This window comes from Butyrivibrio sp. ob235, assembly GCF_900109475.1.
In the GTDB taxonomy this organism is placed as follows: domain Bacteria; phylum Bacillota; class Clostridia; order Lachnospirales; family Lachnospiraceae; genus Butyrivibrio.
This window is the reverse complement of record NZ_FOBE01000007.1, coordinates 1-115,343: the sequence shown is the minus strand read 5'-3', so window position 1 is coordinate 115,343 and position 115,343 is coordinate 1. Positions and strand designations below refer to the sequence as shown.

Here is a 115,343-nt window from a genome sequence, read left to right as displayed (position 1 = left end):
GGAGAGAGCTGTCTATTAATAGAAGAGGACGGAGAGGGGCTAAAGCCCTATTGCTCACTTTCCGGAAGACTTCGCGCTGCGGATAAGATAGAAGATATCTCCCACGAGTGGAAGGTCTCTGCAACAAAAGCAAAAGATTATCCCACTTTTTCGGAGGAAGAGACCTACAGAGATCTGGAGCCCTATAGCGATGCGCACCCGGATTTCGCAGGTGTCCTTCGATACAGGAAAAATGTCACCATAGGCCGTCCTGTAAAGGAAGCTTACCTTGAGATGGAACAGGTTTATGATGTGGTTAAGCTTTTTGTAAACGGAAAGGAGTCTGAAGTAAGACTCACTCCGCCCTACACGGTAAGCATCGGTGAACTTCTGAAAGAGGGTGAAAACGAGATTCTCTGCGAGGTTGCAACAACACCCGCCAGAGACCAGAGAAACTACCCCTCTGCACCTTTTGACTTTAATCATGAAACCACAGACCCGACAGGTATTTGCGGGAAGGTGAGACTATACCTTAAGTAATCATGTCCCCTCATCCGCCCTTCGGGCACCTTCCCTCTGAGGGGGAAGGCAATGCATGCAACGGATATTTGACTTCTGTTGCATGCTTTTTTTATGCCTTCAAACTTTTGCAATAAAAGGGTGGCTATATTCAATAGAGGGAAAAGCGGGCACACTCCTCCTCGCGATATCATATGTACATCAAATGAAACACGCACATGTGCACAGCACTTGTGACGAGCATAATTTTTTTCACTTTAGGGAGGATTATCAAAATGAAAAAGAAACTATTAGCAGGACTTCTTGCAGGCGTTATGGCATTATCACTTACAGCATGCGGTGGCTCATCTACAGAGTCTACATCAGAATCAGCAGATACAGCACAGAGCACAGAGGCAGCTGCAGCTGAAGGCACATCACACATCTATGTTCTTACAGCACCCGAGGATCACGGCTGGACAGGTTCCGTTGCAACATTTGCAAAGGAGAAGGTTGCAGAAGTGAACGGTGGCGGAAAGTACTCAGCAGAGGTTATCACCTGTGAGGACGCTGCTTACCAGATCACACAGATCGAGGACATCATCGCTAAGGGCGAGAAGGACATCACAGTAGTTGTTCAGCCTATCGATGACACAGTACAGTCAGCTATTCAGGAACTTGTAGATGCAGGAATTCCTTACGTAGCATTTGACAGAATCATCGACGGCGTTGCATCAAGCGCAGTTTCAAACGTTAAGGGTGACAACGAAGGTATCGGCGCAGGTTCTGCAGCATACTTCGTATCACTTGGAATGAAGCCCGGTGAAAAGGTATATGTATACGAGGGCGACACTTCTTCAGTTACAACTCTTCGTGACCAGGGATTCACAGAGTATCTTCTTGGCGAGATCGAATTCGACGGACAGAAGATCGCTGATGATGCAAAGTGGACACAGGATCAGATTGATGCAAACATCACATATTCAGGCGCTATGAACTGGAGTCGTTCCGATACCAAGGCTGCTTTCGAGACACTTATGGGTGATTCTTCAAACACAGATATCAAGTGGTTCTACGCTGAGGATGATGAACTTGCAATGGGTATCCTTGAGGCACTTAAGGGTGGCGGAATCGAGGATGCAGCTAAGGAAGCTTTCCTTGGAAACCAGCCCGTTATCACAGGCTGCGGCGGTCTTGATGAGCTTTACGGTGTTCTTCGCGGTGAGGACTACACAGACATCACAGAGAAGCTTGGCGGCATCATGTCTGTAACATACAGCCCCAGCATGATCCAGACAGCAATCCAGGATATGGTTGATTCACTTGATGGCAAAGAGGTTACTCAGGACCACGTAATCGAGTGCCAGAACGTAACTTCTGACAACGTAGCTGACTTCGTAGGATTCAATTAAAGCCTTCCCCTTGGGGGGAAGGTGGCAGCGAAGCTGCCGGATGAGGGGTCAATAAACACAAATGTAGGATAGGTAAAAATCATGGCACTTCTTGAAATGAAAGGTATACGAAAGTCCTTCAGTGGTGTGCCGGTATTAAAGGGCGTGGATCTTACAGTTGAGAAGGGTGAGATTCATGCCCTTCTCGGTGAGAACGGTGCAGGAAAATCCACACTTATGAACGTACTTACCGGAACAATACCGTGTGACGGCGGCAGCATCAGATTTGACGGGCAGGACCTTAAGAACATCACAGTAAGAAAAAGTGAACAGCTTGGAATAGCCTTCGTTCACCAGGAACTTAATCTCTTTAACGATCTTCGGGTTTTTGAAAATGTTTTCATAAACAGAGAGATCACCGGAGCTTTTGGAAAACTGAATAAAAAAGAAATGATCAGACAGTCCGAGGAGCTCTTTGAGAGACTGGGAATAAAAATGGATCCGAAGGCTATGGTGTCCGACCTAAGGACAGGAGACAAGCAGCTTCTTGAGATCAGTAAGGCTCTTCTTACAGGGGCAAAGCTCCTCATACTTGATGAGCCCACCACCTCACTTAACAATGATGAGGTTGAGCACCTTTTCGGTATGGTAAAGGACCTGAAAAATAAAGGAATATCCTTCATCTTCATTTCACACAAGATGCCTGAGATTTTTGCCTACTGCGACTCTTATACCGTTTTCAGAAACGGAGAACTGATTGGAAGCGGTAAGATCGCGGACACTACTCCTCCGGAGGTGACAAAGCTTATGGTTGGTCACGCCGAGGAGGCAGGAAGCTACAAAAAGAGAAAGACCGGAGATACGGTTTTGAAGCTCGAAAACGTGTCGGGTAAGGGCTTTAAAAACATTTCTTTTGAGGTAAAAAAAGGGGAGATTATAGGGCTGACCGGACTTCAGGGGTGCGGCAGCAGTGAACTTTTACAGTGTCTTTTCGGAATAACAGCGCCAATAGAGGGAACTTTGGAGATAAACGGAAAGCCTGTAAAAAGCGGTAGCGTTCACAAAGCTATGAAAGCGGGAGTAGGACTTCTTCCCGCAAACAGAAAAGAAACATCGGTAATACCGGATATGAGCCTTGTGGAGAATATGTATCTTGCAGAGCAGACGCTGTCCGCAGGAAAATTCCACATAAATAAAAAGGCTGAAACAGAGAAATACAACCGCTACCAGAAGCAGCTTAACATCAAGGCGGAATCGGGGAATTCGCCTATTGTATCGCTGAGCGGCGGTAATCAGCAGAAGGTGTTCATAGCAAGATGGCTTAACACAGATGCTAATATCCTTTTATTCGACAACCCGACTCAGGGTATAGACGTCGGCGCAAAGGAAGAGATATACAAGCTGATCCTGTCTCTTGCAAATGAGGGCAAGACAGTACTTGTAAACACGCTCGAAATACCTGAGCTTCAGAAGGTAGCGGACAAATGTCTGATTTTCTATGAGGGACAAATAGCAGGGACTCTTAGTCACGAGGAGATAGAAGAGCACACAGTGATGATGATGTCCACAGGACTTACGGAAACCGGAGCAAAGAAAAACGATAACGAGGTAACAGTGAAATGAACAACAAGTCAAAAACAAATATGATAGGAAAAATATGGCGAGGCTACAGCTTCATATTTGTATTTTTCATAATTTTTCTGGTTTACGCTCTGACTAGCAGCGGCTTTACCTGGAGTGCGACCATGAATATTTTCCGTCACTCAGCAGTTATCGGAATAGTAGCACTTGGCATGGGCCTTGTGTGCCTCACGGGAGAGATAGATCTGTCAGCCGGCTCAACACTGGCTTTCGTCAGCGGTTTTTCGGTAGTCATTTTTAATATGACAAATGGCAACATCGCAGCAACCCTCATCTTTTCCCTGGTAATGGGTGCGCTTCTCGGACTCATCAATGGAATACTGGTCGGGGTTGTGAAAATGCCTTCCTTTATTGTTACTCTTGCAACCATGCTTATCTACAGATCCTTTGCACAGTATTTTTGCCAGCACATTTCAAAGAAGCTTATCGGCGGAGGAAGCTCAGTATACAAGATGACCTCCGGCCTTGCGGGCTACGATTCAATGTACGGCTTTGGTAACGGCAAGCTTGCAACACTTCCCATCGTGGGAATCGTGCTTATCCTTTTCACTGTTCTTTTCGTATACATCACAAACGATACAAAGTTCGGTAAAAAGATATATGCCGTTGGTTCCAGTGAAAAGGGTGCGTTTATGAGCGGTATCAACGTAAGACTCATGAAAATGATGTCCTTCGTGATCATGGGAGTTATGATCGGTGCAGCAGCTTTCCTCTGGATCTGCATGAACGGTTCATCAGATCCCGCAACAACAGGTAACAGCTATGAGATGTATGCAATCGCAGCAGTAGTACTCGGTGGCATCGCAATGTCAGGCGGTAAGGGAAAAATGATCGGTGTACTTTTCGGATCACTTTCCTACACCGTAATCGACAAAATCATCATCGCTCTTAAGATGGATTCACTCATTAACAACGCAATCAAGGGAATAATCCTTATCCTTGTAATTCTTATCCAGGTTGCAGGCCCTCAGATCAAAGAGAAGTTTATGACATCCAAAGAATGATCATATAGTTTTGGCACAAAGCCATAGAGCTTCATGCCTGAATTATAAGAAACATAGACAAATCACAGATCCAATCAAACGGGTCTGTGATTTTTTATGTTTATTTAAGATTTTTGGATGAAATACCATAGTAAAATAGATGCATAAAGGTTAAATTGTACCTTTTTTTCTTATAGAGGAACCTGTGTTATGGGCATCGATATCATTGAAAACGTATGCACCCTGCTGGTCGTTATTTTCGGGACGTTGTATTCGCTTTTTAAATACGTCAAGACGCCGCTTCGTGGGTGGCTTTACATTTCCATCTTTTTCCTGACACATCTTCTCAGCGATTATTATTGGACCACATATTTTCTCGTAATCGGTGAGGACCCTGATGTCTCGGCTCTGATGGCTTACTTCGGCTGGAATGTAGGCTATCTTGTTATGCTGCTCATGGCAATTAAAATGAGGCCGGATTATGTAAAAGGGTCCTTTAATCTTCTGATGCTGCTTCCGATTCCGCTCAATATCTGGCAGTTTTTCATATATATTCAGTACGGCGGAATATTCAACAATATCTGGGAGGGAGTCCTGGCTACCGGTATCGCGTGCATATGTCTGCAGGTGATTCTGCATTATTTCATGCACAGGGCGGAGAATGTAGCTTTCCCGTATTTCCATGTTGCTTTGGCTCTTTTTATACTATTCGAATATGGCATGTGGACCTCCTCATGTTACGATTGGAGCTGGGCACCGGTAGATCCCTATTATGTATTCAGCTTCCTTGAGTGTGGATCATTGCTCCTTCTGGCGCCTGCCACTGACAAGGAATATGCCCAGAGGGGCTGTGTAAAGCCTGAGAGAAGCGTTCAGGAGACTCGGTTTACAATTCTCTTGCAGGCAACGATAGCAGTAATTATCTTCTTCGGCGGTGTCGGTGGCTACTCTGTCGGTGTTATGATGAAAAATGCTCTGCCTAAAGGGGCATCGGATCCCGGAAACTATAAAAATATCGCAATTACTCTCTTTGTCATTTCAATTGTTCTTGTACTTTTCATAATGATGATAATCACGATGACAGCCATGCGCTATAAGGCCATAGAGCGCAATATGCCCGAAGATGCTGCTATAAAGCGCGGACGCTTCAACTTTGTGCTGACTATTGTGATCACGTTGTCGCTGATGATCATTTCCGTTATTTATACATCAAGGCTGTTTTACAAAGTGGCTGTTACGGGTGTAATAGAAAACGGGCAGAACAGGGTTTATTCCACCTCGGAAGAACTCGAGAATTATATAGGTGTTGCGAGGTCGATTCTATGGGTTACGGCGGATACGGTAGATATCATGCTGGAAACAGGCTCTTCACAGCAAAATGTCCTTGATTACATCACGGATCAGACAAAGAATCAGTCTGAGCAGTTTGATGAGAACTTCACCGGTCTCTACGCCTATGTGAACGGAGAGTATTTGGACGGCTCCGGATGGGTTCCGCCTGCGGATTACGACGTGGAAGTGCGTGACTGGTATAAGAATGCGGTGGATGCGAACGGCAACACCATCATTGTTAATCCCTATGTTGATATGCAGACGGGATCGCTGGTTATAACCATTTGTAAACTGATTGATAACAGAGATGAACCCGGAAATTATGAAAAACGCGATGTCGTTGCACTGGATCTTGTCGTCAATCATGTTCAGGAGGTTACCGAGGATATCAATATCGGCGGCAAGGGCTTCGGGTTCGTTGTAAACAAAGACGGGATGATAATAGCCCACCCCGATCGCTCCTTAAACGGCAGCAATATAGAGGATATATACGGAACCGGACTCATAGAAACTATTACCGAAAACTGCAACAGCTCTGTGAAAGCAAGACTGGAGAACCGTGATTGTACTCTTTTCATAGATTCCGTCATAAATCAGTGGTATGTGGTGATTGCCATAAGTGATAACGAGCTCTTTGCGGAATCCAACGGACAGCTGGCAGTGAATATAGTTGTGTCACTGCTGATTTTCCTGCTGATTTCCTTCTTCTACTATCTGGGTTATAAGAATGAACAGCTGAATGCCAGAAAGATGGAGGATATGCGAAGCGCGGATATGCGCCATGAGTATGAGGCCCAGGTGCTCAAGCAAAAAGAGACAGCTGCGAATGAGGCTAACAAGGCAAAGAGTCAGTTCCTTGCACAGATGTCTCATGAGATAAGAACGCCTATCAATGCAGTGCTTGGTATGAACGAGATGATCCTCCGCACCTCGAAGGATGAACAGACTCTTGAATATGCCAATAACATTGATTCTGCCGGAAATATTCTGCTTGCGCTTATCAATACCATCCTGGATTTTTCAAAGATCGAGGACGGTAAGATGGATATAATTCCTGTAAATTATGATACATCATCATTCATTCTTGATCTGATAAATTCCATCAAGAGAAGAGCGGAGACAAAGGGATTGGAGCTCATTCCGGAGATAGACGAGAGCATTCCCTGCAAGCTTTTCGGTGATGACGTGCGCCTTAAGCAGGTTATAGTTAATCTTCTTACTAATGCCGTGAAGTATACTGAGACCGGATCTGTCTGGCTCACCATGAAAAATGTTATTATTGACGGTGACAAGTTGAAGCTCTACGTCTCCGTGCGGGATACCGGTATTGGTATCAAGCCTGAAGATATAGACAGACTCAGCCTTTCGTTCCAGAGATTTGATGAAAAGAAAAACCGAAACATCGAGGGAACGGGCCTTGGAATGTCTATCGTTACAAACCTTCTGAATCTCATGGGCAGTAGGATCTGCGTTCAAAGTACCTATGGCGAAGGCTCAAATTTCTATTTTGTTATTGAACAGGGAATTGTGGACAGAACGCCTATAGGCGATTTTGCAAAGAATCTGGAGAACAGGAAAAAAGAGCGCACGAACGAGGACCTGATAAGCGCGCCTGGCGCCCGGGTCCTTGTGGTGGACGACAATAACCTGAACCTCATGGTTGCCAAGAGCCTTCTGAAGCTGTGCAATATTTTTCCTGATGCAGTGGCTTCCGGAAGAGAGGCAATAAACCTCATGGGGAAGAAGTCTTATGACATTGTTTTCCTTGATCATATGATGCCGGGTATGGATGGAATCGAGACTTTGCATGAACTTGAGGAATGCAGCCTCATTCCTACCGGGACGAAGATGATAGTCCTAACTGCCAATGCGGTTGTGGGAGCTAAGGAAAACTATTTGAGGGAGGGCTTTGATGATTATCTGTCCAAGCCCATAGAGCTCAAAAATCTTGTGGAGCAGCTTAAAAAGTATCTTCCGAAAACCGCATATGAACATGTGCGCGAAACCGAAGCTGTAACGGTGAATACTGAAAAAAACAAGCAGCCCGAGAAGCCTGAATATAAGCCGATAGTATTCGATGATGATGCACCTGTCTATGATATAGAAAGACTGAAGGAGGCAGGTATGGACACCGAGACAGGCCTTGCCTATTGTGCAGGTGATCCCGACACCTTCTTTGAAGTGCTCTCTGTTTTCACAAGTGATTATGAATCGAAGAGCAGCAATTTTAAGTCTTATTATGAGAGTGAAAACTGGCATGATTATGACATTCTGATCCATGCACTTAAGGGTAATCTTCGTGCAATCGGAATGCAGGAGCTTGCAGAGAAGGCCTTTGCTCTGGAAAAAGCGGCCAAGGAAGGTGATGCCGATTACATCAAGGCTAATCACGAGGCTATGATGGAGGAGTATCGCAAAATTAATGAAGTTATCTGTGAAGCTGCGCTGTGATATTGTCGTATGATTTTTCGCACCCTTCGGAAATTCTCCGGAGGGTGTTTCTATGTCTTGACCTCGCCCTTGGGGCAAACTTTATAATTCTTTTCAGATGATAAAGTCAGGAGGAAAAGGTATGAAGATAGCGGTAATGGCTGATATTCACAGCAATCATATAGCACTGGATAAGTGTGTCAGGCAGGCGCAAAGGCTCGGAGCAGATGAGTTCCTTTTCCTTGGAGATTATGTCGGAGACCTTGCCTATCCTCAGAAAACACTTAAGTATCTTGAAAAGCTGCGCTCTGAAGTTCCCTGTACATTTATCAGAGGGAATAAGGAGGATTACTGGATAGACTACCGACAGGCAGATCATGACGAGTGGGAGTGGAAGCCGGGGACCTCAAACACAGGAATGCTCAGGTACGGCTTTGACAGGATCACGGACAGTCAGATAGATGAGTTTGAAAAGATGCCGATTTCCATGGTGATAGAGCGAGAAGGGATGCCGCCTTTTACCATATGCCACGGCTCACCCTTCAGTGCCACAGAGAGCATGAGGGAAGGCAACGATTATATTGATGAACTTACGGAAAAGCTTGAGAACGAGCTTACAATCTGCGCCCATTTTCATATTCAGATGCAGTATGTAAGAAACGGAAAGCGCGTAATAAATCCCGGCTCCGTAGGCCTGTCCTTCAGGTGCGGCGGAAAGGCCCAGTTCATGATGCTTCACGGAAATGACGAAAGATGGGAGCCTGAGTTCATATCGCTCCCCTATGAGGTGGAAGAGGTCATAAGAGAGATGGACGAGGAAAAATTGTGGAAGCACGCACCCGCCTGGTATCAGGTCACAAGATCCATAATCCTCGGTGGCGATGTCTCTCAGGGCAAGATCCTGAAGAAGGCTTTCGAACTTTGCGAAAAGGCAGAAGGCTTTGCCCAGTGGGGGAAGATTCCTGAGAAGTATTGGGACATGGCGCTTGATTCCTACAGTATTCAGAGAGCTGAACCGGTGATGGATTGATATTTCAGATATTAGATGAAGAATTCTGATTCAAAAGATAAAAATTCGCATAAGTCAAGTACGAAATATGAACTGACTTATTCATAATTCGTAGGCAAACCCTCAAGGATTTCGTGTATAATACTATTGGTACTTTCTTTTCTGCAAATCCAGACAGCGTCATGGGTATGGGAAACGATTTTCTTTGAGGGATACAAAATATGAAACTGGAGACTGGACTACGAAGGCAGAGTAATAGTCAAATACGGTTTCGCATCTACTTAGTATATGACACATCCTAAGTTTACTTGGGGTGTGTTTTTTGTGTTCATACTTTATGTTTTGGAAAGGGAGAAATTTTAATGAAGACAAAGAGAATATTTAAAAACATTATGCCTTTAATTATGGCTGTGGCACTTTTTATTTCGGCGCTGCCGGTTTCGGGGATTAAGGCGAAGGCGGCTGAAGATTTCACCCCTGTTGTATCGGTGAAAGAAAAAGAGATAACTCTTCAAATTAATCAGCCTGTTGAAGGCAATAAAATGGGTGATGTCGGAATCGTAAAATATACGCATTATTTGGATACCAAAAATACGATTACTTTTCAGGAAAGCTGGATTGAGCAAGGGTCGTCACTCTATTTTGGAAATAATGATACTTTTAAAGGAGGGCATTATTATCACTATGAAGTTGTAGTATATGCGCCTAAAGAAGACCTGAGCGATTTTACAATCGATAGTGAGCATAATAAAGACCGCGTAGTATGGCAGGCCGGAACAGTAAATAGTACTTACAAAGGTGCACATACAATTATGTTTGAAGGGTATGTTAAGGCGAGTTTTAAGCCTCCTTACGATATGGGAGAATATACACTTGATCTGTCAAAAGGTAGTGTGAAGATGGATACCCTGTCGGGAGACATTGTCTATGACACTTTAAGGGCTTTAAGAGAATGGGATGGTAGTATATACAATAAAAAAGCGCATGTTGAAGGAGTTGATGAACCTCTGCTAGGATATGATTTGGATAAGGATGAATCCTGTGACATGTATTGTGACAGGGATTCTGACGGAAATTACATATTTGGTCCTTATGTTGATAATTCTGTCAAAGACCAGAAAAAGCTTTATCTAAGTATTTTGTCAAGGGATCGCTTTGATAACAACAAAACTCGTTATTATAGTGCAATTACAATAAAGCTTCCTGAGATTTCTGAAACACCAAGTTTAAATCAAGGTGCACCTACTATGGATTTATCCAAGGGCAGCTATTTTTCAAACGATACAAAAAATATAGGTTACTTTTGTGCTTATTATGAAGCGTGTGTTGAGGAGGGAAGTGTTAATGCAGTCGAAAAATCACTTACCGAGGTAGATGTTGATTTGGATAAAAACGGTACGTGGGATATAACTATTGTTTTGACTTTAGATTCGGCCTATAAGTTTGTTGATATGACTATTACAGCACTTCCTACAAGCAGCATTAAGACTAGTATTACCAAGAGTCTAAGTGAGTCAAAGAGGCAAGAATTAGATAAGGCAAAATACGCATATTATGGAGAAGCTACATTTGCTTTCCCTGATGAAAAGCCATCCACACCACCGGAAGAAGGTAAGAAAGAAGAGACAGGAAAAGTAGAAAAGGAAGAAAAAGCGGTAAAGGTAGAAGAACCCGCACCTGCCCATACTGTAGGCGAAGCCATAGAGAACGGCGGAGCTTCCTACACAATCTCATCAGTAGATGAAGGGAAAGAAGCGGTTACATATGCTAAGCCTGAGTCCAATAAGGTTGCAAGCGCTACAATTCCGGACACTATAAACATCGATAACAAGGAATATAAGGTCACTGAGATTGCAGCAAATGCATTCAAAAACAATAAGAAGCTTAAGAAGATAACTATCGGTAAGAACATAAATAAGATCGGAGCAAATGCTTTCTTTGGTTGCAAGAATCTTAAGAACATAAAGTTCAAGACAGTTCTTCTTACCAAGAAGACAGTTGGCAAGAATGCTTTCAAGGGCGTAAATGCCAAGGCAAAAGCAAAAGTTCCGAAGAAGGTACTTAAAGCTTACAAGAAATTCCTTCCGGGCAAAGGCTTAAACGGCAAGGAACAGAAGATTACGAAGTAAAGGGCTGGCTAAATACAAAATATCTAAGAAATCAGTAAGCTTACTGTGCGAAGGATAGCAAGCTGATGAAGTGAATAAAAAGATAAAAAATACGGGGGAGTCCATATATAGATTCCTCCGTATTTTCAAAAGAAGGTTTATATAGAATCGATTCCACTTTTTTTATATGATTAAATATAGTTGCATGGGACTTGTTATGAGGGGAGCCATAATGAAATTTATGAAATTATTTGTCGCAGTTTCTATAACTTTACTTATGCTTTTTTCGCTTATAGGATGCGGGAGCAAGAAAACAATCTCTCATGATGAAATGCTGAAATTGCAGAAAGAAAGCTACACCGTGGTGCTGGATAGCGAAGAAGATCCGGAATTAACGAACTTTGTCTTTTCTGCCGGTGGTGGGATGGCTGCTGTGCCGAATAGCTACAAGATTCAAGTGGTAAAGCTGGCTGACGGATATTACTTCTCGAATGATTGGGAGAAATATTACAAGGCGAGTGATGCTGAGGTCAAGCTTTTTCTCAATATTCTGGATAAGTACAATATCTATAAGATCAAAGAAATTAAGAGTGATGACTTCGTACTGGATGGCATGGATTTCTATTTGGAATACTGGCTGTCAGACGGAACCAGGGTCACCGACAGCGGACAATTCGACAATATTCCTTATGGGTATCCTTTCCTGGAAGAACTTGATGATCTTGTAGATATGGGATTTAAGGTGAAGTGATAGGTTACGGAAGTCTTGTTTATTATCTTGGAATCAGCAGAAAATCGGAAATTACCTACTTATGGCGGTAGTGAAGAATAAGAAATGTATTATGATTAATAAGGGAAACAACAAAAGAAGTAGTGTTGCTTGAATTTATTGTAAGGAAAAATGAGCAATACAATAAATGGAGCAGCTATGGATATATTTGTTGTAAGGGAAAAGGCACCTGTACAATAAATCCGTAAAGAATAGTTAGATTTGTTGTTGCGACTATTTTTGTAAACAACAAACCGGCTGATAGCAGCTCAATTTATTGCATAGAGAATTCTAAGGTGCAACAAACCGGCTGATACCAACACAATTTATTGTTTAGAGAATTCTTAGGTACAACAAATCCAGAAATGATAAGAAGATTTGTTGCACTATGAAAATATACTAATACTGCTCACATGGAGGGAATATGAAAAATCATTATATAAAGGCATTTTCATTAACACTTGCGGCAGTGATTGCGTTGAATATGACTGCTTGCGGAAAAGCGGGTGACGACAAGGCTTCAAACACGCAGGATGAGAATAGCAGTACTCAGGAAACAGCTCAAGAAGACAGTGCTGTTTCCGAAGGCAAGGATGACACAGATAAAGATAATGCAGATGCGCAAGCTGATGCGGATTCCCAAAGCGAAGATGTCGCAGACGCTCAGAACGAAGCTGATACAAATTCCCAAGAGGAGACCAATGCAGAATCCGAGAATAACAGCGATGATTCATTGTCCACACTTGATTCTGCTAAAAACGATGCCGGAACAGATGCGATTTCTATAGCAGCTTACGAAGAAGTTTACGCGCCTGTTCTCGATGCCTATCGTGACATTCTGAAAAACGGCTACGACTACGAAGGTCCGCTTTCCGACTATATTGCGATGGGAATGCTGGAAGACGTGAATTATGTTGAAAAAGATATCATGAATGATACCGTCGGTTATCTGATAAAAGACCTCAGCGGTGATGGCGTGCCGGAGCTTGTGGTTGGAAGAAACAGACAAAAAGATTTTATAGGACCCGGGAATGAAGGAATTGTCTATTGCTGCTATACCTGCAAGGATAATAAGCCTGTTTTAGTCTTTGATGGCTTTAATCGAAGCTGCTATTACTGGGCAGGCGACGGAAAGTTCAGCTATCTGGGTTCAGGCGGCATTATGTACCAGTACTTTGGGTTATGCCATCTAAGCGATGATGGCACAAAGGAAGTATGGGAGGATTTCTATTTTTCAGAAGATAATCATGACGGAACCGCCTCCTATTACCATAATACATTAGGAACGGATGATGTGGATAAATCAGAAAAACTGGACATCACCGATATGGATTTTTCAAATGAGGAAGACAGTTTGGTAAAGGAAGAGCTTCCACTTACACTTTTCAAAGACAGTGGCGATGGCGTGGAGGCAGATAGTGGGGAGCTCACGAAGGTATTTAAGAACAATATGTCAGCGGCCGAGCTTAGGGTAATTGAGAAAAAGCTGAACAGTATCGGTTACTATGGTTTCCTGCTAAGGTCTTTCACGGATCCTCACTACATTGACTGGAATGAAGTGTTCTATACAGGCGCCGGATTTGATCAGCACGGAGCTACGAAGGAGGTCAGGGATGCATTTTTGAAGGCAACCGGTGATGATGAGATATACACTGATCTCACGGTTGTTTCCGGTAAGGACGTCAGGGATTATGTGAAGAAGACTACCGGCTTTGACTACGATGAGATGGTAAACGACCTCGACTGGGTTTATCTTGAGAAATATGATCTTTTCATTTCTGAGCATGGCGATACCAATATGGCCTTTGTCACAGTTAACGAAGGAATGCTGGAGGATGGTGAGTACACTATTATCTACACCAATTATGAAGGTGAGGAGTATGGTGTGACTTTCACCGAGGAAAATGGCACATATCGTTTTAAATCCAATCTTCCTGACTATATTGCAAAGAATCCGTCATACGAGCCGGATATTGATCAGAGTACGATCACAGAGGGACAGCTCATTCCCGACAGCGACCAGAGATACTTAACCGAGGATGACTTAAAGGGCTTCAGTGAGGAAGAACTCAGGATTGCAAGAAATGAGATTTACGCCCGCTGGGGAAGAAAGTTCAAAGATAAGAAGCTTCAGGAATACTTTGAGACAATGGAATGGTATTTCCCTATGACCGAGCCGGACGATTTTGATGAGAGCCTTTTGAACGTATATGAAAAGGAAAATCTGGACTTTATCAGTAAGTATGAGAAGAAGATTAAGAAGTAAGTTCGATTTCTTTTCTATGGAATGAAAGATTTGTGTGAAAGCACAGATGAGTAGATTGGCGGGAATCTGTGGAATAGAAGAATTGCGCTAAAACACAGATTCCTATCTAAAATAGTTGTTGATACAAGAGGTGTCTTGGCATGGCTAAGTATAGGCACCGCCAAGATATTAGGAGAATCACTTATATCTTGGTACGGGAAAACCATTTCATTACCAATATAAAGTTGAAACAAGAAAATCTTGGTACAGGGAAGTTGTTCCATTACCAAGATAAAGGCGAAACGTGAAAAATCTTGGTATAGGAAAACATTTTTATTACCAAGATATAGTTAAAACAAGAAAAATCTTGGTACAGGAGGAAGATTTTGTTACCAAGATAAAGTCAAAACAAGAAATATCTTGGTTCATGAGAACTATTTCATTGCCAAGATAAGGTTGAAACATGATATATCTTGGCACAACATGATATGAGGGAGATAGCATGAAAAAGAAATCTTTGTTGTCACTACTATCGATAACAATAGTCACTTTATCACTTGCTACAACAGCATGCGGAAATAGTAATAATCCCGGTTCAGATAGCAATAGCAACGGTGGAGAAGTAGATTCCGCGCAGGCTGAGCAAGATGACGTGGCAAATGAAGAAAATACGAACGGGGCTCAAAAGGACAATACCAACGAAGCAAATAAGGACAAGGCCAGCGAAGATGTGGACAGCACCGGCAAAGCCGGCGATGGACAAGGTGACGACATCGAAGAAACAGGCACCGGAACAAACGATACAGAAAAGAACGACATCGATGAATCCACATCTTCCGACAAAGACGAGCCGGATTCAGACGGCCTGAAGGCACCGGTAGTGTCGCAGATTGAAATTGCAAAGATGACAGACACCTTCACTGCTAAGGTTGCCAAGGCAGTAGGCGTGTCGCCGGAAAAGGCATCCAAGTATTATCTTGTGGACGATTTCGATACCGATGGAAAAATCGAGGGCTTCTTTTATGTTGGTGATGGAGTCATGGATGAACTTGGCGCCTGTGAAGGAACCATCTGGTTTGTAAACGAGAACGAATGCAGACAGATTCATGATGAATTTGGCTTTGCAGCTGATAATGAAAATGTCTTTGGAATTATCGAAGGCGCTGATAAGAGATTTATTGCATTCAGCGATGTCTATGTGACAAGCAGGGTGACGAATCTCTACTATGTTGACGGGGATAAATTAAACGAGTCATCTGTTTCAAGAATGGGTTATGCAGAAGTGGATCAAAGCACAGGCGATCTGATAATAACCATCGATGCCTATGATAATTACTGTGATTATGAAAAGGGCTCAGACAAACCCATGTGGACAGGTCACACCTGGAAGCCGTATTACTATTATTACTCAAGAAGTGAAGGCGATTTCACCGAATACGAAGCAAGGTTTATAGATGAGGATACCTTGGATGAAAAGTACGGAATCAATGCGGAAAAAGAACTGAAGAGTCAGGGATATACACTGGATAGCATAATCGAAAGAGACAATGGCATAGTAAACATAAATTACTCAAAGACAACAGAGAATGTAGACGGTTCTAAATCAATTGAGTACAGAAACGCCACCTATGATTCCAGAACAAGCGAATACGACAATCCCTGGGACAATGAGAAGGCAGGATTTTTTGAATCGGATTACGGCGGAACCTTTAGCTGTTTCTTAGGCACTGCAGATAGCATAAAAGCCTACGCCGATTTTCTGGAAAATTACATGCAGCATCCGGTTATATCTACTATGTATGAAGAAGGTTTTGGGGAGGAAGACAGACCTGTAGACGCTAGCGATGTGGTTTTCGAACTCATCTATGTAAACGATGATGATATTCCGGACCTTGTGCTTGCAAATGGGGACTGTCCCTGGAATCCTGTGCACCTTTTCACAGTTGAAGAAGGAGAAGTGAAGCAGGTCGGAGAGTACTCAATGTACGGACTGATGTATTACTCACCAAAAACGGGAGAGATACTTCCAAATTATTATATACCGGCAGGAAATGCGGAAATAAACATATTTGGAAGTGACAAGACGAAACCTTATGACTTAGATAAGGATGCAACAAGGTTCCTGAAGTCTCCCGATATTCAGGGCATGAGGCTGAATGAGGTCAAGGATTTTGAGAGCACTTTGGCACATATGAAAAGCGCTGCCCCTACAGGTTTAACACCGGTTGGAGCACCGATAATTGACGACTCCTATTTAAAAGAAGGCGAAGTTACTTTTGAAGGAAAACACGCCGCAGCTATTCCCGGAATCTGGTATCTCTACTACGATGACGGCATTGCACCAACATGGATGGAATTCGATACGGTGGGAACCTTCACTGCACATGATGCGGATGGCTTTGTGGAGGCTACAGGCTACGTCGAATTCAGGGATAAGGATCCCATCTTGGAAGACGGCGAGATTTACAGACTCTTTTATTCCGACGGCACATTTTACAAGGACTTTGAATTTGCACCGGTTGATGATTTCGGATACATGATGGATTACGCTGGACAGCTTTATTACAAAGACCCCGATAACTGGCCCAAGGGATAAACACAATTATAAAAATATATGGATTACCTTAAGGAGATTCTGAAGGGTATATGATTTCAAGGGACTTTTGCCTGTTTGGGGCATGAGTCCCTTTTCATATTTTATACTTGTTTAAGATTATCCTGGGACGAAATATAGTAAAATGAAAGGAGATTTACTAATGAGGAGGCAGTAACTATGGCAACACCGCATATAGGCGCAGAACCAGGTGATTTCGCGAAGACAGTTCTAATGTCGGGAGACCCACTCAGGGCAAAATTCGTGGCGGAGAATTATCTTACGGATGTAAAGTGTGTAAATGAGATCAGAGGGATGCTTGGCTACACAGGAAAATATGAAGGCAAGGAAGTGTCCGTGATGGGGCATGGAATGGGAATCCCTTCAATTTGTATTTATACCTATGAACTCTACAATTTCTTTGATGTTGATAACATCATAAGAATCGGTACTGCGGGAGCACTGCAGGATAACATAAGAGCCCGAGATCTGATATTTGCGGTGGGAGCTCATTACGATTCCACATACGGACAACAATATGGACTGGTGGGGTGCTTTTGCCCTACAGCTTCCTACAGCATCTTAGAGAGAGCCGTGAACAAAGCTAGAGAAAGAGGCGTAAGATATCATGTAGGAAATGTCTTTTCGACTGACATTTTCTACTCGGACACTCTGGACAGGTATGCGCGCTACAGAGATTTTGGCACACTTGCAGCAGAAATGGAGACTTCAGGGCTTTACATGAATGCTGCTGATGCCGGGAAAAATGCGCTCTCTATTCTTTCCGTCTCGGATCATCTTTTTAGAAAGGATAATATAACTCCGGAGGAGAGGCAGACAACTCTCACGGATATGATTGAAATTGCACTTCAGACTGCTGTAGAGCTTTGAGAATAGGAGGCGCAAGATGAAAAAAATATTAGCAATGTTACTTACTCTATCACTTTTAATCAGCGTGACTGCCTGCGGCGCATCTTCGAAGAGCAAGGGCGGCGATAGCGGAGATTACAAGATAGCGATGATCACTACCTCCGGTGACATCACGGACATGTCCTTTAACCAGACGACCTATGAGGCATCAAAAGAGTTTGCGGAGGAAAGAGGTGTGGATTTCCAGTACTACAAACCCACCGAGGACACTGATGATGCCAGAATTGCTGCTATTGATAATGCGGTAGCTGATGGCTTTAATGTAATAGTAGTGCCCGGGTATCTGTTTGCAGAAGTCCTTGCAAACTGGGCCGGCAGTAACGAAGATGTTCATGTTATCGTGGTTGACTGCAGTCAGGGCGATTTCGAAAGCGCAGGAGTCTACGAGCTTCCTCAGAACACCTGCTCTCTGACATATAACGAAGGGCTCGCGGGATATATGGCGGGCTATGCTGTAGTTAAGGAAGGATACAAAAAGCTTGGATTTCTCGGTGGAATGGCAGTTCCTGCGGTTATCAGATTCGGTTACGGTTTCATCCAGGGCGCCGACGATGCGGCAAAGGAACTTGGAAATACCTCGGAAGTTGAAGTAAACTATGTATACGGAGGGCAGTTCTTCGGCGATGAGTCGATTACCGCAGTTATGGATACCTGGTACCAGAATGGCACAGAGATAGTATTTTCTTGCGGCGGCGGAATTTTCACATCAGCAGGAGAAGCTGCAAAGAAGGCAGGCGGCAAGATCATAGGTGTTGATGTCGATCAGTCTGTATCTCTGGACGGTCTTTACGGAGACGGAATCTGTGTGACTTCTGCCATGAAGGGAATTGCTCCGTCAATAAAGGCAGCGCTTACAGATCTGTTCGACGGAAACTGGGACAACTACGCAGGCAAAATTATGAGTATGGGAATTGTTTCGGGCGATGACCCTGAAGCAAATTATGTACAGCTTCCGATGGATACCTGGTCCATGAAAAACTTTACCATTGATGACTACAAGGCACTTGTTTCATCAATGTATGAGGGAAATGTTAATATTTCAAATGACATCGAAGCGATGCCGACTACTGAAATAAAAATTAAGGTATTTGACAATATACACTGATACTTAAGTCTATGTCTCAAAAAGAAAAACAAAAAGCATATATCGCTATAGATCTGAAGTCTTTTTATGCTTCTGTCGAATGCCATGATATAGGCAGAAATCCGCTGACTACAAATCTCGTAGTTGCGGACAGAAGCAGAACTTCAAAAACAATTTGTCTGGCTGTTTCTCCCGCTCTCAAAAAATATGGGATCCCCGGGAGGGCCAGACTTTTTGAGGTTGAGCAGAAGGTTAAGGAGATAAATGCGAAGAGGCTGATGAACGCTCCGGGAAGAACTTTTACCGGAGAATCTGATGATGACAACGCGCTTTCTTCAAATCCATCTCTTAAGCTGGATTTCATTGCCGCCGTGCCGAGGATGGCAAGATACATGGAGATAAGCACTGAGATCTATAAAATCTACCTGAAGTATATTTCTCCTGAGGATATACATGTCTACTCGATTGACGAGGTTTTCATAGATGCCACGGGCTACCTTGGAACCTATAACAGAACTCCGAAGGAGCTTGCAATGGACATGATAAAGGATGTCCAGGAGGCCACCGGAATTACGGCAACAGCCGGAATTGGCACGAATCTCTACCTTGCAAAGGTGGCGATGGATATTGTCGCCAAGCATGTTGAACCCGATGAAAACGGAGTCCGAATTGCGCAGCTGGATGAGATGAGCTATAGGGAAAAACTGTGGAATCATACTCCTCTCACTGACTTTTGGAGAGTCGGAAGAGGCTACGTGAAAAAACTCTCCGAGGTCGGACTTTATACGATGGGAGATATCGCAAGATGCAGTCTCGGAAAGGACATGGAATTTCATAATGAAGAGCTTCTTTACAAGCTTTTCGGAATTAACGCGGAGCTCCTCATTGATCATGCATGGGGATACGAGCCCTGTACGATGGAGATGATAAAGGCCTACAAGCCCGAGAACAACAGCCTAAGTCAGGGACAGGTTCTGCATTGTCCCTATGATTTTGATAAGGCACGCATAATTGTAAGGGAAATGGCGGATGCCCTTGCCATGCAGCTTTTGGAGGAGAAAAAGGTCACCGACCAGATAGTTCTGACCATAGGTTATGACATGGAAAGTCTTAAGCTTCCCGGAATAGCTAAGAAATACAAGGGGAAAATCAAGAAGGACTATTATGGAAGAGAGGTTCCGGAGCATGCGCACGGAAGTTGTAACCTTGACGAATTCACGGCCCTCTCCGGACATATCATAGATGCAGCATTAAAGATTTATGATGAAAAAGTGGCTCCCGAACTTTTGATAAGAAGAGTGACAATCGTCGCATCGCATGTACTTGATGAAACCGCTTCACAAAAGATGGCAGAGGAATCTTACGAACAGCTTTCACTTTTTGATGTTATGAATCCGCAAAAAGCTGATGCCCGGCAGCAGGGCAGAGACGGTGAAAATGAGCAGACTAAGTCCGACGAAAAGCAGCTTGCCAAGTCCGATGAGAAGCAGCTTGCCAAGTCCGATGAGAAGCAGCTTGCCCTTCAGAAGGCAACTCTTGAGATTCAGAAGAAATTCGGGAAAAACGCCATAGTAAAAGGCACTTCGCTTCAGGAAGGTGCCACCGGATTGGAGAGAGGAAAGCAAATCGGCGGGCATAAGGCATGAAGGTATGTAAGATTGCTATTCAGATGTGTTTAAGATTATCTAAGTTGTGAGACAGAAACAATAATTGTTGATTTTTCAAGGAGCTAGACGATGAAAAAAAGTAATATTGGTTTTACTGATGTGGCATCTGTAGAGGATTTGTTTGATATTGGCCAATATACTAAAGGGCTTACCGAGTTTATATCCGCATGCCGTACGCCAATGACAATTTCTATACAGGGGGCATGGGGGACAGGGAAAACTACAGTGATGAATATTGTTAGGGATTCCTTAAAACAGTGCGATGATATACAAATGATTTGGTTTAACACCTGGCAATTTTCTCAGTTCCATATGGATGATGAGCTGGCGTTGTCATTTTTGGAGTATTTATGCTCAGAGCTCGAGTTGTCTGAATCTGATAAAGATGAGATATCACGACTTACACAAGGTTTTAGGAAAGTTACATCTGCATCAAAGGAAATATTACTGTCTATAGTGGACTCTCAGCTTGGGGGAAGAATTGCGGATAATTTGGAACGGGGACTTAGCGGCGGTGAGAAGAACTTTAATCCGATAGAAGCAATGCGCAATATGCGTGAACGTTTCGAAAGTTATATACAGGAAACGCTGATAAAGAGAGAAAAAAGTCGGATTGTGATTTTTATTGATGATTTAGATCGGCTTGAACCTCGTAGAGCAGTAGAACTTCTTGAGGTTTTGAAATTATTTTTGGATTGTCCAAATTGCGTTTTTATTCTGGCTATTGATTATGATGTCGTTGTTAGTGGAGTGGAAGCTAAGTATGGATTTGATGATGAAGATAAAGGAAAAAACTTTTTTGATAAAATAATACAGGTACCATTTAGACTCCCTGTAGCAAATTATAATATAACTCGTTACGTGAAAAACTGTTTGGAGGAGATAGGAATACAAAGTGATGATAATGAGCTATCAAATTGTGAAAATTTGATTGAATGTTCTATTGGTGCAAATCCAAGGGCAATAAAGCGACTGTTTAATGCATATCTGCTTCTTCGGTACATAACACCAAAATCACTTTGGGATAATACAGCTACACGGAATCTTCTTTTTGCAACACTATGCCTGCAGTATGCTGATGAGAATTTGTATAATATTATTATAAGACAAATATCAGGATTGGAGATGAACGATATACGAGCGCTGGCAACTGAGGAAATAGTACCAGATGTTTTTTCTGAGTTTATTGATGAAGAGGAATTAAAACAATGGAGACCATTCTTTCAAGTATTTGTTTCATTGATAGACGGAAGTGCAGGTAATGATGAAGAGCGAATAAAATTATTACATGAGACTACAGCACTTTCTACAGTTACTGCATCAGGAGAAAAGGATTCCAAAATGCAAGGTGAGAAAGTGCTTGATCATAACATGGAAAAAGTAAAAGTTTTAGGTGCTACTGATGTAAAATATAAGATATGTGTATTAGGAACGAATTTTAATATTGGACTTGGACAGTATGTGAAAGTGGAATACAACGGAAAAATTTATAATGCTAAAATGCACAATTCTATAAAAGGAAGAGTAGATAGGCTTGGAGCTTTGTTTAGTGATAATGATTTACATGAAGGTGATCGCATACATGTGTTTTACGATTATGCCGAAGGTCATTTGTTGTTTGAAAAAATAACTGAGGAATAAGGGGGAAATATGAAAGCTATAAAAAAGTTGGGACATACAGATGTTCAATATAAAATTATGACATTTGGAAAGGATTTTGATATAGGAGCGGGTACATCGGTTACGGTACAATATGAGCACAACCAGTATCAGGCGAAAATGCATTCTAAAGCAAAAGGAAGAATTGATGGACTTGCAAAACTATATCAGTATTCCAATTTTAGTGAAGGCGATGTTATTTCAGCAGAGTGGGATGAGAATACTAGGCTGATTATAATAACGAAATGTGGGAATGAATATGATGGCGATATTGTATCAGAAGGATCTCTTGATAATGTAGATTTAGACAATAATTATCAATATGATAGTTTGGAAAAAGCTAAATCAGAATTTGATTACGGGTGGAGGTTGCAAGAAGACCAGGATGCAATTCATAAACGCGAGTTGGAAGATATTTTTACAGACCTTGATTCCGTACCGGCTCATAAAGAGTTTTATTTTAATTCTGGGCACGAGGACTTTGTAGGGAGAATGCAAGTAAACAGAGATTGGATTTTGTATTGGGATCCATACAAAAATATGCTGCAATTTATGACAGAAACTGGAAATTTTCTGGTTAAGGAAAAGCTGCCGGATTGCAATAATTATTCATTTCTGCTTGGATTTAATAATGAAGGAGTTTGGTTCGCTGAATATGGCACAGGTTATACATGGGATGATAGTGAATGGATTAATCGTATAGTATGTTGCGATATAGTAAATAAAAAAGTAAAGGCATATAAGATTAATCAAAAGAAAGGTGTTCTGTTACTCAAGAATATTTACATATATGGAGATGAACTTTTCTATTTCTGCAGGGAATCAGAGACCATAGAAACAGCGTATAGAGTCAATGAAGGAGGAGAGCATAAAATTCTATCTCTGGCGCTCCATGAAGATGACAGTTCACATATATGCAGGGTTGTTTGTGGCCAGGATAAATATGCAGTAGTAATGAACACGGATTTCTATGACAAGGCCCAGGGGGTGCAAATATCATCTGTCTGTCGGATTTATCAAAAATCGTCAGGAGTCATGGAGGACGAAATAAAATCCGTGTCTCGTATAAAGACAATTGATTTTAATCGTAAATGCGCTATAACAGAGCTTTCTGTAATTGATAACATTAATTGTTCTTTTGCAATCCCTGTGTCACCGCCGCAAGGAATGGAGTGGTGGGTGTTAAAACCTTTGTACAACAATCCTGGACTTGAACGAATTGCAACATTTAAGCAAAGTGGAAAGCCAGCTGTTTTCCCTGTTTCAGAATGTAGTAGCCAGTTATTATATTTCGACTTTGAAAACTGTTATGTTGCTCCGCACTATTCAAAACTATGCAGATATGCACGAAATGGTAAAGAGTACTGTCTGTCTGGTGGAGGACATGGTGTCACTGAGTCAATTCTGGTTTCTTCAAAATATGTTTATTGTGATTATGATGCAAATGGTGTATCACAGTTACCTAGAAATTTTGACGATTTTGAAGGGCTGGCAAGAACTAATCCTCAAGCGACATTGATATTAAAGGAGCGCGTTGGAATAGATAAATGGAATTAGTGTCGATTGTATATCAATTTATTAGAAAAAGAACAAAATTATGAGAAAAAGAAAAATTATACTGTTATTAATAAGCGCTAATTTAGTATTTTTGATGGCGTGTTCAAATCGATATACAACTATTGATACAGAAAACACGATTGTGGATGAAAAGAATAATAATGAGGATATGTCTACGGTGGAAGAAACAGTATTAGAGGCTAAGAAAGATCCAGATTCTGAGCTCGTGGTTGCTGATAATGCTGATTCTTCTGACAATAATAACCTTGATAAACAGCAACTTCTAAGTGATGAAAGCATGGCAGCATACGAGAGATTTCTACATTTGGAAGAAGAGTTATATTTTGATAATTACGCGATGGATGGACTTGTTGCTGGTCAGGGGTATGTCTTCCGGGATGTTATAAAGGCTATTTCTGAGAATGGTGGATTTGAAGAACACAATTATCATGACTTTCAATATGCCTATATAGATTGTGGAAATGATGGTATTCCAGAGCTACTTATATCATTTTCTGATTCAACTGAAATGTCAGAATATGAGGGTGATACGGATTGTGCAATTGTTATCAAATATATTGATGGCAAACTTCAGTTTTGCACTGAGGAAATATGGCATTACAGAAATGCTGGGGCGATAAACAAATATGGAATTAGTTTTGGATCTATGACGGCATATGCCGGCTGTGGAATGGATACGGATTGCGTCGGTGTGGATAAAGATGGAAAGCGTTGCGATCTTTTCTATACAGATGAGTGTTATGCAGAGGCAATACCTTCGACCTATTGTGGTGGAGATAATGGTATTGATCTATCTTCAATGAGTGATAAGTGGAATGAATGGGGAGACAAGGTTTATTTGTACTCAACTACATTTTCATTTGGTCAGGATGATGGTAAAACCATCTATTCATATGAAATTTTTGATAGTGGCATTGACTCGCTTACTGTTGAGCAGATACTTACAGAAGGAGGTATGCCCTGGATTCCAAAGCAGGAATATGATTCTGAGGTAAAAAAATATATTGAAGAATTTGGGCTAAGCGTAGATGAATTTTATGCCGGAGAACCTGAATTTTCGCCTTTGGAAGCATTTAATGAAGCAGCTAAGAACTTTAATGAAGAGGATACTGCTAAGAGTGATAATACTTACAATCTAATCCTTAATGATGTTGTGGCAGATTCAAACTTAAATTCTGAAACAGCTCGCATGTTTTCAGCTTTTTTACATGGAGAGATTACGGCTGAAAATGGTGGAGAACAGATAAGTATTTATGAACTTTTGGCAGAAGATATAAGAAAGTATTTAAATAATCAAGGGGGAATTGAACAACAGGATGATAACTCTATAGAAATCCCATCAGATTTTGGATGCTTCTATTGCATGATGGAGCATGATGGTAAAAGCATTTTATACATTTTGAATCAATGTGCAACGACAGAAGGAACTTTATATCAGGTATTTTGTGAGGATGATAAAGTAGTATTTAAAACATTTATGGGGCTTTCGTGGTGTGATGATGTAAGCATCTATGAAAGCGGGATTCTTACTGTGTATCATGGTCAGCATTCACCTGCATGCGAATTTTACATGATGGCAGCAGAACCATTACATGATGTCTGGCAACCTGAAGTAGATGGGGAAAAAGCTAAACTGCTTATTGTATCACCCAAAGAATGGGTAACGGATGATGATATGGTCGAATATGAAGAGATGGCAGACCGTGTTATTGTGCTTGATGGATTGGATGCAAATGAGTGGTCGGATACTGAAAAAAGTGTTTTAGGGGATTCCTGGAACCAGAAACCATTGCTATGGAACGAACTTATTACAGGAACTGATATAAGCTAAAGGAGTGATAATGTATGGCGAGAGGAAGAGGGAATTATGATGGGACTCATTATAAGGTTTGTCCATGTGCCAAGATGACTTCATATGGCAAGGGTGGTGGATGGACTCAATATGAAGCGTGGTGCTATAGCCCCAAAAGACCTCAAACTAACGGAGGAACTACTGGATATCATATGCCTACTAATACGGAGGAGGCTGCAAGATGTGGAGGAAGAGTGCTCAAAGGATACGGAAGGTATACGCAGTGTCCATATTATGTCAGAGGACATAAAGCACCGGGTGGTGTTGATGTAAATGTACGAAGCAATTCCAATGGTACAGATTTATGGACGAAAGTCATAGCAGCAGTCGTATGCTTTTTGCTTTCGTCATCAGCCTTAAATAGTGGCGTGCAATATTCAGCGATTTTTGCACTGATATTCTTTGCACTGGGTGTATTGAGCATTGTGTCTATTTTTAGGAAAAAGAAAAAGTAGCTATGCTTTAGCATATGTAGGAAGAAGGATTACCAGATTTCTCATTGTTAAAATACAAAATAGATTAGGATTGATATAGGAAACCTGCATTTGTGGTCACAAAATGCGACCGCAATTATAATATTTTGGGGAAGAACAAAGAGTCTTACTCAATAGATATAATATCCTCTATCAGAATTACGGACTTATCATCCAGTACGAGACACCTTTTGAAGGTATCGATTTTTCCAATATTAACCTGTTTCGTGACATATTCCCCACCATCTTTTAATCCATCGGGAACAAAATATGTCACAGTCGCAGATAATGTATCACCGGGCTCATGGGAATTAATCATTTCCGTGAGCTTTTCATTTAGTTCTGACTGTTTTTCTTCAGTCAGCTCGATCTTCTCGCGGGTAAATCTTCCCGCTTCTGACACCTCGTCATCATAACCCACAAGAGCAGCAAAGGGCATGAACTGTGCAGCCCTGTTTTGGAGGGGCATAGGGGGATGTTTCTTCGAGATCGGTTTTTCATGATTAATTATTTCTGCGTACTTATCCATATCTAATAGTATAACGAGACTCTTTAACCGGTACAATGTCAGATTCTATCATTTATACACTGTTTTACATGAGAATATTTTTATACTTATTTTAGATAATCATTGTATGGAAAATGGTAAAATTAATGGATAAAAGTAATAAAAAGTAAATATAAGTGGATTTTTTCGGTTTTGGTACCCATGATTTGAGAAAATAGGGGTACCAAACTGGCAAAAATGAGCGCTCATTTACAATAGGTAATGAAAAAGCAGGAAAATCCGCCCCAAAAGGGTACCAAAAGTGCTATTTTGCTTCTGTATTTACTTTTTCAGCATTCTGCCCGGCAAAGAAAACATTCTGCCTGGTGCAGAAACCATTTGCCCCGGCGCAGAAAGGGAAAGCTAGTGGATAACAATAGCATCTTAACTTTTCATCCCGACGAAATAATCCTTCGTGAGGGAGAAGACAGCAAGGACATGTTCAAGATACTAAAAGGGAATGCCGAGGTGTATCTGGCACATGGCACGGAGAATGAGACACTTCTTGGACTCCTTGGGAAAGGTGCCTGCTTTGGGGAATTCGGACTGCTGCTTCACGAGAAGTCTCCGTATACGGTAATTGCCTATTCGGACATCATCATATACAGAGTGACAGAGGATAAGATAGATGAGTTCATCCGTGAAAACCATGTGAATATCCTGCAGATGATGAAGAGCATGGCGAGCACGATGATGCTGATGCAGAGCCATATAAATCAGCTCAGCACGGAACTGGATGAAAAAAACAAAGTCAATAAACGCATAGTCGGAAAAAATAAGGAAATGCTAAAGCGGTATATCTATAACAGATAAGGACAGACATTATGAAGATAAAGAGAAATCGCGTAATTCTTACAATGATTCTCCTGGGTGTCGTAATGACGCTTTTTTCCGCTGCCCTGAATACCATGTCATACCGCAAATTGCAGGCTGACACTGTGGTTCATTCCGGAGTCCTTAATACGACAAGTGCCGTGAGGAAGATGAACTATGCGCTGAGCTTTGGAAAACCGATCAATAAGTTCTATGGTCTTACGGACATCATGGAGGGCATAGCCGCGTTGTCTGCAGACATTATCGGTGTGGAGGTCACTGACAGCAAAAGGGAGAGAGTAGAGGCAATCGGTGACATTGATGAGCCGGTAAGAAGAACTACTCCGGATGAGGAATACGTTATCAGGTCTGATGGTTTGTACGCTTTTGTGGATTTCGATGGCGGTGAGATGATTCTTAAGTTTGATAAGGAATCAGTAGAAGCTGCTACGAGAGAATATCTGGAATACATAGCAAGGGTAAGCTTAGCTGTCATGCTTACAGTAATCATAGCGGCTTTCGCCTCCTGTTTCATCCTGGGAGGAGAGGAACTTACCGTAAAGCGGATGCGCATTACGGCTATCGTAATACTTGTTGCATCCCAGTGTCTGCTTGGCACATTTTCGATGATGAAGGTGAGTTCTGCTTTCGATACTTCCCTGGATAAGATAGCGATAATGACAGCGCGCTCGGTGGAAAATGATATAAACGAGGTCATCAACAAGGGAGTGGATTATGATGAATTCACAGGACTTGAGGAATACCTTGAGGACCTGTCACTGAACATTCCGGAAATATCAAGTATGGAGATAATGACGGAAGCCGGGAGTGATGGCGACGAGAATAAATGTATAAATATTGATGTTCAGAACAAGGATGGAATTAACCTTAATTGTAATTACAGCATTGATTATATAAACAGAAAAAAAATTAACAATGCCATAGATATTATCATATTGATTCTTATAGCAATCTTTATGAGTTTGGAGACAATAAAGTTCCTTACCAATCACATCGAATACAGGGACAACCGCCGGGAAAAAGAGCTCTATATCCCGGGCTTTCGTCTGTTTGTCTTTGCCGAGGGAATTGCCTTTGCACTGGACAGCGGCTTTTTCTCGGTGTTCAGTAATAAAATGTTTGATGCGATGAATCTGCCCGAGTCCATGTCCTTTTTAGGCGGAATGCCCAATACCATGTTCTCGGTTGCGGTGCTAATCGGCCTGTTTGGCTGCGGCACTCTGATAAACAGATTCGGTATGAAGAAGACGCTGATTGCCGGAATAGTAGCCGGAATCCTCGGATATATATTGTGCGCCTTTTCACCTAATCTGCCTTTCCTTATCGTATCCAGATTTATATTCGGTTTTTGCGACGGCATAATTGTAAATGCCATAAGGCTCTATGCGGCATCCCAGAAAAATCAGGAGATGCATAACAGACTTCTTGTGGAATACATGGCGGCAATTAATCTCGGTGTATGCTGCGGTGTGGTAATAGGCGGACTTATAGCGGATGTGGCATCCTATGCAGTTGTATTCCTGGTAGGTGCGGCTATCGGATGTCTGTGTCTGTTTCTTATATTCATCGCCCATTTCCCTGAAAAGCAGGAAAACGAGAAAGGAATTTCATTTTTCGAAGCTGTAAAGGAACTCAGAATCCCCCAGGTCAGCATATTCATGATCTTTGTAGTTATTCCTTTGTACATGGCTTCGCTGTTTGTGGAGTATACATTCCCGCTGTTCGGAGATGAGATGAATTTCTCCAATTCAATGGTGGCGGGACTCCTGATGGTCAATTTCATGATAATTGCATACCTTACAGATCCGATTTCGGAATGGGTTACGAAAAGGATGCGCACAAGGCCGGCGATGTTTCTTTATATGCTGTTTCAGACCCTGAGCATTGGTCTTTTTGTATTAACATCAAGTATCTGGGCTGCGATACTGGCTATCATTTTTACAAGTCTGTGGGACTGCTTCGGTATGGTTGTAATCGATTCGGGACTGGATCATGTCGAGGGAACCGTCACGGAGCAGAGTACACTTCTTCAGATGGTGTTTGGTAAGATCGCGATAGGAATAGGACCTATTGCAATAACCTCGCGTCTTAACAAAGGCGCTGCTAATGCTACCGGAATTATCGTGGTAGCTCTGGTAATCGGCCTGGTAGTTTACGGAGCGGCAATACTCTATTTTAAAAGCAAGGATAATAGAGCGAAGGAGGTGGCAGATAATGAAAACAAGAAATAAACTGACTGCAACTATCTGCATTATTTGTATTTTGATCATCTCCTCCCTTACTAAGGTGTGCGAAGCGAATGCTTCGGAAAATGTAACTCCCGGCACACCCATCAGATTCGGATATGTTGAGAGCGAGGAATACGGATCATTTACCCAGCTCCTTTTGGATATAGCCCTTGAATTCACCGCTGAAGGAAGCGTTGATGAATCTTTTGCCGGGAAGTATAAGGACGTAAACTTTGAAGAAAAATTATCATCGGGTGATACATTAAAATTATGGAACGATATCTGCGATGCCGGTGTTGCCGGGGCAAAATATGTATTTGTAAGAGATGCATTTTTCAATCTTGATGATATGAATGAAGAGGATTATAAGAGCGTCACAAACCGCGATGATGTAGATATTATTCTGTCGATGGGAACAGCGTCGGGTGTTTATCTTAAAAATAACGAGAAAAAGAATAAGTTCATAAATATGTATGCGGCAGATCCCATTGAGTCGGGCATTGTAAAAAGCGAGACGGAGCGGTTCGATGACAGGTCATTTGCGCTTATGGATACCACGCCTTATATCAGACAGTTGGATGCCGGCTACAAATTCATTGGGTTTAAAAAGCTTGGAGTTGTATATGAGGATTCCCGGGATGCATATATCTATTCAGGAATCCCGACGATAGAAGCAAAGGCAAAGGAATACGGCTTCGAGGTTGTATATGAAAATGTGGATGAGCCTGTTACGGATGATGATTATGAAAGATATTATGAGGAATTAAAACAGGCCTACAGGAAGCTCGCTGATAAAGGCATAGACTGTCTGCTTGTTACGATATCCTCCATTGAGTACGAGGAAAAAATGCAGGAGCTTCTTGATGACTGTATTATTCCGAAAAAGATTAAAACCATGGCTCAGGATGAGCTTATGCCTGTTGTCAACGGTGTCCTTTTCGGAATTACCATGACTGATTGCAGTGAGTCGGCAAATCATGTGGTACAGCAGATTCGAAGATATGCCGAGGAGGGGGTACCCTTTGATCAATTGGATATGGTATGTGAAACTACGCCGAAGATAGGAGTGAACTATACAACGGCGCAGAAAGTAGATTTTGACATTTCATTTAGCAACCTTCAGCTGGTGGACTATATCTACAGAGATGATAAAAAGTGATGGGGAACATGGATGATGCACGAACCGGTCAGACCTTATGAAATAAAATCCATATTGCCGCTGATAGCGGAGTCTGCAAGGGCATATGAAAATATGCCTGCGCTTTATTGTGGGGAAAATAAATATACCTACGGTGAGCTTGATAAGCTTAGCGGAAAACTGGCAGCCTTTTTAAAGAAACAGGGGATAGTAAAGGGGGATGTCATTTCCGTTCTTGTGCCCCGCTGCGAATATATGACTATTGCTCCGCTTGGGATACTTCGCGCGGGAGCAGCGTATCAGCCGCTGGATCCCTCTTACCCTGAAGAACGTCTGCGCTTTATGATAGAGGATGCGGATGCACCTGTCGTTATAGTTTCAAAAGAGCTTGAACATCTGATAACGTTTGCGTGTGAAGGCGGAAAACAGCGCACAATACTCTATATGGAGGATATCCCTAAGCTGCCGGATACATCCGAAGTTATTTGGGAAAACGTAAACGGCGATGACCGCTTTGTAATACTGTACACATCAGGTACCACCGGTGTTCCCAAGGGTATCGTCCTGACACATGGCAATATATATTCTGCCTGCAAATGGCATCTGAAATATTATGAAGTGGATGATAGCTGCCGTATGGCACAGCATCCGAGTTTTGTCTTTGATCTTGCGATAGTGGAACTTTTGCTTCCGCTTACTTCAGGTGCTTCAATCTATATCATTCCCGAAGAGATAAGAACAGATTTAGGTGAGCTCAATAGCTTTCTTGAAAAGCATAAAATCACTCATCTTACCATGACAACGCAGCTTGGAAGACAGTTTGCAATGACTGTTTCAAACCACTGTCTTCGTCATCTGACAGTTGGCGGAGAAGCACTTGTATCAGTGGCTCCTCCGACCGGATACACACTGACTAACGATTACGGCCCGGCTGAGTGCACACTGTATACGACTATTTTTCCTATAGATAAGGGATATCCGGGTAAGGCTCCCATAGGAAGAGCAGTTGACGAAGTCAGATTATATGTGGTGGATGAGGACGGACAGGAGAAAGGACCGGGAGAGATAGGCGAACTTTGCATAGCAGGTCCCCATGTTGCACTTGGATATTTAAATCGTCCGGAGCTCACAGAGAAGTCATTTACGGACAATCCTTTTTCTGATGATCCCGAATATAAAAGGATGTATCACTCAGGAGATCTTGTCATAAGGCATGAAGATGGAATCTTCGAATTTATGGGAAGGGCTGACAGACAGGTCAAGATACGCGGAATCAGAATAGAGCCTGCAGAGATAGAGGAACTCTTAAGAGGCTATGACGGAATTGATGATGTGGTAATCTCGACTCCCGAGGTAGGAGGACAGAGAGTTATAGCCGCTTATTATCTTGCGGATTCAGAACTTGATACCAATGAGCTTGAGGATTATGTTCGCAGGTTTAAGCCTTCTTATATGGTTCCGTCCTTTTTTATACGAATAGACAGTATTCCCCTTAATACAAACGGAAAGGTGGATTATGAAAAGCTTGAGGTGCCGGATTTTGATCTTAACAAGGCTGAATATGAAGCACCGGCAAATGATACGGAGAAGGAACTGACATTAATTTATGAAGCGCTTCTTGGCATTACGAAAGTCGGAAGAAACGACGATTTTATGCGGATAGGCGGCGACTCACTTCTTGCTGCAAGGCTCCTGTTTGAAATCGAAAAACATTTTTCATGCAGATTAAGTACGCGGGATATCATGGAGAATTCTATTGTTTCCGAGCTTGCTAACCTTATTGAAAAAAGGAGTCTGGAAGATACGGATTCGGGCTTTAGACCTATCGATGAAAAACTTCTGCCGGAGCAGGATTATTATCCTGTAAGTAAAGCGCAGGAGAGAATATATACAGCCCAAAAGCTCCTTGATGATAACGATTCCACGTATATTCTTAGCATGTCTGTAATGACTGAAAAAAGGCCTGATAAAGAAAGAACCGAAGCGGTGCTTTATAAGCTTTTTGAACGTCATGAGAGCCTTAGAACTTCATTTTATATGCAGGGCTCTGATATAGTTCAGAGAATTCAGCCTGCTGACAGCAAGTGGATAACGGAAGCTGTAGAAAAGGCATATACAGAGGAAGCTCCCGCATGTTTTGAACTTGAAGATGCTCCGCTTTTTATGTGGAGTATTGGAGATAAGGGACTTACATTCTACTGGCATCACATCATAAATGATGGTACCGGAATGGCTATGTTTGGACAGGAATTCGCTGCTCTCTATAACGGAGAAGAGCTTGAAGATACAGCTATTCACCAGAAGGAATACGCTTCGTGGGAGCGTGAATGGATGTCATCTGATGCCTATAAGCATTGTATAGATGAGTGGATAGGGCTCCTATCAGATCATGCCGATAGCAGAGAATTAAGGCTTCCATATGATGGAGTGTTTAATGAGTCCGAAAAGGCAAAAGCAGGGCATGTAAAGCTTGAACTCGGTGATGGACTATCAAAGGAAATTGAGAAAAACTGCAGGGATCTCGGAGTTACGCCCTACATGTTTTTTGTCACGGTTTTCGCGGTTATGCTCCATAAGTATACAGGAAAGAAAAGGCTTATTCTCGGAACGGCAGTGGATGGAAGGCAGCAGCAAGGCACGGTAAAACTTCAGGGAATGTTCGCAAATACATTGCCGATAGCCATGAACGTAAAGGAAGGTATGACCTTTTCACAGCTCCTTGACAGTGTCAGGGATAAGGTACTTTTCATGCTGGATAACAGGCAGGCTTCACTGGAGGATATATCAGCCGGTTATGAAAAGCTTGGAGGCACAAGGCGCACTGCACACGGGCACCAGTTATTTGATGTCTTTTTTGTGATGCGTGATTTTGACAGTGCGCTGCCTGACATGGACGGACGACCTTCGAAAATGTACTGGCCCTATGATGAGATGCCGATGTACGACCTCACACTTGAAGGCGGAATAGAAAAGGACTCATACTATTTTGTTTTCGAGTATGACAGGAATCTGTTTGATGAGGAAAGCATCAGATGGATGAGCAGACATTTTAATACTCTTCTTAAAGCGTGTGTAGGAAAAGAGGAGGAATCACTAAGTGCTGTTTCCATGCTGGGTGAGGAAGAGAAGTCTCTTATTATGAATTATGGCGCCGGGAACGATGAGGTATTTTTATCGGACACTGTCATAGACAGAGTGGGGCAGCAGGCAAAGGAGCATCCCGATAAGAAAGCGGTTGTATATGGCGAATCAGTTATGACCTATAAACAGCTGTGGGAGGTTTCGGGCAGAATCGCCGGGAGACTTTTGAAGGAATATGGCTCTCTTGAAAATGATACGGAGAGTAAGGAGCGCTGGGTTGGCCTTATTGCCGGACGCGGCTTTTCGATGATTGCGGCAATCTTTGGAATACTGCGCTCAGGTGCGGGATATGTGCCGATATCACCCGAATATCCAAATGAGCGTATTAGCTTTATGCTAAAGGATTCGGGAGCTGATCTTGTGCTGGTATGCGATGCGGATTCGGACATTTGCGATGACATCGAAGAGAATTTGAATAAGCTGCCTGTCATCAGGTTATCGGAAAAAGAGTTTGATACCGGAACTGAAGAGAAGGCTGATGAAAACTGCAGGCTTCCAAGGGTCATGCCGAACCGGAATGCCTACATGATATATACATCAGGATCAACCGGGGAGCCAAAGGGCGTTGTTGTTGAGCATGCACAGCTGTCGTCACTTCTTGATGCATATAAGAATATTTATGAGCTTGACTGCAACGACACTGTTCTTCAGTTCGCAAATTTTGTATTTGATCAGTCAGTGTGGGACATTTTTCATATACTTACCGTGGGCGGATGTCTTTGTACCATCCCTGAGAATATTGTAAGGGATCCGGAAAGACTCTCTGAATACTGCGAGGACAAGGGCGTTACCGTCGCATCTCTCACTCCGGGATTTTTACGACTTATGGATCCTGAGAGACTACCGAAATTGCGACTCCTTGATGTCGGAGGTGAGGCACCGGATAAATCGCTTCTTACGGCATGGAGCAAGAACAGGACGGTATTTAATACCTATGGCCCTACTGAGACAACAGTAAATGCAACGAGCTTTAAGTTTGCGGACAAGGGAAGAATACTGTTTGAAGCTCGTGGTGAAAAGGAAAATGTTCCAATCGGAAGGGCTATCCCGGGAACAAGGACGTATGTCCTTAGGGGAGACAGTATTTGCGGAATCGGTGTGCAGGGTGAGCTTTGCATATCCGGAAGGCAGGTGACCAGAGGATATCACAACAGACCGGAACTCACTAAAGAGAAGTATGTAAATAATCCCTTTGGTGAGGGCAGAATGTACAGGACCGGTGACCTTGTAAGGGTGCTTAAGGATGGCAATATCGAGTTTATAAGCCGCATTGACGACCAGGTCAAGATAAGGGGCTACAGAATTGAGACAGGCGAAATAGAAGCAGCTATGCGTTCGCTCCCCGAAGTTAATGACGCTGTAGTTATAATTCGTAAGAATGAAAAAGGCGAGAGACAGCTACTTGGATATTGCATTTTACAGAACGCAGAAAATTCGGATGAGGAAATCCGAAATATAAGAAAACAGCTTGAAAAGCGCCTTCCGGTTTATATGATTCCTTCTGTGATCATTCCCGTTAAGGAGTTTAAGCTCACCATAAACGGCAAGATTGACAGAAGAAGGCTCCCGGATCCCCAAGATTATCGGGAAGAATTTAAAAATGTAAGTAATCGCGTCCTTCCGGCAACGCAGGAAGAACGGGACCTCCTTGAGGCATTTGAGGAAGTTCTGGATATAAAGAATATGGGTGTCACCGATGAATTTCTTTCATACGGCGGTGATTCCATAAAAGCAATAATGATTGTATCGCTTCTTCGTAAGAAGGGCTACAACGTTGATGCGGCAGATATTTTAAGAAGCCAGACGGTGCGCGGACTTAGTGCGCATATTAAGAAGGAAGAGGAGAAGAAGTACAAGGAATTTGAAAAGGTTATCCCTACTCCTGTAATGCGCATGCTCAATATGGCAAAGATGAGCAATCCGTCGTACTACGATCAGGCAGCAGTTTTCACTATCAAAGAAAGTGCTGATGCTGCGTCGCTTGAACAGGCTCTTAATGCTCTTGTCCGGTATCACGGTATGCTCAGGATGGTACTGGAAAAGGACGGCACAATAAGGATTCGTGAAAAGGAAGAAGTTAGCAGGATAGACCTTCCCGTATACAGTGATCTCGATGAACAGGAAAGAATAAAGGTAATGAATGACTTAAATGCTTCGATTGATCCTGAGAGCGGAAGGATTATGAATGCTGCTCTTTTCAGAGAAAAGGCAGGTGACAGGTTATTCCTTACCTTCCATCACTATGTAATTGATGAGGTATCATGGGAGATTATAGCGCAGGATCTTAATTCACTTTACGGTGCAAAAAGCGGAGATGTTCTGCCTCCTATGACAGTGTCATTTGGTGAATGGTCTGAGGAGCTGGCAATGTACAGCAAATCTCAGGGCTTCATCCCGGAGAAAAATTACTGGGGCAGGATACATGAAAGAATAAGTGAATACAGAGAGGGTTACAAAGAACTTCTTAGTAACTTCTTGAAAAATGACGGATCACAGGCAAAGGGATCTGGCTATATAACTGCGTCTGTAGGGAAGGAAATATCGGATAAGCTGATAAGGATTTCGGGCAGCAGGTATAAGGCGAGCCCTGCTGTAATATTGCTGGCAGGATTAGTAAGGACAATCAATGGCTTATACGGCGACAGAACTGTTTTATTCCAGATGGAAAGTCACGGCAGAGGGAAGCTGGGGAAGGATATCAGATGCGATAGAACAGTAGGATGGTTTACCGCTGTATATCCTGTGCTCATTTCCACTACTGAAGACACGGATGAGCAGATCGTTCAGGTCAAGGAAGAGCTGGCAGCTGTGCCCAATTATGGCCTGGGATACGGCCTTTTATTTGATGATCTGGTCGATATCGGCGGATTTGTTTTCAACTATCTTGGAAGCCTTCGCAGCAGCCACGGAGCTTTTATAGAATACTCCGATGAATATGCTGGCCGTGAATCGGATGCAGAGAATGTTGATCCGTGGACAATATCCGTTAATATCAGGGCGGCCTTCAGCGGTTTTGAAATTGAGTGCGTATATGACAATATCTATTCCGCTGACAAAATCGAAGAGCTTATAAATAAATACATATCATTTATTGAATCTTCGATAGAAAGCATACCTGACGAGGGAAAAGTTATTTCGCCGTCTGATCTATGCGTCTCGGATATCATGAGCATGCGAGACTGGAACAGGCTTACTATGTCAATATCTCCTGAAGATATTGTGGCAATAGGCACTCCGACACCTCTTCAAAAGGGCATGCTATACCGCCTTGCTGCTGAGCCCGGGACAGGCGCATATATGCTACAGGATAAGCTCCTTCTTAAGGGTGAATGGAATAAGGACGCTTTTTGCGCGTCTTTGAGTCTTGCAGCCGTTCGTTTTGATGCACTCAGAATACGTTTTGCTATAAACGGTTACGAGAAGCTCTGGCAGATAATACTTAGTGAAGGCACAGCTTCTCCTGAATTCTGTGAGATGAGCGGACTTAGCATCGAGGATATTGCAGCAAACGATTTACGCAGAGGCTTTGATCCGGAAGAAGATGTGATGCTAAGAGTAACCTTCAATGCGGATTCTGCGGACAGGGATTTAAAAGAACTTCTTATAACTTCCCATCACTGCATATTTGACGGATGGAGTTTCAGAATACTTATAGATACTGTTACGGATTATTATTTCAGATTATGCGGCGACGAGTCCTATGACGAGCTTAGGAATGAAGCGTTAAAAGGAGCTGCCGGGGGACTCGGGTTTGCGGAATATCTGCGTCTTACAGGCGACAGAGACAGCGAAAGCGCTCTCACCAAGTGGGAGGAATATCTCAGCGGAATAAATGAGGGAGCGGGAATCGGAGAATCCGCCGAAAGCGAGGGCGGGGGCGAAGCTGCTTATGTGAAACTTTTCATACAAGGTGAAAAAGAAAAGAAGATAAGGGAATATGCGAAGAACAGAGCGATTACCTTAAGCACCTTTTTCGGAACGGTCTTCGGACTTCTTCTCGGTTTTGAAAATGATATGAAGGATATCGTATTTGGAGAGACGGTATCGGGAAGAAACATAAATGCCAAAGGTATCGAAGATGCTGTAGGCATGCTTATTAATACAATACCCACAAGGATTAAATGGGAGGCTGATACACCTGTTTCCCTCGTTATGAAGGGGCGACAGGAAGATTATCTTAGTATGCAGCCTTATGAAAATGCGCCTCTTGATAAGATAATGTCCAGAAAGAAGGCGGGCACCGGTCTTATAAAAACTCTTTATGTTTATGAAAATTATCCTGCTGAGGACAGTGATGACAGATACAGGATAAGTATGGAACATGAGGAGGTTGATTATCCCTTCTCTATAGGTATAGAGGAACAGGACGGTTTCAGCGTTGAAATTCAGTATGATGAAACAATATATGAACGCGCTTACATAGACAGGCTTCTTGGACGATATGAGAACCTGATCCTTCAGATAATATCAAACGAGGATATAAAAATCTCAGAGCTTGAAAGGGTGCCTCAGAGCGAGATAAGTTACATGCTTTCGGATATATCTGGAACCTGTAAGGAGTTTGGCTCTGAAACCTTTATCCACATGTTATATGAGAATGTAAAGAAAAATCCGGATAAAGCCGCGGTAATAATGGAGGGCAATACTCTAAGCTATGGGCAGTTATGGAGAGGAGCCTGTACTCTTGCGTCAAAACTTGGCTTTGGAGAGGAACGTTTCGTGGCAGTTTATGCCGACAGGAATCCCGGAATGATAGTGGCGCTGATCGCCTCGTTTATTGCAGGTGCTGCGTATGTGCCGCTGGATCCCGAATATCCGGATGATCGTATAAGCTTTATTCTTTCCGACTGTGAACCTGTGGCTGTGCTTCGGAGTATAAAACCGGGAACACAGGATAGATCAGAGCTTTTTAATGAAGCAGATTTACGTATCATAGATGTCTGCACCGAGGAACTTATTAGTCAGGAAGATGCGGATTATAGCGTGCCCAGGCCGGAAAGCGATGTGGCGGGGACTCTTGCATATATGATTTATACTTCGGGAACAACGGGAATTCCCAAAGGGGTTGAGATAGATCATGAGGCCCTTACTGTTATGGTAAGGTCCAACAGGGAATTTTTCGGTGATACGACAGATGTAATACTACAGATGGCCAATTATGTATTTGATGCCTCTGTATATGAAATATTTGTGCCCCTTGCGTACGGAGGCACAGTGTGCATGATTTCGAAGGAAAAACTTGGAAGCTCAGAAGCCATTGCGAGGTATTGCAAGGAAAACAAAGTGACTTGCATAGCGACAACAAATGCCTTTTTGCAGGCACTTAATCCGGATGACTTCGAAACCATCGATGCTGTCTGCGCAGGCGGAGATGCGGCAAACAATGATATTTTCGCAAAATGGGTAACGCATGCAAGGCTTATGGTAAATGACTACGGCCCGACCGAAGCCTGTGTCAATGCGCTCTCCTATAAATATGAGGAGGGTCACCTGGGAGCTATACCGATAGGACGACCTTATGTAAATAAAAAGGTATATATCCTTCAGGGTGATAAGCTGTGCGGAACCTTGCAAAAGGGTGAGATATGCATTGGTGGAATGGGTCTTGCAAGAGGTTATCATAACAGAGAGGAACTTAATTCCAAGGCTTTTGTAATAAATCCTTATACAAAGGAGCGCATTTATCGTACGGGTGATATTGGATATTTTGATGCGAAGGGTGACGTATATTGCCAGGGAAGATATGACGACCAGGTCAAGATTCGCGGATACCGCATTGAGACCGGAGAAATAGAAAGCCGCATAAGAGAGTTCGGATCTGTCAGGGAAGCCGCGGTTATTAGCAGAAGTGATAACGGAAGGGAAGCATATCTTGCCGCTTATATCACCTGCGACGAGGCTGTGGATACGGATATGCTTAGGGCTTATCTTAAGAAAAAACTCCCGGCCTACATGGTGCCTGTAGCGATAGTAACACTTGATAGCCTGCCAAGAAATGCCAGTGACAAACTGGATACTGACGCACTGCCCGTTCCCGAATTTACTGAGAATAAAGCAGAACCTGAGGGCTATCTTGAAGAGATGATAGCAGCTCTGTATGAAAAAATACTGGGCATGGAGAAGGTTGGAAGGGATGATTCCTTCTTCGAACTTGGCGGAAGTTCCCTTGATATGATGCGCCTTATCTCGGAACTTAACGGATACAACATAAGTATTTCAGATGTTGCCAAGGCGCCTACGCCAAGACTTTTCGGTGAACTCTTGCTTGAGAGATACAGAGGATGGGAGCGAAGGAAAGATGAGGTAGCTCTGCTTAAAGAAGGAAGCAAGGATAAGCCGGCACTGTTCTGTATTCCACCTTCGGGAGGAATGCCGTTATGTTATCTTCCGCTGATAAAAGAGCTTGACTACGACGGAAGAGTATACGGCCTTACGGATGATAAGTATGCACTATTTGCAGATATGACGCTTGAGGAGCTTATGGCATACGAGCCGGAAAGTGCAGACATGTGGGGCAAAACTATAGAGCATTACTACGAAAGCATGCAAGGTCTGTTTAAGGACGGAGACATTATTATCGGATATTCGCAGGGTGGACCGGCTGCGTTTCTTGCAGCACAAAGGCTTGAAAGTGAAGGCTTTAAAGCAGACAGGATTATTATGCTGGAAGCTCCGGAGCCAGGTGAAACATACGATGAAGAAAGTAAGTATGAAAGAATGTCTGCGGCAGCTGCAATCTTTGCGGGAAGGACAGAGACAAAAATCACAGATCCCGGCGCAGAGGATAGCCTGTCTGAGAGAACATTTTTTGAAAAGTATCTTAAAGAAAACTTCGGAGATAATGCTAATGATGCTTTGCTTCACGCTATATTTGAAACCTACCTGGTTTATTCATCAAACGTGATGAACAGCGTCAATATTAGCGGGAAGGTTAAGGCAGAGATAGACAGTGTCGTTCTTTGCGAAAACGGTGATATGAACGAAGGGAATGCGGCTAAATGCGATAATGATCCATGGAGCTCATATTCACAGACAGAAGGAGAGGCATATATTATCGGCGGACCTGATGACGATCATCTTGCATTTTTATCTAAATATAAAAAGCAGATATCGCAGATATTGAAAACACTTATGAGGTAGATATAAAGGGGAGATAAGCAGGTGGAAAATTTAGTCAGTCCAAATGACAGCGCTTATTCTAAGCGCGCTAACGCTGTTGCTACAATACTTTTCTTTATTTTGACGGTTTTGATTTTATTGCCAATATTGCTTGTGTTTATCGTATCGTTCTCAACTATGGACAGTATCACGGAAGTTGGGTACAGTTTTTTTCCGAAAGGGCTGTCACTTGATGCATACCGGTATCTTATGAATTCCGGGAGCTATCTGGTAAGAGCCTTCTTTAACTCTGTCCTGATCACCGTCTCTGCAACGCTCCTGGGACTTTTTTTGATGTGTCCCATGGCGTATGTCATATCGAGAAAAGAATTTCGTTATCGCCAAATTCTTCTGGTATTTCTTATGATTCCGATGCTGTTTTCCGGAGGAATGGTTGCCAGCTATATGGTCAACACACAGGTGCTGCATTTGAACAATACCTATTTTGCACTGATCCTCCCGGGATTATGTTCCACCTGGTACATTCTGATTCTGAGGAACTATTTTCAAAGCGCTATTCCGGATTCCCTTATTGAGTCGGCAGGTCTTGACGGATGTCGTCATCCGCAGATATTTCTTTTTATTGTTGTTCCGGTGGCAAAGCCTGTAATAATGACCGTAGCCGTCCTTCAGATGTTTTTGTTCTGGAACAGCTGGTATCCGTCGCTTTTATACATTGACAGCAATCATACCGAGCTTTATCCGCTTCAGTATGTACTTGTAAATATGGAGAGAAGTATAGATGCCATAACAAAGGATGCACAGTACTTATCGGGAATGCAGGCGAGCGTTGCTCCGGCTGCTACTATACGTATGGCGATGGTAGTAATAGTTGTACTTCCTGTTATGATACTGTTTCCGTTTTTCCAGAAGTTTCTGACCACAGGAATGACTGTAGGTGCTGTGAAAGGATGATTATGAAGAAAGCTTATCTGTATTTTTCCATAATTTTTCTCTTAATGCTGATCCTGACAGGCTGCAGTATAAATTCAGCTAAGGGAGACGATGACATAATTACTCTCAGGTGGGTTACCTATGACAACGGAAGCATCCCGCTGGATGCCAAAGAGGTAATAGCAAAGGCTAACAAAGTATCAGCTGAAAAAATCGGAGTGAAGGTGGATCTGGAATTCCAGCCCAGTGAAAAGATCAATTTGATGATGGCTTCCGGTGAGTACTATGACATGGTTTTTACCAGCTCATGGCTAAACAGCTTTGATAAAAATGCGGCTGCTGGATGCTACCTTGATATAACTGAGCTCGTGCAAAGAGAGACCCCTGCGCTCTATGATACCATCGGAAAATACTGGGATTGTGCAAAGCTGGAGGATAGGATATACGGCGTTCCCACTCTTAAGGATATGGGCGCTGAAGAAATGTTCAGATTAAATGCCGATTATTTTGAAGGGCAGAAGGGGATGACAATTCCGGAAGAGATGACCTTTGATGAACTGGAACCCTTCCTTGAAACTTATAAAAATGACTATCCTGATAAATATCCACTGGCCATGGATAAGAGTGGAGTTCCCGGGTATCTGAACTGCGTTGAGAGAATAGTGGATGGCATAATTGTGATCCCTTATGACTGCGATGATGAAGCGGTAAAGGCGATTCCTTTTTGGGAATGCGATGAACTTGTGAATAAGTACCGCACACTTCATAGGTGGTATTCCAAAGGATATATACATCCGGATGCAGCTACGATTCAGTCGACGGCAGCAGACATTTCCATCCCTGTAAGGGGCGGTGTTGCCTGGAGAGGATATAAGGGATATTCAAATCCGGATCAGTGGGGATTTAACGTGAAGACCTCAATCTATGAGGGACCGTATCTGTCCCGCTCAAGTGAGCAGGGGGCTTTGTTTGCTATATGTGCAGCCTGCCCGGAAGAAAAAGCGGTGGCATGCCTTAAGTATCTCGAGCTCCTTAATACGGATCAAAAGTTCAGAGATATTCTCGCTTACGGGATTGAGGGAACACATTTTGAATATCTGGATAATGGAACAATACTTAGACTTCCGGCAGGAAATGACAGATACCATACGGGATTGTATCAGACGGGATCGGCAGTAAGTGCATCAGTTGAATCTGTAAGCCGGACTATTTTGGCGGATCCCGATCAGTGGAAGCTTGTATATGAGGGATATGTTGAGGACGGCATTTACAGCAGAGCCGGCGGCTTTGCCTACGATCCTGTAAATAATGAGGATATAATAACCGCTGTCAGAGCTGTCTACAGTGATTATTCCACTGAACTGTGCACGGGAACCAGCGACCCGGACAAGGTTATTCCGGAGATAAAAAAGCGGATGGAAGCAGCAGGAATAGATGAGCTTTTGGATGATATAAACAGTCAGCTTCAGGTTTGGGAATCCCAGGCAAAATGAGACATAAGCCAATATTGAATGCATTTTCGGAGGTTGTATAAATGGTTAACAGGAAAAAAAGAAAGGATACAAAAGATCTCCTTCTTATGGCACTGCCGGCGATTATCTGGTTTTTATTATTTTCCTATCTTCCGTTGTTTGGTGTGGCCTTTGCCTTCAAACAGTTTACTCCGGTGCCGGGGCAGTCGCTGTTTAGAAATCTGTTTATTAACAGCCGATTTGTCGGGCTCAAGAACTTTTCATTTTTGCTGAGATCCTCCGACATGCCAAAGATAATTTTTAACACACTGTCTTACAATATAATCTTTTTAATACTGGGAATTGCATTACCTGTAATTTTGGCGATATGCCTGACGGAATTACATAATAAGGTTTTTGTCGGCTATGTTCAGATGGTCACGGTGCTGCCGTACTTTTTATCCTTTGTAGTAGTGAGCTACTGCGTATACGGATTCCTTGCAACTGATGAGGGACAACTGAACCACGTTCTCCGTCTTTTGGGATTGTCCTCGGTGCAGTGGTACCAGTCTCCGCAGTATTGGCGATTTATTTTGATAATTACAGAGCTCTGGAAATCAACCGGATATTCCATGATAATCTATCTTTGCTCGATTACAGCGATAGACCGTTCGCTTTATGAAAGTGCATCTCTCGACGGAGCGACCTTTATGGACAGGGCGAAATACATAACCCTGCCGCTGCTTCAGCCAACCATTGCAACGATCCTGATCCTTCGGACGGGAAGTCTCCTGGCATCGGATTTTGGCTTATTCTATCAGGTGCCGCTGGATTCTAATTCACTGCAACCTGTGACACAGACTCTGGATGTGTATGTTTATAAGGCTTTGATGAAACAGGCCAACTTCAGCTTCTCATCCGCTGCGGCCTTTCTGCAGAGTGCAGTTGGCTGTATCCTCCTTATCCTGACCAACACCATCATCAAAAAGATAGACGAAGACAGTAGCCTCGGGTGATGCCTTATATGAGACTTCGCCTCCAACGGCGCCTTCCGTAACTGCCCCTCAGGCCCCGGCCCCAGCCCCGGACCATATACTCAGATAAATCGTCATCTTGGCGAAATTCATTTAAGTGTGGTCGTGGGAGTAGAGGGTTTGGTACTCTTTGGGGGACATGCCGTATTCTTTTTTGAAGGCTTTGAAGAAGCTGGAATAATCTCTGAAGCCGAAACGTTCATACGTCTTGCTGATGCTCTCGCCGTTTGTGATGGCGCTCTGGCACTCGGCAAGGCGTTTTTTGATTATGTACTGGTGGAGTGAGATGCCCAGGGTGTCCTTGAACATATGTGATATATAATACTTGCTTACGAAAAACTGCCCCGCGATATCATCAAGGGAGAGAGTCTCTTCGAGATTATTTTCAACATAGGAGAGGACATTCTGGAAAAGTGATAACTCATCATTTTTGGATTCCGCATGCTCTTCTTCATAGATCACGCGGTTTATTGTTATGATGAGATCGCACAGGCACAGATGTCTTGCTGTACTGCTGCCGTAGCGCTCCGCTGATATCTCCTCAAGAAGCCTTAAAAACCTGTGCTCAACCTGATGATATTCAGAGGGAGACAGGTGATATATGTACTTGTGAAAAGCTTCCGCTTTTTGTATGAGATACATGTAATCAACAGATTCTGCCGTAAGGCTCTCACAGCATTTTTTACTGATCCAGAAGACAAATCGTCTGTAATTCTGCGTGGGATCATTCATGATGGCATGGTGACTCGTTCCGGGAGGAACAATCATCAGATCGCCGGGAGACATCCTGTGAAGAGTGGATTCTCTCTTTCCGGTGAAAATCTCCATTGTAATATCACCCTCGATAAAAAGGTAGAACTCATAGTAATCGTGGGTGTGAGGACTGAGGGTTGGGAAATTCCTGTCCGAATAGTAGAATACCTCGAAATCCGAGGAGAGCATATATTGTCTTGTATTAAAGGATGATCTTAGCTTATTTTTCATGAAAAATATTATATGGCAATTTTTGCAAAGTGCGCAACAACTAATTCTATTCTAAATCAAAGGTCAAAAAAGTAAGGTATAGATGTTGTTATTTTGGAAAATTTTGGAGGTAATCTTTTTATGGAAATGACACTTCGCTGGTATGGCACAAATTACGATACGGTTAAGCTCTGGCAGATCAGACAGATCCCCGGAGTTCATGGAGTAATCACTACTCTCTATAATAAACAGGCGGGCGAACTCTGGGAGCAGAGTGAGATACAGGCACTGAAAAAGGATGTCGAGGCAGAGGGACTTAAGATCGCCGGTATCGAGTCCGTAAATGTCTCAGATGCCATCAAGGCCGCAACCACAGACAGGGATGAGCACATCGACAACTATATCAAGACTCTTGAGAATCTCGGAAAAGAAGACATCCACATGGTATGCTACAACTTCATGCCTGTGTTTGACTGGACCAGAACCGAGCTTGCAAGAAAGAGAGCAGACGGCTCAACGGTTCTTGCTTATACCCAGGAAGCAGTTGATGCCATCGATCCCGAGAAGATGTTTGAATCTCTTGCAGGTGATACAAACGGCTCTGTAATGCCGGGCTGGGAGCCTGAGAGAATGGCTCATGTAAAGGAACTCTTTGAGATTTATAAGGATGTGGATGAGGACAAGCTCTTTGAAAATATTGTCTATTTTCTTAAGGCTATCATGCCTGTCTGCAATAAGTACGACATCAAGATGGCAATCCATCCCGACGATCCTGCGTGGTCTGTCTTCGGACTTCCCAGAATCATCAACAATGAAAAGAATATCTTAAAGCTTATGAAGGCAGTTGATGATGTTCACAACGGCGTGACCTTCTGCTCAGGCTCCTACGGTACAAGCCTTGAGAACGACCTTCCGCACATGATAAGAGCTCTCGAGGGCAGAATTCATTTTGCACATGTCCGTAACCTCAAGTTCATATCACCCACCAACTTCGAGGAGTCTGCACATCTGTCTTCAGACGGAACCTTCGATATGTATGAGATCGTCAAGGCCCTTTACGAGACCGGCTTCGACGGCCCTATCCGTCCCGACCACGGCAGAATGATCTGGGGCGAGGTTGCAATGCCCGGCTACGGCCTCTACGACAGAGCCCTCGGCGCAACCTACATAAACGGCCTCTGGGAAGCAATCGAGAAAACAAATCAGGAGAATAGACCATGAAACTAAATTCATCAAGCATAAAAAACGACACAACCTGGAAGGAGAAAGGTTACATCCTTCCTACCTTCGACAGAGACAAAATGATAGAAGAAACCAAAGCCGCACCGCAGTGGGTTCACTTTGGAGCAGGTAACATTTTCAGAGCATTCCAGGCAAATCTCGCCCAGAGAATGCTGGAAGAAGGCCACGCTACCAAGGGCCTCACCGTAGTTGAGGGCTTCGACTATGAAATAATAGAGAAGATGTACAGACCGCACGACAACCTCTCAATCCTTGTTACTCTCAAGGCTGATGGCAGTGTGGAGAAAACAGTAGTTGAAAGCATCGCCGAGTCCTGTATTCTTGATTCGGAAAATGACAAAGAATTCGAGAGACTAAAGGAGATATTCAGAGCAGACTCTCTGCAGCTCACTACATTTACGATCACGGAGAAGGGTTACTGTCTTACAAATCCCGCTGGGGAGCTCCTCCCGGCTGTGGCAGCAGATTTTGAGAACGGCCCCGAAAAGCCTGCGAGTTATATCGGAAAAGTGGCGGCACTTTTATATGAGAGATTTTTATCAGGTAAAAAGCCCATCGCCATGGTAAGTACCGACAACTGCTCACACAACGGCGACAAACTCTTCGTAGCTATAAGTTCCTTTGCGGAGAACTGGGTAAAGAATGGCAAGGCTGACAAGGATTTTCTCTCTTACATAAAGGATGAGAGCAAGGTCTCCTTCCCCTGGTCAATGATTGATAAGATCACACCAAGACCCGACGACTCCGTTAATGAGATTTTGAAAAATGACGGAGTAGAAGAACTGGAAGCAGTTGTAACAAGTAAGAACACCTGGGTAGCCCCCTTCGTAAATGCAGAGGAGAGCGAGTACCTTGTAATAGAGGATAAATTTCCGAACGGCAGACCCGCGCTTGAAAAGGTCGGCGTTATTTTCACAACAAAAGAGACAGTTGATAAAGTTGAGAGAATGAAGGTCTGCACCTGCCTTAATCCGCTTCACACATCCCTTGCAGTATTCGGATGCGTCCTTGGCTATGACAAGATTTCCGAAGAGATGAAGGATGAGGACCTTGTGGCACTTGTTAAGAAGGTTGGCTATGTAGAGGGACTTCCCGTTGTTACGGATCCCGGAGTAATCAAACCTCAGGAATTTATAGACACAGTAGTTAACGTCAGAATCCCTAATAAGTTCATGCCGGATACACCGCAGAGAATCGCCTGTGATACATCGCAAAAGCTTCCGATCAGATTCGGTGAGACAATTAAAGCCTATGCGGCTTCGGATACTCTTGATGTGATGGACCTTAAGTGTATTCCTCTGGTTTTTGCAGGCTGGCTTCGCTACCTTATGGGAGTAACAGACGATGGTAAGACCTTTGAGCCCAGTCCCGATCCGCTTCTTACAAAGTGTCAGGAGTATGTTAAGGATATACGACTTGGAAATAAGCTCCCGGCAGATGAGCTGAAGGCGAAGGTTCTTCCGCTTCTTAAAGATGAGAAGATATTTGGCGTGGACCTTGAGCAGACAGGTCTTGCAGACAGGGTAACAGACTACTTTGCAGCCATGATTGAAGGCGAAGGCGCAGTTAGGGAGACACTTAAAGATGTGGTCTGCTTATAATGGGGATTCTATATGATGTAATAATGTTGACGACATTTTGTAGGACTGGAGATGATAAGGTATTCAAGTGATGATACTTACACGATAAAAATATTATTTGAGTAGTTCTATAACGGATTTGAATGAACTGATTTTTCCGTGTGATAGAAATGTGATAATTAAGGAAATATAATAAGCGTGTAAGGTGAAAACAACGAAAAACAATCTTTTTTGTGAGGGAGAGATAATTATGGAAAAGAGACTTGTAGCAGCAACACTTGGATTGGTATTTGTACTTTCTGCATGCGGACAGACCGGCGGAACAGAGGTAGGAACATCGCAGCCTGCAGAGACAACGGCGCAGGAAACTGAAGTGGCAGAGACAACAGAGGAACCGGAAGAGGCTGAAGCTTCAGAGGAGACAGAAGCAGCCGATGAGGAGAGTTCTGAAGAAGGCGAGAAGGATGAGAATTCCGAGGTTATAACCGACAACGTTATCACAGCAGATCTTTTCGAAGTAACAATACCTGATGAGTTTTCAGGAATTTTTGAAGCAGAGGTCAGCGAAGGCAGAGTAGATATTTATCATAAGCAGACAAGAGAGGAAGGCTTCCCCGGACTTATTTTCTCAATCTGGGCAAGAGAGACACCTTCAGAATATGCCGGCGGACCTTATATGAAGAAGGGCGAGCTGTTTGACAAGGATGGCGCTAGCTACGATGTGGTAAAGGGCGAAGCAACAGAGATCCAGTGGGACTACAACAAGGACATGCCCGAGGATTTCAGAAAACTCTATGATGCTGCTGAAGACATTATCAAAAATATCACTGCTACAAACGGCGGAACCTTCAGTTATGGCGCAGGCATGAAGGGCAAGGACCTTTACGCTTATACACTTAGTGATTTCATTGACGCTTTAAATGAAGGCGCAGATGCCAATAAGCTCGAGGAGATGGGCTATGCACCTGACTACTATGCAATAATGCAGGCAGAGGGCGAGGACGGCCTTTCAAAAATCGGCTTTGCATACAAGGATGTAAACGACGACGGTATTGATGAACTTTTCATAGGTGATATTGAGAGCGGTGCGATCTACGATGTATTCACAATGGTAGACAAAGAAGCAACTCACGTAGTAAGCGGCGGAGCAAGAGACAGATACTATGTATACGACAATTCATTTATCTCCAACGAATACTCCGGCGGAGCAGAGGAAAGCGGCGTTACACTTTATGCACTTATGAACAATGACACAGATATGGTTTGTCAGTACGGCTATAAGTACGATGGCTACGAGGACGAGGAAAAGCCCTGGTTTGCTACCTATGATATGGAGGAATGGACTCCTATCTCTGAGGAAGAGTACGATGAAGCTATGAAGAACTATGAGGACCAGAAGGAATCAGACGTTGAACTAAAGCCTCTTTCAGATATTGCACCTGTAGATTTTTCAAAAGTTGATATGTCACAGTATGCAACCTTCACTGAACTCGTTGATAGTCTTAAAGCAGGAATGGGCTACGCAAATGTAACTATCGATGGAACGGATGCTCTTTTGGTAGCAAGCGGCTGCTACAAGTGGGATGATACAGACGCAGCAATTGATTCATCAATTTTCATATATGATGAGAACGGTGCCGTTAAGTATCTTGGCAGTGTTACTTCACAGGGAACAGCTAATCCCCTGGCAATGGCTGATGGCAAGCTTATCACAGCAGGTCACCACTTTGTTACCAAGAACACAATCAAGGATGGAAAACTTGCAGTAGCTGAGGAAGCTTCCGAGACCTTCGATACCGACGGAAATGCAACCTATTATGTCGGCGAAGACAAGGTGGATGATGACACAGAGCTTCAGCGTATGTTTGATGAAGCAATGAATGCAGAGATCATCAATTTCCAGCCGGTCGCTGAGTGAAACTTATTGTAGATAATTCTCTTCTCCCCGGAAATCATAAACAGATTCCGGGGAGTTTATATTTTTATTTTAGTTGACATAACTATATGTTTGTACTAACCTATAGCAAAGCTGTGAAGAGAAAGAGTAAGTTGTTAGGAGCTTTACAGAGAGTCGGCGTTTGGTGAGAGCCGGTGAGCAAGCAGCAACCGAACATGGTCTTGGAGCCGCGTACCGAGGTTCTTTTGAACTTAGGCTACGACGGGTGCGCCCGTTACAGTGCCGGACTATCGATGGATCATTTCCCATCCGTAGTTGCTAAGGCTCATATCGTGAGGTGTGAGTGAATTAGGGTGGTAACACGAAGCGTAAGCTCTCGTCCCTGAAAATAATTCAGAGAGGAGGGCTTTTTTTGTACAAAAAATTAAGAAACTGCTGATTGTTATCAAACTTAATTCAAAGGAGGAAATGAGATGAACAGAAATATATTGATAGGTGGTGCCTGGCCCTACGCCAACGGTTCATTACACATCGGACATATTGCGGGGCTTCTTCCCGGCGACGTGCTTGCAAGATATCACAGAGCCTGTAAGGACAAAGTGTATTTTGTTTCCGGAAGTGATTGTCACGGAACACCTGTAGCCATCAGGGCTAAGTCTGAGGGAAAATCGCCCCGGGAAATCAGTGATCATTATCATGAGGAATTTGTGGACTGCTTTAATCGTCTTGGATTTACCTACGACTGCTACACCAAAACTTCCGACGATGCGCATAAAGAATTTGTGCAGGAATTCCACAGAAAGCTCTACGACGGAGATTATGTTTATGAAAAGGAGACGCCTCAGGCCTACTGCGAGTGCTGCAATACTTACCTTGCGGACAGATTTGTAACCGGTATCTGTCCTGTTTGCGGTGAGCCTGCAAGGGGAGATCAGTGTGACGCCTGCGGAACAGTTCTTGATCCCGAAATTTTAAAAGAGCCTATCTGTGCTGTCTGTAAGAACCCGGTGACATTCCGGGCATCTACTCATCTGTACATTGCTATAAGTAAATTGGAAAAACAGCTCCGCGACCTTGTTGATAATGGGGTGAACTGGAGAAAAAATGCCATATCTTTCACAAACCGCTACATTGATGAGGGACTTAGGGACAGAGCACTTACCAGAGACCTTGAATGGGGAATTCCTGTTCCAAAGGAAGGCTATGAGAAAAAGACAATTTATATCTGGGCAGAAAATGTGCTTGGTTACTTGTCTGCAGCTAAGCAGGTAACAGACCGGAAAGGTGAGAGTTTTGACGAGCTTTTCGGAGAAAATGCAAAGCACTACTATGTCCATGGTAAGGATAATATTCCCTTCCATACTATTATTTTACCTGCACTTTTGATTACCCACGGCGCGGGATATCGTCTTCCCGATCAGATAGTATCAAGTGAATATCTCACATTGGAAGGAAAGAAGATTTCCACAAGCAGAAATTATGCGATTTGGGTAAAAGACCTTCTGGATAAGTATGATCCCGATTCTCTTCGCTATTATTTCCTGGCGAACGGACCCGAGAAAAAGGACTCCGATTTTTCCTGGTCAGAATATGTCAATAATCACAACGGCGAACTTCTAGGGGCCTACGGAAACTTCATAAACAGAACTCTTACGTTTATCACTAAGTATTTTGACGGGGTGATCCCGGAGGGCACTTCCTCAGGAGACTGGGATGATACGCTGAAACAGCTATACACCTCTACAGGTGAACAGATCGAAAAAGGAAATTTCAAGGATGCCATAGAAGGTGTATTTGAAGTGGTGCGAAAAGCCAACAAATATTTTGACGAACAGGAGCCCTGGAAAACAAGAACAAGTGACGAGGCAGCCTGCAGAAATACTTTGTATCAGTGCGTTCAGATCATTGCGAATCTGGCTGTAGTACTTGCACCTTTCCTGCCATTTTCATCGGATAAGGTCTGCAGCTGGTTTGGAATAAATACGGCCTGGGAATTTAAGGTGATTCCTTCAGGCTATAGACTTCCGGAGATATCAATACTGTTTGAGCGCCTGGACAAAGCTGTTATAGAGGAGGAGAGAGATAAACTTAAGGACTTGTGAGCCGGTGGTGAGGGTCTGTTGTTTTGAGTTAATGCTATCAGTTGCTTCTATAAGTTGATGTTGTAAGTTAGTGTTATAAGTTACTGTTAGATACTTGATATTGTGGGAAGGGGATTTTATACTTTATTGAGTTCATTAATATTCTTCTAACAGAATATTTTACTGGGTCGTAAGTCTATTTCTCAATTTTCTTGAAATAGACTTACCAATTATCAATATTAAGAATGAAAAATGGGGATTCTCACTATATTTTTATGCAATATTGAGCAAATATGAACTATATAACGTAAATAGACTCAAAAACATCGAAAAGCATAAGTCTAAAATCAAAAAGTAAGCAAATAGACTTACGGTTATCGAAATTCCGTGCAAAAAACAGATAAAAATAGCAGAATACAAAAATTTTAGCAGGAAGCAGCAAAGGATATAGCAATAAAGAATAGAAAAGCATAGTAAAGAGCAGAAAAGAATAATAAGGAGTATAAAGAACAGCCAAGAAAATGACGAAAAATTATTAGTAAACGTTAATTAGTTTCAACCAAAAAATGAGGGGGATGAAACTTGAAAAAAATACTGAATCATACGGCTAAAGAACTGGTTGGGATCATTGCTGTTTTTGCTTTAGTGGCAACATTGATCGCTGTCGGAAGTACCGCAATTATGAAACAAGCTGCCTCTAAGCAGGAGCAATCAAAGGGACAACAACAGAAATCAGTCACTAATGTTGTGGAAAACGGCACACTATCGCATGATGGTTACAAGCTTGAGAAGGTTGTTGTTCTGAGCAGGCACAATATCAGGTCTCCGCTTAGCGGAGGCGGATCACTGCTTGGAACCATTACTCCGCACGAGTGGTTTGAGTGGTCATCAGCACCCAGTGAACTTTCACTAAGAGGCGGCGTACTCGAGACAGAGATGGGGCAGTTTTTCAGAAAATGGATGGAAGAGGAGAGCCTGATTCCGGAAAACTGGCATCCAACCGGTGAAGAGTGCAGAATATATGCTAACTCCAAGCAGCGCACAATAGCTACGGCAAAGTACTTTTCAAGCGGGGCATTTCCGACAGCAGGTCTTGACGTTGAATGGCATGCCGATTTTGATACGATGGATCCGGTGTTTAATCCGCAGCTTACCTTTACGAGCGATGAGTATGCAGACGATGCTACGGAGCAGATTTTTGATCTGTACGGCCCTGCGATTGAAGACCTGAAGGATAACTACGAGCTGATCACCGATGTCATAGATATGGAAGAGTCCGAGAGCTATAAAAGCGGAGATGTAGGAGATTTTGTTACAAGTGACAGCGTGATTAAGCTGGAGACCGGCGCAGAGCCCGCTATGTCAGGCTCTCTGAAAACGGCCTGCTCTGTAAGTGATGCACTTGTCCTTCAGTACTATGAGGAAAGCGATGCGAAAAAAGCTGGCTTTGGAAATGACCTCAGTCAGGAGCAGTGGGAAAGTATTTCGGAGATCAAGGATGTCTATGGTGATGTCCTGTTCACAGCTCCGCTTGTGGCATGTAATGTAGCAAATCCGCTTCTTGAGGAAATCTATTCCGAGATGAATACTGATGGAAGAGTGTTCACTTTCCTTTGCGGACATGACTCAAATGTAGGCAGCGTCCTTGCGGCTCTCGGTGCCTCAAGCTATGAACTTCCGGGAACCATTGAGAAAAAGACACCGATTGGCTGTAAGCTTGTATTTTCAAAATGGTCTGATTCCAAGGGCGAGACCTTCTGGGGAGTGAATCTGGTATACCAGTCCACGCAGCAGCTTAGAAATACATCCCTTTTGGACATAAACAAACAGCCCATGATTTATGATATGAAGTTTGATGGGATATCACAAAACAGTGATGGACTCTACAAAAATGATGACATCATGAAAATGTTCGAGAATGCAATCGGGGAGTATGAGAAATTGTACGAACAGTATGCTGACAAAGCGGCCTAAAATAAGGGCTGTCGCAATTATGCGGCAGCCCTTATATATTATTATGAATTATGCTCAATGAGATAATCGTTAAGTGCATCTACGATCTCGTCACCATCGATACCATGTACTGCACAAGCCTCGGAAAGTGATTCCATCTGGGAAGCAGGGCAGTGGATGCAGCCCATGCCGCATTCCATAAGAAACTGTGCTGCGAGAGGGTGCTTTGTGATGATCTCACCCACGAGCATATCTGAACTGATAGGTTGTTCGCTCATTATTTTATTCCTCCTATATCTCAAAAATTACAAATTAAAATTTGCACAATCAATTTTAGATAATGCATTTTAACAAGAATCGATACTTTTTACAAGCACGAAAAGTGTGAGGCGTTTTATTGCATGTTGAGCCTGGCTTTTAATGCATCCTGCAGTGCCTGGGAAAAATTAATCCCTATGGAAAAAAATGGAAAATGTCAGAACGAAGTTCTTACCGTGCATCTGAATAATGCTCATATAAAATAGCATAGAAAGATATGAAAAGCAATAATGAATTATTCAAGGGGATATAGTAGCTGATTTGGGTGCAGCAGATATACACTAAATCTTAGGGATGATGCAACAAGCTTGAAGAAATATCCCTGAATTGTTGTAACCTGAAAATATGTAAACAACAAAAATCGTAACGAAGAGGGTGATTGTTGTATGCGAAAACTATTGGAACAATAAATATGACATAGCAATTAGGATTTGTTGTACGACGGAGATTAAAAAACAATAAATACAAAGAGTCGGTTAAGATTTGTTGTACTCTGAAAATTGGTGTACAACAATAATTCCGGTAATAACAAGACTTGTTGTAAACCAGCGTGGGAGCGTGCAACAAAAATATGAATTAGAGAAAGATTTATTGTATCATAGGGTTAAATCGTACCAAAAGTCAAATTCATGATATGAAAGGGACAATTAACCATATCACGCAGTATTCTAGCCGGTACACTTTTCCGTACCACCTATAATTAATCTGCGTACTTGATATAAAAAATATACCAACTATAATAAAACCATCAGCTGAAAAAAGAATTTAGAAAGGACTTTACAGATGAGAAAGGCAGCAAACGATACAGACAGATGTGTTGCCTGCGGAGTCTGCGCCGCGCAGTGCCCAAGAGAGGCGATAGATATTTTCAAGGGATGCTACGCAGTTGTTGATACCGACAAATGCGTGGGATGCGGCATATGCGAGAAAGCATGCCCGGCGGGCTCTATAAAGGTTGAAGAGGTGGATGATGGCAACAAACAGAAAAAAGCACTGGTATGATTACCTGTGGATATGGACAATAGTTTATTTTGCGCTGGGATTTTTTAATATCCTTTTTGCGTGGCTCGGAATGATAGATTTCATATTGCCGCTGATTTTTGCAATAGTCGGCGGCAATAAGTGGTTTTGTAATCACATGTGCGGAAGAGGGCAGCTCTTCTGGGTGCTCGGAAGGAACCTTAAATGTTCCAGAAGAAAACAGGCTCCGAGGTGGATCTCTTCCAAGTGGTTTCGCTATGGATTCCTTGTATTTTTCCTTACTATGTTTGGAACTATGATTTTCCAGACCTATCTTGTGTTCTCAGGAGCGGGTTCACTTCGAAAAGTGGTAAAGCTTTTCTGGACATTTAAAGTGCCGTGGAAATGGGCTTATAATGGAAGTATATTCCCGGACTGGGTAGCGCAGTTTGGATTTGGATTCTATAGTCTGATGCTTACATCAACGCTGATAGGACTTATAGTAATGGCACTTTATAAAGAGAGAACCTGGTGCTCATTTTGTCCGATGGGAACAATGACTCAGGGAATCTGCAAATTGAAGAATAAGGAAAGGTAAGAGATTATGACATTAAGTGAGAGAGCGGAAAAGGCAGTGGCTTTAAAAAATTCCGGACAGTATAACTGTTCCCAGGCTGTGACGGCAGCTCTGGCAGACCAGACAGGACTTAGCGAAGAGCAGCTTAAACAGATATCTGCAGGCTTCTGTGCAGGTATGGGCAACATGGAAGCCACCTGCGGTGCACTTATCGGTGCGGGCATGATAGCGGGTCTTAAGACAGAAGGAAAAGGAACTCTTTCAGTAACGAAGCAGATTCAGGAAGAGTTTGGGAAAAGATGCGGCGCATTAAAATGTAAAGATTTAAAAGCCGTAACAAACGGAAAGCCCTTATGCCCCTGTGAGGACTGTGTCAGAAACGCAGTTATGATCTACGGAGAAGTCATGGGGTTATAACCATCATGTAGTGGAAGGCCTGAAACAAATAATTACTATAAAAGAGGATGCTATGAAAAAAGAAGTAACCGTCATAGGCGCGGCAATAATGGATATCCATGCAGGTCCTGTTCCGGGGGATCTGTTTTCCAAAGGCTCTGTTCCTGCGGACAGGATGTGCATATCCTTTGGGGGAGATGCGCTGAACGAAGCAGTGGTTTTGTCCGAACTTGGTGTGAAAACCGAGATCATATCAGTTATCGGCAAAGATGAAACCGGTCAGAGCGTTTTGAAAAATCTTCGAGAAAACAACGTTTCGACAGAGAAAATCACGATTGAGGATGGTCTTACAACAGGTATGAATATCGTCCTCAACGATGATGAAGGTGAGCGCTATTTTATCACCAATCCTTACAGCAGTTTGCGGAAGCTGTCACTAGAGCACATCCTTCCGCATATAGACGATGCTGCGGACATTGTCTGCTTTGCGAGTATGTTCGTATCACCGATGCTTGATATAGAAAAAATGGGTGAGCTTTTCAGAAAGATAAAAGAGAAACCGGAGCGCATACTTATCGTCGATATGACGACAGCCAAAAAAGGTGAGACAATAAAAGACATCGCACCGCTTTTTGAATTCATAGATTACATTATTCCAAATGAACATGAAGCAGCTCTCTTAACAGGCGGAAAGACACCTGAAGAGAGCCTTGAAATATTCGCCAAAAACGGAGCGAAAAACGTTATTATCAAATGCGGCAAAAGAGGTTGTATTTACTACTCGGATGGCCAGAAGGGCGAGGTAAGCACCCGCAAGGTTAAGGTGGTTGATACCACCGGTGCGGGAGACAGCTTCGTTGCCGGTTTTACCTATGGACTCATGAACAATATGAGCATAGATGATGCCTGCAAAAAAGGTAATGAAGTTGCGGCGAAGATTATTGGAAAAACAGGAACACAGGCATAATCATGCCATAATCTCGTCTATCCACTTTTTATATTCTTCTTCGGGTGTATCCGGAGTGAATCGTTTTCCGTTTATAACCATTGCACCTTTAGCCATTTTTTGAAGGTTCTTTACCGTGTCCCCAAGATTACTGCCGCCTGAGGTGCAGAAAGGTACAATAATGATTCCCGAAAAATCATAGCTCTCAAGGAAGGTGTCTATGATGGAGGGCTCACGGTACCACCATATCGGGAATCCCAGGAAAACATGATTGTAACCTGATATATTTCCGATTTTGATGCTTATGGCAGGCCTGCAGGTGGCATCATTCATTTCGACAGAACTGCGGCTTTTGCTGTTCTGCCAGTCAAGATCTTCAGAGGTATAAGGTGTCACAGGTACAATTTCAAAAAGGTCTGCATTCGCTACTTTTGCAATTTTTTCGGCAACTTTCCCGGTTACACCGCTGGCACTGAAATATGCTACCAATGTTTTACTCATAGTATGCCCTCCTTAGATTGTTTAGAAATCTTCCAATTACAATTTTCTCACATCACAAATATTATTTCATCATAAAGTAAAAAAGTTCATTCAACTTTAAGAATTAGTCGTCTTTAGTTCCCATGGTTGACACAAACAGCTCATCGGTGCTGTTTTCAAGGTCCTGTCTTATGATTTTCCTGTACTCCCTTGGAGACATATGAAGTTTCTCCGTAAATACTCTGTTGAAGGTTCGCTGGCTCTCGAAGCCGGCGTTTTCATATACTTCGGTTATCGTCTGGTCGGTGTAGCGAAGCAGACTCTGCGCATAGATGAATCTGGTTTCGTTTAGATATCTGTTGAAGTTGGTGTGGAAGGTTCCGGAAAAAACTCTCGACAGGGCAAACGGGCTGACATAGAGATCCTTCGCCATGCTTGTAAGGGATATCTCTTTTGTGAAATTGCTGGCTATATAAGAAACGGTTCTGTAGATAAGGTCGCCGTTTCCCTTTTCATCGCGCTCTGTAAGCTTTAAAACTGGAAGAGACCTAAGCAGAATAATACTGATGTAGGACTGGTAAAGCACCTTGCTTGAAGCATCTATGTCACGCCCTTTTTCCTTGTTTTTTGCGATTTCTTCGTACAAAGCATTGAAGGCAAACTGAATCTCTTTGTGTATATTACTGCTTTTGATCACCGGGCAGACCGGGACCTTTTTCAGCAGAGTGTCCGAGATTGATCCCGCGTAGGAAGGCGATGCAATAAGGTACAGTCCGGTGCCTTTTTCCGTATCAAATACCTGGGTGTGCTGGATCTGACCGGGGAAAATTACAGCCATATCGCCCTTTTCCATGTGGTAGAGCTCCTGGCCCACGCCGATCTCCATAGTGCCCTTTGAAATGTAGATGAATTCTATGAATCCGTGGAGGTGCGGCGGAGTGTGAATATTGGCTCTTTTATATATCTCTATATCATCCTCAAATGACTCGAATAATGGCTTCATTGCGCTCCTTCTCTGAAAAACACCGTTTCTTTTAGTATAACCTGTCTGATAACAAATGCAAGATTTGGCTACTTTTATTCATGTTATGACGCGATTAATATTTTTCTCCGAGGTATTATAATCACGTAATATGAAATTGACCGATACGGAAGGCATAGTAATAATGCCGGAAAGGAATTATGATTATGAAGAGAATCGTTGATTTTTATAAAAAAGCATGGAAAGAGTATGTTGAATATTTTGGCAAGTACAACATGTACGTTTACAGATAACACCAAGTAAAACCTTTTCAATATTATAAAAGAAGGCTGTGCATTAAATTATTGCACAGCCTTCTTTGTTGCCATTTGCAGTACGAAATTAAGTATAAAGTTTTTCTAAACTTAGTAGACTATACGAATCAGCATTTATACAATATAAATGTAGGGTTCATGTGGTTTTTCATATGATGAAAAGGACAAATGGTGGATATGGAAAATACTCAGAAGCTTAACGAAATGAAGAAAAAAAGTCTGGTAAAAATGTTCATAATTGTTTTTGCCTTATTTGCACTGGGAACGATCCTGGTAAACGGGACTATGACATATATTGCGCAGACAGAATCCTATCACAGTGAGTGTGTCTCGGATTTGCGTAGGATAACGACACATCTGGTAAATCAGATACAAAGTGAAGGCGATGAGTTCATATATCTGAAAGCCTGGTTTCAGGAACATCCTGATCTGGTGCAGGTTCCGGTGGATTTCAAAAGTGATCTTCCGGTCAGTAAGAGTGCTTTTGATGATTATATTCTTGAAAATTATCCGGGAAAAGATTACGGGACAACGCTTTTCTTTAATGACCTTGATCTTGAAGGACAGCGATTATATGTCAACTACGCCTTTGAACGATGGTTTACTCTTTTTTTTGAGGCGACGGACAGTTTTGATCTGATGTATACATATTTCATCTATCCTGAGAGTGAAAATGATCTGAAGATGAACTATATGTTTGATCCTACGATGGAAACGAAAACAGCGCCCGATGGACGTGAAATTCTAAAGCTTGGGGAAGTTGTTTACGAGGATCCGGAGATACATCAAACCATGTGGGATACCTGGTTTACAGGAAGAGCTCAGAACGGCTTTGATATCATGAATAACGAATTTGGCCAACAGTATAATTATTGTGCTCCGGTGGTTATAAATGGTGAAAAGGTCGGACTTCTATGCTCTGAAATAAGTGTGGCGGTTGTTAATTCCGAGATCATGAAAAATGTGATCATCCAGGGACTGGTTTCAGCGGTTGTGCTTATCATATTTACAGCTATTCTTTACCTGCTCCTTAGTAAAAATGTTTTGCATCGTATCATCGGCATTGAGCGCGAGGTAAGAGAGTACTCCGAAAAGAAAGATCCGGAGATAGCAAAGGATATTCTGTCTCATGTGAAAATCATGGATGAGATTGGTATGCTTGCAAAGAGCTTTGGAGAGATGATTACGGAACTTGAAGATTACATGGTTAATCTTCAGAAGGTCACCGCGGAAAAAGAGAGAATTGATGCGGATTTGAGCATTGCAAGTCAGATCCAGGCGGACATGCTTCCCAAGATTTTTCCTCCGTTCCCCGACAGAAAAGAGCTTGATATTTATGCGACCATGACACCTGCGAAAGAGGTAGGCGGTGATTTCTACGACTTTTTCCTGGTGGATGAAAATCATATCGCGCTCGTAATTGCAGATGTTTCCGGAAAAGGTGTCCCGGCATCACTTTTCATGGTTATTGCAAAGACACTTATAAAGAACCGCCTCCAGATGGGAGAAGAGCCGGGCGAGGCACTATATAATGTTAATAATCAGCTGTGCGAGGGAAACGACGCTGAGCTCTTCGTAACAGTATGGGCAGTGGTTATTGATCTTACTACAGGTGATGCGCTCGAGGCCAACGCAGGTCATGAGTATCCGGCGTTTAGGAGAGGCAATGGTTCCTACGAACTCATAAAGACAAAACATTCACCGGCTGTTGCCACTATGGAAGGACTTAAATTCCGTCAGAGCGAGTTCCATCTCGATCCCGGAGACAGGCTGTTTGTCTACACGGACGGAGTTACGGAAGCAACGGATGCCAATCTGGAACTGTTCGGAGAGCAGAGGCTTATTGATGCGCTGAACCGAAATCCGGATGCGTCACCGACAGAGCTTTTGCCGGCGGTTAAAAAGGAGATTGATGAATTTGTAGGAGAAGCACCGCAGTTTGACGACATTACGATGCTGAGCTTCATCTATAGAGGAAAAGCCTGAAAAGCGCTGTTTTTCCTATTGACGATACATAGGTGTTTTGATAAGGTATAAAAAGAAAATCGAATAATTCTTCGGGGCAGGGTGTAATTCCCGACCGGCGGTGACAGTCCGCGACTCGCGAAAGCGACTGATTTGGTGAAATTCCAAAACCGACAGTAAAGTCTGGATGGTAGAAGTAATGCATTATAATAGCTGTTATTTTGCTGTTTTATTGTGCGCGTATTAAGGCGAAGCCCCCATGCAGGTTTCGCCTTTTTTGTTTCACGATTTTTCTTCGTGATTCAGGCGCATAAAAATGCGGATATGGCTGTTATTCCTCGGGAATCCTTCGGTTCAAAAATCTAAAGAACACGGGGAGGAACAATCAAATGTTCAAAAACAAATTCACAACAAAGCAAATCGTATTAACAGGAATGCTCGCAGCACTTGCAGGCGTACTCATGTCACTGGAGATCTCGGTGCCGATGATGCCGCCGTTCTATAAGTTTGACTTTAGCGACGTGCCTGCAATCATCGCTCTTTTCCTTATGGGACCGGCGGAAGGCGCACTGGTTGAGATCATCAAGCTTGTAGTAAAGCTTCTTCTCACGGGAACTAACTCAATGTATGTCGGAGAGCTTGTAAACCTTATGGCCATCATTCTTTTCATAATTCCCACCTGGATTGTTTATAAGAAGATGGGACAGACAAGAAAGGCCGCTATGGTAGCACTTATAGTCAGTGTTGTTATAAGAACCGGTGCAGCATGCTTCTTAAATGCCTGCATTTCACTTCCTTTATATGCAAAAGCGATGGGAGTATCTCTTGATGATGTCGTAAAAATGGTCGGTGGAGTAAATGCAAGAATCCAGAACCTTCAGACATTTATCATCTATGCGACAATACCTTTCAATGTAGTAAAACTGGCAATCAACAGTTTCATAGGCTACGCAGTATATGACAGACTTCTCGCAGCTGTTCCTTCAGCAAGGGGACTCAGATCAGATAATGAACAGGTGCAGGAGGCAGCTTGATGATACAGGAATACCAAAATCTTTCAAGGCTGCAGATGGAGCAGGTGGATAAAGAAAAGACTCTCGTAGTGGTACCGCTCGGCGCACTGGAACAGCATGGAAACCAGGCGCCTCTTGGCACCGATACGATCATTGCGGATGAGATGAAAAAGAGAATAATGGGGAAGCTCTCTTTGGATAAAAGCGATGAAGTCCTTTCGGGATCGGTTCTTTTCTTTCCGACAATTCCTGTGGGATACAGTGTTGAACACCTTTCTTTTTGCGGTTCGATATCTTTCAAACCGCAGACTTACTACAGTGTTTTGTATGACATAGCAGAGTGCCTGGCAAGGCATGGCTTTAAGCATATAGCTCTTCTCATCTGCCACGGAGGGAACCGCGCAACAGCAGAGATAGTCAGTCGTCAGATAAGGCGTGATCTTGGGATATATGTCTACTTGATTTCATCGGGCTCTTTCTCGGATCCGGAAGTAAAGAAGACAATAACTCCGGGAAATGAAGCCGATTTTCACGGGGGAGAAATGGAAACCGCCATGGTGATGGCAAGGGATGAGAACCTTGTGGACCTTAAGACTTCAAGCACGGGGCATTATTCAATCTCGGAAAAAGGTGCAAAGCTTGCATTTTTCGGAAGCACATCTCTTCCCTGGATGGGGGAGGACTTCACCACCGATGAAGGAAAGCCTATCGGTATAGGCGGAGATCCCAGCGGTGCGACAGCCCAAAAAGGTGAGATCATTCTTGATGTTAGTGCGAGGGATGCCGCAAACGGAATAAAGGAAATAATGAAATTTATGGTGACCTGCTGAAAAAACAACCTCTTCTAAGTGGTCAGAGGGCAAAGGATTTGATAAAATAATCTTTGTAGTTTCTAATGACTTGCAAAGGGGGATATGAAAAATGGCCAGACAAAGCAGTGTTAAGAGAGCACTTGAAGCAACCGGAAGTTTTGCCACTGCTCAGAAAAACATCGTCGTTCAGTATCAAAACAGTGACCGCACTACCGATGACATTTTAAAGAAAATCAAAGAGGATGCGCTTTCTCATGGAGTATCGGAAGCGGATTTTCAGAAAATCGATGTCTATATAAAGCCTGAGGAGCACAAGGTTTTCTATGTTGTTAACGGTAATGTAAACGGCTGCGTTGATTTCTGAGGGAGGGGATGAAAAATGTCTACTATATTCGTGGTTGCCAACCAGAAGGGCGGCATCGGTAAAAGTACTACTGCAACCAATCTTGCGGGAATTCTTGGAAGAAAAGCAAAGACACTTTTGATAGACGCTGATCCTCAGTGCAACAGCACAAGCACCTATGATGCCAAGATTGAGGACGTCGCTACACTTTATGATGTAATAATCGATTCTGATAAATTGCCGATCGCGGAAGCTATCCAGCATACAGAGAACGGTGATATCGTTGCATCTGACCCTCTTCTTGTAAAAGCGGAGAAGATGCTTGACGGTGACCTTGAAGGCTTCTATCGCCTTAAGGATGCACTGGACGAGCTCGATGGATATGAGTACATCGTTATTGATACAGCGCCATCACTTAATATCATCCTTTATAACTGCCTTATTGCAGCTGATAAAGTGATAATCCCTGTTACTGCAGACTCCTATGCGATGCAGGGAATCAGTCAGTTATACGACACGATCATGTCTGTGAAAAAGAGACAGAACAGAAATCTTTCCATCGCCGGACTTCTTCTTGTCAGATATTCGGGGAGATCCAACCTTGAAAAGGAAACCCGTGACAATATAGAAAAGACAGCGAAGAAGATGGATACGAAGCTCTTTAAAACTGTTATCCGTGAATGTATAAAGACAAAGGAAGCTCAGGAAGCAAAGAAGCTTTTGATAGACTATGCTCCGAAGTGCAACACCTGCCTTGACTACATCGACTTTACCGCGGAGCTTCTGAAAAAATCACGGAAATAATCGCAATAATTGGCATGATAAAAACAATATTGTTTTAGAGTGCGGGAGCCTTATGTGCTACATTAAAAATGCAGCATATAAGGCTTTTTATCTTATAGAAAATTTTATTTTATAGGGAACAGGGAGAATCAGGGTATGAGCAGAGAAAAAATAATCGTAAAAAAAGATAACAGGATGGAATTCAATAATAACGTGGATTACTGCGTCGGCACGGGAAGGCTCGGACTGGCACTGACAGAGGAGTATTTGAAAGAGCTCGAATTTGTACAGAACATGATCGGCTTTTCCTACATAAGAGGGCACGGTCTTTTCTCTGATGATGTGGCTATCTACAACGAGTACGAAGAGGACGGCGAGACAAAAGTAGAGTACAACTATACTTATATAGACAGGATTTTTGACAGCTTTTTGCGACTTGGCATCAGGCCTTATCTTGAGCTTGGATTCATGCCCGGCCAGCTTGCCAGCGGAACCCAGACGATCTTTTACTGGAAGGGGAATACCACTCCACCCAAGGATTACAAAAAGTGGACAGATATGGTTATTGCTCTTCTGTCACACCTCAAAAAGCGCTACGGAGAAGAAACTGTGACATGGCCTATTGAGGTGTGGAATGAGCCCAATCTGCCGGGCTTTTGGTACAAGGCTGACATGCAGGAATATTTCAAATTGTTCAAGGAGACTTTTCTTGCAATTAAGAACTATGACTCAAGATATAAGGTCGGAGGGCCTGCCATCTGCGGCGTAAGGGATGCGGAGTGGATAGAGGCTTTCCTTGAGTTTTGCAAAAAGGAGTGCATAAAACCCGACAGGATTACCAGGCATCATTACACTGTGGAATTCCCGGAGCGCATCGGACATTATGATTATTCCAAACTGGAGGATCCAAAGATGCGTTTTGAGAATCTTCAGTCCACCAGGGATATTGTGGATTCTTATGATGAATTCAGAGGGCTCCCCATACATCTGTCGGAATTTAGCACCTCGTATACTCCAAGGGGTGTAATCCATGACACTAATTTAAATGCCGCATATCTCGCAGGTCAGCTGGCGGGACTTGGGGATGTGAATGAAGCATATTCCTACTGGACCTTCGGAGATGTGTTCGAGGAGCAGGGAGTTCAGCATTCCCTATTCCATGGAGGCTTTGGAATGGTTGCGGATGGGAATATTCCCAAGCCGACCTTCTGGACTTTCTATTTTTATAAGCAGTTAAAAATGTTTGGCGAGGGTTGTGTATACCGCGATGACAAGGCGGTAATTGTGAAGAATGATTTTGGCTACGCGGGAGTATTGTGGAATATAGGTGAGGAGGAGATTAGCGCTGATTTTGACTTTGAGCTTCCGGAAGCCGGTGAGTATACACTTATCAAAAAGACTGTCGATGAGACCTGCTGTAATCCCTTGAAATTGTGGCACGACTTGGGAGAGCCGGCATACCCGTCGAAGGCGGAGAAGGAAATGATTAAGAGCGCCGCATGGCCTCTTACGACGAGCTCCATTGAAGTATCAAAGAACGGAACGGTGGATGTTTCATTTACATTGAAAAAGCATGGAGTATTATATTTTACTCTCACTAAGAGAGATTTCACTCCTGACCGAGGCTATGACTACGACAAGGTGATTTCGTTTCATTAACACAAAATGGAATATAATTCGCAGCGGATGCTTTTCGTATTTTTAATTTCAACTTTATCGGAGGTTTAGATTTCTGGAATATAATATAGAGAGGCTTTATAATTATTGAATGAAGGAAGTTCTGAATGGAAAGATATATAGCATCTAAACGAATCTGTGATAAAAATATTGATATACTCAAACTGGATGAAGAAACTCTGGCATATATGAGAGATAAAGATATCGAGACTATCAGAGATTTTATCGGTGTTCAGAATAAGTTAAAACCCAAATATGCAGACGTGGTAAAAAAGAAAATCAAGTATCTGATCCAGGCAATGGAGAGACGAGGGATAAAATGACAGCTTATTATCATCTCCCCGGTTTATTCGAATTTTATGACTTATACAAAATCTTCCTGCCGCTCTTTAGAGAGCGCAGGGAGTATTTTTATGATTGGTGCGAAATAGGATCAATTTATGGTGCTCCCGGCGATTGCCTATGGGGCGGCGGAAGAGTGGGCTTCGGAGATGCAGACCCGGAAGAGGTGGCCTTGCTGATGAAGCAGTATGGAATCTCTGCGCGGCTTACGTTCAGTAATTCTCTGCTTGAGGAGAAGCACCTTTCCGATAAGAAGTGCAATTACCTGTGTGCTTTGTTTGAGAAAAGCGGTGCAGAGGGGAGTAACGGAATAATACTTCACTCAGATATTCTTCTTAAATATCTAAAGGAAAACTATCCCGGTTTTTATTTTGTTTCAAGTACGACAAAGGTGTTGACTGAGTTTTCAGAGCTTGAAAAAGAGCTTGACCGCAGTGAATTCAGCTATGTTGTACCGGACTTCAGACTAAATAAGGAATTGGATAAACTATGCGCACTTTCACCTTTGCAGAAGCAGAAGGTGGAATTTTTGTGCAATGAATGCTGCTGGTTTGATTGTTATGACAGAAAGAATTGCTATGAAAATGTCAGCAGGAAAAGTCTCGGTGAAAACTGCGCCGACCATGCCTGCGTTTCTCCCGAAGCAGGCAGAGGCTACCGCTTTTCCGATGCAATGAAGAACCCCGGTTTTATCGGAATTGAAGATATTCAAGAAACATACATGCCTGCGGGCTTCTCCGATTTCAAAATCGAAGGGAGAAGCCTTGGAAGCGCCATTATTCTGGAATTCTTGCTCTATTACATGACAAAACCCGAATACCAACTAAAAGTCAGGGAAGAAGTATATCTGGACAGCATGCTGGATTTGTTTTAGGTCTATTGGGGGGTAGACATGGAATATGGGGCATATCATACGGTGTAACTATGCCTATATGTGGTATAATTTCTTTTAGGAAGAGTAAGATGCGCCTTGAAGAATCATGATGTGATATCGGGAGGAGATATGGAACAGGTAATAGCTCTTTTGGGAGAAAAGTTGGAGGAAGTTTTACCCATGGTAGGAGAGAATCTGGATGGACTTGTGTCGTTAGTAGTCTGGATTCTTGTGCTATCAGTATTTGGAAGAGTTTTAAGAAAAAAGGCCGGACAAACGGCAGCTAAGAGCGGAACGGCTGACAGCAGTAAACGTGAAGCTTCATCGATGCCGCACGCGCATAAGTCGGCCGGGGTATATAATACATACAATAGGAAAAATGCAAGAAACGACGCAGGTGCTATGCCACACAGACATGACAAAGGGCACTATACCTCCATGTCGGATGCGTCGAGGCTTCCAAAGGGTTACATCCTGTTAAACGGCGAACCCGTAAGAGTTGCCGACCTTGATGGAAAATAATAAGATGAGCAGATTCTAGCGCTTTTGGTGTGATGTGTCTGCTCCATTTTTTTAATGGAGGCAATTCCATGAACATTTTCGATATTATAGGACCGGTGATGATAGGACCTTCGAGTTCTCACACTGCGGGTGCGGTGCGGCTCGGCAGAGTTGTCAACAAGCTTATAGATGACAGAAAATTAAAAAAGGTTGAGATCACCCTGTCCGGATCTTTTGCCCAGACTTACAGGGGACATGGAACAGACAGAGCGCTTCTTGCCGGAATAATGGGGTACAAAAGCTATTCTCCCGAAATCAGGGATGCGCATAAGATTGCAGCCGAGCGGGGAATAGAGTACACATTTATAAAAGAGAACATCAAGGGAGCACATCCGAATACCGCGCGCATTCATTACTTTCTTGAAGATGGTTCCGAAGGCGTGATGCAGGGTGCCAGCGTAGGCGGAGGCAATATTCTTGTAAAACAGATAAACGGGATGGACGTGGAATTTTCCGGAGACAACAATACAATCCTTGTGATGCACGAGGACAAACCCGGTGTTATTGCGAGCGTCACAAATATGATGCACTGGGAGCATGAGGACCTGAATATCTCTAAGTTCCATCTCTCGCGCCAGGAAAAGGGCGGAGAAGCTATCATGACTATCGAAATAGACAACAAGCCGCCGGAAACACTGGTAGATGAGATAAGAGGCATCGACCACGTCCTTAACGCAATTCTGATCAAAAGAGTTTAGCGAGCAACATTAAGCCTTCCCCTAGGGGGGAAGGTGGCGCGAAGCGCCGGATGAGGGGAACAAAATGCTAAAATACGAATCCATCAGCGATCTCGTGACCGCTGCAAATGCCCGAAATATAAAGCTCAGTCAGCTTGCTCTTGAGGATCAGGCTGAAAGCATGGGAATAACAGAGCTTGAACTTTATGAAAAGATGGAAATCAATTTCGATGTCATGAAGAGATCCGTTCAAGAGGGCATGAAGAAGGATCTTAAGTCGACTTCCGGTCTTACCGGCGGTGAAGGCTATATCATGAACGAATACGCAGGAAAAAATGATGGCGGACTCTGCGGGACAAATATGTCAAAGGCGATAGCAAGAGCACTTTCGGTAGCTGGCTGTAATGCGTCAATGGGGCGAATAGTTGCGGCGCCCACAGCCGGGAGTTGCGGCATTTTGCCGGGAGCATTGGTTTCCCTATACGAGGACAGAGGCTTTGATGAAAAGGACATTGTGATGTCAATGTTCACCGCGGGAGCTATCGGAATGGTTGTGGCAAACAGAGCAAGTATCGCAGGCGCTGAGGGAGGGTGCCAGGCTGAGTGCGGAAGTGCGGCAGCTATGACGGCAGCAGCCCTTGTGGAGCTGATGGGAGGAACTCCTGCACAGTGCGCAGATGCATGCGCTATGGCAATCTCTAATCAAATGGGACTTGTGTGCGATCCTGTGGCAGGACTGGTGGAAATTCCCTGTATTAAGAGAAACGTATCGGGACTGATGATAGCTTTTTCCTGTGCTGACATGGCGCTTGCTGGAATTAAGGCTCACATTCCTGCCGATGAATGCCTGGATGCTATGAAAGAAGTCGGAGATGTGATGTCGACAACCCTAAAGGAAACTGCGGCCGGAGGACTGGCCACGACCCCTACGGGAATAAAATTAAAAGAAATGGTGTTTTCAGATAAATAAAATGCGATATAATTAAGTAGCATACAATTTAATTCTCGTAACCATCGAAAGGATAACAATTATCATGAAAACACTTTATATAGAATGTAAGATGGGAGCTGCGGGAGACATGCTCTCAGCAGCCCTTTTGGATATCTGTGAGAACAGAGATGAGATACTTGAAAAGCTTAATGAAGCCGGGATTCCCGGGGTGACTTATGAGCTTGTGACTTCAGAAAAATGCGGAATTACAGGAAAACATCTGGAAGTCAGGGTAAATGGAGAAGAAGAGATAAGCGATGATGTGGGCCATCATCACCATGAGCATGGTCACAGCCATGATAACGAGCATCACCATAGCCACAGAAGCCTCCATGATATCGAGCATATAATTGAATCACTGAAAATAGAAGAATCCATTAAAAAGGACATCCTTAACGTATATAAACTGATTGCAGAGGCAGAGAGCACCGTTCACGGTGAGCCTGTATCCGAGATACATTTTCATGAAGTAGGCAGTATGGATGCCATTGCAGACATCACGGCGACCTGCTTAATTATGAATGAAATAGGTCCGGCCAGCGTGATCGCATCTCCCATCCATGTGGGAAGCGGTCATGTAAAATGTGCGCACGGAATTCTTCCGGTTCCCGCACCTGCCACCGCAATTCTTTTAAAAGGTATTCCGTCCTACAGCGCAGATATCGACGGAGAGTTATGCACGCCCACAGGTGCTGCACTTATCAAATACTTTGCAAAAAGCTTTGGACCTCAGCCTATTATGAGTGTAGATAAAATCGGTTATGGTATGGGTAAAAAGGATTTCGCAAAGGCAAACTGCGTAAGGGTGATGCTTGGCAATGAAGATGACGAAGCTCTCACCGATACCATCACAGAACTCATCTGCAATCTCGACGACATGACTCCCGAGGCAATAGGCTTTGCAACTGAGCGCCTCATGGAAGAGGGTGCTTTGGACGTATTTACCACTTCTATTTTCATGAAGAAAAATCGTCCGGGAACCATGCTGACAGTTCTCTGCAGGGAAGATAAAAAAGAAGAATTGGTCAAAAAGATTTTCAAATATACAACAACCATCGGTATTCGTGAGCACATCAGCAATCGCTACGTGCTTCACCGTGAGGAGAAAACGATAACTACTCCCGATGGAGAAATACGTGTAAAGGAAGTCTCCGGGTACGGTGTAAAGCGTGAGAAGAAAGAGTACGAAGATCTTGCAAGGATAGCGAGAGATATGGATGCAGGATTGATGTGAGTCTGAAGAAAAATTAGTCTTTATCTTTCCCGAGAGTATATAATAGAGGAGTATTTGTGCAAAAAATATAATGTTAGGAGTATTTTATGAAAGCAAAGTTTTCTTTATACCTTACAGAGCTTGCACCCGGCCTTAAAATGCTGATCGATGAGCTCTCGGAGGAATATGATTACGTAAGCGTTCTTGCCAGCGATTCCAAGGGCTTTTCTATACAGGCATCGCAGAAGAGCAAGGCGATTACGAGTGAAAATATGACGACCGAAAGAGGCTGCGTTGTCAGAGTATATAAGGATGGCCTTTACAGCGAGTATTCGTTCAACAAACCTGATAAGGATATGAGCGCTTTTGCCTCAAAACTAAAGAATATTCTGAATGACCAGTTTGAAATTATCAAAAAGACTTCCACAGAAGTTTTTGATACGGATAAGCTTGACGACGAGCCCTGCGAGCTTTTCACAGAGATGGAGACTGATATCATGCCTCAGGATGTGGATCTCGGGGCACTTATGGAAAAACTCCAGAGCTACAGCGACAGAGCCGTAAAGCTTAAGGATTTCATGATAGATGCACCCGCATCCGCAAAGTCCACCCACGTTTGCAAGATGTTCCTCACAAAGAACAGAGATATGCGCCAGAGCTATGTCTACACAGAAGGTTCTATTCTTGCAATCGGTGCAAAGAACGGCAGAAATACCATGTCAATCGAGGGTGTTTCGGGAAGAAGCGGTGCCGGAATTCTTGACGACCTTGAGGAGAAAATCGAGGTGGCTGTTAATTCTGTTGGCGATATGCTGGATGCCGATCCGGTAGTACCCGGCGAATATGAGATTATCACAAGCCCTGAGGTTACAGGACTTATCGCCCATGAGGCCTTCGGCCATGGCGTTGAGATGGATATGTTTGTAAAGGGCAGAGCTCTCGGGGCGGAGTATATTGATAAGCGTGTCGGTTCAGATCTTGTTTCGATGCACGAGGGTGCAAACTGCGTTGTTGACGTTGCAAGCTATGCCTTTGACGATGAGGGTACACTTGCAGGTGATGTTACAGAGATTGATCACGGCATTTTGAAAACAGGTGTCTGTGATGCTCTTGCTGCGCTCAGACTTGGAACAAAGCCCACCGGTAACGGTAAGCGCGAGAACTTCGAGCACAAGGTTTATACACGTATGACAAATACGATGTTCGACAGCGGAAGTGACTCCAAGGAGGATATGATCGCTTCAGTTAAGAAGGGCTACTATCTTGAGGGTATGTTCTCCGGCATGGAGGATCCGAAGCACTGGGGCATTCAGTGCATCGTTGCGAGAGGCCGTGAGATTATAGACGGCAAGTTCACGGGAAAAGTTGTTGCTCCTGTAGTTATGACCGGTTATGTGCCGGATCTTCTCGGCTCAATTTCAATGGTAAGTACAGACCGTGAATCCTTCGGTAACGGCGGCTGCGGTAAAGGACACAAGGAGTGGGTTAAAGTCTCCGACGGTGGCCCTTACCTGAAGGCGGTTGCTAGACTAGGTTAAGTACCTCGAAGCGCCTTCCCCTTGGGGGGAAGCTGACGGATGAGGGGAAGACGAAAGGAAAAGAAAATGACAGACAAGATTATAGATATTCTCAAGGCCTCCGATGCGGATGGCTTTGAGATTACAGATACAACAACACTTGCGTATGAGTTTTATTTCATAAAGCACAGACTGGACCAGAACAGAGTAAGAGATGTAGAGCATATTAACGTCAAGGTTTACAAGAAGCTTGACGACGGCAAGATGCTCGGAAGTGCTTCGGGAGAGATATACCCGACACTTACGGATGAAGAGATAAAAGAAGAAATCGATAAGCTCATCTCAAGGGCAGAAAATGTAAAGAACCCTTTTTACGAGCTTAATAAGCCCGAAGATTATGAGGTATCAAAAAGTGAGGATGTGGATGTTTCCCAAATTGCGGAAAACTTCGTAAAGGCAATGAAGGAGCTTCCGGAGACGGATACAGAGTACATCAATTCCTATGAGATTTTTGCTGAAAAGAATAAGAGAAGATTCATCAACTCTGAGGGAATAGACATAAGCTTTGAATATCCCTCATCAATGGTTGAGGTTGTGGTAAATGCCAGGGATAGCGAGCATGAGATCGAGCTCTATCGCATGTATAAGGCAGGAAGCTGCGACAGTGAGAACCTTAAAAAAGACATTGCAGAGGTACTCAGATATGGTAAGGATAAGCTGATCGCGAAACCTACTCCGAAGCTTGGAAAGGCAGCAGTTGTTTTCCCGACAAGCGATGCGGTCCAGATATACAGCTGGTTTGTTGAAAAGTGCAATGCGGGTTTTATATACAGCAAGTATTCCGATTGGGAGATTGGCAAGGAAGTTGCGCCTAGGGCAAAGGGAGATAAAGTTACCCTGAAATCCGTAAAATACCTGCCGAACTCATCAAAAAACTTCGATGTGGATGATGAAGGTGCTGTAATAAGGGATATGACAGTTCTTGATAAAAATGTTCCCACCACCTTCTTTGGCGGAAGAAGATTCAGATATTACCTTGGAATCAAGGATTCATACCTTGCATGCAATTTTGATGTGGAAGGCGGTTCCAAGACTTCGGAAGAGATCAGAAGCGGAAAATACCTTGAGATAGTTGAATTTTCGGATTTTGCTGTTGATTCCATCTCGGGAGATATCGCGGGAGAGATAAGACTTGGTTATTACCACGACGGCGAAAAGGTTACCCCTGTAAGCGGAGGTTCGATTTCAGGCTGCATGACAGACTTTGTGAATGAGATGTATATGTCAAAGGAAAAGCGCCAGTATGACAACTTCAACATTCCTGCGCTCACAAGGCTTGAGAATGTCAGCGTCACAGGCGTTGAATAAGCGTGCATACAGGCTGAATTTGATATATAATAAATAAGTTGATGGAATTCATTCTCAATAAAAAGAATGATTAGAGGACCCATTACAGAGGGAAGGAAAATGGCAAGAAAGAGCCTGGAAAGCTATACGGAAAGGGAAGTACTTGAGCTTTTACATGATAATGTTGATGCGGTAATTCTTGTTGACGCTGAAGAGAACAAATACAGGGCTATGACCCGCAGAAACATGTTTAAGGAATTTATCGGTGAGACGGGAGATTATCATGATCTGATTGAAAAACTCTGGTTTCATATTGAAGGCTCAAGTGAATTAATAACTGACGAGTATAAAGCTTTTGTGTCTTACTATGCAGATTTCAAGGGGAAATACAGCAGGAGGCTGAAAGTTTTTCTCGAAGGCAGCAGTACACCTTATTTTGTACAGATGCAGGTTTATCCGACAAGAAATGAGAAACAGTATATTTTTGTCATGGATGAACTTGACGACGATGAGTATGTTGAGGAATTCATGACCACCAAAAAGGTCAATACGATACAGAACACCTATCTGTTTTCAATGTACGTGGACCTTGTTCAGGATACGACCAGCAGTTTAAGCGTGACGGAGATATCCGATGAGACTGTGAATTCAAGCATAAAATATTCAGAGTGGCGCTTGATGACTGTAAATATGATCGCTCCGGAGGATAAGGATCAGTTTCTTAAGATCACGGATCCTGAATACCTGAAGGCCAATCTGGCACCGGGACGCACAATATCGCTTGACTGTATGATGATGAACCTTGAGGGTACATATATCTGGGTAAAACTCATTTTCAGCAGGACTGCAACAGCTAATGAGGATGACTTCAGATTTGTCTTCATGGTACAGGACATTCATGAGAACTTTGAAGATCTCATGAGTACCTTGAGGCAATATGAGGAGCTTGCGATAGCCGATTCACTGACGGGACTTCTCAATCATGGCGGAATTAATACGGAGATGCTTAACGCTATCGATGCACATAAAAAGGAGGGAACGTCTGTATCCCTCATGATGATCGACATTGATTTCTTTAAGCAGGTTAATGATAACCACGGACATTCCACAGGTGATCGCACACTTAAGAAATTCGCGCACATCATTGAAGAGACGGTTGTCGATAAAGACGCCCATATTGGCAGATGGGGCGGCGAAGAATTTGTCATTGTCTACAGAGGGAAGACCGGAGATGAGCTTTATGAGGTATCTGAAACTTTGAGGAAAAATGTTGAAGCAGCAACTTTTCCGGAAATCGGTCAGCTGACCTGCTCTGTAGGTGTTACAGAGCTTCGCGATGAGGATTCCTTCGACGATGTATTCAATCGTGTGGATAAAGCACTTTATATGTCAAAGGAAAGCGGCAGAAATAAAGTAACTTTAAAATAATTGGTTTTCGAATTACATCGAAATAATTAAAGGCTTGGGACCAAAGATTGATCCCAAGCCTTATTTGTTGTTTCAAGAGATTTTTTTAGATATTTATGAACTGTCTTGTGCTCTCGCTCAGCTTTTCTGTAACATCGTTGTTGGTGTCCATAGCGGAACTGATGCCGCTGATCTCGTCAACGATGTCCTGAGAGTTCTCTGCGGACTGGTTGATCGCATCAGAAGCCTCGTTAACTGACTGGGAAATGGATGATACGGAATCACTCATCTCTTCCATGATAGCATTGAGGTTCTGTGTCTGATCTGCAATACCGTCAAGCATCTCGTTAATGAGTTTAGCTGTCTCTTCATACTTCTCACCGGTTTCAACGAAAGCATCGTAGTCACTAAGCACTGTGGTGTTGATGAAATCAAGAACCTGCATAGCGTTGTCGGCCAGTGTGGTAACCGCCTGGGTAACCTCATTACTGATATCCTGGATGTTGGCAGCTGTCTGGCGGGAGTTGTCGGCAAGGGAGCTGATCTCTTCAGCAACAACCGAGAATCCGCGTCCTGCTTCACCTGCTCTTGCTGCCTCGATTGATGCATTGAGGGCAAGGAGGTTAGTCTGTGAAGCGATGTCAAGGATGACATTGGTAAGTTCGTTGATCTGCTTAACCTTTTCACTATCCTTAACAGACTGCTCAAGCACTCCTGAGAGGTTCTCCATTTTGGCACCGGTATTCTCCTTCTTGTGGAGGGCACCATCTTTTATCTCGATAGCTTCAGCTCTGATCTCCTCAGCCTTAGCGGTACCATCTTCAACACCGAAGTTGATGTTGTCGGTAGCTTCCTTGACGTTGTCGAGCTTCTCGTTCATTACCTTGGAGGTATCTGATACGTTCTGCATGCTTGCAGCGAGCTCTTCAAGAGCTGCTGAAGTATTGGTTATATTATCGTTGGCTAAAACGATCTGGTTTGTCATACTCTCAGAGGATTCGGTAAGTGTAACCGTTCCGTTCTTAACCTCTCTAAGGATGTTCTGAAGGGTTTCCATAAAGTGGTTGAAGCCCTGCTTGATATGCACAAGCTCGGAAGAGGTCTTTGTCTCAAGTCTTACTGTCAGGTCGCCCTGATGGTTATTGATATTGGTGATGATATCATTGATCTCATCGGCAATGAGATTAACCTTTCGGCCCACCTTGCGATAGTTGAAGAAGCAGAATGCGATGATGCAGATGATATATACTGCCATAATCGAATTAACTACTCCGATTGCTCTCATGGCTTTTGCATAGACAGCCTCGCTGGACTGCTGCTGAACGGCATCAATTTCTTTATCAAGAATTTCAAGTTGTTCCTTCATGGTTGTAAGCTGATTTGCACATTCGACATAAACGACCTGAATGATTGTGTCTACATCACCTGTCTGAGCAGCTGTTACAACTTTTTCATAACCTGTTTTGTAAGTGGCATAGTTTTCGGCTATAACTGCAGCAGCTTTTGAAGCTGTACTGTCTGCGCCGGTAAGTTCTGTAAATGTTGATGTTATTCCGGCGGATGCTTCGTCCATTTCTGCAAGACAGTTCTGAAGCTCCGGAACCTTAGTCTCAATCTGGCCCAGACCCTTTATTGTTTCATAGCTTGATGCAAGGGCAAAACCATCATTGTCCACAATACGCATGTCTACTTCAAATACACGCATATCATTCATAACACCCTGCACCTGCTCAGCTTGAGCTATGGAGTTCTTCGTGATATTCATCATTTCAGTAACAACTACTGCTATAGATAATGCGAACAAAATCAGCAGTGCAAGATAAGTCATAAGACTCATCCCGGCAACGGTCTTAATAAATGGGATTTTCTCGAATCCGCTGTTGTTTTCGCTGTTAGCCATTTGTACGATCTCCTTTACGAATACATGTACTTGAATACACTACACTATAATTTTACGATAAAACGCATGAAAATGAGCATGTTTACAATAATTTAATAGATTTTATAATTCGTTAACTCAAACTTCGCACAGCCCCCGGAGCTCCGTCCGCCGGCCCCGAACCATATGCTCATTTTCACCGTCAATTGGCTCAGAACATTTATCAGGCCCTTTGTTTTCTTTAATTCATGCGTGGGACAAAACTCAAGGCTGTTTGCAAAAGCCACTAACGTCCTTAAGACTCTTTTGCAATTTATTCTGAGCATTAGAAAATTCAAGCGAGTGAATATAGAAGCAAAAAGTCTTAAGGACGTTAGTGGCTTTAAGCAAACATCTCTCAGACATGTTGCCCCACGTATGATGACAAACAAAGGGCCTGATGAATTTCGCCAGATGACGGTTCATCTGAGCATACGGTTCGGGGCCGGCGGACGGAGCTCTGGGGGCTGTGCGAAGTTTGAATTCCGACTTGTATTTTTAGCCGGTCACATATATCATATTTTGATGTATGCCTTTATATGGTATGATGATAAGGATTATTTAAGACTTTATCTTTGCTTATGGGGGAAATATGGCTAAGAATTTTGGTCAGGAACTGAAAATGACGCAGACAGGCTTTTTGACGTCAAAATCCGGAAAGACATTCATAAGGATTTATTTTTCGCGGCCCAGATCGCTGAGGGAGAACGATACTGCTGAGGGCATTATTCCGGGATATAAAATTCTCAAATCCGACGGATTTGAGGAAGAGGAGATTGCGGCCCTGGAGTTCTACATCAAGCATAACCGCGAGGAAATCGTAAAGCGTGCAAAAGTACTCAGCAACCCTTTGCGGTGGTTGTAAGGATAAATAAAGAAAGACGAGGTTAACGAATGGCACTTATAAAGAAACCTGTAACGGGAATGAAGGATATACTCCCTGAGGAGATGAAACTCAGAGATTATGTGATCGGTATTATTAAGGATACTTATGCAGGCTTTGGATTTACTTCCATAGATACCCCCTGCGTAGAATCTCTTGCAAACCTTAACAGCAAGCAGGGCGGTGAGAACGAGAAACTCATATTTAAGGTAATGAAAAGAGGAGAGAAGCTCAATCTCGAGACCGCAAAGGAAGAAAACGATCTTACGGATTCGGGACTTCGTTATGACCTTACGGTTCCGCTTGTAAGATACTATTCCAACCACCAGAATGAACTGCCTTCACCTTTCAAGGCACTTCAGATGGGCTATGTATGGAGAGCAGACAGACCGCAGAAGGGACGTTATCGTCAGTTTATGCAGTGTGATATTGATATTCTCGGTGAGCCCACCAATCTTGCTGAGATAGAGCTTATCCTTGCTACGACAACAACTCTCGGAAGACTTGGTTTTAAGGGCTTCCAGATCAGAATAAATGAGAGACGTATGCTTAAGGCCATGGCTGCGTATGCCGGCTTTACAGAGGAATCCTATGATTCTGTTTTCATAACACTTGATAAGATGGATAAGATCGGTCTTGAGGGTGTTGCGGAAGAACTCCTTAAGGATGGTTTTGCCAAGGAGAGCATTGATAAGTACCTTGACCTCTTTAAAAATGTTGAAGGAAAGGGTGCTATTGAAGGAATAAGCTTCCTTGCTGATACTCTCGGCGACTTCCTTGACGCTGACGTTAAGAACAGCCTTCAGGAGATTATTTCAAGTGTTGATGCTACAAAGAGTGCGGAGTTCGAGCTTGTATTTGATCCCACACTTGTTCGCGGTATGAGTTACTACACAGGAACTATTTTTGAGGTAGCTATGCCTCAGTACGGTGGAAGCTGCGGTGGCGGCGGACGCTATGATAAGATGGTCGGCAAGTTTACGGGTCAGGACACACCTGCCTGCGGATTCTCAATCGGTTTTGAGCGTATTATCATGATCATGATGGATGAAGGCTTCAAGATTCCCGATGAGAAGGATAAAGTCGCTTTCCTTATTGAAAAGGGTATCGGCGGCGAGCAGCTTTCCGAAATTATCGCCGAGGCACAGAAGGAGAGAGCAAACGGACGCCAGATCCTTGTTGTGCGCATGAACAAAAATAAAAAGTTCCAGAAGGAACAGCTTGGTGCTCAGGGCTACGCAGATTTCAAGGATTTCTACAAAACAGAATTTAAGCATTGATTATGAAAAACAGAAACAGAAAATACGAGATAGATATGACTAAGGGGGCTCTTCTTCCGAAGATTCTCCTTTTTTCCATACCTTTAATTATCTCGAGCGTACTGCAGCTTCTTTTTAATGCTGCGGATATAGTAGTGGTAGGCCAGTTCGCGGGAGACGATACCCTGGGAGCCAACTGCGTTGCGGCAATAGGCTCAACGGGCTCTGTCATAAACATGCTCCTTAGTGTATTCATGGGTCTTTCCGTGGGTGTCAATGTGCTTGCTGCCAGATATTTTGCGGCAAAACAGAAGAAGGAGATGGAAGAGACAGTGCATACGACAGTTGCACTTGCTCTTATCGGCGGAATTATTATTGCCGTTATAGGTATCCTTGTTTCCAGACCAATTCTGGAAATGATGGGATCTCCGGAGGAAGTAATTGACCTTTCGACTTTGTATATGCGAATATATTTTATCGGAATGCCGGTAACAATGTTGTATAATTTCGGTGCGGCTATTTTGAGGGCGACCGGAGATACCAGAAGGCCTCTTTACTACCTTATGAATGCAGGCGTGATAAATGTAATTCTGAACCTGATTTTTGTAATAGGCTTTCATATGCATGTTGCGGGTGTTGCACTGGCAACAATCCTTGCGCAGGCCGTATCAGCAGGTCTTATAGTAAAGGCGCTGATAACAACAGATGAGATGTATAAACTGAGCATCAGAAAAATCAGGGTGGACATGGACAAGACAAAGAGGATAGTTCGTGTCGGGCTTCCTGCAGGACTTCAGGGTGCGATTTTTTCATTTTCAAATGTGCTGATCCAGTCCTCAATCAACGAATTTGGTTCCGTTGCTATGGCGGGAAGTGCGGCGGCAGCAAATATTGAAGGCTTTGTATATATGGCGATGAATTCCGTATACCAGGCCTGCGTATCCTTCACCAGCCAGAACGTCGGTGCAAACAAGCCGGAGAGAATCGGTAAGGTACTTAGAACCTGCCTTGCGGTTGTATTTGTGGTCGGAGCTGTGATGGGGAATGTTTTCTATTTCTTCGGTGCACAGCTTGTTAGCATATATACCAAGGAGCCTGCTACAATTCAGTACGGCGTTCAGCGTATGGCAGTTATCTGCACGGTTTATTTCCTCTGCGGATGCATGGATGTCATCTGCGGAAGCCTCCGAGGAATGGGATATTCCACTGTGCCAATGATAGTTTCGATCATTGGGGCCTGCGGACTTCGAATCGTATGGATACTTACTGTGTTCAGGATATATCACGACCTTACGGTACTTTATATATCCTATCCTGTGACCTGGACAATTACATCTACCGCACATCTTATCAGTTACTTTATAATTAAGAAAAAAGTGGTATCGAAGATGGATGGCGGTACTGTTACAGCATAACAACACCTAAAGGGGGGCAAAGACTTGCAACAAAATATAATACAGTTGATCGTTCTGATTCTTCTTGTATTTTTATCGGCGTTTTTTTCATCTGCGGAGACGGCCATGAGCTGTGTCAGCAGAGTCAGGATTAAGACGCTTGTGGAGGAAAACAATAAGAGAGCTCTGGCGGTTCAGAAGATTCTCGATGATTATCAGAATATGCTCTCGGCGGTTCTTATCGGCAACAACATAGTCAATCTGTCTGCTTCCGCTCTTGCGACGATTTTTGTTCAGAGATTGTGGGGCGACTGGGCCATCAGTATCGGAACCGGTGTTTTGACTATCGTGGTTCTCATAATCGGTGAGATTATTCCCAAGACCATTGCGACTACTTATGCCGAAAACATGGCGCTCTTTTACGCGAGAATAATTCTTCTTATAATGACAATCCTTTCTCCGGTTATCTGGATTGTTAATGCGGTGGCGGATATTGTGCTTAAGATATTAAGAGTTGATAAGAATTCACATCAGCTTATGACGGAAAAAGAGCTCAAGACCTATGTCGATGTAAGCCATGAGGACGGAGTAATCGAAAGCGGTGAGAAGGAAATCATCTACAATGTCTTCGAATTTTCCGATGCGGTTGCAAAGGATGTCATGATTCCCAGAATAGATATGAGCTGCGTTAGCTCCGATGCCGAGTATCATGAGGTTATGCGTGTTTTCAAACAGGAGATGTATACCAGAATCCCTGTTTATGAGGACAATCAGGACAATATCATCGGTCTTATCAATATCAAGGACATGGTGCTGGTTTCAGATAAGGATAACTTCAAGATAAGCGACTATCTGAGAGAGGCTTATTACACCTACGAATATAAAAAGACGGCGGATCTTCTTATGGAAATGAGAAAAAATGCGCAGAATGTTGCTTTTGTCCTTAGTGAATACGGAGCAACCGTTGGTATGATCACTCTGGAGGATCTTCTGGAGGAAATCGTCGGAGAGATACGTGATGAGTATGACTCCGATGAAGAAGAGCAGATAAGAGAGCTCGGAGGCGGAAGATTCCTCGTAGAAGGTAATATGAAGCTTGATGATATCAATGATGCTCTGGGAACCGCTTTTGAGTCTGACGACTATGATTCCATCGGAGGCCTTATGATTGAGAGCCTCGACAGACTTCCGAGGGGAGGCGAGACCACAAAGCTTGAAAACGGTGTGGAGCTCACAGCGAGTGCCATAAAGAGAAACCGTATCACGGATGTTCTGGTTTATATTCCGGAGGGCGCTTTTGACACTAAGGAGAGCGGCACTGAGAACGAGGATGAAAAAGGTAGTGTGACTGGGTGAAAAAGTGCTTTTCGCAGTGAACAAATTATGGTATACTACTGGAGCGTGGAAAACTGTGTTGTTTTTCAGTATTAATCCTGAATGAAAAGGAGAAGAGTTATGAAGCATGTAAAGACACTTGCAACAAGAAATCTTAAGGAGTCAATGAAGAAGGGCGGCTGCGGCGAATGCCAGACATCATGCCAGTCTGCATGCAAGACTTCCTGCACTGTTGGTAACCAGAGCTGCGAGCAGGTTGCTAACAAGTAATAGGTGTATTTAACTAAATAGTTATAACTAAACAGGCAGCGGCCATGCCGCTGCTTGCTTTATGAAAACTGTGAGGAATACATTTTTACAACATCACATATTAGAAAAGGTAGTGAGATTTTTATATGGTACATGCATACAAGAACAACGGCTATGATATTGTTCTGGATGTAAACAGTGGTTCTGTTCACGTAGTGGATGACATTGTTTTTGATCTTATCCACCCCGTGGAGGAGCAATTGATTAAGCGCTTTAAGTCAGCCGACATCACAGCAGAGGGTGCTTCTGATGCAGATGATGAGGCTCTTACTTCAGAGCTTGCGGCTGCCCTTTCAGGTGACTTTGATAATTACAGTGAAGAGGACCTGAAGGACGCGATTTCCGATATTTTGGAGCTTCGAAGAGGTGAAGTTCTTTATACGGATGACGTTTATGAGAATTATGTTGAAGAGTTCAAGGAGAGAGATACCGTAGTCAAGGCACTTTGCCTCAATATCGCGCACGACTGCAACCTCAGATGTAAGTACTGCTTTGCCGATGAGGGTGAGTATCACGGCAGAAAAGCTCTTATGACAGAGGAAGTCGGTAAGGCTGCTCTTGATTTCCTTATCAAGAATTCCGGTGGCAGAAGGAATCTTGAGGTTGACTTCTTTGGAGGAGAACCGCTTCTTAACTGGGATGTGGTAAAGAAGATAGTAGAGTACGGACGAAGCCTTGAGAAGGAACACGATAAGAACTTCCGTTTTACACTTACCACCAACGGAACTCTTTTAACAGATGAGATACTTGAATATGCCAATAAGGAAATGGGCAACATCGTCCTTTCAATAGACGGACGCAAAGAAGTAAATGATAAGATGCGTCCCATGCGCGGAGGTCAGGGAACCTACGATAACATCGTTCCCAAGTTTAAGAAGGTGGCGGAGAGCCGTCATCAGCTCAGATACTTCGTAAGAGGAACCTTTACGCACAACAATCTGGATTTCTGTGAGGATGTTAAGCATCTTGCGGATCTCGGATTTAAACAGATCTCGGTTGAGCCGGTTGTGGCTAAGCCTGAAGACTGGTACGCAATCAAGGATGAGGATATCCCTTATCTTTGCGAGCAGTATGATGAACTTGCCAAGTTTTATCTTCAGAGACATAAGGAAGGGAAGGGCTTTAATTTCTTCCACTTCAACATTGACTTAGAGGGCGGTCCCTGCGTAGCTAAGAGACTGTCGGGCTGCGGTTCGGGATGTGAGTATCTCGGAGTTACGCCCTGGGGTGACCTTTATCCTTGTCACCAGTTTGTCGGTAATGAAGATTTCATTATGGGTAATGTCTTTGACGGAATCACAAGAGATGATCTCCGCAGACAGTTTAAGGAGAGCAATGTGTACTCGAGACCGGAGTGTCAGAAGTGCTTTGCAAGATATTATTGCAGCGGAGGTTGTGCTGCAAACGCCTACAATTTTAACGGCGACATAAATACAACCTATCATACGGGATGCGAGCTTCAGAGAAAGCGTATAGAATGCGCAATCATGATTAAAGCCGCACTTGCCGAATGAGTATAACGGAGGGTTAAGAAATGAAAAGAGTAAAATCAGTAATCGCTTTGCTGGTAGCGCTGTTGCTACTTGGCGGACTTGGCTATACTTCATATTATGGCCTTGGAAGCGATAAGTCAGGTTCACTTAAGAGTATCAATCTCGGACTTGACCTGGCTGGTGGTGTCAGCATTACCTATGAAGTTGTAGGCGACGGAACACCCAGTGCCGAAGACATGTCAGATACTATATACAAGCTCCAGCAGCGTGTAGATCAGTACAGTACAGAGTCACAGGTTTATCAGGAGGGTTCCAACCGAATCAATATCGAGATTCCCGGTGTTACAGATGCCAACAAGATTCTTGAGGATCTAGGTCAGCCCGGTAATCTGTACTTTATTGCACAGACTGACAGCCAGGGTAATGAGAACTACACATACAATTCAGGTTTCACTGTAGATGAGGATGGCAACTACGTTCTTTCAGGCGATGGTGAGATCGGATACGTACTTAACAAGACTATCGAGGAACTCGAGGCTGAAGGTTCAATCGTCCTTAAGGGTGAGGATGTTGCGCAGGCTGAGGCAGGATATCAGAATTCCGGTACAGCCAACACTCAGGAAGTAGTTGTTTCTCTTGAGTTTACAGAGGCCGGAAGACAGGCATTCGCTGAGGCTACCAAAAAGGCTTATGCTAACGGCGAGTCAATCGGTATCTACTATGACGGTGAGTTCATTTCAGTTCCTACCGTTCAGGCAGAAATTACAGACGGAAGAGCTATCATCACTGGTGAGAAGACTTTCGAGGATGCTGCAAATCTTGCATCCATGATCCGTATCGGTGGACTTAAGCTTCAGCTTAACGAACTTCGTTCCAACGTAGTAGGAGCTCAGCTTGGTTCAAATGCTATTCATACAAGTATGATCGCTGCAATCGTAGGTTTCTGCGCAATCATCTTATTCATGATTGTTCTGTATAAACTGCTCGGTGTAGCTGCAAGTATTGCACTTATGTTCTACTGCGGACTGGAGATTCTTCTTCTTTCTGCATTTGAGATTACACTTACCCTTCCGGGTATCGCAGGTATCATCCTTTCAGTAGGTATGGCCGTTGATGCTAACGTGCTTGTATTTGCACGTATCAGAGAGGAAATTGCAGGTGGTAAGGATGTAAAGGGAGCTATCAAGGTCGGCTACAGCAAGGCTCTTTCAGCTATCCTTGACGGTAACATCACAACCCTTATTGCGGCAGCAATTCTCGGACTTCGCGGAACAGGTACTGTTAAGGGATTTGCTTCCACACTTGCACTTGGTATTGTTGTTTCAATGTTCACAGCTCTCTTTGTTACAAGAGCTATTACAAATATCTTCTACGGCCTTGGCTTTGAGGATAAGAAGTGGTATGGACAGGCAAAAGAACTCAAGCTTTTCGATTTCACTACAAAGAGAAAGATGTTCTACGGTATTTCTGCAGCAATCATCATTCTTGGATTTGTATTCATGGGTGTAAATGCAGGACGCGGACAGGGCGCATTTAACTACAGCCTTGACTTCGTAGGTGGTACATCCACAAGCGTAACCTTTAACGAGGCATGGACAACAGAGAAGCTTGACAGCGAGGTTGTTCCGAAGATCAAGGAGCTTACAGGTGTTGATTCCGTTCAGGTTCAGACTGTTGCAGGTTCCAACCAGGTTATCTTCAAGACTGTAACACTTACAGTAGATCAGAGAGAAGCAGTTGATGATATGTTCAAGACAGATTACTCTGTTCCTGCAGAGAATATCGCTGCTGAGAGTATCAGTTCCACAATCAGTAATGAGATGCGTACTGATGCGACAGTTGCTTTGATCATCGCACTTGTACTTATGCTTGCATATATCTGGATCAGATTCAGAGATATCAAGTTCGGTGCAGCAGCAATCATTGCCCTTGCGCATGATGCACTTATCGTAATTACATGTTATGCACTTACAAGAATTCAGGTCGGTGGTACTTTCATCGCTGCAGTTCTTACAATTATCGGTTATTCAATCAACGATACTATCGTTACATTCGACCGTATCAGAGAGAACCATATTTTCATGAATCGTCAGGATCAGCTCGAGGAGCTTGTTAACAAGAGTGTAAGCCAGACAATTACACGAAGCTTGTTTACATCCATCACAACTTTCATCATGGTTCTTTCACTTGCTATTTTCGGTGTGCCGGATATCCGCTTCTTCGCACTGCCTCTTATGGTCGGTGTAGTAGCCGGAACATATTCATCAATCTTTATCGCATCACCGATATGGCTTGATCTTAAGAAATTCAAAAAGAACTAATAAAGAGGGCTGCCGCAGATAGCTACGGCAGCCCGTTTTATTTCAAGAGGAAATGGCTCGGGGATGACGGGGCTAAGTGTCTGCCCCTGGTGTGATTTGGCAATATATATATTACCTAATCACCCGTGGCGCAGACACTTAGCCCTCGTCATCCCGGCGATCCATTTTATTTTGAAGGTTTTTCTGACTATATGTAGCTATCTGCGGCAGTATCAAGGTGAGCAGTAGTATAATGGTTTGAGGAATAGTAATAACAAGGTTATATAGAGGAATTTATGGCAAAGTGGGTTGAAATTAGAAAAGGTGCGGATTTTAATAAGATTGCACAGGAGAATGGGATTTCTCCGATAACGGCGAGATTATTGAAGAACAGGGATATTGTTGAAACTGCAGATATTGAGATGTATCTGAATGGTGATGAGAGTAAGCTTCATGATCCGCATCTTTTGAAAGATATAGATAAAGCGGCAGAGATTATGGCTGAGCAAATTCAGGCCGGGGATTCCATAAGGGTAATTGGAGATTATGATGTAGATGGCATATGCTCATCATATATTCTGATATCCGGAATAAAGCTCTGCGGCGGAGATGTGGATGCAAGGCTTCCGCACAGAATAGAGGATGGATACGGTCTTAGTGTAGGGCTTGTTGATAAGGCTTATGAGGAAGGCAAGAGGACTATCATCACCTGTGATAACGGAATAGCAGCCATAGAGCAGATTGCGCATGCAAAAGAGCTGGGAATGACTGTCATAGTCACTGATCACCATGAGGTTAGTTACTCAGAGGAGAATAGGGATGAGATGATTCTGCCTCCGGCTGATGCAGTGGTTGATCCGAAGAGACTAGATGATGAATATCCGTATCCTGAGATTTGCGGAGCAATGGTGGCATACAAATTCATTCAGGTGCTTACAGAGAAGATGGAAATGCCACAGGATGAAAGACTAAGTCATTTCTTTGATGAGATGTCAATCTTTGCAGGCTGGGCTACAGTATGTGATGTTATGCCCCTTAAAGATGAAAACAGAATAATTGTAAAGAAGTCATTTAAGTGCATTCCACAAACTGATAATATTGGGCTCCGTGCGCTTCTTCGTGCTACCGATATAGATCCTTACCGGGTTAGCTGTTATATATACGGCTTTGTCATCGGACCGTGTCTTAATGCAACGGGTAGACTTGATTCAGCTATGAGAGGCCTTGAGCTTCTGACGGAGACTAATTCAAATGCAGCTGCTGAGATAGCGCTGGAATTAAATGAACTCAACGACAGTCGTAAGGATATGACCGCAGAGGGCAAGGACGAGGCGATGGAAATCATCTCCGGTTATGGAGAGAATCTTCCGGATGTGCTTGTTATCTATATGCCTGAGCTCCATGAATCACTTGCGGGAATTATTGCCGGAAGAGTGAAAGAGGAAGTGAATCACCCTGTATTTGTACTTACCGATACAGGTGATGACCTGGTAAAGGGATCAGGCCGCTCAATTGAGGGGTATCATATGTTTGAGGCCCTTAGTGAATGCAGGAACCTCCTTACGAAGTACGGCGGACACAAGATGGCAGCCGGATTCTCCCTAAAAAAGGAAAATGTGGAGGCCTTCAGGGAAGCGCTTAACGATAACAGTAAGCTCACAGAAGATGACTTTGAAGAGGTACTTCGCCTTGATATGGTACTTCCGCTACAGTATCTGTCCATGGGATTGTTAAAGGAGATAGATAAGCTTGCTCCTTTCGGACAGGGAAACCCTGAGCCGCTTTTTGCTTCGCGGGATGTAGAGCTTGTCAGAGGCCGTGTAATAGGTAAGAACGCCAATACTGTGAAGATGTCAGTCAGGGATGAAAAGGGCAATTTCTATGATATGATGGTTTTTGGAAGTATCTTTGACAGATGGAATGAGTTCCTTGATATGAATTTCGGAAAAGAACAGCGGGAAAATTTATATAAAGGTGCGAATCATGATAAAATGATTATTAAGATTGCATATCAGGCTAAAATTAATGAATACAGAGGCGAGGAAAGCATTCAGATCGTTTTGAAAGATTTTATCCCATAAACCACAAAACACACGCTAAAAGCGTGTGTCTGCGGTTTCTTATGAGGGGGAGATAGTTAGTTCATCAACTATCTTGTCTATAATATACAGTTAAATTGTGAACTGATTGTGTTCAAAACCTTAAGAAAAACAGTAGAAAAGTTTATGATTTTATTAAGAAACGAGGAGAGAAGCTATGAAACTGGAGAATCTGCTTAAAAATCTGTCTTATGAAGCTTATGTAGGGGGAAGCAAAGAAAAGGCGGATGTTTCATCTGTGGAGATCACTGAGGTAGTAAAGGATAATCGTAAGATCACGGAAGGATGCCTTTTCATATGTATCGAAGGCATGAACTTCGATGGTCACAGCGCTGCGACTGAAGCATCAGAGAAAGGTGCGGCAGCTATTGTTGTTCAGAAAGATGTTGAACTTCCTGAAAACTCATCGACCGTGGTGGTCAAAGTGGAAAGTACCAGATATGCCATGGCATTTATTTCAGCTGAGTGGTTTGGAAATCCTGCACAGAGTCTTAAGACTGTGGGAATCACAGGAACAAAGGGGAAGACTACAACAACTTATCTTATTAGAAATATGCTTGAAAACGCAGGTCACAAGTGTGGACTTATCGGTACCATAGAGGTAATCATCGGAGATGAGCATATTCATGCTGAAAATACCACACCTGAATCCTATGAGCTTCAGGAATATATGAGAAGAATGGTGGATGCAGGATGTGACACGGTTGTCATGGAGGTATCCTCCCAGGGACTTATGCTTCACAGAAGCCAGGGATTCATTTATGACATTGGTGTCTTTACTAATATTGAGCCTGATCATATTGGTCCGGGGGAGCATAAGGACTTCGAGGACTACATGCACTGTAAAGGACTTCTTTTCAAGCAGTGTAAGGTGGGAATTGCCAATGCGGACGATCCCAGAATGACGGAAGTTACAGAAGGCCACACCTGTGAGCTTACAACCTACGGCTTTGCCGGAGATGCAGACCTTCGTGCTATAAACCTTGCTTATCTTCATAAGCCCGGTGAACTTGGGGTTATGTTTGATACCACAGGTATAATTGAGATGCATGCACAGGTTCCCACACCGGGAAGATTCAGTGTATACAATGCACTTTGCGCTATTGATGTAGCTAAGCACCTTGGCTGTGACGAGGAGCAGATAGCGGCAGCATTAAAGAAAGCTCATGTAAAGGGCAGAATCGAGATGGTCAAGGTATCAGAGGAGTTTACTCTCATGATTGACTATGCGCACAACGCTATGGCACTTAAGAGTCTCCTTAGTACTCTCAGAGATTATCATCCGACTCGTCTTATCAGTGTGTTTGGATGTGGCGGAAACCGCTCAAAGCTCAGAAGATTTGAGATGGGTGAGGTCAGCGGAAAGCTAGCCGACTTTACTATCATAACTTCGGATAATCCGAGATTTGAGGATCCCATGGACATCATGAACGATATCGAGACCGGTATGAAGAAGACTGACGGTGAGTACATCAAGATTGCCGACAGAAAAGAGGCCATCCGCTATGCTATAGAGCACGGCGAGCAGGGTGACATCATTGTGCTTGCAGGGAAAGGACATGAGGACTATCAGGAGATCAAGGGCGTTAAGTACCCCATGGATGAGAGAGTCCTTATCAAAGAGATTTTAGAGGAGATGCAGGAAAAAGCCTGATGGAAAGAGGGAGTTTATCATTTGCCAACATAATAATCGATATCTCCCATGAAAAGGTGGACAGACCTTTTCAGTACAAAATTCCGGACAGACTTCTTGGCAAAATTGAGATAGGCTGTTGCGTCAGCGTACCCTTTGGACGGGGAAACACTAAAAGACAGGGATACGTCATAGGAATAACCGATGTTCCAGAGTTTGATCCCGAAAAGACCAAGGAAATTCTTGATATTGAAGAGGGTGAGATGTCCGCGGAGGGCATAATGATTGCGCTGGCAGCCTGGATGAGGAAAACCTACGGCTCAACCATGATAAATGCTCTTCGGACTGTCATCCCGGTGAGGAAGAAGTCCAAGGCCCTTGTAAAGCGTTATGTAAGACTTGCCATGAGCGAAGCGGAGTCTCGGGATTTTTACGAAAACTGCGTCAAAAAGCATCAGGTGGCAAGAGCGCGCTTATTGGAAGCACTACTGGAGGATACCGGGGAGCGGATTCCCTATGAACTTGTGACAGGGAAGCTTAATGTTTCAGCGGCTGTGATAAGAGCTCTTTCCGAAAAGGGCGTCATAGCTACGGATAGCGAGGAATATTACAGAAATCCTGTGGGAGAAGTCAATCCGGCGAAGAAGGATATTACTCTCAGTCAGGAGCAGCAGGAGATTGTAGATACAGTCATTTCGAACTACGACAAGGGCATCAGGGAGACCTGCCTGATTCACGGCATCACCGGAAGCGGCAAGACGGAAGTCTACATCAAAATGATAGATGAGATAATTGCCAGGGGGAAACAGGCCATTGTGCTGATTCCCGAGATTGCGCTTACTTATCAGACTCTCATGAGGTTCTACAGACATTTTGGCGAGAGAGTTTCGGTGATGAATTCCACATTGTCACCCGGAGAAAAATACGATCAGGCAAAAAGAGCCGCAGAAGGAGACATAGATATTATTATCGGTCCCAGATCAGCTCTTTTTACACCTTTTCCCAATGTGGGACTAATAATCATAGATGAGGAGCATGAATCCACCTACAAGAGCGAGACTATGCCTAAGTACCACGCAAGGGAGACAGCTATAGAGCTTGCAAAGCTTGTGCCGGGAGGAGCAGATGTAATCCTGGGCTCAGCCACGCCTTCACTTGAGACCTATTACAGGGCGAAAAAAGGTGAATACCGGTTATTTGAGCTTAACAGAAGGCTAACGGGTGGAACACTGCCGGATGTCGAGATTGCAGATTTACGAGAAGAACTTAGAAGTGGAAACCGCTCAATCTTTAGCAGAAGCCTTCAGGAAAGACTGCAGGAGACTCTCGATAATGGGCATCAGGCAATGCTTTTTATAAACAGAAGGGGACTTGCGGGCTTTGTGTCCTGCAGATCCTGCGGCTATGTTTTCAAGTGCCCGCACTGCGATGTCTCGATGTCGGAGCACAGAGGCGGTATGCTGATGTGCCACTACTGTGGCCACACTCAGCCGATTCAGAAGATTTGTCCGGAATGCGGATCCAAGTACGTGTCAGCCTTCAGGGCAGGAACCCAGCAGATTGAGAAGGAAGTGCTTAAGTTTTTCCCGAAGGCCAGAGTTCTTCGGATGGATGCTGATACCACGAGAACAAAGGGCAGTTATGAAAAGATTCTGTCGGCCTTTGCCGCAGAAGAGGCAGATGTTCTAGTTGGTACGCAGATGATTGTTAAGGGGCACGATTTTCCTAATGTAACACTTGTTGGAATTCTCGCGGCGGATATGTCGCTTAATGCCTCTGATTACAGAGCGGGAGAGCGTACATTCCAGCTTCTTACGCAGGCAGCGGGGAGAGCGGGAAGAGGAAAAGTCCCGGGGAATGTTGTGATACAGTCGTATCAGCCGGATAACTATGCCATTGTCAGCGCATCGAAGCAGGACTATAAAGCCTTTTACGAGGAGGAGATTTCCTACAGAGAATTACTCAGATACCCTCCGGCAGCTCATATGCTTGCAATTCAGCTATGGGCTAAGGATGAGGATTTCGGAAAAGAGAAAGCAAATCAGCTTCGCGCCTTCATTGACAGGATGCGGATACAGAATGCAATAATAATCGGTCCCGCGCCGGCGACAATCGGCAAAATAAACGATATCTATCGCATGGTTATATACGTTAAGCATGAGGATTTCGACAGACTTACATTGATTAAGGACACCTTGGAGGAAGCCCTTTCAGAGTGGGAGAAGCTCGGATATTTAAGAAATCTCCAGGTTCAGTTCGACTTCGACCCCATGAATTTCATGTGATTACGATACTAAAAGCGAAAGAATCACATAAAGCATTGAAATATAATGCCGTTTATCATACACTTTATATTTGTAATAAAGCCTTCCCCTATGGGGAAGGTGGCGCGTAGCGCCGGATGAGGGGAAATAAAATAAACAGAAAGGCTAAATTATGGCACTTAGAGAGATCAGAGAATACGGTGATGATGTACTTGCGCGTCCCTGCAAGGAAGTAAAAGAGGTTACTCCCAGGATTCGCGAGCTTATTGAGGATATGTTTGAGACAATGTATGATGCTAACGGCGTGGGACTTGCAGCGCCTCAGGTTGGTATCCTGAAGAGAATTGTAGTAATTGACTGTTCTCCGGAGGGAGAAGAGCCGCATCTTCTTATCAACCCTGTAATACTTGAAACCAGCGGCGAGCAGACAGGATACGAGGGATGCTTATCACTTCCCGGAAAATCCGGAGTTGTTACACGTCCCAATTATGTTAAGGTAAAGGCTTTTGATATAGACATGAAGCCCTTCGAACTGGAGGGAACAGAGCTCCTTGCAAGAGCAATCTGCCATGAGCTTGATCATCTTGACGGACATATGTACGTTGAGAAGGTTGAGGGAGAACTCGTAAATAACGAGGACCTCCAGCAACCGGAAGAATAATTATACTTCGCCTTCCCCTTGGGGGAAGGCGTTTTTTATGCCAATTTTCCCTAAATATAAAAGTATTCTAAACCCTCTAACATTTCTATAAAATCCATTTTAATTGATGTAATTCCGTATACAAATATAATATGTGATCCACATTATATTTTGGATGTTTTCTTAGATGGAGGTTTTGAAAATGGCAGAGGATACTAATGTAAAGGGTAGTAAAAACGGAGCTAATCCTTCAAGACATAAGGTTAAGAAGAGCATTAGCAAAACTCTTTTGATGAGTCTTTTGCCGATTATCATCATCGGAGTTGTTGCGATTATAATGGCGCTGAGTATTAACGCCAAGAATACGATCACCGAGATGGCTTTGATGGATATTCAGGCTGAGACCAGAGCTAATGCAAATGAACTTGGCACCAAATTCAGAATGCTGACCGCGAAGTTTGGTGAATACTGCGACACCCTTGAGCAGGTGGAATTTGCTGACCACGATGCAATGCTTAAGTACATCGAACCGTCGGCAAGCTACAGCGCAGTTAAGAATTCAGGTATCTATATTGGATTTTCGGATGATACCTATATATTTGCAGATCATTCCGAAGTTGATGATGATTGGAAACCTACACAGCGTGACTGGTATCAGGCCGGTCTTGGAAACGAGACATTCGTTGAAACCGAGCCCTATCTGGATACGATTACAGGAGACCTTTGTGTTACCTTTGTAAGGCAGAATGATTTTTATAACGGTGAATTCGGCGTTGCCGGTGTGGATGTTTACCTTAACGATTTGCAGGACATTGTAAATGACTTAAAGCCTCTGAAAGTCGGAGGTTCAATGATACTTGATGGTGATTACATCATCACTTTCTTCGATCCGTCCCTTGTTGGTACCAAGGTTTCGGAATCGGGGAACAACTACCTCAATACGCTGAAGAAACATATTGAGAGCGGATCCGATGAGGTCATAACAATACAGCAGGATGGCTCTTCGGCCAAGATGTATATTGCAACCTATCCTATTCAGGGAACAAACTGGACGCTCATTTCTTCTGTCAGCGTAAGTGATGTTGAAGCAACAGCTAACAGATTCATGACCATAGCAATAATTGCAATGATCGTTCTTATTATCATCATAGCTGCTGTAATTCTTTTCACAATTAACAGAGTAATCACAAAGCCTGTAAAAGGACTTTCTGAGAGCATTATAAAGATTTCAGGTGGTGACTTCACAACCAAGATGCCTGCAGATAAGGGCGATGAGATTGGCCTTATCAGTAAGGAGATGGACAATTACGTTCAGATTATGAATAACACCATCAATTCGATTCAGTCCAAGGCAGAGCAGCTTAAGGCAGACTCTACTTCGTCAAGAGATGCATCCGGAAAAATGTCAGAGGGTGCGAGCGAGCAGTCGATTTCCATGGGACAGATTCAGACCACCATGGACGATATTTCTAATGCGGTTGGAGAGCTTGCAAACAATGCAACACAGCTTGCAGGTGCGGTTGCTGATCTTACCGATAGCGGAAACAGAGCAAATGAGATCATGCTTGAACTTGTGGATCAGGCCGATGTCGGTCAGCACGATATGAACACCGTTCAGCAGAATATGGAGACTATCACAACATCCATGAGTGAGATGAATGATGTTGTTACAACGGTCGGTGAATCAGCTGATAAGATTACCGAAATCGTTGAGATGATCGACTCCATTTCACAGCAGACCAACCTCCTTTCGCTTAATGCAAGTATTGAGGCAGCTCGTGCGGGTGAAGCAGGAAAAGGCTTTGCGGTTGTTGCAGATGAGATCGGAAAACTGGCGCAGAATTCACAGGATGCGACTAAGGAGATCAGCGACATCATAAGCGAGATAACTCAGCTTATACGTAACCTTGCAGAAAAATCGCAGGCTAACATGGATGCCATCAATGAAAACAGCGAAGCGGTTTCAAAGGCAGGCGACAGCTTTAACAAGATCTATGATGAGCTTAATTCCACAGCAGCAACTATGAAGGAAATGATCGGAATGATGGGCGATGTAAACGACATTGCTTCCAGCGTGGCTGCTATTTCCGAGGAACAGTCGGCAAGCTCCGAGGAGGTTACCGCAACAGTAACTACCCTCGCTCAGAGCGCTCAGGATATTGCAAACGAATCCAAGGGTGTTGAAAGTGTTGCCAACTCCGTATCCGACTCCGCGGTATCGATTAACGACGAACTCAGCAAGTTCAAGATTCAGTAAAGAGTTCCCTTGGGGATCATAGCCATAAGCAAAAAAGATGTCTTCGGACATCTTTTTTGTTTATAGTTTCTTAATTTGCACACTGCTAACAGTAGATTTACAATCGAATTATGGATAATAATAATCAAAATCTGAATAGCAGCCGGGTATACAACGATATAACCGAAGATGGTGATTACTTTACTCAAAAGCAGTATATGATGATAGCCATTTCGTTTCTGATTACTCACGTTTTCTTTGAAGGTTTTTACATTTGGCTATCCTGTACTCCGATGATTTATCTTAACATCGTAAGCATGCTTGTTTATGTAGTCAGCATATTTATTATTCGAAGCGGCAATACCCTGCGTTCTGTCTGGTTCATGGCATTGGAGGTCTATTTTCATATAATCCTTGCCACTGTTTTTGTTGGGATAAAATCTGGTTTTCAGCTATGGTTATTTGGCACTTTTGCCAGCATATTCCTGCCATATTTCATGCCTTATATGTCTTCAAAACAAAGACGACAGATTGGAAATTTCAGCATTATCATCGTATTAACTTTTTTGATGCTTCATGTCTGTGCGGATCTGAAAATGTTTCCTACAACTTATAATCCGGATGAAAGAATGGCGAGAGTTTTGTATTGTATAAATGCTTTGATAGGCTTTGGTGCAATTACGCTGTATACCGCCGTATACAATCAGAGCATGGCTCATAAAAATGAAGAACTAAGACGCCTTGCGGATTACGATTTTTTGACAGAAATTTACAACAGACAGAGAGTACAGCGAATCCTTGATAAGGAATTGCAGAGGAAAAATGAGACGGATGAAAACGATCTTTTCGTAGCGATTCTGGATGTCGATTTTTTTAAGAATATCAATGATACCTACGGACATATCGCCGGTGATAACGTGCTAAAACAGCTGGCAGGAATCTTTAAGAAAAATTCAAGCAAAGGCTTTATCTACGGAAGATGGGGTGGTGAGGAGTTTTTGCTTATAGCACCGGAAGACATTTCTTATGAAGAATTTGGGAGTCTCCTGGAGGACATAAGAAGCCAGGTAGAGGAGACCTCATTCCATGAAGATGGCAGAGACCTGAAGATTACTGTTTCTATCGGAGCGGCTGCTTATAGGGATGGGATGACTGCGGAGGAACTGGTAAATCTGGCTGATGAGAGATTATATATTGCAAAAGAAGGCGGCCGAAACAAGGTTGTTGTCAATAGCCGGGAAGTTGAAAGTAAAGTAAGGATACAGGAGGGAGAACGATGACAAACAGTGAAAACAATAACGTATTAAACAATGCAGAAAATGAAGATCCGTGTGTTGCTCGATTGGATGAATATGCCGGTACTCTGTTTGCAAAGAAAAACAGAGCCTTTGGATACCCGATAAATCATAAGAGCCGTCTGGTGCAGTTTTATAAATGGCTTTCCGGAAGCGGACTCAATCTAGCAATGGCGAATAATGCGGGAGATCCGTTCAATATTCATGACGGATTACTCAATACTCTTGTATTCGAGAGAGAAGTAATTGAAATGATGGGACCGCTGTATGGCTTTGATCTCGGAGATACTTGGGGAATTGTCACTTTCAGTGGAACCGACGGTAACAATCACGGAATATACTTTGGTACGAATTATATTGTGAAAAAGACGAAGCAAAGACCTATTCTGTATGTTTCGGATGCTGCTCACTATTCAAGCATGCGCCTTGCCAATCTTCAGAATCTTGAACTGAAGCTTATTCCGTCGGATATTCATGGCTGCATGATTCCCGAGGAATTTGAAAAGGCGTTGGTACCTGATAAGCCTGCGCTTGTGGTGTTTGCTATGGGCACAACCTTTAAGGGCGGAGTGGATGACCAGGCAGCTATAAATGCGATTCTTGCAAAGCATCCGGAAATACCTGTGTATCGCCATGTGGATGCGGCGCTTTTTGGCGGATACCTACCTTACACACGTTTCAAGGATGTCGTAAACCGCAATGTACAGCCGTTTGATTCTATAGCAATAAGCGGACATAAATTCTTTGGAATAGACGAACCCGCCGGAGTTTTCCTGACATCAATGGAAGTTAAGAATAATCAGATTCCGTTTGAGATAAGCTATCTGAATGCCAGCATGCCGATGATAAATTGCTCTCGTTCCGCAATGTCTCCGCTTAAGCTTTGGTGGATATTAAAGCATACGACAAAGGAAGACTTCACCGAGCAGTCGGAGGGAATGCTGGAAAGAGCGCAGTGGCTTAAAGGTGCGCTTGACGAGATAGGATGGCCGGCATGGCTTGAGCCTATGTCCAACACGGTATATTTCAAGCGGCCGGTAGAAGAAATTGCAGATAGATATGGACTTGCTCCCGACCACGATGACAGGCTGGGAGGCGATCTTTCTCATATCGTAGTTATGCAGCATGTAACTAAAGACAGACTTCAGGTATTTGTAGATGCAGTTAAAGATTCTATAGGGTGAAAAACAAGGCTATGAAACTTCACAGTAAGAGCGGGCTTACAAGAGTTGCAATTATCGGCGGTATTATAGTCGTTGCCATAATGATCATAGGAACATTATGGATGGGGCAGAGCGCGAGCAAAGACACGGAAAGTGCGGTCAAAACAGTCAGCCTCCTCTATCTTGATGAGCTGGCGGGCAGAAGGGAACAGGTTGTTGCGTCCACCCTTAGTAACTATGTCAGTGACCTTGATACTGCGATAGGACTTATTGAAAAAACTGATTTGGAAAGCGTGGAGAGTCTTCAGGCTTATCAGTTTAGAATGAAGCAGCTCTACAAACTTGAAAAATTCGCTTTTGTTGATGAGGAAGGAATTATTTATACCTCACGCGGCACCAGGACGGATATAGATTTGTATTCCTTTAATCATAAGACTCTTTCGGAGCCTGAGATTTCCATAAAAAATGCAGACGGAAACAATAAGAAGATCATCATCGCCGTTCCGATCGACAGACTAAAACTGGAAAAACACACCCTTATTGTCTGCTTCATGGAGATGGATATAAATAATTTCCTTGATAAGGTTTCACTTCAGGCTAATGACAGTTCCGCTACTTTTTGTAATCTGTATGCCGCAGACGGAAGCAGCCTCACGGGAGCGGTTCTGGGCGGCCTTGCAGCGGATAAGAATATTCTCACGGCGCTTGAATCAGCCAAGTTTGATGAGGGATATTCCATTGAGGAAATGCGCAGGTGCTTTGCTGAAGATACTGAGGGAATAGCTTCATTTACCTACAACGGAGTAAAAGAAACTATCGCTTTCGTACCGGTGCGCGGAACCGACTGGGTGCTTACGTACCTCATAAGAGAGAGCGTTATCACCGAGCAGATAAATACAATTTCTCAGGGCATAATCATCAGAAGCCTTATACAGTCTATTCTTACGGCAGCTGTAATGATTGCCCTTCTTGTAATAATGATCACCCAGACAAAAAAGACAGCGAAGCTCGCGGCAGAACAGGAGAGCTCTGAAATACTTCAGCAGGAACTTGAGGAGAGGATTGCTCTCCAGGATGAGCTCATTGCCCAGGAAAAAGTGCGTACGCAGCAGGATAAGATGATAAATGCACTGGCTTCGGATTACCGCAGTGTTTATTATGTTGATCTTGAGAATAACAATGCAATCTGCTACAGAGGAGATGAAAATCACGAAGATGACATCTGTGAAGGTGACCGGTTCAACTTTAGTGAAAAATTCACAGAGTATGCTGAGTCTTTTGTCGCAGAAGAATATCGCCAGGGCTTTATTGATTTCATAAAGCCTGAAAATATAAAGCAGGCGCTGGAAAAAGAGCCAATTATAGCCTACAGATATCTTGTAAAGAAAAACGGCGAAGAGACCTATGAGATGCTCCGTATGGCAGGTGTCGGACATCCGGGGGATGCTCAGGATAACAAGATTCATGCAGTGGGAGCAGGCTTCTCAGATATAGATGCACAGATGAGGGATTCCCTTGCAAAGAGCCAGGCACTCTCTGATGCCCTTAAAACCGCTGAGAAAGCAAGCAGAGCAAAGACTATTTTCCTGTCTAACATGAGCCATGAGATCAGAACACCTATGAATGCCATCATAGGGCTTGATTCCCTTGCGCTTCACGAACCTGATATATCCGATGCAACCAAGGATTATCTGGAGAAAATCGGATCATCTGCGCAGCACCTTCTCAGTCTTATTAATGACATCCTTGATATGTCCAGAATCGAATCCGGTAAGATGGTCCTTCGAAATGAGGAATTTGCCTTCTCGAAGCTTTTAGAGCAGATAAATACCATTTTCAACGGACAGTGCATGGAAAAAGGCCTTGAATACAAATGCAATATTATAGGGGAGTTAAATGACTATTATATCGGCGACAGCACGAAGCTAAGGCAGGTGCTTATAAACATTCTGGGCAATGCGGTTAAGTTCACTCCCGAAGGCGGTGCGGTAACTCTGGATGTTGAGAAGGCTGCAGGCTACGGAGGAAACTCCACACTGCGCTTTAGAATTAAGGATACCGGCATAGGAATGAGCAAGGAATTCCTTCCTTCACTTTTTGAGACCTTCAGCCAGGAGGATACCACAGCAGCCAACAAATATGGCAGTTCCGGACTAGGAATGGCTATAACCAAGAGCATTGTGGAAATGATGAACGGCAAGATTGAGGTGCAGAGTGAAAAGGGTAAGGGTAGTATTTTTACCGTAACCGTTACCCTCCTGGATTCCGATAAAAAGCATTCCGAGGATAACAGTGATATAGAGATCAATCCCAAAGAGATGTGCGTTCTCGTAATTGACGATGACCCCGTTGCCTTAGATCACGCAAAGCTTGTGCTCGGCAACGAAGGTATTGCGGTGGAAACTGTGCGCTCAGGCCAGGAAGCCATCGACCTTGTTAAGGTGCATAAGGGCAGGATGGAGCCCTACAATCTGATAATCGTTGATTGGAAAATGCCCGAGATGGACGGACTTGAAACAACCAGACAGATCAGAGAGATTATCGGGGATGACTCTGCAATCATCATGCTGACCGCCTACAGCTGGGATGAAATCCATGGTGAAGCTACTGATGCAGGTGTGGACAGCTTTATCTCAAAGCCGCTGTTCCCGGGAAGTCTTCTTGATGAATTCCGTAACGCTCTGAAAAAGAAGCGCCTTCAGATAATGGAAAAGCCCAAGAAAGCAGATCTTACGGGCCGCAGAATTCTTTTGGCGGAGGACGTGAATGTCAACGCACAGATAATGATAAAGGTTCTTAAAATGAAGGAGATGGAGACAGAGCTTGCCGTTAACGGAAAAATTGCGGTTGAAATGTTCGAATCACACCCCGAGAACTACTATGATGCTATTTTGATGGATATGCGCATGCCCGAGATGAACGGCCTCGAGGCAACCGCTGCAATAAGAGCCATGGGCAGAGCTGACTCGAAGAGCATCCCGATAATAGCTCTCACAGCCAACGCCTTCGACGAGGACGTCCAGCAGAGCCTCCAGGCAGGCCTCAACGCGCACCTGTCAAAACCGGTTCAACCGGAAGTGCTGTTCGATACACTTAGTGAGTTTATAAAGTGAGCAGAGCTTGAACGGATTCAGATACGAAAATTGATAAGTGCGATAACAAAGCATGAGTGGTATGTGCACTACTTACAGCACTTTGGGTGTTGTTGTATGTATGGTTTTTAGATTGCAATAATTCATGTGTTTTTCATCGTGTTTATTGTGTGGGAAATTTGAGAGTGCAACAATTCTTGATCTTCTAATTGCTTTTGTTGTACGCAAAATTTGGGAGTGCAATAAATCTGAATCGTTTCATCATATTTGTTGTCCAGAAAATTCTGATAGACAACAAATATAGATAATACATTTATATTTATTGTTTGTACGAAAATGGATTACAACAAATCCGGGGAGCATCAATATTTTTATTGTATAAGCTTCAGTTTAGGTGCAACAAATTCCAATATTATTGGATTTTTTGTTGCATGTGATTATTTCCTTGCCCACGGATCAATCCTACAAAATTGTAAAAAGCTTTCCATTAGTTTAAAATAACGGATGGAGGGCTTTTCTTGTTTGTAGAAGTCATCTAACCTATAAGGATTATTATAGATGTATAAGGAGACAGAATAATTAGTATGAAAATAGTTTACATGGGGACACCGGATTTTTCCGTGCCACCGCTTGAAAAAATGATAGAGGCAGGTCATGAAATAGTTGCAGTTGTGACTCAGCCCGATAAACCAAAGGGCAGAAGTGATAAACTTGTTCCTTCTCCGGTAAAAGAGTGTGCACTAAAGCACGGATTGAAGATCATGCAGCCTAAGAAAATCAGAGAGGCAGAGGTAGTCGAGGAACTCAAAAGTCTCGGAGCAGATATCTTTGTAGTTGCTGCTTTCGGTCAGATCCTTTCTCAGGAAGTTCTTGATATCCCGAAGTTTGGATGCGTCAATATCCACGCGTCACTTCTTCCGAAATACAGAGGCGCCGCGCCCATTCAAATGTGCATCTTAAACGGTGACAAAACAACAGGCGTTACCATCATGCAGATGAATGCAGGAATGGACACCGGCGATATGCTTATAACGAAGGAAATCCCGATTGAAGAGGATGACACCGCAGGTACGCTTTTTGACAAGCTCATGTACCTCGGAGCAGACCTTATAGTTGAAGCACTTCCGAAAATTGAAAAGGGAGAGCTCACACCGACTCCACAGAACGATGACGAGGCTACAAAGTGCGGCAAGATCAGCAAGGATATGGGGCAGATCAACTGGAACGACGACGCTTCGAAGATTTCCTATCTTGTAAGAGGCATGAATCCCTGGCCCAGCGCTTATACTCATCTGAACGGCAAAATGCTTAAAATCTGGACAGCAAAAGTTCAGAATAATACATCAAATGGCAATCCCGGCACGATAGCAGCTGTCAATAAAGACAGCTTTACAGTAAACACCGGCGACGGCCTCCTTGAAATCACCGAGCTTCAGCTCGAAGGCAAAAAACGCATGGATGTAAAATCCTTCCTCCTTGGCTACACCTTAAACCCTGGAGATAACCTCGAGTAACTTTCTTATATTATATATATTACTGGGCGGCAAAGATTGAACCTTTGCCCGTATTATTACATTTTGGAGGAGTTATTATGTACAGATATAGTTATGGATATGGTAGGGGAATGATGTTTGATGCTACGTATATATTGGTGCTGATTGGTGCGCTGCTGTGTATCATTGCCAGTGCCATGGTCAAGTCCACCTACAATAAGTATGCGAAAATAAGAAGCATGTCAGGCATGACAGGTGCGCAGGTTGCTACCGAGATTTTGAGAAGAAACGGCATAAATGACGTGGCGGTTGTCCATGTGCCGGGAAACCTCTCTGACCACTTTGATCCAAGAAATAACACCGTTAACCTCTCGGACAGCACCTATAATTCCACCAGTGTTGCGGCCATCGGTGTCGCCGCTCATGAGTGCGGACACGTTATGCAGCATCACACAGGATATGTGCCAATCAAGATCAGATCAGCGCTTGTTCCGGCTGCCAACATAGGTTCACACATCGGAATACCGATTATCATACTTGGACTTATTATCGGGATGACACCCCTTGCAAAGATCGGAATATGGGTATTTTCACTGGCAGTGGCATTCCAGCTTGTTACACTTCCGGTTGAGTTTGATGCTTCTCACAGAGCGCTCGTTATGCTCGGAGATTACGGCATTCTTGCGGATGACGAAGTGGACCAGTCCAGGAAAGTACTTAATGCGGCTGCCCTTACTTACGTTGCGGCTGCTGCATCATCAATACTTCAGCTTCTTCGTTTGGTTTTGATGGTAAACGGCGGAAACAGAAATCGGAGGTAAAATGGCAGGGAAGATTAATGAAAGGCGCATAGCCTACGACATTCTCGCTGAGATGGGAAAAAGCGACTCTTTTCAGAAGTCGGCGGTAAAGCTTGCGCTAAATAAATATGATTTTCTTGATGCTAATCAAAAATCCTTCATCAAGTATCTTGCGGAGGGAACCATTGAGAGACAGATAAGCCTGGACTATGTTATCGGCCTGTTTTCCAAGACACCCATATCAAAAATGGCAAAGCCCATCCTGTACATAATAAGAATGGGTACTTTTCAGATACTTTACATGGATTCCGTTCCGGATTCCGCTGCGGTTAACGAATCGGTGAAGCTTGCGGCAAAACTCCATTTCATGGGACTCAAGGGCTTTGTAAACGGAGTGCTTCGTAACATTGCAAGGAACAAGGCCAATATAAAGTGGCCGGATTACGATGAATCCAAGGCATCGCGAATTAAGTATCTTTCAGTAAAATATTCAGAGCCGGAGTGGCTTTCCAAAAAGTTTCTGGAAGATTTTGGCTTTAAAAAGACAGTGGAAATCTTCAAGTTTTTCCTGGAACCAAGACCTGTAACGGTGCGGTTTTCCAACAGGTTCGAAACTGAAGAACTAAGAGGAATTCTTGCAAAAATGAAGGAGGCGAACAACGGCAATATTGTTATGAAACCGAGTCCGCTGCTTTCCTATGCGATGGACCTCTATCACACCGACAATATCAGATATCTTCCGGGCTTCGAAGAAGGCGCCTTCATGGTGCAGGATATCAGCTCCATGCTCGTTACCGAGGTTGCGGGACTTAGAAAAGGAGATACGGTCATTGATGTCTGCGCGGCACCCGGGGGCAAGAGCCTTCACGCTGCGGATGTTTTGAGAAATACAGGAAAAGTCATTTCCAGAGACATATCTCAAAATAAGTGTATTTTAATTCGTGAAAACGTTAACAGAATGAGATGCGATAACGTTGTTGTCGAAGAACATGATGCCGAAAAACATGATCAGACTTTAGAAAATGCTGCGGATGTGTTATACTGTGACCTTCCGTGCTCGGGACTTGGAGTTATCGCAAGAAAACCCGACATCAAGATGAACACCGACATGCATGCTATAGAGACGCTTCAGGCAAAACAGAGAAGTATTCTAAACAATGTGTGGAATTATGTTAAGCCCGGCGGTATACTTATTTACAGTACATGCACGCTCACAAAAGAGGAAAACCTCGAGAATTACAAATGGATTCTGGAAAATCTCCCCTTCGAGGCGGTAAGTATAGAGGACAGGCTTCCGGGACCGATGAAGGAAGTTCTTACGGCCGGAGCCGGTTATATCCAGATAATACCCGGGGAATTCGGCACTGACGGATTCTTTATTTCGAAGTTCAGACGCAAGGATGAATAACTTTTGTATCATTAAGGATTTTCAATGACAGATATCAAATCACTGACAAAGGAAGAATTAACAAGCTTTATTAAAGACATGGGGGAGCCCGGCTTTCGAGCCGGGCAAATCTATGACTGGATGCACAAGAAGCAGGCTCGAAGCTTTGAAGAGATGACCAATCTCGGGAAGAACCTTCGTGAAAAACTCTCCGGAGAATGCGATTTTGTGGCGCTTAAGGTAGTGAGGGTGAAGGAATCCAAAATCGACGGAACTAGGAAATATCTCTTTGAGCTTGGCGATGGCAACCTTATCGAGAGCGTTTTTATGAAGTACCGCTTCGGTAACAGTGTCTGCGTATCCTCACAGGTAGGCTGCCGAATGGGCTGCAGATTCTGTGCATCGACAATAGACGGCGTCGAGAGGAACCTTGAACCCTCTGAGATACTTGACCAGATATATTCCATAATGTGCGACACCGGAGAGAAGGTGTCGAGAGTGGTGGTCATGGGAAGTGGCGAACCGCTTGATAATTACGACAACATTCTGAAGTTTGTACGGCTTTTAACAGATGAAAACGGGCTTAACATGGGGCAGCGAAATCTCACGATATCGACCTGCGGAATTGTTCCGAACATGAAAAAGCTCGCGGATGAAAAATTACAGATAAATCTTGCCATATCACTTCATGCTTCAAATCAGAAGAAGAGGCAGGAACTGATGCCGATAGCGAATCAGTATTCCATAGAGGAGCTTTTGGAAGCCTGTGAATACTATTTTGATAAAACCGGAAGACAGCTGACATTCGAGTATTCGCTTGTGGGCGGCGTCAATGATACGGACGAGGATGCCGACGAGCTCGCGGATATCCTTAAGAATCTAAACTGCGTGGTCAACCTGATCCCGGTCAATCCCATAAAGGAGCGGGATTTCGTGGAGAGCACCGCAGAGCGGGTTCAGGCTTTTAAGAAGAAATTGGAAAAACGACGCATAAACGCCACGGTACGGCGTGAGATGGGTAGAGACATAGACGGAGCTTGTGGACAGCTTCGAAGAAGACACATAGAGAATAACCAGGAGGAAAACCAATGATGAAACAGGCTTTTGACAACGACAAGTATCTGCAGATGCAGTCAGAAAGGATCCGTGAGAGGATAGGACAGTTCGGAGGAAAACTGTACATGGAATTCGGCGGTAAGCTTTTCGATGATTACCACGCTTCCAGAGTTCTTCCGGGGTTTCAGCCCGACTCCAAGATCCGCATGCTTACTCAGCTTAAAGAGGATGTAGAGATTGTAATTGTTATTAACTCGGGTGATATTGAGAAAAACAAGGTCCGCGGAGACCTCGGAATAACCTACGATATGGACGTGCTTCGTCTTATCGATGCTTTCCACGGCTACGGACTCTATGTGGGATCTGTTGTCCTCACCAGATATGACGGCACAGAGCAGGTCATGGCTTATCAGAAGAAGCTTGAATCCCTTGGCCTCAAGGTTTACAGACACTATACAATCCCGGGATATCCTTCAAACATCCCGTTCATCATCAGCGAGGAGGGCTACGGAAAGAACGAGTACATTGAGACCAAGCATTCACTTGTAGTTGTGACTGCGCCCGGACCCGGCAGCGGGAAAATGGCTGTCTGCCTGTCTCAGCTTTATCATGAAAACAGACACGGAGTTAAGGCGGGTTATGCAAAATTCGAGACCTTCCCCATCTGGAACATTCCGCTTCAGCACCCGGTTAACCTTGCCTATGAGGCAGCAACCGTTGACCTTGCGGACATGAATATGATTGATCCGTACCATCTTGAAGCTTACGGACAGACCACTGTCAACTACAACAGAGATGTCGCTGTTTTCCCTGTACTCAACACAATGTTCAAGGAGATTTACGGCGATTCACCCTACAAGTCACCTACCGACATGGGCGTAAATATGGCGGGTAACTGCATTATCGATGACGAGGCCGCACAGGCAGCAGGAAAACAGGAGATAATCAGACGTTACTACAAGGAACTCTGTGAAAAGAGAAAGGGTGACAGCTCACAGGAGAGAATCGACACTCTCGAGATCCTCATGCAGAAGGCCGGCTGCAGCATTCAGGACAGACCTGTGGTTGCTGCCGCTAACTTAAAGGCAGAGCTTACAGGCGCACCGGCAGCTGCTATTGAGCTTCCGGACGGTCAGGTTGTTACAGGTAAGACCAGTGCCCTCATGGGTGCAACCAGCGCTATGATGCTGAATGCCCTTAAGGTGATGGCAGGAGTGCCGGATGAAATTGATCTCATATCACCTACAATCATAGAGCCTATTCAGAATCTCAAGACCCAGCAGCTTGGCGGACATAATCCGCACCTCCATGTTGGCGAAATACTGATAGCTCTTACAATCTGCGCTGCAACCGATAAGCAGGCAAAAGCAGCACTGGAGCAGGTTGACAAGCTTCGCGGCGCTGAGGTTCACTCAACGGTTATTCTTTCACCCGTTGATGAATCCACCTTCCACAAGCTGGGCGTTAACCTTACCTGCGAGCCGCAATACCAGACCAAGAAACTGTTCCACGGTTGATAAGAACATTCTCCGTCTGGGGGATGTGAAATAATATAAGCCTTCCCCTTGGGGGGAAGGTGGCGCGCCAAAATATAAGCCTTCCCCTGGGGGGAAAGGTGACGCGCCAAAATATAAGCCTTCCCCTTGGGGGGAAGGTGGCGCGCAGCGCCGGATGAGGGGCTCTACCACAGGCCTCTTTTTTGTTACTTCAATTTCGTAACAAATTCTTAACGAAAAAACATTTAATTAATAATGATTTTATAGATTTATAAGATTTGTTTATAAGAAGGCGTGCTATAATTACCATATGGAAGTTCACTCCCCGTGATGACAGGAGGCTCAGTATGAATCAAAGCTTATACGATGCGGTGTTCTGTGTGGATGTCGGTGGGCAGAAGATTGATCCTTTTGCAGCCGCAACTATAGATTTCGGAAAAGTTATCAGCGACATGAAACTTGGCGGGTATGAGATCACTTCTCTCCATGTTGCAGAGTTTATGGTTCTCCATTTTCTGGATGACCTTAGAAAAATCAAGAACCAGATTATCACTGAGACCATGGATCTGCCCAATAAAGAAGAAGTGTGCAGAGAAAATTACGGAATGTCGTTTAAAGACATACATGCTCTTGAACCCACCAAGGATATTGAGTTTGACCTAAAGAGCGGACAGGTGCTGTTGTTCCTGTCGAATGATGCTCAGTACATGGAAGATGCATATATGAAACTGTTTGGACAGCAACTTAACGAGTTCTGTCAGAATACAGGTTTTATATACACAAAGCTCGGTGAAGCTTTATAACACCCGGCTTTATAGTAATTCCTCCTTTCCTTTCTTATATTGTTATTGTTGCGAAGATGGCCTGGCGCGAGTATACCTCCGTCGGGTCTTCTTTATTGGCTAGAAATGCTACATTGGCGCGGCTTTTTGCCGGTTAAAACAGGCCCTATTAGCATATACTAACAATATTCTGATAGTTTCTTAAGATTTTCTTAAAAAAGAGCCCGATATATTACATTAATCGTAAAAAATTGCTATGATTGTTCTAGTGTCGCCCTTGTTTTTTAGAAGTAGTCATCGGATGGGGTTCTGCCGTCCGAAAAGGCTTTTTCTTGTTTTATTTTTAGGAGGAAAAAATATGCTGAGTAGAGGAGATTGCGTCGTTTATGGTAACCATGGACTTTGTGAAGTAAAAGACATTTTGGTTCCGTCTTTTCTTGAGAGAGGCAATGAAACCTTATACTACAGCATGGTGTCAAGCATAGACACCAAGGGGGTTCTGTATGTTCCCGTTGACGGAGCAGAGGCTAAGATGCGTGATGCTATCGATGCAGACGAAGCCGAGGAACTTATCGATGAGATCGACGAGCTTGAAGTATACGATATTCCCCAGGGAAAGAAGGCTGAGGCTGTTATCGTAGAAGTTATCAAGAGAAATAAGGCTCCCGAGATGATGTGCCTTGTTAAGTCTCTTCGCAAGATTAAGGCTACAAGAGCTGCCGAGGGCAAGAAGTTCGCATCAATGGATGAGAAGTACCTCGGAATCGCTGAGAAGCTCCTTTATTCTGAAATGGCTTATTCAATGGAGTCCAAGCTCGACGCAGTAAAAGAGCGCGTTACCAGCGAGCTTTCACAGCTTACACTTGCATAATAATTGATTATTTCAGGGATGCCGATGAGGCATCCCTTTTTTAAATTTCTGAATAACCTCAAAGTGTGGTAAAATAAAGCATTATGAACGAAAATACAATAAAACTTTATGATGAAAATGCATATTCAACAGAGTTCACAGCAAGAGTAATAAGCTGTGAGAAGATAGAAGGCGAGAACGGACAGTATAAAGCTGTATTTGACCGGACTCTGTTTTTCCCTGAAGAGGGCGGACAGACTCCCGACAGAGGCGTGGTTTATCTCCTTAGTGAACAGGATATTGAGAGATTAAAAACAGCAGGAACATCTGAAAGTGCCGATGCCTTTACGCAAGGGGAAAATGATATCAACGTCCTCGACGTCCAGATCAAATCCGATATAATCTATCATTATCTTGATAAGGAGCTCGAGGAAGGCTCCACGATTCTCGGGAAAATCGATTTTAGTCACCGTTTTTCAAACATGCAGCAGCACTCCGGAGAGCACATTTTTTCCGGAATAGTGAATTCTAAATTCGGCTATGATAACGTGGGATTCCACCTCAGCGATTCTATTGTGACAATGGACTATAGCGGTCAGCTTTCACCCGAGGAGCTTGCGGACGTAGAACTGCAGGTGAACAGGGCGATTTATGAAAATCGTGAGATCAGGGCATATTACCCGTCGCCTGAGGAGCTTGCGGACATCGACTATCGGAGCAAGAAGGAACTGACCGGGGCGGTTAGAATAGTCGAGGTTGACGGCTATGATGTCTGCGCCTGCTGCGCGCCTCATGTTAAGAGAACCGGCGAGATCGGAATATTGAAAATTGTTGGTTTTCAGAATTATAAGGGCGGAACAAGAGTCAGCATTTTGTGCGGGAAAAGAGCGCTCGAGTTTTTGTCGGGTGAGCATAATATGATCCAGGAACTAGCCGGAGAACTATCTACTTCCGGTGACAATATTCCAAACATTGTGCATAAGCAGCAGGAAGAAATAGCCACTCTGAAAAGAAGTCTTTCCGAGGCAGGCGAGAAGCTTCTGAATATAGAAGCTGACAAGGTACCTGAAGACGTACGAAATGTCTGTCTTTTAGCGGACAAGGATTCGGATCCTAATGTCATCAGACGTGTTGTGAACAGACTTGTCAGCGAGAGAGAAGGGTACTGCGGTATCTTTTTCGGAGACGATGAGAGCGGTTACAGATTTATAATCGGATGCCCGGATGGACTTAACAGCAACGATGTTCTGACGCAGCTCAGGAAAAGCTTTCAGGTTCGCGGCGGCGGAAAACCCGCCATGGTCCAGGGCAGCATAGAAGGCGCAACATCCGACAACATTATGGAGACATTCGGACAGCTTGGCTGACGGATGAGGGGAGAATTATGGAAAAAGAAAACGAATTTATAGAAGGTTTAAGGGATGCAATTCCCGTCTGCCTCGGATACCTTGCGGTATCCTTTGCCTTCGGCATTCAGGCGGCGGAAGCGGGCTTATCCGTTTTTCAGGCATCTCTTATGTCACTTACAAACGTAACGAGCGCGGGGCAGTTTTCGTCCCTCGATCTCATAGCTACTAATGCGACCTACGCTGAGATGGCGCTGTTGCAGTTGGTGGTCAATATCAGATACATGCTGATGAGTACGGCGCTGTCGCAGAAGTTTTCATCAAAAGTCGGTACACTATCAAGATGCCTTGTAGCGTACGGCGTTACGGATGAGATTTTCGGACTTAGTGTCACCAGAAAAGGGCGCCTGAAACCCGCCTATTCCTACGGACTTATTATTTGCTCGGTTTTTGGATGGGTACTAGGAACCTTCCTTGGAGCATTCGCGGGACAGATTATGCCCCAGAGGCTTATCAGTGCGCTGGGACTTGCAATATATGGAATGTTTCTTGCGATTATAATCCCGGAAGCCAGTGAAAACGGCGCGGTTATGGCGGTTGTCATAGGAGCCATGGTTATGAGTACGGTTTTCACATATGCTCCGGTACTAAGTTCTATTTCATCGGGGTTCAGAATTATTATAGTAACGGTCGTGATCGCAGCAGCTGCCGCAATTTTCGCACCAAGAACAGAGGAGGACACGGCAGATGCATAACATATTCGGCTATATTTTTGTGATGGCACTGGTTACATATCTTGTCAGAATGTTGCCGCTCACACTTATAAGAAGAGATATCAACTCACGCTTTGTAAAGTCATTCTTGTACTACGTACCCTATGCGACGCTGGCAGCTATGACTTTTCCCGCTATCATCCATGCGTCAGATTCCATGCGCGCATCGGTGATAGGTTTTGCGGTAGCCCTGGGATTATCCTTCAGGAAGCGAAGCCTTCTTACGGTAGCAGTTGCAGCCTGTGCTGCGGTTTTTGTGGCGGAGTGGTTTTTAATCTAATTAGAAAAGTTGCATTAACGGAGGTTAATAAACATGCATATAGGAACAGGTTATGATGTACATAGATTGGTTGAGGGAAGGAAGCTCATCCTTGGCGGCGTGGAGATACCTTATGAAAAGGGGCTCCTTGGTCATTCCGATGCGGATGTTCTGCTTCATGCCATAAGTGATGCGCTTCTTGGCGCCTGTGCGCTCGGAGATATCGGCAAGCATTTTCCTGATTCGGACCCTAAGTATAAAGGCGCCGATTCATTAAAACTGCTCTCGGAGGTTGGCAGAATGCTTGAGGATAATCACTATCTCATAGAGAACATCGACTCCACCATTTTATGTCAGGCACCAAAGCTTCGTCCTTACATTGACACCATGCGCCAGAACATCGCTGATGCGCTTGAAATCAATATTGCGCAGGTCAGCGTCAAGGCTACAACCGAGGAAGGTCTTGGATTTACCGGCGCCGGTGAGGGAATAGCAGCCCAAGCCATTTGCCTTCTTACAAGCCCCATCGAATTTACAACAAGAAACGTGACTTTCCAGACCGGCGAAGCCCCTGAAGGAGGATGCTGCTGTGGACAATAATATTGACCTTGCGGCTATAATTCGCGAGAACTTTGGTGTGCCGGGTGAACCCATGAACAGATATAGCCCGTTGGCTCTTGCCTTTATGGGAGACAGCGTCTACGAGATAATCATTCGCAGCATTGTTGTTCAGGAGGCCAACAGACCCGCCGGCCAGCTCAACAAGATAAAAGTGAAATATGTCAATGCCGCAGCCCAGGCTAAAATCATTGAGTTTTTAGAGCCCGACCTCACCGAGGAGGAGCTTGACGCCTACAAGCGCGGCCGCAACGCAAAGTCCTACACGAGTGCCAAGAACCAGAGCGTCACGGACTATCGCAAGGCCACCGGCCTCGAGGCTCTTTGCGGATACCTGTATTTGAAAGGTGACCTGGACAGACTGATAGAGCTTCTGAAAAAGGGTATTGAAGTTATCGATAGATAATTATTGTGGCGGGATAGGCTGGAGTGGCATTACATCAGCATAGGTTCAAGGCATAATCTTAGCTTTTGGCGACGATTACCTTGAAAACATGAAAAGATGAAAAATCGTGGTAGAGAGAAGACGGGCGATTACCAAGATAATATGAAAAGCGGATAAATCAAGGTAAAGAGCAGACATAGCAATACCTAGAAAAAGGTAAAAATGCAAAAATCCTGGTACAGCATAGTCTAAGTTTTACCAAGAAAAATAGAAAAATAGGAAAATATTGGTAACAATCAGTTTTTTCCGGACCAAGATAATCAAGAAAACAAACTAATCTTGGTAATTAGTAGAAGAATTCATACCAAGAAAGTATCAAATTCAAAACAATATGGGTAAGAATAGACTAAAACAAGAAATAATAGCAAGATACAGAGCCTAAGCAACTAAACAGAGAAACGGCTCAATAGGTGGAAATATGAGAGATAATCAGAGAAACGACTACAAACATTCAAGAAATGACAAGCATACCAGAAGAGAGGAAAATGACATTGAAAGCCTCACCATTGAGGGCAGAAATGCTGTAATAGAGGCGCTTCGAAGCGGCAGGACAATAGATAAGATTCTGATTCTTGACGGATGTCAGGACGGCCCGATCGCGACGATAAGAAAAGAAGCCAAAAAAGCCGGAATCATGATGAAGTTTGTTTCAAGGGACAGACTTGATCAGATTTCGGAGACAGGTGCGCATCAGGGAGTAATTGCCTATGCGGCGGCTTATTCATACTCGGAAATTGATGACATATTCAACCTTGCTGAGGAAAAGGGCGAATCACCTTTCGTATTCTTGTTGGATAATATTGAAGATCCGCACAATCTCGGCGCGATTATAAGAACAGCCAATATCGCCGGAGCTCACGGGGTTATAATCCCGAAGAACCGTGCGGTCGGTCTTACCGCAACTGTTGCCAAGACCAGTGCCGGCGCGCTCAATTACACACCGGTGGTCAAGGTAACCAACATGGCGAGAACAATCGAGGATCTTAAGAACCGTGGAATGTGGTTTGTATGTGCCGATATGGACGGTAAGCCTATGTACGACCTCGATCTCAAGGGCTCCATCGGACTTGTAATCGGCAATGAGGGCTCCGGGGTGAGCAAGCTTGTACGTGAAAAATGCGACATGATCGCTGCCATTCCCATGAAGGGAGAGATCAATTCTCTTAATGCTTCGGTGGCTGCGGGAGTTCTCGGCTTTGAAATCGTAAGACAGCGCGGTGGATACGGAAAATAAAAAAGTATCAGAATTCACAATTTTTTATGAGGGATTTACATGTCAAAAATAACCGGCGATGAGACCGATGAGGAGCTTATCACAAGGCTTCGGGACGGGGAATCGGACGTAACAGACTACATAATGAATAAGTATAAGAATCTGGTCAGGACCAAGGCTGCATCCATGTATATTCTCGGGGCAGACAAGGATGACCTCATTCAGGAGGGTATGATAGGCCTGTTTAAGGCTGTCCGCGACTACGATGCAGGACGTGATGCCAGCTTCAAGACCTTTGCGGATCTGTGCATATCAAGGCAGATGTACACCGCAATTCAGGCGTCCAACAGAAAAAAGCACGCTCCGCTTAACGGCTACATCTCGCTTTACTCCAAACTCGGAGATTCCGAGGAGGACAAGGAGTTTTCGCTGGATCAGGTTCTGGAAAATATAAACGACAACGATCCGGAATCTATGATGATCGATCGCGAGAACACCAGAGATATCGAAAAATTCATTGAAAACGGCCTGAGCGATTTTGAACAGGCAGTCCTGGAACTCCATCTCACCGGCATGAGCTATGTGGAAATCGCAAGAGTCCTCGGACGAGATGAAAAGTCCACCGATAACGCACTTCAGAGGCTCAAAAACAAGATCAGGAAGTATGTTAAAGACATAAAATAGGTATAAAAAATACGTTGAAGATTAGAGAAAATCGGCATTCTGAAAAAAGTTTGCCGATTTTTTTATTATTTTTATTTTGACTGCAACTTTTTAAAAATCCTCTCACTCTATATAAATGTAAGGCCTACAAAACATATATAAAAGAGTTAAAAGGAGAGAATTACTATGAAGAAAAGAGTCAATTATGTTTTATGTTTATTTGCAGTTGCAGTTTTGTTATTGGTTCCTAAACAGGTAAAGGCGGCCTATTACAAATCCGGTTCTGATATTCAGATGAATGCACCTGAAATATCACTTGGGAATGTCTATTATAGAGAGACTTATACAGATGATATGAAAAAATTCTATAGATTTAAAACCGGTAATCTGGATGGCGTTTATCTGATAAGCTTCAGGACGGCTATCGAAGGCGGACAGGGCGGATCGGCCCGGGCAGCAGCATACTCCACATTAACGGTGATGGATGGATATACAAATAAAGTTGCGGGAATTGACGGTAAGAGCGGACGCATGTCTATATTTGAAGGATACTCACTAAATGATAAAAAGGCGTTGATGCTCGATGCAGTTATTGTTGCTTCGAATCTTAATAGAAATACTGATTATTATATTCAATTTGGCGCATATGACGGACTTAAATCATGGAATTACAACAAGGTATCAAGTATTTGTGTTGAATTTGTGCCTTTTAGGGTTGCCTCCGGATTTGCTATGGCTGAGAACTCCAATGGGGATTTGACCTTTACATGGAATAATATCGAAAAGTATAACTCATACAATTCACTTGCATCATTTGATAAATTCATTATAAAAGCATATGCAAACGGCAATGAGAAAAATATTGCTGAAGGAAATGGCGGAGTGAACTGCCTTATTGTGAAAGGTAATAATTCTACACTGAGAGGCTTTGGTTACCCGGAAAATACTGTCAATTTTGAGCTGTTCTGCGGACAGACATATTACTCGTATTTTAACAGCAGAGCATCATTTACCAAAATGTATAGTACCGGAAACATCCTGTTCACATCTCCTCTTACACGTTCTTCCGAACATGTTGTGAATGGCATTAAATACAGAATAAGAAAAAATGGTTCTAATGGTTGTGGTGAGGTTGAAGCAGTCGGAACTGATCAGACATTTAATTCGGGGAATCTTCATATCCCTGAAAGCGTAGTAATCAAGGGCTACAATTTTTCAGTTACATCTATAGCTGATGATGCATTTGCAGGCAATAAATCAATTACAACGGTTACGATTGGGAAAAATGTTAAAAAAATAGGCAGCCGGGCATTTTCAGGATGCTCAAGCCTTAAAAAGGTAAGGATAAAGTCCAAAAATCTTAAAAAGGTCGGAAAGAAAGCCTTTTTCACCACAAATAAAAAAGGAAAGATAAAGGTACCTTCATCTAAACTGACTGGATACAAAAGACTTTTAAAAGGGAAGATTACAAAAGGGATTAAGATTATGAAATAGTAATCGGTTCATGAAAAGTTTATTAAGAATTATATATTCTGGAGAATATAGGTGGATAGTGTCAAATGATCTATGAAAAAACTGAGTCAAAAAAATAGGCTCAGATGAACCTTGAAAATCGCAGATATTTACATTGAGGTAACCGGACGCCACCCTTGACAGCACAATAAATAACTGCTGACGGTTAATCACCGACGGCGAAGAACTCAAGAGCAATCAGGTTTTCTCCGTCGATTTCAGCAGTTTAGCAGTTATTTATTGTGCCCTCAAGGGCAATGCCGCTAACGCGGTGGCTGGGTTATTACCTCAGGCTCAGAATCTAAGAGCAATCAGCTGACTGAAGTTCCAGGATTTTCTTCTGTCCGAAGTAGATCATCGTTTGCCATCGTGCTGGCATATTTTCGGCATTTGACAGTATCTCGTCTACAACTGGAGGTTTATATCCATTGTGCTTGTGAGGCCTCAGGAAGTTGTAGTAGGCAACCCAGAGAGTCAGAT

General features: G+C 43.6%; 84 protein-coding genes, 1 pseudogene, 1 riboswitch and 1 other annotated feature (1 of these 87 running past the window's edge). Of the genes and pseudogenes, 78 read left to right on the top strand and 7 right to left on the bottom strand.

Annotated elements, in window-relative coordinates; translation table 11 throughout:
• From BMW61_RS07740 to BMW61_RS07660, 17 genes are all read left to right on the top strand, one after another.
• Positions 1-519, top strand: the 3' end of a protein-coding gene (locus tag BMW61_RS07740) for a glycoside hydrolase family 2 (protein WP_242876659.1). 2,118 nt of this gene lie to the left of the window's left edge; 519 of the gene's 2,637 nt are visible here — the last part of the coding sequence; the start codon falls outside the window, past its left edge; the stop codon is at positions 517-519.
• Positions 520-773: 254 nt separating this feature from the next.
• Positions 774-1,889, top strand: coding sequence for a substrate-binding domain-containing protein (locus BMW61_RS07735; RefSeq protein ID WP_091820777.1), 1,116 nt, complete (start codon positions 774-776; stop codon positions 1,887-1,889).
• Between the two features lie 81 nt (positions 1,890-1,970).
• A complete protein-coding gene (locus tag BMW61_RS07730) occupies positions 1,971-3,491 on the top strand; it encodes a sugar ABC transporter ATP-binding protein (RefSeq protein ID WP_091820774.1) in 1,521 nt (506 codons plus the stop codon).
• Entirely contained in the window at positions 3,488-4,513 is a 1,026-nt protein-coding gene (locus BMW61_RS07725; protein ID WP_091820771.1) for an ABC transporter permease, read from the top strand. Before BMW61_RS07730 ends, BMW61_RS07725 begins: the two co-directional genes overlap by 4 nt.
• 189 nt (positions 4,514-4,702) lie before the next feature.
• The gene (locus BMW61_RS07720; protein ID WP_091820769.1) at positions 4,703-8,275 is read left to right on the top strand and encodes a hybrid sensor histidine kinase/response regulator; all 3,573 of its coding nucleotides are present in this window, start codon (positions 4,703-4,705) and stop codon (positions 8,273-8,275) included.
• Positions 8,276-8,396: 121 nt separating this feature from the next.
• A complete protein-coding gene (locus BMW61_RS07715) occupies positions 8,397-9,284 on the top strand; it encodes a metallophosphoesterase family protein (RefSeq protein WP_175475129.1) in 888 nt (295 codons plus the stop codon).
• 341 nt (positions 9,285-9,625) lie between these two features.
• Positions 9,626-11,392 carry a leucine-rich repeat protein gene (locus BMW61_RS07710; protein ID WP_091820765.1) on the top strand — a complete coding sequence of 589 codons (1,767 nt, stop codon included), beginning with the start codon at positions 9,626-9,628 and terminating at the stop codon, positions 11,390-11,392.
• Between the two features lie 211 nt (positions 11,393-11,603).
• A complete protein-coding gene (locus tag BMW61_RS07705; protein ID WP_091820764.1) occupies positions 11,604-12,122 on the top strand; it encodes a hypothetical protein in 519 nt (172 codons plus the stop codon).
• 442 nt (positions 12,123-12,564) lie between these two features.
• Positions 12,565-14,406, top strand: coding sequence for a YARHG domain-containing protein (locus BMW61_RS07700; RefSeq protein ID WP_091820762.1), 1,842 nt, complete (start codon positions 12,565-12,567; stop codon positions 14,404-14,406).
• 481 nt (positions 14,407-14,887) lie between these two features.
• The gene (locus tag BMW61_RS07695; protein ID WP_091820760.1) at positions 14,888-16,981 is read left to right on the top strand and encodes a hypothetical protein; all 2,094 of its coding nucleotides are present in this window, start codon (positions 14,888-14,890) and stop codon (positions 16,979-16,981) included.
• A 177-nt stretch (positions 16,982-17,158) separates the two neighbouring features.
• The gene (gene deoD / locus BMW61_RS07690) at positions 17,159-17,869 is read left to right on the top strand and encodes a purine-nucleoside phosphorylase (RefSeq protein ID WP_091820758.1); all 711 of its coding nucleotides are present in this window, start codon (positions 17,159-17,161) and stop codon (positions 17,867-17,869) included.
• Between the two features lie 16 nt (positions 17,870-17,885).
• Positions 17,886-19,013: a BMP family lipoprotein gene (locus BMW61_RS07685; protein ID WP_091820756.1), complete on the top strand. Its 1,128-nt coding sequence runs from the start codon at positions 17,886-17,888 to the stop codon at positions 19,011-19,013.
• A gap of 11 nt (positions 19,014-19,024) precedes the next feature.
• The gene (locus BMW61_RS07680; RefSeq protein WP_091820754.1) at positions 19,025-20,638 is read left to right on the top strand and encodes a Y-family DNA polymerase; all 1,614 of its coding nucleotides are present in this window, start codon (positions 19,025-19,027) and stop codon (positions 20,636-20,638) included.
• Positions 20,639-20,728: 90 nt separating this feature from the next.
• Positions 20,729-22,300 carry a KAP family P-loop NTPase fold protein gene (locus tag BMW61_RS07675; RefSeq protein ID WP_049946110.1) on the top strand — a complete coding sequence of 524 codons (1,572 nt, stop codon included), beginning with the start codon at positions 20,729-20,731 and terminating at the stop codon, positions 22,298-22,300.
• A 9-nt stretch (positions 22,301-22,309) separates the two neighbouring features.
• Positions 22,310-23,875, top strand: coding sequence for a hypothetical protein (locus BMW61_RS07670; RefSeq protein WP_022762093.1), 1,566 nt, complete (start codon positions 22,310-22,312; stop codon positions 23,873-23,875).
• A 40-nt stretch (positions 23,876-23,915) separates the two neighbouring features.
• Positions 23,916-25,727: a hypothetical protein gene (locus tag BMW61_RS07665; RefSeq protein ID WP_091820752.1), complete on the top strand. Its 1,812-nt coding sequence runs from the start codon at positions 23,916-23,918 to the stop codon at positions 25,725-25,727.
• 14 nt (positions 25,728-25,741) lie between these two features.
• A complete protein-coding gene (locus BMW61_RS07660) occupies positions 25,742-26,203 on the top strand; it encodes a hypothetical protein (RefSeq protein WP_022763261.1) in 462 nt (153 codons plus the stop codon).
• A 145-nt stretch (positions 26,204-26,348) separates the two neighbouring features.
• On the opposite strand, the gene BMW61_RS07655 is transcribed toward BMW61_RS07660, so the two are convergent.
• Positions 26,349-26,690, bottom strand: coding sequence for a YolD-like family protein (locus BMW61_RS07655; RefSeq protein ID WP_242876657.1), 342 nt, complete (start codon positions 26,688-26,690; stop codon positions 26,349-26,351).
• 444 nt (positions 26,691-27,134) lie between these two features.
• Here BMW61_RS07655 and BMW61_RS07650 point away from each other — a divergent pair, with 444 nt between their 5' ends.
• Genes BMW61_RS07650 through BMW61_RS07620 form a run of 7 tightly spaced genes read left to right on the top strand, consistent with a single transcriptional unit; the run spans position 27,135 to position 44,628 of the window.
• A complete protein-coding gene (locus BMW61_RS07650; protein WP_022763259.1) occupies positions 27,135-27,581 on the top strand; it encodes a Crp/Fnr family transcriptional regulator in 447 nt (148 codons plus the stop codon).
• An 11-nt stretch (positions 27,582-27,592) separates the two neighbouring features.
• On the top strand, positions 27,593-29,833 hold the full coding sequence (locus BMW61_RS07645) for an MFS transporter (protein WP_091820747.1): 2,241 nt from the start codon (positions 27,593-27,595) through the stop codon (positions 29,831-29,833).
• On the top strand, positions 29,817-30,989 hold the full coding sequence (locus BMW61_RS07640; RefSeq protein WP_091820745.1) for a type 1 periplasmic-binding domain-containing protein: 1,173 nt from the start codon (positions 29,817-29,819) through the stop codon (positions 30,987-30,989). The genes BMW61_RS07645 and BMW61_RS07640 overlap by 17 nt, the downstream gene beginning before the upstream one ends.
• A gap of 12 nt (positions 30,990-31,001) precedes the next feature.
• Positions 31,002-41,249, top strand: coding sequence for a non-ribosomal peptide synthetase (locus BMW61_RS07635; RefSeq protein WP_091820744.1), 10,248 nt, complete (start codon positions 31,002-31,004; stop codon positions 41,247-41,249).
• Between the two features lie 21 nt (positions 41,250-41,270).
• Positions 41,271-42,182 (top strand): carbohydrate ABC transporter permease, encoded by a 912-nt coding sequence (locus tag BMW61_RS07630; protein WP_022763255.1) that lies wholly within the window; start codon positions 41,271-41,273, stop codon positions 42,180-42,182.
• A 2-nt stretch (positions 42,183-42,184) separates the two neighbouring features.
• Positions 42,185-43,654: an ABC transporter substrate-binding protein gene (locus tag BMW61_RS07625; protein WP_175475128.1), complete on the top strand. Its 1,470-nt coding sequence runs from the start codon at positions 42,185-42,187 to the stop codon at positions 43,652-43,654.
• Between the two features lie 41 nt (positions 43,655-43,695).
• Positions 43,696-44,628, top strand: a complete 933-nt coding sequence (locus BMW61_RS07620) for an ABC transporter permease (protein WP_091820741.1) — start codon at positions 43,696-43,698, stop codon at positions 44,626-44,628.
• Positions 44,629-44,739: 111 nt separating this feature from the next.
• On the opposite strand, the gene BMW61_RS07615 is transcribed toward BMW61_RS07620, so the two are convergent.
• A complete protein-coding gene (locus tag BMW61_RS07615) occupies positions 44,740-45,630 on the bottom strand; it encodes an AraC family transcriptional regulator (protein WP_091820739.1) in 891 nt (296 codons plus the stop codon).
• Positions 45,631-45,750: 120 nt separating this feature from the next.
• On the opposite strand from BMW61_RS07615, the gene uxuA reads away from it, so the two are divergent.
• The 5 genes from uxuA (at position 45,751) to BMW61_RS07590 (ending at position 54,383) form a co-directional block, all read left to right on the top strand.
• Positions 45,751-46,830, top strand: coding sequence for a mannonate dehydratase (gene uxuA, locus BMW61_RS07610; protein ID WP_026498015.1), 1,080 nt, complete (start codon positions 45,751-45,753; stop codon positions 46,828-46,830).
• Positions 46,827-48,452, top strand: a complete 1,626-nt coding sequence (locus BMW61_RS07605; RefSeq protein WP_091820737.1) for a mannitol dehydrogenase family protein — start codon at positions 46,827-46,829, stop codon at positions 48,450-48,452. The genes uxuA and BMW61_RS07605 overlap by 4 nt, the downstream gene beginning before the upstream one ends.
• Positions 48,453-48,681: 229 nt before the next feature.
• Positions 48,682-50,349 (top strand): hypothetical protein, encoded by a 1,668-nt coding sequence (locus BMW61_RS07600; protein ID WP_091820735.1) that lies wholly within the window; start codon positions 48,682-48,684, stop codon positions 50,347-50,349.
• 104 nt (positions 50,350-50,453) lie between these two features.
• Positions 50,454-50,715: a binding site (T-box leader), on the top strand.
• A gap of 86 nt (positions 50,716-50,801) precedes the next feature.
• The gene (gene metG, locus BMW61_RS07595; protein WP_091820734.1) at positions 50,802-52,430 is read left to right on the top strand and encodes a methionine--tRNA ligase; all 1,629 of its coding nucleotides are present in this window, start codon (positions 50,802-50,804) and stop codon (positions 52,428-52,430) included.
• A gap of 561 nt (positions 52,431-52,991) precedes the next feature.
• Positions 52,992-54,383 carry a histidine-type phosphatase gene (locus BMW61_RS07590; RefSeq protein ID WP_091820732.1) on the top strand — a complete coding sequence of 464 codons (1,392 nt, stop codon included), beginning with the start codon at positions 52,992-52,994 and terminating at the stop codon, positions 54,381-54,383.
• Positions 54,384-54,424: 41 nt separating this feature from the next.
• Here the strand turns inward: BMW61_RS07590 and BMW61_RS07585 are convergent, their stop codons facing one another.
• Positions 54,425-54,640 (bottom strand): DUF1858 domain-containing protein, encoded by a 216-nt coding sequence (locus BMW61_RS07585; protein WP_022763246.1) that lies wholly within the window; start codon positions 54,638-54,640, stop codon positions 54,425-54,427.
• An 823-nt stretch (positions 54,641-55,463) separates the two neighbouring features.
• Between BMW61_RS07585 and BMW61_RS07580 the strand changes: the two genes are divergently transcribed.
• From BMW61_RS07580 to BMW61_RS07565, 4 genes are read left to right on the top strand one after another with little or no spacing between them, the layout of a single operon-like run.
• Entirely contained in the window at positions 55,464-55,682 is a 219-nt protein-coding gene (locus tag BMW61_RS07580; protein WP_022763245.1) for a DUF362 domain-containing protein, read from the top strand.
• Entirely contained in the window at positions 55,651-56,238 is a 588-nt protein-coding gene (locus tag BMW61_RS07575) for a 4Fe-4S binding protein (protein WP_091820730.1), read from the top strand. The genes BMW61_RS07580 and BMW61_RS07575 overlap by 32 nt, the downstream gene beginning before the upstream one ends.
• A gap of 6 nt (positions 56,239-56,244) precedes the next feature.
• On the top strand, positions 56,245-56,634 hold the full coding sequence (locus BMW61_RS07570; RefSeq protein ID WP_022763243.1) for a C-GCAxxG-C-C family protein: 390 nt from the start codon (positions 56,245-56,247) through the stop codon (positions 56,632-56,634).
• Between the two features lie 52 nt (positions 56,635-56,686).
• Positions 56,687-57,580 carry a carbohydrate kinase family protein gene (locus BMW61_RS07565; protein ID WP_091820729.1) on the top strand — a complete coding sequence of 298 codons (894 nt, stop codon included), beginning with the start codon at positions 56,687-56,689 and terminating at the stop codon, positions 57,578-57,580.
• Here BMW61_RS07565 and BMW61_RS07560 read toward each other — a convergent pair whose 3' ends face one another.
• The gene (locus BMW61_RS07560) at positions 57,581-58,060 is read right to left on the bottom strand and encodes a flavodoxin (protein WP_091820727.1); all 480 of its coding nucleotides are present in this window, start codon (positions 58,058-58,060) and stop codon (positions 57,581-57,583) included.
• A gap of 103 nt (positions 58,061-58,163) precedes the next feature.
• Positions 58,164-59,042: an AraC family transcriptional regulator gene (locus BMW61_RS07555; RefSeq protein ID WP_022763240.1), complete on the bottom strand. Its 879-nt coding sequence runs from the start codon at positions 59,040-59,042 to the stop codon at positions 58,164-58,166.
• 470 nt (positions 59,043-59,512) lie between these two features.
• Between BMW61_RS07555 and BMW61_RS07550 the strand changes: the two genes are divergently transcribed.
• From BMW61_RS07550 to BMW61_RS07480, 15 genes are all read left to right on the top strand, one after another.
• Positions 59,513-61,321 carry a SpoIIE family protein phosphatase gene (locus BMW61_RS07550; protein WP_175475127.1) on the top strand — a complete coding sequence of 603 codons (1,809 nt, stop codon included), beginning with the start codon at positions 59,513-59,515 and terminating at the stop codon, positions 61,319-61,321.
• A 63-nt stretch (positions 61,322-61,384) separates the two neighbouring features.
• Positions 61,385-61,503: riboswitch (FMN riboswitch) on the top strand.
• Between the two features lie 186 nt (positions 61,504-61,689).
• Positions 61,690-62,334: an ECF transporter S component gene (locus BMW61_RS07545; RefSeq protein ID WP_091820725.1), complete on the top strand. Its 645-nt coding sequence runs from the start codon at positions 61,690-61,692 to the stop codon at positions 62,332-62,334.
• Positions 62,334-63,143, top strand: a complete 810-nt coding sequence (locus BMW61_RS07540; protein ID WP_091820723.1) for a creatininase family protein — start codon at positions 62,334-62,336, stop codon at positions 63,141-63,143. The genes BMW61_RS07545 and BMW61_RS07540 overlap by 1 nt, the downstream gene beginning before the upstream one ends.
• A 91-nt stretch (positions 63,144-63,234) precedes the next feature.
• The gene (locus tag BMW61_RS07535) at positions 63,235-63,489 is read left to right on the top strand and encodes a DUF6465 family protein (RefSeq protein WP_022762652.1); all 255 of its coding nucleotides are present in this window, start codon (positions 63,235-63,237) and stop codon (positions 63,487-63,489) included.
• Between the two features lie 15 nt (positions 63,490-63,504).
• Positions 63,505-64,272, top strand: a complete 768-nt coding sequence (locus BMW61_RS07530; protein WP_091820722.1) for a ParA family protein — start codon at positions 63,505-63,507, stop codon at positions 64,270-64,272.
• Positions 64,273-64,407: 135 nt separating this feature from the next.
• The gene (locus tag BMW61_RS07525) at positions 64,408-65,910 is read left to right on the top strand and encodes a GH39 family glycosyl hydrolase (protein ID WP_091820720.1); all 1,503 of its coding nucleotides are present in this window, start codon (positions 64,408-64,410) and stop codon (positions 65,908-65,910) included.
• 125 nt (positions 65,911-66,035) lie between these two features.
• Entirely contained in the window at positions 66,036-66,251 is a 216-nt protein-coding gene (locus tag BMW61_RS07520; protein WP_022762649.1) for a hypothetical protein, read from the top strand.
• Positions 66,248-67,144: a hypothetical protein gene (locus tag BMW61_RS07515; protein ID WP_091820718.1), complete on the top strand. Its 897-nt coding sequence runs from the start codon at positions 66,248-66,250 to the stop codon at positions 67,142-67,144. The genes BMW61_RS07520 and BMW61_RS07515 overlap by 4 nt, the downstream gene beginning before the upstream one ends.
• A 129-nt stretch (positions 67,145-67,273) precedes the next feature.
• The gene (locus BMW61_RS07510; protein WP_091820716.1) at positions 67,274-67,666 is read left to right on the top strand and encodes a hypothetical protein; all 393 of its coding nucleotides are present in this window, start codon (positions 67,274-67,276) and stop codon (positions 67,664-67,666) included.
• A gap of 68 nt (positions 67,667-67,734) precedes the next feature.
• Positions 67,735-68,403, top strand: a complete 669-nt coding sequence (gene sdaAB / locus BMW61_RS07505) for an L-serine ammonia-lyase, iron-sulfur-dependent subunit beta (RefSeq protein WP_026498027.1) — start codon at positions 67,735-67,737, stop codon at positions 68,401-68,403.
• 64 nt (positions 68,404-68,467) lie between these two features.
• Complete coding sequence (sdaAA, locus tag BMW61_RS07500; RefSeq protein WP_091820714.1) at positions 68,468-69,352, top strand: L-serine ammonia-lyase, iron-sulfur-dependent, subunit alpha; 885 nt, start codon at positions 68,468-68,470, stop codon at positions 69,350-69,352.
• 64 nt (positions 69,353-69,416) lie between these two features.
• Positions 69,417-70,607: a nickel pincer cofactor biosynthesis protein LarC gene (gene larC, locus BMW61_RS07495; protein ID WP_026498029.1), complete on the top strand. Its 1,191-nt coding sequence runs from the start codon at positions 69,417-69,419 to the stop codon at positions 70,605-70,607.
• Between the two features lie 86 nt (positions 70,608-70,693).
• On the top strand, positions 70,694-72,124 hold the full coding sequence (locus tag BMW61_RS07490; RefSeq protein ID WP_091820712.1) for a TldD/PmbA family protein: 1,431 nt from the start codon (positions 70,694-70,696) through the stop codon (positions 72,122-72,124).
• A 39-nt stretch (positions 72,125-72,163) separates the two neighbouring features.
• Positions 72,164-73,471 carry a metallopeptidase TldD-related protein gene (locus BMW61_RS07485; RefSeq protein ID WP_242876656.1) on the top strand — a complete coding sequence of 436 codons (1,308 nt, stop codon included), beginning with the start codon at positions 72,164-72,166 and terminating at the stop codon, positions 73,469-73,471.
• 99 nt (positions 73,472-73,570) lie between these two features.
• Positions 73,571-74,878 (top strand): GGDEF domain-containing protein, encoded by a 1,308-nt coding sequence (locus BMW61_RS07480; RefSeq protein ID WP_091820711.1) that lies wholly within the window; start codon positions 73,571-73,573, stop codon positions 74,876-74,878.
• An 85-nt stretch (positions 74,879-74,963) separates the two neighbouring features.
• Here BMW61_RS07480 and BMW61_RS07475 read toward each other — a convergent pair whose 3' ends face one another.
• On the bottom strand, positions 74,964-76,757 hold the full coding sequence (locus tag BMW61_RS07475) for a methyl-accepting chemotaxis protein (protein WP_091820709.1): 1,794 nt from the start codon (positions 76,755-76,757) through the stop codon (positions 74,964-74,966).
• A 610-nt stretch (positions 76,758-77,367) separates the two neighbouring features.
• Here BMW61_RS07475 and BMW61_RS07465 point away from each other — a divergent pair.
• The 30 genes from BMW61_RS07465 (at position 77,368) to BMW61_RS07320 (ending at position 114,845) form a co-directional block, all read left to right on the top strand.
• Positions 77,368-77,640: a hypothetical protein gene (locus BMW61_RS07465; RefSeq protein ID WP_022762638.1), complete on the top strand. Its 273-nt coding sequence runs from the start codon at positions 77,368-77,370 to the stop codon at positions 77,638-77,640.
• A gap of 29 nt (positions 77,641-77,669) precedes the next feature.
• Positions 77,670-78,938, top strand: coding sequence for a histidine--tRNA ligase (gene hisS / locus BMW61_RS07460; RefSeq protein ID WP_091820704.1), 1,269 nt, complete (start codon positions 77,670-77,672; stop codon positions 78,936-78,938).
• A 2-nt stretch (positions 78,939-78,940) separates the two neighbouring features.
• Positions 78,941-80,332, top strand: a complete 1,392-nt coding sequence (locus tag BMW61_RS07455; protein WP_091820702.1) for an MATE family efflux transporter — start codon at positions 78,941-78,943, stop codon at positions 80,330-80,332.
• Positions 80,333-80,356: 24 nt separating this feature from the next.
• A complete protein-coding gene (locus tag BMW61_RS07450) occupies positions 80,357-81,667 on the top strand; it encodes an HlyC/CorC family transporter (RefSeq protein ID WP_091820701.1) in 1,311 nt (436 codons plus the stop codon).
• A gap of 99 nt (positions 81,668-81,766) precedes the next feature.
• Positions 81,767-81,916 carry a six-cysteine ranthipeptide SCIFF gene (gene scfA, locus BMW61_RS07445; RefSeq protein ID WP_022762634.1) on the top strand — a complete coding sequence of 50 codons (150 nt, stop codon included), beginning with the start codon at positions 81,767-81,769 and terminating at the stop codon, positions 81,914-81,916.
• Positions 81,917-82,041: 125 nt separating this feature from the next.
• Entirely contained in the window at positions 82,042-83,469 is a 1,428-nt protein-coding gene (gene scfB, locus BMW61_RS07440) for a thioether cross-link-forming SCIFF peptide maturase (protein WP_091820699.1), read from the top strand.
• A gap of 20 nt (positions 83,470-83,489) precedes the next feature.
• Entirely contained in the window at positions 83,490-85,769 is a 2,280-nt protein-coding gene (gene secD / locus BMW61_RS07435) for a protein translocase subunit SecD (RefSeq protein ID WP_091820697.1), read from the top strand.
• Positions 85,770-86,044: 275 nt separating this feature from the next.
• Positions 86,045-87,829 carry a single-stranded-DNA-specific exonuclease RecJ gene (gene recJ, locus BMW61_RS07430; RefSeq protein WP_091820696.1) on the top strand — a complete coding sequence of 595 codons (1,785 nt, stop codon included), beginning with the start codon at positions 86,045-86,047 and terminating at the stop codon, positions 87,827-87,829.
• A 175-nt stretch (positions 87,830-88,004) separates the two neighbouring features.
• A complete protein-coding gene (locus BMW61_RS07425) occupies positions 88,005-89,501 on the top strand; it encodes a UDP-N-acetylmuramoyl-L-alanyl-D-glutamate--2,6-diaminopimelate ligase (protein WP_091820695.1) in 1,497 nt (498 codons plus the stop codon).
• Positions 89,501-91,765, top strand: a complete 2,265-nt coding sequence (gene priA, locus BMW61_RS07420) for a replication restart helicase PriA (protein WP_091820693.1) — start codon at positions 89,501-89,503, stop codon at positions 91,763-91,765. The genes BMW61_RS07425 and priA overlap by 1 nt, the downstream gene beginning before the upstream one ends.
• 151 nt (positions 91,766-91,916) lie before the next feature.
• Positions 91,917-92,405: a peptide deformylase gene (gene def / locus BMW61_RS07415; RefSeq protein WP_022762628.1), complete on the top strand. Its 489-nt coding sequence runs from the start codon at positions 91,917-91,919 to the stop codon at positions 92,403-92,405.
• 181 nt (positions 92,406-92,586) lie between these two features.
• Positions 92,587-94,641: a methyl-accepting chemotaxis protein gene (locus tag BMW61_RS07410; protein WP_175475126.1), complete on the top strand. Its 2,055-nt coding sequence runs from the start codon at positions 92,587-92,589 to the stop codon at positions 94,639-94,641.
• A gap of 110 nt (positions 94,642-94,751) precedes the next feature.
• Positions 94,752-95,900 carry a GGDEF domain-containing protein gene (locus tag BMW61_RS07405; protein WP_091820690.1) on the top strand — a complete coding sequence of 383 codons (1,149 nt, stop codon included), beginning with the start codon at positions 94,752-94,754 and terminating at the stop codon, positions 95,898-95,900.
• A complete protein-coding gene (locus BMW61_RS07400; RefSeq protein ID WP_091820689.1) occupies positions 95,897-97,099 on the top strand; it encodes a pyridoxal-dependent decarboxylase in 1,203 nt (400 codons plus the stop codon). Before BMW61_RS07405 ends, BMW61_RS07400 begins: the two co-directional genes overlap by 4 nt.
• Before the next feature lie 11 nt (positions 97,100-97,110).
• The gene (locus BMW61_RS07395) at positions 97,111-100,191 is read left to right on the top strand and encodes a response regulator (protein WP_091820687.1); all 3,081 of its coding nucleotides are present in this window, start codon (positions 97,111-97,113) and stop codon (positions 100,189-100,191) included.
• Between the two features lie 563 nt (positions 100,192-100,754).
• Positions 100,755-101,684, top strand: coding sequence for a methionyl-tRNA formyltransferase (gene fmt / locus BMW61_RS07390; protein WP_091820685.1), 930 nt, complete (start codon positions 100,755-100,757; stop codon positions 101,682-101,684).
• A gap of 77 nt (positions 101,685-101,761) precedes the next feature.
• Positions 101,762-102,484, top strand: a complete 723-nt coding sequence (locus tag BMW61_RS07385; RefSeq protein ID WP_022762622.1) for a zinc metallopeptidase — start codon at positions 101,762-101,764, stop codon at positions 102,482-102,484.
• 1 nt (position 102,485) lies between these two features.
• Positions 102,486-103,871 carry a 16S rRNA (cytosine(967)-C(5))-methyltransferase RsmB gene (gene rsmB / locus BMW61_RS07380; protein WP_091820683.1) on the top strand — a complete coding sequence of 462 codons (1,386 nt, stop codon included), beginning with the start codon at positions 102,486-102,488 and terminating at the stop codon, positions 103,869-103,871.
• A gap of 24 nt (positions 103,872-103,895) precedes the next feature.
• Positions 103,896-104,942 (top strand): dual-specificity RNA methyltransferase RlmN, encoded by a 1,047-nt coding sequence (rlmN, locus tag BMW61_RS07375; protein WP_091820681.1) that lies wholly within the window; start codon positions 103,896-103,898, stop codon positions 104,940-104,942.
• The gene (locus BMW61_RS07370) at positions 104,942-106,423 is read left to right on the top strand and encodes a DUF1846 domain-containing protein (protein ID WP_334291021.1); all 1,482 of its coding nucleotides are present in this window, start codon (positions 104,942-104,944) and stop codon (positions 106,421-106,423) included. The genes rlmN and BMW61_RS07370 overlap by 1 nt, the downstream gene beginning before the upstream one ends.
• Before the next feature lie 326 nt (positions 106,424-106,749).
• Positions 106,750-107,205: a hypothetical protein gene (locus BMW61_RS07365; RefSeq protein WP_022762608.1), complete on the top strand. Its 456-nt coding sequence runs from the start codon at positions 106,750-106,752 to the stop codon at positions 107,203-107,205.
• A 337-nt stretch (positions 107,206-107,542) separates the two neighbouring features.
• Complete coding sequence (locus tag BMW61_RS07360; protein WP_022762607.1) at positions 107,543-108,055, top strand: CarD family transcriptional regulator; 513 nt, start codon at positions 107,543-107,545, stop codon at positions 108,053-108,055.
• A gap of 83 nt (positions 108,056-108,138) precedes the next feature.
• Positions 108,139-109,401 carry an alanyl-tRNA editing protein gene (locus BMW61_RS07355; protein ID WP_091820679.1) on the top strand — a complete coding sequence of 421 codons (1,263 nt, stop codon included), beginning with the start codon at positions 108,139-108,141 and terminating at the stop codon, positions 109,399-109,401.
• A gap of 17 nt (positions 109,402-109,418) precedes the next feature.
• The gene (locus tag BMW61_RS07350) at positions 109,419-110,135 is read left to right on the top strand and encodes an AzlC family ABC transporter permease (RefSeq protein ID WP_091820678.1); all 717 of its coding nucleotides are present in this window, start codon (positions 109,419-109,421) and stop codon (positions 110,133-110,135) included.
• Positions 110,128-110,433, top strand: coding sequence for an AzlD domain-containing protein (locus tag BMW61_RS07345; RefSeq protein ID WP_022762604.1), 306 nt, complete (start codon positions 110,128-110,130; stop codon positions 110,431-110,433). Before BMW61_RS07350 ends, BMW61_RS07345 begins: the two co-directional genes overlap by 8 nt.
• Positions 110,434-110,466: 33 nt before the next feature.
• Positions 110,467-111,012: a 2-C-methyl-D-erythritol 2,4-cyclodiphosphate synthase gene (gene ispF / locus BMW61_RS07340; RefSeq protein WP_091820676.1), complete on the top strand. Its 546-nt coding sequence runs from the start codon at positions 110,467-110,469 to the stop codon at positions 111,010-111,012.
• Positions 111,002-111,436: a Mini-ribonuclease 3 gene (locus tag BMW61_RS07335; RefSeq protein ID WP_242876654.1), complete on the top strand. Its 435-nt coding sequence runs from the start codon at positions 111,002-111,004 to the stop codon at positions 111,434-111,436. Before ispF ends, BMW61_RS07335 begins: the two co-directional genes overlap by 11 nt.
• Positions 111,437-111,893: 457 nt before the next feature.
• A complete protein-coding gene (gene rlmB, locus BMW61_RS07330) occupies positions 111,894-112,709 on the top strand; it encodes a 23S rRNA (guanosine(2251)-2'-O)-methyltransferase RlmB (protein WP_091820674.1) in 816 nt (271 codons plus the stop codon).
• A gap of 39 nt (positions 112,710-112,748) precedes the next feature.
• Positions 112,749-113,372, top strand: a complete 624-nt coding sequence (gene sigH, locus BMW61_RS07325; RefSeq protein WP_026498047.1) for an RNA polymerase sporulation sigma factor SigH — start codon at positions 112,749-112,751, stop codon at positions 113,370-113,372.
• A 165-nt stretch (positions 113,373-113,537) separates the two neighbouring features.
• Positions 113,538-114,845 (top strand): leucine-rich repeat protein, encoded by a 1,308-nt coding sequence (locus BMW61_RS07320; protein WP_091820673.1) that lies wholly within the window; start codon positions 113,538-113,540, stop codon positions 114,843-114,845.
• 319 nt (positions 114,846-115,164) lie between these two features.
• Here BMW61_RS07320 and BMW61_RS23045 read toward each other — a convergent pair.
• Positions 115,165-115,343: pseudogene (locus BMW61_RS23045) on the bottom strand (transposase); the annotation flags it as partial.

Coding starts and splice junctions, on each gene's coding strand:
- BMW61_RS07665 (WP_091820752.1), top strand. CDS start 23,916: ATGAGAAAAAGAAAAATTATACTGTTATTAATAAGCGCTAATTTAGTA.
- BMW61_RS07565 (WP_091820729.1), top strand. CDS start 56,687: ATGAAAAAAGAAGTAACCGTCATAGGCGCGGCAATAATGGATATCCAT.
- BMW61_RS07695 (WP_091820760.1), top strand. CDS start 14,888: ATGAAAAAGAAATCTTTGTTGTCACTACTATCGATAACAATAGTCACT.
- BMW61_RS07585 (WP_022763246.1), bottom strand. CDS start 54,640: ATGAGCGAACAACCTATCAGTTCAGATATGCTCGTGGGTGAGATCATC.
- BMW61_RS07605 (WP_091820737.1), top strand. CDS start 46,827: ATGAAACTAAATTCATCAAGCATAAAAAACGACACAACCTGGAAGGAG.
- BMW61_RS07735 (WP_091820777.1), top strand. CDS start 774: ATGAAAAAGAAACTATTAGCAGGACTTCTTGCAGGCGTTATGGCATTA.
- fmt (WP_091820685.1), top strand. CDS start 100,755: ATGAAAATAGTTTACATGGGGACACCGGATTTTTCCGTGCCACCGCTT.
- uxuA (WP_026498015.1), top strand. CDS start 45,751: ATGGAAATGACACTTCGCTGGTATGGCACAAATTACGATACGGTTAAG.
- def (WP_022762628.1), top strand. CDS start 91,917: ATGGCACTTAGAGAGATCAGAGAATACGGTGATGATGTACTTGCGCGT.
- priA (WP_091820693.1), top strand. CDS start 89,501: ATGGAAAGAGGGAGTTTATCATTTGCCAACATAATAATCGATATCTCC.
- larC (WP_026498029.1), top strand. CDS start 69,417: ATGAAAACACTTTATATAGAATGTAAGATGGGAGCTGCGGGAGACATG.
- rlmN (WP_091820681.1), top strand. CDS start 103,896: ATGACAGATATCAAATCACTGACAAAGGAAGAATTAACAAGCTTTATT.
- BMW61_RS07360 (WP_022762607.1), top strand. CDS start 107,543: ATGCTGAGTAGAGGAGATTGCGTCGTTTATGGTAACCATGGACTTTGT.
- BMW61_RS07510 (WP_091820716.1), top strand. CDS start 67,274: ATGGAACAGGTAATAGCTCTTTTGGGAGAAAAGTTGGAGGAAGTTTTA.
- sdaAA (WP_091820714.1), top strand. CDS start 68,468: ATGCTAAAATACGAATCCATCAGCGATCTCGTGACCGCTGCAAATGCC.
- BMW61_RS07685 (WP_091820756.1), top strand. CDS start 17,886: ATGAAAAAAATATTAGCAATGTTACTTACTCTATCACTTTTAATCAGC.
- BMW61_RS07615 (WP_091820739.1), bottom strand. CDS start 45,630: ATGAAAAATAAGCTAAGATCATCCTTTAATACAAGACAATATATGCTC.
- BMW61_RS07620 (WP_091820741.1), top strand. CDS start 43,696: ATGGTTAACAGGAAAAAAAGAAAGGATACAAAAGATCTCCTTCTTATG.
- secD (WP_091820697.1), top strand. CDS start 83,490: ATGAAAAGAGTAAAATCAGTAATCGCTTTGCTGGTAGCGCTGTTGCTA.
- BMW61_RS07580 (WP_022763245.1), top strand. CDS start 55,464: ATGAGAAAGGCAGCAAACGATACAGACAGATGTGTTGCCTGCGGAGTC.
- BMW61_RS07635 (WP_091820744.1), top strand. CDS start 31,002: ATGATGCACGAACCGGTCAGACCTTATGAAATAAAATCCATATTGCCG.
- BMW61_RS07475 (WP_091820709.1), bottom strand. CDS start 76,757: ATGGCTAACAGCGAAAACAACAGCGGATTCGAGAAAATCCCATTTATT.
- BMW61_RS07730 (WP_091820774.1), top strand. CDS start 1,971: ATGGCACTTCTTGAAATGAAAGGTATACGAAAGTCCTTCAGTGGTGTG.
- BMW61_RS07560 (WP_091820727.1), bottom strand. CDS start 58,060: ATGAGTAAAACATTGGTAGCATATTTCAGTGCCAGCGGTGTAACCGGG.
- BMW61_RS07645 (WP_091820747.1), top strand. CDS start 27,593: ATGAAGATAAAGAGAAATCGCGTAATTCTTACAATGATTCTCCTGGGT.
- BMW61_RS07680 (WP_091820754.1), top strand. CDS start 19,025: ATGTCTCAAAAAGAAAAACAAAAAGCATATATCGCTATAGATCTGAAG.
- rsmB (WP_091820683.1), top strand. CDS start 102,486: ATGGCAGGGAAGATTAATGAAAGGCGCATAGCCTACGACATTCTCGCT.
- BMW61_RS07370 (WP_334291021.1), top strand. CDS start 104,942: ATGAAACAGGCTTTTGACAACGACAAGTATCTGCAGATGCAGTCAGAA.
- sdaAB (WP_026498027.1), top strand. CDS start 67,735: ATGAACATTTTCGATATTATAGGACCGGTGATGATAGGACCTTCGAGT.
- deoD (WP_091820758.1), top strand. CDS start 17,159: ATGGCAACACCGCATATAGGCGCAGAACCAGGTGATTTCGCGAAGACA.
- BMW61_RS07700 (WP_091820762.1), top strand. CDS start 12,565: ATGAAAAATCATTATATAAAGGCATTTTCATTAACACTTGCGGCAGTG.
- scfB (WP_091820699.1), top strand. CDS start 82,042: ATGGTACATGCATACAAGAACAACGGCTATGATATTGTTCTGGATGTA.
- metG (WP_091820734.1), top strand. CDS start 50,802: ATGAACAGAAATATATTGATAGGTGGTGCCTGGCCCTACGCCAACGGT.
- BMW61_RS07540 (WP_091820723.1), top strand. CDS start 62,334: ATGATACAGGAATACCAAAATCTTTCAAGGCTGCAGATGGAGCAGGTG.
- BMW61_RS07425 (WP_091820695.1), top strand. CDS start 88,005: ATGAAACTGGAGAATCTGCTTAAAAATCTGTCTTATGAAGCTTATGTA.
- BMW61_RS07535 (WP_022762652.1), top strand. CDS start 63,235: ATGGCCAGACAAAGCAGTGTTAAGAGAGCACTTGAAGCAACCGGAAGT.
- scfA (WP_022762634.1), top strand. CDS start 81,767: ATGAAGCATGTAAAGACACTTGCAACAAGAAATCTTAAGGAGTCAATG.
- BMW61_RS07350 (WP_091820678.1), top strand. CDS start 109,419: ATGGAAAAAGAAAACGAATTTATAGAAGGTTTAAGGGATGCAATTCCC.
- BMW61_RS07710 (WP_091820765.1), top strand. CDS start 9,626: ATGAAGACAAAGAGAATATTTAAAAACATTATGCCTTTAATTATGGCT.
- BMW61_RS07655 (WP_242876657.1), bottom strand. CDS start 26,690: ATGCCCCTCCAAAACAGGGCTGCACAGTTCATGCCCTTTGCTGCTCTT.
- BMW61_RS07715 (WP_175475129.1), top strand. CDS start 8,397: ATGAAGATAGCGGTAATGGCTGATATTCACAGCAATCATATAGCACTG.
- BMW61_RS07625 (WP_175475128.1), top strand. CDS start 42,185: ATGAAGAAAGCTTATCTGTATTTTTCCATAATTTTTCTCTTAATGCTG.
- BMW61_RS07455 (WP_091820702.1), top strand. CDS start 78,941: ATGAAAAACAGAAACAGAAAATACGAGATAGATATGACTAAGGGGGCT.
- rlmB (WP_091820674.1), top strand. CDS start 111,894: ATGAGAGATAATCAGAGAAACGACTACAAACATTCAAGAAATGACAAG.
- BMW61_RS07670 (WP_022762093.1), top strand. CDS start 22,310: ATGAAAGCTATAAAAAAGTTGGGACATACAGATGTTCAATATAAAATT.
- BMW61_RS07570 (WP_022763243.1), top strand. CDS start 56,245: ATGACATTAAGTGAGAGAGCGGAAAAGGCAGTGGCTTTAAAAAATTCC.
- BMW61_RS07485 (WP_242876656.1), top strand. CDS start 72,164: ATGAGGGGAAGACGAAAGGAAAAGAAAATGACAGACAAGATTATAGAT.
- BMW61_RS07320 (WP_091820673.1), top strand. CDS start 113,538: ATGAAGAAAAGAGTCAATTATGTTTTATGTTTATTTGCAGTTGCAGTT.
- BMW61_RS07400 (WP_091820689.1), top strand. CDS start 95,897: ATGACAAACAGTGAAAACAATAACGTATTAAACAATGCAGAAAATGAA.
- sigH (WP_026498047.1), top strand. CDS start 112,749: ATGTCAAAAATAACCGGCGATGAGACCGATGAGGAGCTTATCACAAGG.
- BMW61_RS07490 (WP_091820712.1), top strand. CDS start 70,694: ATGAAAGCAAAGTTTTCTTTATACCTTACAGAGCTTGCACCCGGCCTT.
- BMW61_RS07545 (WP_091820725.1), top strand. CDS start 61,690: ATGTTCAAAAACAAATTCACAACAAAGCAAATCGTATTAACAGGAATG.
- BMW61_RS07480 (WP_091820711.1), top strand. CDS start 73,571: ATGGCAAGAAAGAGCCTGGAAAGCTATACGGAAAGGGAAGTACTTGAG.
- BMW61_RS07530 (WP_091820722.1), top strand. CDS start 63,505: ATGTCTACTATATTCGTGGTTGCCAACCAGAAGGGCGGCATCGGTAAA.
- BMW61_RS07515 (WP_091820718.1), top strand. CDS start 66,248: ATGACAGCTTATTATCATCTCCCCGGTTTATTCGAATTTTATGACTTA.
- BMW61_RS07550 (WP_175475127.1), top strand. CDS start 59,513: ATGGAAAATACTCAGAAGCTTAACGAAATGAAGAAAAAAAGTCTGGTA.
- BMW61_RS07405 (WP_091820690.1), top strand. CDS start 94,752: ATGGATAATAATAATCAAAATCTGAATAGCAGCCGGGTATACAACGAT.
- BMW61_RS07345 (WP_022762604.1), top strand. CDS start 110,128: ATGCATAACATATTCGGCTATATTTTTGTGATGGCACTGGTTACATAT.
- BMW61_RS07600 (WP_091820735.1), top strand. CDS start 48,682: ATGGAAAAGAGACTTGTAGCAGCAACACTTGGATTGGTATTTGTACTT.
- BMW61_RS07385 (WP_022762622.1), top strand. CDS start 101,762: ATGTACAGATATAGTTATGGATATGGTAGGGGAATGATGTTTGATGCT.
- BMW61_RS07365 (WP_022762608.1), top strand. CDS start 106,750: ATGAATCAAAGCTTATACGATGCGGTGTTCTGTGTGGATGTCGGTGGG.
- BMW61_RS07525 (WP_091820720.1), top strand. CDS start 64,408: ATGAGCAGAGAAAAAATAATCGTAAAAAAAGATAACAGGATGGAATTC.
- BMW61_RS07410 (WP_175475126.1), top strand. CDS start 92,587: ATGGCAGAGGATACTAATGTAAAGGGTAGTAAAAACGGAGCTAATCCT.
- BMW61_RS07520 (WP_022762649.1), top strand. CDS start 66,036: ATGGAAAGATATATAGCATCTAAACGAATCTGTGATAAAAATATTGAT.
- BMW61_RS07675 (WP_049946110.1), top strand. CDS start 20,729: ATGAAAAAAAGTAATATTGGTTTTACTGATGTGGCATCTGTAGAGGAT.
- BMW61_RS07725 (WP_091820771.1), top strand. CDS start 3,488: ATGAACAACAAGTCAAAAACAAATATGATAGGAAAAATATGGCGAGGC.
- hisS (WP_091820704.1), top strand. CDS start 77,670: ATGGCACTTATAAAGAAACCTGTAACGGGAATGAAGGATATACTCCCT.
- BMW61_RS07660 (WP_022763261.1), top strand. CDS start 25,742: ATGGCGAGAGGAAGAGGGAATTATGATGGGACTCATTATAAGGTTTGT.
- BMW61_RS07465 (WP_022762638.1), top strand. CDS start 77,368: ATGGCTAAGAATTTTGGTCAGGAACTGAAAATGACGCAGACAGGCTTT.
- BMW61_RS07575 (WP_091820730.1), top strand. CDS start 55,651: ATGGCAACAAACAGAAAAAAGCACTGGTATGATTACCTGTGGATATGG.
- BMW61_RS07555 (WP_022763240.1), bottom strand. CDS start 59,042: ATGAAGCCATTATTCGAGTCATTTGAGGATGATATAGAGATATATAAA.
- recJ (WP_091820696.1), top strand. CDS start 86,045: ATGGCAAAGTGGGTTGAAATTAGAAAAGGTGCGGATTTTAATAAGATT.
- BMW61_RS07355 (WP_091820679.1), top strand. CDS start 108,139: ATGAACGAAAATACAATAAAACTTTATGATGAAAATGCATATTCAACA.
- BMW61_RS07720 (WP_091820769.1), top strand. CDS start 4,703: ATGGGCATCGATATCATTGAAAACGTATGCACCCTGCTGGTCGTTATT.
- BMW61_RS07640 (WP_091820745.1), top strand. CDS start 29,817: ATGAAAACAAGAAATAAACTGACTGCAACTATCTGCATTATTTGTATT.
- BMW61_RS07395 (WP_091820687.1), top strand. CDS start 97,111: ATGAAACTTCACAGTAAGAGCGGGCTTACAAGAGTTGCAATTATCGGC.
- BMW61_RS07705 (WP_091820764.1), top strand. CDS start 11,604: ATGAAATTTATGAAATTATTTGTCGCAGTTTCTATAACTTTACTTATG.
- ispF (WP_091820676.1), top strand. CDS start 110,467: ATGCATATAGGAACAGGTTATGATGTACATAGATTGGTTGAGGGAAGG.